The organism is Bartonella sp. HY038, from assembly GCF_014117425.1.
In the GTDB taxonomy this organism is placed as follows: domain Bacteria; phylum Pseudomonadota; class Alphaproteobacteria; order Rhizobiales; family Rhizobiaceae; genus HY038.
On record NZ_CP059725.1, the window covers coordinates 2,652,885 to 2,768,227 of the forward strand.

At 40.2% G+C, this 115,343-nt stretch carries 104 protein-coding genes and 1 other annotated feature (2 of these 105 cut by a window edge); of the genes, 60 read left to right on the forward strand and 44 right to left on the reverse strand.

What is annotated here, in order from left to right; genetic code table 11:
- Positions 1-1,358 carry the 3' portion of an MFS transporter gene (locus tag H3299_RS11455; protein WP_182417794.1) on the forward strand. The gene continues 268 nt to the left of window position 1, outside the view, so 1,358 of the gene's 1,626 nt are visible here — the last part of the coding sequence; its start codon lies beyond the left edge, outside the window; its stop codon occupies positions 1,356-1,358.
- Positions 1,359-1,400: 42 nt separating this feature from the next.
- On the opposite strand, the gene H3299_RS11460 is transcribed toward H3299_RS11455, so the two are convergent.
- Positions 1,401-1,805, reverse strand: coding sequence for a hypothetical protein (locus H3299_RS11460; RefSeq protein ID WP_182417795.1), 405 nt, complete (start codon positions 1,803-1,805; stop codon positions 1,401-1,403).
- Between the two features lie 24 nt (positions 1,806-1,829).
- On the opposite strand from H3299_RS11460, the gene H3299_RS11465 reads away from it, so the two are divergent.
- Positions 1,830-2,090: a hypothetical protein gene (locus tag H3299_RS11465; RefSeq protein WP_182417796.1), complete on the forward strand. Its 261-nt coding sequence runs from the start codon at positions 1,830-1,832 to the stop codon at positions 2,088-2,090.
- 53 nt (positions 2,091-2,143) lie between these two features.
- Here the strand turns inward: H3299_RS11465 and glmM are convergent, their stop codons facing one another.
- The 3 genes from glmM to ubiA all read right to left on the reverse strand — a co-directional run bounded on the left by glmM (position 2,144) and on the right by ubiA (position 6,438).
- Entirely contained in the window at positions 2,144-3,496 is a 1,353-nt protein-coding gene (glmM, locus tag H3299_RS11470) for a phosphoglucosamine mutase (protein ID WP_182417797.1), read from the reverse strand.
- A gap of 182 nt (positions 3,497-3,678) precedes the next feature.
- A complete protein-coding gene (locus tag H3299_RS11475) occupies positions 3,679-5,070 on the reverse strand; it encodes an L-cystine transporter (RefSeq protein ID WP_182417798.1) in 1,392 nt (463 codons plus the stop codon).
- Positions 5,071-5,448: 378 nt separating this feature from the next.
- Positions 5,449-6,438 (reverse strand): 4-hydroxybenzoate octaprenyltransferase, encoded by a 990-nt coding sequence (gene ubiA, locus H3299_RS11480; RefSeq protein WP_182417799.1) that lies wholly within the window; start codon positions 6,436-6,438, stop codon positions 5,449-5,451.
- Between the two features lie 219 nt (positions 6,439-6,657).
- On the opposite strand from ubiA, the gene H3299_RS11485 reads away from it, so the two are divergent.
- Entirely contained in the window at positions 6,658-7,569 is a 912-nt protein-coding gene (locus H3299_RS11485) for an enhanced serine sensitivity protein SseB C-terminal domain-containing protein (RefSeq protein WP_182417800.1), read from the forward strand.
- A 40-nt stretch (positions 7,570-7,609) separates the two neighbouring features.
- On the forward strand, positions 7,610-8,368 hold the full coding sequence (locus H3299_RS11490) for a hypothetical protein (RefSeq protein ID WP_182417801.1): 759 nt from the start codon (positions 7,610-7,612) through the stop codon (positions 8,366-8,368).
- On the opposite strand, the gene H3299_RS11495 is transcribed toward H3299_RS11490, so the two are convergent.
- Together H3299_RS11495 and H3299_RS11500 are read right to left on the reverse strand one after the other, a co-directional pair.
- Complete coding sequence (locus tag H3299_RS11495; protein WP_182417802.1) at positions 8,343-9,743, reverse strand: TrkH family potassium uptake protein; 1,401 nt, start codon at positions 9,741-9,743, stop codon at positions 8,343-8,345. The genes H3299_RS11490 and H3299_RS11495 overlap by 26 nt on opposite strands.
- A 304-nt stretch (positions 9,744-10,047) precedes the next feature.
- Positions 10,048-10,815: a hypothetical protein gene (locus tag H3299_RS11500; protein ID WP_182417803.1), complete on the reverse strand. Its 768-nt coding sequence runs from the start codon at positions 10,813-10,815 to the stop codon at positions 10,048-10,050.
- A 303-nt stretch (positions 10,816-11,118) separates the two neighbouring features.
- Here H3299_RS11500 and H3299_RS11505 point away from each other — a divergent pair, with 303 nt between their 5' ends.
- The 7 genes from H3299_RS11505 to modC all read left to right on the forward strand — a co-directional run bounded on the left by H3299_RS11505 (position 11,119) and on the right by modC (position 16,920).
- Positions 11,119-11,673 carry an RNA pyrophosphohydrolase gene (locus tag H3299_RS11505; protein ID WP_182417804.1) on the forward strand — a complete coding sequence of 185 codons (555 nt, stop codon included), beginning with the start codon at positions 11,119-11,121 and terminating at the stop codon, positions 11,671-11,673.
- Between the two features lie 152 nt (positions 11,674-11,825).
- Positions 11,826-12,275, forward strand: coding sequence for a GNAT family N-acetyltransferase (locus H3299_RS11510; protein ID WP_182419751.1), 450 nt, complete (start codon positions 11,826-11,828; stop codon positions 12,273-12,275).
- A 281-nt stretch (positions 12,276-12,556) separates the two neighbouring features.
- Positions 12,557-13,309 carry a TSUP family transporter gene (locus H3299_RS11515; protein WP_182417805.1) on the forward strand — a complete coding sequence of 251 codons (753 nt, stop codon included), beginning with the start codon at positions 12,557-12,559 and terminating at the stop codon, positions 13,307-13,309.
- Between the two features lie 133 nt (positions 13,310-13,442).
- Positions 13,443-14,228, forward strand: a complete 786-nt coding sequence (locus H3299_RS11520) for a TOBE domain-containing protein (RefSeq protein ID WP_182417806.1) — start codon at positions 13,443-13,445, stop codon at positions 14,226-14,228.
- Between the two features lie 41 nt (positions 14,229-14,269).
- Complete coding sequence (gene modA / locus H3299_RS11525; protein ID WP_182417807.1) at positions 14,270-15,010, forward strand: molybdate ABC transporter substrate-binding protein; 741 nt, start codon at positions 14,270-14,272, stop codon at positions 15,008-15,010.
- 141 nt (positions 15,011-15,151) lie between these two features.
- Positions 15,152-15,829 carry a molybdate ABC transporter permease subunit gene (modB, locus tag H3299_RS11530; RefSeq protein WP_182417808.1) on the forward strand — a complete coding sequence of 226 codons (678 nt, stop codon included), beginning with the start codon at positions 15,152-15,154 and terminating at the stop codon, positions 15,827-15,829.
- Positions 15,826-16,920, forward strand: a complete 1,095-nt coding sequence (gene modC, locus H3299_RS11535) for a molybdenum ABC transporter ATP-binding protein (protein WP_182417809.1) — start codon at positions 15,826-15,828, stop codon at positions 16,918-16,920. The genes modB and modC overlap by 4 nt, the downstream gene beginning before the upstream one ends.
- 46 nt (positions 16,921-16,966) lie before the next feature.
- On the opposite strand, the gene H3299_RS11540 is transcribed toward modC, so the two are convergent.
- From H3299_RS11540 to mtgA, 4 genes are all read right to left on the reverse strand, one after another.
- On the reverse strand, positions 16,967-17,362 hold the full coding sequence (locus tag H3299_RS11540; RefSeq protein ID WP_182417810.1) for an RNA-binding S4 domain-containing protein: 396 nt from the start codon (positions 17,360-17,362) through the stop codon (positions 16,967-16,969).
- On the reverse strand, positions 17,359-20,364 hold the full coding sequence (locus tag H3299_RS11545; protein WP_182417811.1) for a helicase-related protein: 3,006 nt from the start codon (positions 20,362-20,364) through the stop codon (positions 17,359-17,361). The genes H3299_RS11540 and H3299_RS11545 overlap by 4 nt, the downstream gene beginning before the upstream one ends.
- A 330-nt stretch (positions 20,365-20,694) precedes the next feature.
- Positions 20,695-20,874 (reverse strand): 50S ribosomal protein L32, encoded by a 180-nt coding sequence (gene rpmF / locus H3299_RS11550; RefSeq protein WP_182417812.1) that lies wholly within the window; start codon positions 20,872-20,874, stop codon positions 20,695-20,697.
- 185 nt (positions 20,875-21,059) lie between these two features.
- Complete coding sequence (gene mtgA / locus H3299_RS11555; protein WP_182417813.1) at positions 21,060-21,845, reverse strand: monofunctional biosynthetic peptidoglycan transglycosylase; 786 nt, start codon at positions 21,843-21,845, stop codon at positions 21,060-21,062.
- A 277-nt stretch (positions 21,846-22,122) separates the two neighbouring features.
- Here mtgA and H3299_RS11560 point away from each other — a divergent pair, with 277 nt between their 5' ends.
- From H3299_RS11560 to H3299_RS11575, 4 genes are all read left to right on the forward strand, one after another.
- Positions 22,123-23,034: a polyprenyl synthetase family protein gene (locus tag H3299_RS11560; protein ID WP_182417814.1), complete on the forward strand. Its 912-nt coding sequence runs from the start codon at positions 22,123-22,125 to the stop codon at positions 23,032-23,034.
- A gap of 53 nt (positions 23,035-23,087) precedes the next feature.
- A complete protein-coding gene (locus H3299_RS11565) occupies positions 23,088-24,269 on the forward strand; it encodes an NAD(P)/FAD-dependent oxidoreductase (protein WP_182417815.1) in 1,182 nt (393 codons plus the stop codon).
- Positions 24,270-24,302: 33 nt separating this feature from the next.
- Entirely contained in the window at positions 24,303-24,770 is a 468-nt protein-coding gene (locus tag H3299_RS15830; RefSeq protein ID WP_182417816.1) for a DUF2569 family protein, read from the forward strand.
- A gap of 144 nt (positions 24,771-24,914) precedes the next feature.
- A complete protein-coding gene (locus tag H3299_RS11575) occupies positions 24,915-25,400 on the forward strand; it encodes a hypothetical protein (protein WP_182417817.1) in 486 nt (161 codons plus the stop codon).
- Positions 25,401-25,430: 30 nt separating this feature from the next.
- Here the strand turns inward: H3299_RS11575 and H3299_RS11580 are convergent, their stop codons facing one another.
- From H3299_RS11580 to H3299_RS11615, 8 genes are all read right to left on the reverse strand, one after another.
- Positions 25,431-26,369 carry a phosphotransferase enzyme family protein gene (locus H3299_RS11580; protein WP_182417818.1) on the reverse strand — a complete coding sequence of 313 codons (939 nt, stop codon included), beginning with the start codon at positions 26,367-26,369 and terminating at the stop codon, positions 25,431-25,433.
- Positions 26,370-26,469: 100 nt separating this feature from the next.
- Positions 26,470-27,504: an alcohol dehydrogenase AdhP gene (gene adhP / locus H3299_RS11585; RefSeq protein WP_182417819.1), complete on the reverse strand. Its 1,035-nt coding sequence runs from the start codon at positions 27,502-27,504 to the stop codon at positions 26,470-26,472.
- Between the two features lie 166 nt (positions 27,505-27,670).
- The gene (locus tag H3299_RS11590; protein WP_182417820.1) at positions 27,671-28,783 is read right to left on the reverse strand and encodes an ABC transporter permease; all 1,113 of its coding nucleotides are present in this window, start codon (positions 28,781-28,783) and stop codon (positions 27,671-27,673) included.
- A 5-nt stretch (positions 28,784-28,788) separates the two neighbouring features.
- A complete protein-coding gene (gene rbbA, locus H3299_RS11595; protein ID WP_182417821.1) occupies positions 28,789-31,620 on the reverse strand; it encodes a ribosome-associated ATPase/putative transporter RbbA in 2,832 nt (943 codons plus the stop codon).
- Positions 31,621-31,780: 160 nt separating this feature from the next.
- Positions 31,781-32,890: an HlyD family secretion protein gene (locus H3299_RS11600; protein WP_182417822.1), complete on the reverse strand. Its 1,110-nt coding sequence runs from the start codon at positions 32,888-32,890 to the stop codon at positions 31,781-31,783.
- Positions 32,891-33,183: 293 nt separating this feature from the next.
- The gene (locus tag H3299_RS11605) at positions 33,184-34,524 is read right to left on the reverse strand and encodes an ATP-binding protein (RefSeq protein WP_182417823.1); all 1,341 of its coding nucleotides are present in this window, start codon (positions 34,522-34,524) and stop codon (positions 33,184-33,186) included.
- A 12-nt stretch (positions 34,525-34,536) separates the two neighbouring features.
- Positions 34,537-35,244, reverse strand: coding sequence for a response regulator (locus H3299_RS11610; RefSeq protein WP_182417824.1), 708 nt, complete (start codon positions 35,242-35,244; stop codon positions 34,537-34,539).
- A gap of 244 nt (positions 35,245-35,488) precedes the next feature.
- Positions 35,489-35,989 carry a MarR family winged helix-turn-helix transcriptional regulator gene (locus H3299_RS11615; RefSeq protein WP_182417825.1) on the reverse strand — a complete coding sequence of 167 codons (501 nt, stop codon included), beginning with the start codon at positions 35,987-35,989 and terminating at the stop codon, positions 35,489-35,491.
- Positions 35,990-36,098: 109 nt separating this feature from the next.
- Here H3299_RS11615 and H3299_RS11620 point away from each other — a divergent pair, with 109 nt between their 5' ends.
- Positions 36,099-36,749, forward strand: a complete 651-nt coding sequence (locus tag H3299_RS11620) for an MBL fold metallo-hydrolase (RefSeq protein WP_182417826.1) — start codon at positions 36,099-36,101, stop codon at positions 36,747-36,749.
- Positions 36,750-36,855: 106 nt separating this feature from the next.
- Here H3299_RS11620 and dps read toward each other — a convergent pair whose 3' ends face one another.
- Complete coding sequence (dps, locus tag H3299_RS11625; RefSeq protein ID WP_182417827.1) at positions 36,856-37,347, reverse strand: DNA starvation/stationary phase protection protein Dps; 492 nt, start codon at positions 37,345-37,347, stop codon at positions 36,856-36,858.
- An 825-nt stretch (positions 37,348-38,172) separates the two neighbouring features.
- Between dps and H3299_RS11630 the strand changes: the two genes are divergently transcribed.
- Positions 38,173-38,919: a YebC/PmpR family DNA-binding transcriptional regulator gene (locus tag H3299_RS11630; RefSeq protein WP_182417828.1), complete on the forward strand. Its 747-nt coding sequence runs from the start codon at positions 38,173-38,175 to the stop codon at positions 38,917-38,919.
- 141 nt (positions 38,920-39,060) lie between these two features.
- On the opposite strand, the gene H3299_RS11635 is transcribed toward H3299_RS11630, so the two are convergent.
- Positions 39,061-39,621, reverse strand: a complete 561-nt coding sequence (locus H3299_RS11635; RefSeq protein WP_182417829.1) for a biotin transporter BioY — start codon at positions 39,619-39,621, stop codon at positions 39,061-39,063.
- Positions 39,622-39,795: 174 nt separating this feature from the next.
- Positions 39,796-40,236 carry a homoprotocatechuate degradation operon regulator HpaR gene (hpaR, locus tag H3299_RS11640; RefSeq protein WP_246708070.1) on the reverse strand — a complete coding sequence of 147 codons (441 nt, stop codon included), beginning with the start codon at positions 40,234-40,236 and terminating at the stop codon, positions 39,796-39,798.
- Positions 40,237-40,768: 532 nt separating this feature from the next.
- Here hpaR and H3299_RS11645 point away from each other — a divergent pair.
- Together H3299_RS11645 and H3299_RS11650 are read left to right on the forward strand one after the other, a co-directional pair.
- A complete protein-coding gene (locus H3299_RS11645; protein ID WP_182417830.1) occupies positions 40,769-41,395 on the forward strand; it encodes a hypothetical protein in 627 nt (208 codons plus the stop codon).
- A 188-nt stretch (positions 41,396-41,583) separates the two neighbouring features.
- Positions 41,584-41,916 (forward strand): TIGR01244 family sulfur transferase, encoded by a 333-nt coding sequence (locus H3299_RS11650; protein ID WP_182417831.1) that lies wholly within the window; start codon positions 41,584-41,586, stop codon positions 41,914-41,916.
- Between the two features lie 104 nt (positions 41,917-42,020).
- Here H3299_RS11650 and H3299_RS11655 read toward each other — a convergent pair whose 3' ends face one another.
- The 5 genes from H3299_RS11655 to H3299_RS11675 form a co-directional block, all read right to left on the reverse strand.
- A complete protein-coding gene (locus H3299_RS11655) occupies positions 42,021-42,473 on the reverse strand; it encodes an SH3 domain-containing protein (RefSeq protein ID WP_182417832.1) in 453 nt (150 codons plus the stop codon).
- 773 nt (positions 42,474-43,246) lie between these two features.
- Complete coding sequence (gene leuC, locus H3299_RS11660) at positions 43,247-44,656, reverse strand: 3-isopropylmalate dehydratase large subunit (protein ID WP_182417833.1); 1,410 nt, start codon at positions 44,654-44,656, stop codon at positions 43,247-43,249.
- Between the two features lie 400 nt (positions 44,657-45,056).
- Complete coding sequence (locus H3299_RS11665) at positions 45,057-46,346, reverse strand: HAMP domain-containing sensor histidine kinase (RefSeq protein WP_246708071.1); 1,290 nt, start codon at positions 46,344-46,346, stop codon at positions 45,057-45,059.
- A gap of 2 nt (positions 46,347-46,348) precedes the next feature.
- Positions 46,349-47,008 carry a response regulator transcription factor gene (locus H3299_RS11670; RefSeq protein WP_182417834.1) on the reverse strand — a complete coding sequence of 220 codons (660 nt, stop codon included), beginning with the start codon at positions 47,006-47,008 and terminating at the stop codon, positions 46,349-46,351.
- The gene (locus H3299_RS11675; RefSeq protein ID WP_182417835.1) at positions 47,005-47,310 is read right to left on the reverse strand and encodes a PepSY domain-containing protein; all 306 of its coding nucleotides are present in this window, start codon (positions 47,308-47,310) and stop codon (positions 47,005-47,007) included. The genes H3299_RS11670 and H3299_RS11675 overlap by 4 nt, the downstream gene beginning before the upstream one ends.
- Positions 47,311-47,418: 108 nt before the next feature.
- Here H3299_RS11675 and H3299_RS11680 point away from each other — a divergent pair, with 108 nt between their 5' ends.
- Positions 47,419-47,751, forward strand: coding sequence for a PepSY domain-containing protein (locus H3299_RS11680; protein WP_182417836.1), 333 nt, complete (start codon positions 47,419-47,421; stop codon positions 47,749-47,751).
- Between the two features lie 123 nt (positions 47,752-47,874).
- Here the strand turns inward: H3299_RS11680 and H3299_RS11685 are convergent, their stop codons facing one another.
- Positions 47,875-49,833: an acyltransferase family protein gene (locus tag H3299_RS11685; protein WP_182417837.1), complete on the reverse strand. Its 1,959-nt coding sequence runs from the start codon at positions 49,831-49,833 to the stop codon at positions 47,875-47,877.
- Positions 49,834-50,276: 443 nt separating this feature from the next.
- Here H3299_RS11685 and H3299_RS11690 point away from each other — a divergent pair, with 443 nt between their 5' ends.
- The 5 genes from H3299_RS11690 to H3299_RS11710 all read left to right on the forward strand — a co-directional run bounded on the left by H3299_RS11690 (position 50,277) and on the right by H3299_RS11710 (position 54,574).
- Positions 50,277-51,284 carry an ABC transporter permease subunit gene (locus H3299_RS11690; protein WP_182417838.1) on the forward strand — a complete coding sequence of 336 codons (1,008 nt, stop codon included), beginning with the start codon at positions 50,277-50,279 and terminating at the stop codon, positions 51,282-51,284.
- 9 nt (positions 51,285-51,293) lie between these two features.
- Positions 51,294-52,184 (forward strand): ABC transporter permease subunit, encoded by an 891-nt coding sequence (locus tag H3299_RS11695; RefSeq protein WP_182417839.1) that lies wholly within the window; start codon positions 51,294-51,296, stop codon positions 52,182-52,184.
- Between the two features lie 3 nt (positions 52,185-52,187).
- The gene (locus tag H3299_RS11700; protein ID WP_182417840.1) at positions 52,188-53,030 is read left to right on the forward strand and encodes an ABC transporter ATP-binding protein; all 843 of its coding nucleotides are present in this window, start codon (positions 52,188-52,190) and stop codon (positions 53,028-53,030) included.
- Positions 53,027-53,875 (forward strand): dipeptide ABC transporter ATP-binding protein, encoded by an 849-nt coding sequence (locus H3299_RS11705; protein ID WP_182417841.1) that lies wholly within the window; start codon positions 53,027-53,029, stop codon positions 53,873-53,875. Before H3299_RS11700 ends, H3299_RS11705 begins: the two co-directional genes overlap by 4 nt.
- A gap of 69 nt (positions 53,876-53,944) precedes the next feature.
- Entirely contained in the window at positions 53,945-54,574 is a 630-nt protein-coding gene (locus tag H3299_RS11710; RefSeq protein ID WP_246708072.1) for a YigZ family protein, read from the forward strand.
- A 21-nt stretch (positions 54,575-54,595) separates the two neighbouring features.
- Here H3299_RS11710 and H3299_RS11715 read toward each other — a convergent pair whose 3' ends face one another.
- Together H3299_RS11715 and H3299_RS11720 are read right to left on the reverse strand one after the other, a co-directional pair.
- A complete protein-coding gene (locus tag H3299_RS11715) occupies positions 54,596-55,024 on the reverse strand; it encodes a hypothetical protein (protein ID WP_182417842.1) in 429 nt (142 codons plus the stop codon).
- 93 nt (positions 55,025-55,117) lie between these two features.
- Positions 55,118-55,675 (reverse strand): hypothetical protein, encoded by a 558-nt coding sequence (locus H3299_RS11720; protein ID WP_182417843.1) that lies wholly within the window; start codon positions 55,673-55,675, stop codon positions 55,118-55,120.
- Between the two features lie 225 nt (positions 55,676-55,900).
- Between H3299_RS11720 and H3299_RS11725 the strand changes: the two genes are divergently transcribed.
- A complete protein-coding gene (locus H3299_RS11725) occupies positions 55,901-56,137 on the forward strand; it encodes a hypothetical protein (RefSeq protein WP_182417844.1) in 237 nt (78 codons plus the stop codon).
- Between the two features lie 578 nt (positions 56,138-56,715).
- Here the strand turns inward: H3299_RS11725 and H3299_RS11730 are convergent.
- On the reverse strand, positions 56,716-58,356 hold the full coding sequence (locus H3299_RS11730; RefSeq protein ID WP_182417845.1) for a hypothetical protein: 1,641 nt from the start codon (positions 58,354-58,356) through the stop codon (positions 56,716-56,718).
- Positions 58,357-59,208: 852 nt separating this feature from the next.
- Here H3299_RS11730 and H3299_RS11735 point away from each other — a divergent pair.
- From H3299_RS11735 to H3299_RS11745, 3 genes are all read left to right on the forward strand, one after another.
- Positions 59,209-59,550 carry a hypothetical protein gene (locus H3299_RS11735; RefSeq protein WP_182417846.1) on the forward strand — a complete coding sequence of 114 codons (342 nt, stop codon included), beginning with the start codon at positions 59,209-59,211 and terminating at the stop codon, positions 59,548-59,550.
- 347 nt (positions 59,551-59,897) lie between these two features.
- Positions 59,898-61,013 (forward strand): histidinol-phosphate transaminase, encoded by a 1,116-nt coding sequence (gene hisC / locus H3299_RS11740; protein ID WP_182417847.1) that lies wholly within the window; start codon positions 59,898-59,900, stop codon positions 61,011-61,013.
- 4 nt (positions 61,014-61,017) lie between these two features.
- Positions 61,018-61,962, forward strand: coding sequence for a prephenate/arogenate dehydrogenase family protein (locus tag H3299_RS11745; RefSeq protein WP_182417848.1), 945 nt, complete (start codon positions 61,018-61,020; stop codon positions 61,960-61,962).
- A 288-nt stretch (positions 61,963-62,250) separates the two neighbouring features.
- Here H3299_RS11745 and H3299_RS11750 read toward each other — a convergent pair whose 3' ends face one another.
- A complete protein-coding gene (locus H3299_RS11750; RefSeq protein WP_182417849.1) occupies positions 62,251-63,801 on the reverse strand; it encodes a YifB family Mg chelatase-like AAA ATPase in 1,551 nt (516 codons plus the stop codon).
- A gap of 467 nt (positions 63,802-64,268) precedes the next feature.
- Here H3299_RS11750 and H3299_RS11755 point away from each other — a divergent pair, with 467 nt between their 5' ends.
- From H3299_RS11755 to H3299_RS11780, 6 genes are all read left to right on the forward strand, one after another.
- Positions 64,269-66,236, forward strand: coding sequence for an autotransporter assembly complex family protein (locus H3299_RS11755; RefSeq protein WP_371739525.1), 1,968 nt, complete (start codon positions 64,269-64,271; stop codon positions 66,234-66,236).
- A 202-nt stretch (positions 66,237-66,438) separates the two neighbouring features.
- Positions 66,439-71,151 (forward strand): translocation/assembly module TamB domain-containing protein, encoded by a 4,713-nt coding sequence (locus H3299_RS11760; RefSeq protein ID WP_182417850.1) that lies wholly within the window; start codon positions 66,439-66,441, stop codon positions 71,149-71,151.
- A gap of 493 nt (positions 71,152-71,644) precedes the next feature.
- Positions 71,645-72,544: a DnaJ C-terminal domain-containing protein gene (locus H3299_RS11765; RefSeq protein ID WP_182417851.1), complete on the forward strand. Its 900-nt coding sequence runs from the start codon at positions 71,645-71,647 to the stop codon at positions 72,542-72,544.
- Positions 72,545-72,974: 430 nt separating this feature from the next.
- A complete protein-coding gene (locus tag H3299_RS11770) occupies positions 72,975-74,513 on the forward strand; it encodes a hypothetical protein (RefSeq protein WP_182417852.1) in 1,539 nt (512 codons plus the stop codon).
- Positions 74,514-74,791: 278 nt separating this feature from the next.
- The gene (locus H3299_RS11775) at positions 74,792-75,436 is read left to right on the forward strand and encodes a barstar family protein (protein ID WP_182417853.1); all 645 of its coding nucleotides are present in this window, start codon (positions 74,792-74,794) and stop codon (positions 75,434-75,436) included.
- 36 nt (positions 75,437-75,472) lie between these two features.
- Positions 75,473-76,213: a hypothetical protein gene (locus H3299_RS11780; protein WP_182417854.1), complete on the forward strand. Its 741-nt coding sequence runs from the start codon at positions 75,473-75,475 to the stop codon at positions 76,211-76,213.
- A 288-nt stretch (positions 76,214-76,501) separates the two neighbouring features.
- Here H3299_RS11780 and H3299_RS11785 read toward each other — a convergent pair whose 3' ends face one another.
- Positions 76,502-77,002 carry a YbjN domain-containing protein gene (locus H3299_RS11785; protein WP_182417855.1) on the reverse strand — a complete coding sequence of 167 codons (501 nt, stop codon included), beginning with the start codon at positions 77,000-77,002 and terminating at the stop codon, positions 76,502-76,504.
- Between the two features lie 463 nt (positions 77,003-77,465).
- Positions 77,466-77,729 carry an accessory factor UbiK family protein gene (locus tag H3299_RS11790; RefSeq protein WP_182417856.1) on the reverse strand — a complete coding sequence of 88 codons (264 nt, stop codon included), beginning with the start codon at positions 77,727-77,729 and terminating at the stop codon, positions 77,466-77,468.
- 277 nt (positions 77,730-78,006) lie between these two features.
- On the opposite strand from H3299_RS11790, the gene lgt reads away from it, so the two are divergent.
- From lgt to H3299_RS11820, 6 genes are all read left to right on the forward strand, one after another.
- Positions 78,007-78,912 carry a prolipoprotein diacylglyceryl transferase gene (gene lgt, locus H3299_RS11795; protein ID WP_182417857.1) on the forward strand — a complete coding sequence of 302 codons (906 nt, stop codon included), beginning with the start codon at positions 78,007-78,009 and terminating at the stop codon, positions 78,910-78,912.
- Between the two features lie 2 nt (positions 78,913-78,914).
- Positions 78,915-80,057, forward strand: coding sequence for a class I SAM-dependent methyltransferase (locus tag H3299_RS11800; protein ID WP_246708073.1), 1,143 nt, complete (start codon positions 78,915-78,917; stop codon positions 80,055-80,057).
- Between the two features lie 25 nt (positions 80,058-80,082).
- A complete protein-coding gene (gene pgeF, locus H3299_RS11805) occupies positions 80,083-80,868 on the forward strand; it encodes a peptidoglycan editing factor PgeF (protein ID WP_182417858.1) in 786 nt (261 codons plus the stop codon).
- Between the two features lie 2 nt (positions 80,869-80,870).
- Positions 80,871-82,022, forward strand: coding sequence for a Xaa-Pro peptidase family protein (locus tag H3299_RS11810; protein WP_182417859.1), 1,152 nt, complete (start codon positions 80,871-80,873; stop codon positions 82,020-82,022).
- Positions 82,023-82,275: 253 nt separating this feature from the next.
- Positions 82,276-82,758 carry a hypothetical protein gene (locus tag H3299_RS11815; RefSeq protein WP_182417860.1) on the forward strand — a complete coding sequence of 161 codons (483 nt, stop codon included), beginning with the start codon at positions 82,276-82,278 and terminating at the stop codon, positions 82,756-82,758.
- Between the two features lie 53 nt (positions 82,759-82,811).
- Positions 82,812-83,150, forward strand: a complete 339-nt coding sequence (locus H3299_RS11820) for a tRNA-binding protein (protein ID WP_246708230.1) — start codon at positions 82,812-82,814, stop codon at positions 83,148-83,150.
- An 87-nt stretch (positions 83,151-83,237) separates the two neighbouring features.
- Here H3299_RS11820 and H3299_RS11825 read toward each other — a convergent pair whose 3' ends face one another.
- Positions 83,238-84,185, reverse strand: coding sequence for a 2-dehydropantoate 2-reductase (locus H3299_RS11825; RefSeq protein WP_182417862.1), 948 nt, complete (start codon positions 84,183-84,185; stop codon positions 83,238-83,240).
- A gap of 367 nt (positions 84,186-84,552) precedes the next feature.
- Here H3299_RS11825 and hisD point away from each other — a divergent pair, with 367 nt between their 5' ends.
- From hisD to H3299_RS11845, 4 genes are all read left to right on the forward strand, one after another.
- Positions 84,553-85,845, forward strand: coding sequence for a histidinol dehydrogenase (hisD, locus tag H3299_RS11830; RefSeq protein WP_182417863.1), 1,293 nt, complete (start codon positions 84,553-84,555; stop codon positions 85,843-85,845).
- A gap of 54 nt (positions 85,846-85,899) precedes the next feature.
- Positions 85,900-86,382, forward strand: coding sequence for a UPF0262 family protein (locus H3299_RS11835; protein ID WP_182417864.1), 483 nt, complete (start codon positions 85,900-85,902; stop codon positions 86,380-86,382).
- Position 86,383: 1 nt separating this feature from the next.
- Positions 86,384-86,833, forward strand: coding sequence for a low molecular weight phosphatase family protein (locus H3299_RS11840; RefSeq protein WP_182417865.1), 450 nt, complete (start codon positions 86,384-86,386; stop codon positions 86,831-86,833).
- A 99-nt stretch (positions 86,834-86,932) separates the two neighbouring features.
- Complete coding sequence (locus H3299_RS11845) at positions 86,933-88,513, forward strand: hypothetical protein (protein WP_182417866.1); 1,581 nt, start codon at positions 86,933-86,935, stop codon at positions 88,511-88,513.
- Positions 88,514-88,670: 157 nt separating this feature from the next.
- Here H3299_RS11845 and H3299_RS11850 read toward each other — a convergent pair whose 3' ends face one another.
- From H3299_RS11850 to H3299_RS11875, 6 genes are all read right to left on the reverse strand, one after another.
- Positions 88,671-89,153, reverse strand: a complete 483-nt coding sequence (locus tag H3299_RS11850) for a hypothetical protein (protein WP_182417867.1) — start codon at positions 89,151-89,153, stop codon at positions 88,671-88,673.
- A 189-nt stretch (positions 89,154-89,342) separates the two neighbouring features.
- A complete protein-coding gene (locus H3299_RS11855; protein ID WP_182417868.1) occupies positions 89,343-89,750 on the reverse strand; it encodes a F0F1 ATP synthase subunit epsilon in 408 nt (135 codons plus the stop codon).
- A gap of 217 nt (positions 89,751-89,967) precedes the next feature.
- On the reverse strand, positions 89,968-91,413 hold the full coding sequence (gene atpD, locus H3299_RS11860; RefSeq protein WP_182417869.1) for a F0F1 ATP synthase subunit beta: 1,446 nt from the start codon (positions 91,411-91,413) through the stop codon (positions 89,968-89,970).
- Positions 91,414-91,574: 161 nt separating this feature from the next.
- Entirely contained in the window at positions 91,575-92,456 is an 882-nt protein-coding gene (locus H3299_RS11865) for a F0F1 ATP synthase subunit gamma (RefSeq protein ID WP_182417870.1), read from the reverse strand.
- An 18-nt stretch (positions 92,457-92,474) separates the two neighbouring features.
- Positions 92,475-94,004 carry a F0F1 ATP synthase subunit alpha gene (gene atpA / locus H3299_RS11870; protein ID WP_182417871.1) on the reverse strand — a complete coding sequence of 510 codons (1,530 nt, stop codon included), beginning with the start codon at positions 94,002-94,004 and terminating at the stop codon, positions 92,475-92,477.
- Entirely contained in the window at positions 94,004-94,579 is a 576-nt protein-coding gene (locus H3299_RS11875; RefSeq protein WP_182417872.1) for a F0F1 ATP synthase subunit delta, read from the reverse strand. The genes atpA and H3299_RS11875 overlap by 1 nt, the downstream gene beginning before the upstream one ends.
- A 582-nt stretch (positions 94,580-95,161) precedes the next feature.
- Between H3299_RS11875 and rpsO the strand changes: the two genes are divergently transcribed.
- The 6 genes from rpsO (at position 95,162) to H3299_RS11905 (ending at position 103,230) form a co-directional block, all read left to right on the forward strand.
- A complete protein-coding gene (rpsO, locus tag H3299_RS11880) occupies positions 95,162-95,431 on the forward strand; it encodes a 30S ribosomal protein S15 (protein WP_182419757.1) in 270 nt (89 codons plus the stop codon).
- A gap of 423 nt (positions 95,432-95,854) precedes the next feature.
- Complete coding sequence (gene pnp, locus H3299_RS11885; RefSeq protein ID WP_182417873.1) at positions 95,855-98,050, forward strand: polyribonucleotide nucleotidyltransferase; 2,196 nt, start codon at positions 95,855-95,857, stop codon at positions 98,048-98,050.
- An 839-nt stretch (positions 98,051-98,889) separates the two neighbouring features.
- Positions 98,890-99,228 carry a ferredoxin FdxA gene (gene fdxA, locus H3299_RS11890; protein WP_182417874.1) on the forward strand — a complete coding sequence of 113 codons (339 nt, stop codon included), beginning with the start codon at positions 98,890-98,892 and terminating at the stop codon, positions 99,226-99,228.
- A 482-nt stretch (positions 99,229-99,710) separates the two neighbouring features.
- Entirely contained in the window at positions 99,711-100,289 is a 579-nt protein-coding gene (locus H3299_RS11895) for a CarD family transcriptional regulator (RefSeq protein ID WP_182417875.1), read from the forward strand.
- 270 nt (positions 100,290-100,559) lie between these two features.
- Positions 100,560-100,611, forward strand: a sequence feature (sul1 is cis-regulatory element that is thought to sense ions involved in sulfur or methionine metabolism; They are found in Alphaproteobacteria).
- Positions 100,612-100,760: 149 nt separating this feature from the next.
- Positions 100,761-102,254, forward strand: coding sequence for a SulP family inorganic anion transporter (locus tag H3299_RS11900; protein WP_210276102.1), 1,494 nt, complete (start codon positions 100,761-100,763; stop codon positions 102,252-102,254).
- 121 nt (positions 102,255-102,375) lie between these two features.
- Positions 102,376-103,230, forward strand: a complete 855-nt coding sequence (locus H3299_RS11905; RefSeq protein ID WP_182417876.1) for a universal stress protein — start codon at positions 102,376-102,378, stop codon at positions 103,228-103,230.
- 45 nt (positions 103,231-103,275) lie between these two features.
- Here H3299_RS11905 and leuB read toward each other — a convergent pair whose 3' ends face one another.
- A complete protein-coding gene (gene leuB / locus H3299_RS11910) occupies positions 103,276-104,388 on the reverse strand; it encodes a 3-isopropylmalate dehydrogenase (protein ID WP_182417877.1) in 1,113 nt (370 codons plus the stop codon).
- A 499-nt stretch (positions 104,389-104,887) separates the two neighbouring features.
- Between leuB and H3299_RS11915 the strand changes: the two genes are divergently transcribed.
- The 9 genes from H3299_RS11915 (at position 104,888) to H3299_RS11955 (ending at position 112,449) form a co-directional block, all read left to right on the forward strand.
- Positions 104,888-105,676, forward strand: a complete 789-nt coding sequence (locus H3299_RS11915; RefSeq protein ID WP_182417878.1) for a class I SAM-dependent methyltransferase — start codon at positions 104,888-104,890, stop codon at positions 105,674-105,676.
- 234 nt (positions 105,677-105,910) lie between these two features.
- On the forward strand, positions 105,911-106,864 hold the full coding sequence (gene trxB / locus H3299_RS11920; RefSeq protein WP_182417879.1) for a thioredoxin-disulfide reductase: 954 nt from the start codon (positions 105,911-105,913) through the stop codon (positions 106,862-106,864).
- 222 nt (positions 106,865-107,086) lie between these two features.
- Positions 107,087-107,992 (forward strand): LysR family transcriptional regulator, encoded by a 906-nt coding sequence (locus H3299_RS11925; RefSeq protein WP_182417880.1) that lies wholly within the window; start codon positions 107,087-107,089, stop codon positions 107,990-107,992.
- Between the two features lie 520 nt (positions 107,993-108,512).
- On the forward strand, positions 108,513-109,328 hold the full coding sequence (locus H3299_RS11930; RefSeq protein WP_182417881.1) for a DUF4167 domain-containing protein: 816 nt from the start codon (positions 108,513-108,515) through the stop codon (positions 109,326-109,328).
- A gap of 311 nt (positions 109,329-109,639) precedes the next feature.
- The gene (locus tag H3299_RS11935; RefSeq protein WP_182417882.1) at positions 109,640-110,137 is read left to right on the forward strand and encodes a hypothetical protein; all 498 of its coding nucleotides are present in this window, start codon (positions 109,640-109,642) and stop codon (positions 110,135-110,137) included.
- Between the two features lie 683 nt (positions 110,138-110,820).
- Entirely contained in the window at positions 110,821-111,195 is a 375-nt protein-coding gene (locus H3299_RS11940) for a hypothetical protein (RefSeq protein ID WP_182417883.1), read from the forward strand.
- A 57-nt stretch (positions 111,196-111,252) separates the two neighbouring features.
- Positions 111,253-111,456, forward strand: coding sequence for a hypothetical protein (locus H3299_RS11945; RefSeq protein ID WP_182417884.1), 204 nt, complete (start codon positions 111,253-111,255; stop codon positions 111,454-111,456).
- Positions 111,456-111,944, forward strand: coding sequence for a hypothetical protein (locus H3299_RS11950; protein ID WP_182417885.1), 489 nt, complete (start codon positions 111,456-111,458; stop codon positions 111,942-111,944). Before H3299_RS11945 ends, H3299_RS11950 begins: the two co-directional genes overlap by 1 nt.
- A 79-nt stretch (positions 111,945-112,023) precedes the next feature.
- Entirely contained in the window at positions 112,024-112,449 is a 426-nt protein-coding gene (locus tag H3299_RS11955) for a DUF2247 family protein (RefSeq protein ID WP_182417886.1), read from the forward strand.
- Here the strand turns inward: H3299_RS11955 and H3299_RS11960 are convergent.
- From H3299_RS11960 to H3299_RS11970, 3 genes are all read right to left on the reverse strand, one after another.
- A complete protein-coding gene (locus H3299_RS11960; RefSeq protein WP_246708231.1) occupies positions 112,446-113,369 on the reverse strand; it encodes a DUF1402 family protein in 924 nt (307 codons plus the stop codon). The two genes, H3299_RS11955 and H3299_RS11960, sit on opposite strands and share 4 nt — an antisense overlap.
- Positions 113,370-113,707: 338 nt before the next feature.
- Positions 113,708-115,030 (reverse strand): S41 family peptidase, encoded by a 1,323-nt coding sequence (locus H3299_RS11965; RefSeq protein ID WP_182417888.1) that lies wholly within the window; start codon positions 115,028-115,030, stop codon positions 113,708-113,710.
- A protein-coding gene (locus H3299_RS11970) for a murein hydrolase activator EnvC (protein WP_182417889.1) crosses the window boundary here: on the reverse strand, positions 115,027-115,343 show its end. The gene runs 961 nt beyond the window's last position; 317 of the gene's 1,278 nt are visible here — the last part of the coding sequence; its start codon lies off the right edge, out of view; its stop codon occupies positions 115,027-115,029. The genes H3299_RS11965 and H3299_RS11970 overlap by 4 nt, the downstream gene beginning before the upstream one ends.

A 115,343-nucleotide genomic window follows, 5' to 3' on the forward strand; every position in this document is an offset into this window, starting at 1 on the left:
TGCTAGTATCAATTCTACTCGCATTTTTAACCTTTATGGACTGGATCACACCATGGATGTTAATCGGCTTCACCTTTTTAATTGGCTGTGGCGGTGCACTTTACAATCCGCCATGGCAGGCAACAGTTGGTGATATTGTACCGCGCAATGATATCCCGGCAGCCGTTACGTTAAACAGTGTAGGCTTTAACCTGATGCGCTCGGTTGGGCCTGCAATTGGTGGTTTAATTGTTGCTGCATGGGGAGGTGCTGCTGCATTTATTTTTAATGCCTTTAGCTATATTCCACTAATTGGCGCGTTGTTTTTTTGGAAACCAGTTTACCAAAAGCCAGCTTTACCGCGTGAGCGTTTGGTTGGTGCAATGTCTGATGGCTTGCGTTATGTTTTAATGTCGCCGCACCTCATTAATATTATGGTGCGCTCTTTCATGTTTGGCATCGGCGCGATTTCTATTTTAGCACTTTTGCCAATTATAGCCAAAAACATGCTAAACGGCAACGCGCTTTCCTATGGTAGTATGCTTGGTTTCTTCGGTATTGGCGCAATTATTGCTGGAATATTCAATTCGCGCATAAGAGCGCATTTTCGTAGTGAAAGCATTGTTAAGTTTGCCTTTATTGGTTTTGCGTTTTCCTGCATTTGCTTAAGTTTAAGTACATCACTGATTATTAGCCACATAGTTCTTTTGCCGGCCGGCATGTGTTGGGTTCTTGCGCTTTCGCTTTTCAATATATCGGTGCAGCTTTCAACTCCGCGTTGGGTGGTTGCACGCGCATTAGCGCTTTACCAAACTGCTTCATTTGGTGGCATGGCGGTTGGCAGTTGGCTTTGGGGCAATATTGCCGATCATTATGGCACAACGATTGCTCTTATCACTTGCGGCCTATTTCTTCTGCTCGGTGCAATCGCTGGTTTTCGGTTTGCCATTCATGAAATTGGCGATATTGACCTTGCACCTTCTAACCTATTTCGCGAGCCTGAATTACGACTTGATTTAAAAGCCCGTAGTGGGCCAATTATGATTATGATCGATTATAATATTAGTGAAGAAAATGAAGAAGCATTTTTGAGCGCAATGGAAGAACGTAGACGCATTCGCCTGCGCGATGGTGCACGCCATTGGACATTAATGCGCGATTTAGAAAACCCAGAATTATGGACAGAATCCTATCATATGCCAACCTGGGTTGACTATTTGCGCCATAATCAACGCCGTATTAAATCCGATGTTGAAATAATTGAAGTATTAAGCACACTGAATAAAAATGGTGAACGACCAAAAGTGCATCGCATGATAGAACGTCAAGCTGTACCGCCAGCTCACGAGCTTCATATTAAACCGCCCCCTGATGTATAGAAACGTTTTTTCAATTTACCCATTAACAGGATGCAACGATATTTAACCAACATCGAACTTAGCAAAAAAAACGGTAAAATCAAAAGACTTTGGGAATTTAATTTGATACCCATCAATATTTTCGATCATGCCATAAAGATGTATATGATTGACTGGCATTGTTTTAAAATGGTAAAATTGCATTAGGTTAGCAATAATATATTCAATATTATTTTCTGACAAATAACTGAAAATACAGCCATTTTTTACAATGATCTTGTTAAGTTTCGACGATTTATTTAAACTAATTTTTGCTTTATCGGTCTTTGTTTTTAAGATTATATAATCTTCCCATTCCATCTTGACCGCATAAAATGCATCAACAAATTTTATGATATCATCATAAGCAATGTTTAATACCAATTCATTTTCGGTAAAGACAATATTTTCTTGGAAAAATAATACCATTTTTTCCCTTTTAAAGGACTCCAAATGTGCGGTTTAGATGAAAAATATCTTCTAATGTTAATTTATCAGTTAACCATTGCGCAACGGGCTTTATTTTCGCAAAGCCAAAACAAAGATTTTGAAATATTTAAACTTATCCATATTATTAGTTCTTTTAATCTTCAAAACCGCAATATTGACCAATTACACACGATAATAAAAAATCATTGTGAAAACGATACGATTTTAAAGGACCAAGTTAATTATGCGCTAACACTTGCTTATAATGATAGCATAAAACAATAAAGCCACTACCCGCACCTAAAAATACGTTAATGGCTTTCAATTGAAGAACAGATTTAAGCGGCTGCACGCTCGGCAGAAATAGCGTCGATAATCATATCAACTACCTGCTCAACAAGGCTAAGATTATCACCTTCCGCCATAACGCGAATAAGCGGCTCTGTCCCTGATGGACGGATTACGAGGCGACCATTTTTGCCAAGTTTTTCATTACCATCACGAATAGCGGCTTGCACATTTTCGCTTTCAAGCGGTTTACCACCACTAATGCGAATATTTTTTAGCAATTGCGGCACAGGCTCAAATTTATGGCAAAGCTTGCTCATTGGTTTGTTGGCACCTTGTAAACAGCCAAGCACCTGTAAAGCACTAACAAGACCATCACCGGTAGTACCATAATCAGACAAGACTATATGGCCTGATTGCTCGCCACCAACATTAAAACCATGATTGCGCATATGTTCAACCACATAGCGGTCACCAACCTTAGTGCGGGCAAGAGTTAAGCCTTTATCCCCTAAAAACCGTTCTAAGCCAAGGTTGGACATTACGGTCGCGACAACGCCGCCACCTCGTAAATCACCATTATTATACCAGCTTTCAGCAATAACGGCCATAAGCTGATCACCATCAATGACCTGACCATTTTCATCCACCATCAATACCCGATCGCCGTCACCATCAAGCGCAATACCTGCATCTGCACGCACTTCATGTACTTTTTTAATCAAAGAAATCGGATGGGTTGAACCGCAATCTTCATTAATGTTAAAACCATCCGGCTCATCATGAATGGTGACAACCTCAGCGCCTAGCTCCCAAAGCGCAAGCGGGGCGGCTTTATAAGCGGCACCATTAGCGCAATCCACAACAATTCGTAGACCCTCAAGGCGCACATCGCGCGGCATTGTGCGTTTTGCATATTCAATATAGCGATAAATATCACCTTCAACACGTTTTGCACGGCCAATTTCGCGTGGGCCGGCCAAAAATGGTGTCATGTCGCTTTGGATAAGCTCTTCAATTTTTTCTTCCCGCTCATCAGAAAGTTTAAAACCATCACGCGTAAAAAGCTTAATACCATTATCAGCATAATGATTATGGGAGGCAGAAATCATCACCCCAATATCGGCGCGCATTGAACGACAAAGCATAGCAACAGCAGGGGTTGGAATTGGTCCTAATAAAAATACATCAACGCCAGCGGAGGTAAAACCAGCAACCAAGGCATTTTCAAGCATATAACCCGAAAGCCTTGTATCCTTACCAATAACGACACGGTTTTTATAACCCGAACGGCGAAATAAAATACCCACTGCCATACCGATTTTCATCGCAATTTCAGGTGTCATCGGGAAGCTATTGGCTTTACCACGCATTCCGTCTGTGCCAAAATATTTTCTTGCCATGCTGATACTTTCGTTTTGAAACATGCAATTTATAACATCCGCATGCCCTATTTTATGTTGCTTACATCAATTAAAATTGCTCTGCAAACAATAATTAACGCCAATATAATATCGAGGCGTTAATTTTTTGAAAATATAAAAAGCCAATAAAAATGCGAGGATATGACCCTCGCATTTAATCATTAACCTTGCGTCAAACTTGCATCATCATCTTTATCAAAAATAGATTTATCCGTTTCATGCATGACTTGACTGGTAATCATACCTGCTGTCATCGAACCATTCACATTTAGGGCTGTGCGTCCCATATCAATCAGCGGCTCGATAGAGATAAGCAAAGCAACAAGAGTGACTGGCAAGCCCATAATCGGCAAAACAATCAATGCCGCAAAGGTTGCGCCGCCGCCAACGCCGGCAACGCCTAGCGAACTAACGGTTACAATGGCAACTAACGTCATGAACCACATTGGGTCAAAGGGATTAATGCCGACGGTTGGCGCAACCATTGCAGCGAGCATAGCAGGATATAAACCAGCACAGCCATTTTGACCGATTGTTGCACCAAAGGAAGCAGAAAAACTTGCTATAGATTGCGATACGCCAAGGCGCTCGGTCTGCGCTTCAATATTAAGTGGAATAGAAGCAGCACTTGAACGACTGGTAAAAGCAAACGTTAAAACGGGTAAAACCTTTTTAAAAAAACGCATAGGATTAATCCCCGATAAGGCTAATAATCCACCATGCACCGCAAACATGATAGCAAGACCAATATAAGATGCTATAATAAATGTGCCAAGATTTATGATAGCTGCAATATCAGATTGGGCAACGACCTTAGTCATTAAAGCAAAAACACCATAAGGTGTAAGGCGAATGACAATGCGAACCAGTTTCATAACCCATAATTGTGCGGTATCAATTGCCGAAAGGAGCCCTTTACCTTTTTCAGGATTATCGCGTAATAATTGGATTGCGGCAGCACCTAAGAAAGCTGCAAAAATAACCACAGCAATAATTGATGTTGCACGGGAATTGGTAAGATCAGCAAATGGATTATTCGGCACAAAAGACACAATGATATCTTGAATACTCATGGAGCTAAGCTTTGCAGCATGGTTACTTTCGATATAACTTAAACGTGCAGTTTCGGCAGCTCCTTGCACGAGACCTTGCGCTGAAAGACCAAAGATCTTGACCATCAATACACCAACTAAAGCTGATATCAAAGTTGTACCGAGCAATATGCCAATGGTGTAAAAACTAATTTTGCCAAGAGAAGATGCATTATGTAATTTGGCAACTGCTGACAAAATGGACACGAGCACCAAGGGCATAATGACCATTTGCAACAAGCCAACATAACCATTACCGACAATGTTAAACCAAGCAATGGACTGCTTTAAAACATCGCTTCCCGCTCCATAAAATAACTGCAATATGCCACCAAAAATGACACCTAACACGAGGCCGACAAAAACTTTAAGAGCTAGGCTCCAATTAGTTTTTTTCAACTGATGAAGTGCAAAAAGCAACGCGATAAAGACGACAAGATTTATAAAGAGCGCGGGCGACATTTTAAATACCTTTATTATTTTGCTCATTGGAGTGGTTCACAACAAAGCAAAATCAATTTGAATAGGAATGCTTGGTTTTTCTATCTGTTTTAACATATAGAGCGCTAAAATGATTTTTCGCTAAAATTAAACTGAATTTTTTTTAAATGTTAAAACCTGATGACATGCCTTATGAGGAATGGAAAACAGGTGAGAAATTAAAACGACAAGCATAATGAATTTATACCTGTTTGATCATCTCCCAGTGAAATCAACAAGAGCAAAAAATATCACAACTTAAGATATATTAAAATAATAATCTTATTATTTGATAAAAATTAGAATTTTATTATTAGAAAAACAGAAAAAATTCCCCATGGGCATTGAAAACAGCAATATTTAAAGAGACACCCAGACACCACCTAAGATCAAACCTGCAAAAATTAAAAATCCTAAAAATGAATTGGATAAAAACAATTTTAAGCATTGTTGATGATCATCTATATCAAGCACCCTTATTTGATAAATCATATGAATGAAAGCAAGCAATAAGCCCACAAAAGCAAGTGAGGGTATATGGGCAAGAAGAAATGCCGCAAGTGTGAAAATAAGCATGCCACTATAAAGCAAGGTCAAAGCGAGTTTAGTCTTGTCACCAAAAAGCCTTGCGGTTGAGCGCACACCAACCAGCGCATCATCTTCCTTATCTTGATGAGCATAAATCGTATCATAGCCTATTGTCCACATGACAGAGCCGATATAGAGCAAAATTGGCGGCCAATCGAGCGAGCCTCTAGCTGCTGCCCAGCCCATTAAAGCGCCCCAATTAAAAGCAAGCCCAAGCACAAATTGTGGCCAGTCGGTTATTCTTTTCATAAAAGGATAGATAGCTACAACGATAATCGACCCAAGCCCCAAATTAATGGTAAAGGCGTTAAATTGTAAAAGCACCAGTAACCCAATGATACATTGCAGCAATAAAAATAATTTGGCTTGAATCCGGCTAACTTGCCGTGATGGTAGTGGGCGTGAACGTGTGCGCTCTACCGCACTATCAATATTATGGTCAACAAGATCATTATAAGTGCAGCCTGCGCCGCGCATGGCAACAGCGCCAATAAAGAACAAGAATAAATGCCAAAGCGATGGCATAACATTCATAAATTGCGCGCCATGATGACTACCAGCAACACTTACCAGTGCCGCAGACCACCAACAAGGCCACATTAAAAGCTTCCAGCCAATAGGCCTATCCCAGCGCGCCAATTGTGCATAGGGCCAAAATCCACGTGGCAACAAGCGGTAAACCCAATGACTGGACGGAGCATCTCTTACCCGCCCTTGCTGTTTATCTGATTGAATATCCGATGTATTTTGCTTGCCTTGCATGGTGCAAGTTATCCTTTTATGACATAATTTTTGATGCAACATGCCAGATTATAATTTGAATTGCACGTTAAAAATATGCCGATAATTAGCTGTCTTTGACAAGTTAACACCTTATGTTTAAAAATGCGAAGCTATAAAATAATATTACCATCAAATAGCAATAACCTATTATAATTTAAATTTTTAAGCTTTTTAAAAATAAGTGGGGGTACAATAATTATGTTCAGCAAAATTAGAAATTTTTTTAGCGATAAATTGCAAAAAAAAATCACTGATCGGCAATTTTCAACCGAAGAAGATGCCAGTCTACCCACCACAAATGACCAATTGCCGCTTCTCGCAAATCCGGGACTTATCGCAGCTATCACTACGTTAAGAAATGAAGAAAGCGCAGAAAATCGCATCAGATTTCAAAACCTTATGAAGGAATCGCGTTTCATCCTAGTGACAACCAAATTAAGTGCGATGGACAAAAACGATAGGGTGATATTTGATCATGCTGAAGACGAGCATAGCAGTGACAATAAATTTGGCATTGCCCTTACCGCGAGAAATGAAAAATTATATTATCTTATTTTCACCGATATGGATCGCTTCAATACTTGGCAACAGCAACATAATAATGATGCTCATAGTAACTCATCTAAATCACAACCCAATTTGATTGCATTTGCAAATTTATGCGACCTTATCATGGAAACGCCATCCGAGCCATATGGTATCCTTATCAATCCAAAATGCGAAGACTTCTTGGTTCAACATGAGTTTTTTAAAATGGTTTCGGTCGAAGCCCAGTTGCAGATGTCACACAATGAGGGAACAAAGGTTACTCTCCAAACCCTTGAAATCTCAGATCTGTCAGAAAATTTAGTCAATGAATTGAATGATTTTTTTAAAAAAACAATAGAAATTCATGCCGTTTGGGCGGTGATTATGGTCATGGAGCAGCAGCAATATTTTACACTTATTATCGACTGCTCTGGTAATCATGATGATATTTTTCCTAAAATACTGAATATTTGCGCAGCTTATATTGGCGAAGATGAAAAGACCACTGCGGTACAAGCAGAGCATGAGCCATTTAAATCACTGGTTGAGCAATTTGCGCCAATTTTCATACGCGCACATTAAAGCACTACAACAAGTAAAATTGGTAAAAGGGATTGTTTTGATGCGAAAATTCATTGAAAAACTAAAAAAAGATAAAAGCTTAGCCAATCAACAAGCATTTTTTCATGCCCTATCAAAACAGATTATTTATCTTGCTGAAACTCCACAACACGAACAAAAAGCGCAAACAGATCACAAACTGCTGATTGAATACCACGATAATGGAGTTGGTTATTTACTCGGCTTTAGCAATCCTCAATATTTCCAAAAATGGCAGCAACATGAGCAATTAACGCGCCAAAAATATTGCATTAAGCCATTTAATTTTGAAGAATTGTGTTTGCTAATGAAAGATTTTCAAAAAGATGAAACTGCACTTATTCTTAATCCAGCATGTGATAATCTCATAATTGCCAATGAATTATTTCATGATGCAAAAAAGTACGAAAGTCATCAAGATGATACAATAAGCGATAAGCAAACCTATGTCGCTATGACACCGCTTGAGCAAGGCGATTTTTCGTTTGAACTTTTACAGCTATTGCAAAATGAATTTAATAGTGAAAACTGGATAAGCAGTGTTTGGGCGGCAACAATAGACATTGACAGCATGGAAAGCTTTTTACTTATTATCGCAGGCAACAACACGCAAGATAGTGCTAACCACGGCGAATGTGATCAAAACCTATATCAGCTTTTATTAAAGATTTGCACACCATTTCTTGGAAGCGCCAATTTGACAATTTTAAGTAGCACAACAAGCCCTTTTAATCGAGCTATTTTAAACTATGATCCTATCTTTGCCAGAAAGCCGGGATAAATAGAATAAAAATAGTTACAATTTCAAGGCGGCCAGCCAACATTAAAAATGACAAGATCCATAAACTATTATCTTCAATTGTAGAAAAATTTCCAACAGGGCCAATTTTATCGCCAAAACCTGGGCCAACATTTGATAAAGCCGTAAGCGCACCGCTGATTGCAGAAACAAAATCTAAGCCGGTAATGACCAATAACATAGCACCAATAATAAGTGTTGTCATATAAAGGCATAAAAACAATAATACGGTTTGGGCAATATCGCCAGAAACTTCTGAACCACCATAGCGCACTTTAACCACAACATTTGGCGACAATAAACGGGCAAGATTGGCAGAAGTCAAGCGCCACAAAATAATGATCCGGTTAATCTTGATGCCGCCAGAGGTTGAACCAGAGCAACCACCAATGAGCGAGGCTAGAAAGAATATACCAAGCGCTAAAGGCCCCCAATTTGCATAGTCTTCAGTTGCGTAGCCCGTGGTAGTTATGACTGACACAAAGTGGAAAAGCGCCGTTAAAAATGCTTCAAAAAATGACTCTTGACGGGTGATACTTAAAGATAAAGCCAATATAAAACTGGCAATTGCGACGATTGACAAAAACAGCTTAACCTGCGGATCATAAAAACGTTGTTTGCTATGCCCGATAACCATTTTGACATAAAACACAAAGGGCATAGCCGATGCTAGCATAAAAATTGTAGCAATAACAATAATCATCGGCTGATCGGCATAAAACCCTAGTGAATCATCATGGGTTGAAAAGCCTGCTGTTGCAACGGTTGTCATCGAATGGTTAAGCGCATCAAACATATTCATGCCGGCAGCAAAATAGCAAAGCGTGCATAAAACAGTTAGCGACAAATAGGCAATGATAATTGCATTGGCGATTTGATTAACCCGCGGCAAAATCTTTTCTGATCGATCCGATGACTCCATATGAAAAAGCTGGACACCTCCAACGCGTAGCGAGGGCAGCAGCAAAAGCGCAAGACCGATAAAGCCGATACCACCAATCCAACATAAGAGTGAGCGCCAAAGCAAAATCCCAGCCGGTTTATCATCAAGATCGACAAGCACCGTTGCGCCTGTTGTTGTTACCCCTGATACGGATTCAAAAATGGCTTGGGCAAAACTTATCGGCAAATGGGAAAAGAAAATTGGTAATGAACCTAAAAAACAAGCGGTCACCCATAGGCTTGCGGTTAATAAAAAGCCAAGCCGTGTTGAAAATCGTGCGGTTGCCCCATGGGTTGATACTAATACCAAAGTGGCGACCATAAAGGTTAAGAGGCTAGCATAGATAAAAACCTGCCAATCATCATTGCCTTGCCGAATGTCGGCAAGAGCCGGCAACAGCATTGCAGCCGCCATAATCAGCGAAAAGCGGGCGCAAATATTGGCAATGAATCGAAAAATGATGAAACCTCAATCTTGGTCTGTAAAACAATATTACTAGCGTGGGGCGGTATTAAACTAAAAGCATATATTAGCCAATTATTAATTGCGCTAAATACCCTCATATTTTGCATATTTATAGCTCTTTTACCATTAGTCCAATTTTTTTCCAACACCTTCACACAAAAAACAGCTAGGTTTAAAGCCGCCCAAATAAGCTTATGTTTTATCGCCATAATTCTGAAGATTACTTAGGCTAAAAACCAAGACGCATATTCTATTAGCAAGGAAGAATCGATACAGCGAGACTGAATAAAGAACTTATAAACTCAAGTACAATGCGTGTTATAAAACCATGCCAGCATAAAATATCGATAAGCCAGAATATCGCTATAGATAGATAGGCGTAATACGCAAAACCAACAAAATCATTAAAAATGATTGTATGCATCCAGTCCTGCTGAAAGAGATAAAAATAGCCAACCAATAAAGCAGAGCCAAGCAAAATAATCATCGGCAAAACAAGGTGGATATTTGCTCGTGGTCGCAACCACGTAATAAGACCAAGAGCTAGAAATACCAGTAAATTCGCACTACTAAAAATACGTGTTTCTTTAATTAATCCTGAGGTCACTTCTGCATATTTGACTTCAATAAGATTGGTAAGTTTTTCATTGATGTTTTGTAAATTAAAACGCTCGGTAATAAGGCTCTTTGTTTTTAGTGCATTAAAAATAGCCCGGCATGTGCAATCTGGATCGCGCATGCGGGCAGAAATTTCTTTGACTTTGGTGGGAAGTGTCGTTTTTAATAGCTTATCAATGGCTGCAATGCGGGCTTCATTTAAATTAGTCCTGCGGGCGACATAATTGCCAACTTTACTATCAAAAGCACGCTTCACCGTTTTTTCAACGCGTGATTGCACTTCACCAACAATAAGTACCTTGCCCCAGTTCTCAATTAAAAAAGGCATAGTAAAGGAAGCTAAAAAGACAATGAGAAAAAATAACGAACCAATTATACTCATCAAATAGGCTATTTTTCTCATCTATCCCCCTATATATTATTCTAAGTTCAATATAGTTCTGAAACCTATTTATACTTTATTATTAAATATTATAACTAAAAAATGGCAAGGTTTGATTTCTTAGCCATAAATTTTATTTTTGCATCTATTAAAGAATTTTTTAAAATTGGATATGCCACTTTTAAATAATCGCCACAAATTTATTGTGGGCATAGTGCCGCATTTGAAATTTTTATAATCTTTGTAATTGGCAAGCATCAAAAAGCTATTATAAATTACCAATGAATAGACATCTGCAGCTAAGCTATGATTGGAATTTGCCTGATGAGCAAAAAGGAAAAAAAAGACCTTCCCTTAAATGCTAAGGATCTACCCTACCGCCCTTGTGTTGGCATTGTTGTTTTCAATAGACTTGGCAAGGTTTGGGCAGGCAGACGCTTACCGATTGAAGGTAGCGAATTAAGTGGCGCCCATAATTTTTGGCAATTTCCCCAAGGTGGTATTGATAAGGGTGAAGATCCATATGACGCAGCTTTGCGCGAATTATGGGAAGAAACCGGCATTAAAAAAGTTAGCCTTTTAAAAGAGGCTGATGATTGGCTTAATTATGATTTGCCTGAACATCTCATTGGAATTACTTGGAAGGGTAAATATCGCGGCCAAAAACAAAAATGGTTTGCCTTTGCTTTTGAAGGCACAGATAGCGATGTTGCAATCAACCCACCGCCGGCTGGCAATACGGCAGAATTTGATAGTTGGCAATGGGTTGATCTTGCAGATATGCTTGATCTTGTTGTACCGTTTAAAAAATCTGTCTATGAGGGTGTTGTGCGACAATTTGCACCCATAGAAGAGCAAATAAAACAGGCTAATAAGTGATAAATATTGCAAATATATTCTCTTAACTAGCATTCAATTTTTATTGTAATTTTTGCTAAAAATCAAAATGCGATTTAAAAATAAAAAGGCTATGCGAGTTTAAAGTACTGCATTTAGTCATAAAGGAGACTAAAATGACCGTTCAGACCGATATGGGTTCCAATGTCGACATTTCTCTTTTGCACCTTAAGGACGCGCATGTGCTTGCGCCTTTGCTTGCAAGCTACGCTCAAGCCTTAAAGCGTGGTGCGCCGCGCCGCCCCGATGATTTTTATGCCGAGCAACTTTTGCAGGACCGTTCCGCTGAAGTGGTGGGGGCATGGATAGGCACTGAGCTTATCGGCTTTACTATTTTTTACGATTTACCAGAGCCAGTGTCGGGCCTAAGGGCGGGCCAAGTTGACCATATTCACGTCCACCATGCCCATCAAGGCAAAGGCGTTGCCAAAGCAATGATTGATGTTTTATGTGAAAAGGCTGAAGACCGCAGTTGGGCAAAATTAGTACTCAATGCCCCTCGCCTTCCTGAAGATGGCAAAAAGCTTTATGAGCAAATTGCCTTGCGAGGTGACTGGACAAGCTACGTCATTCGCTTTGATTAGTCGTACAATTCAATATTTATAAAATATGGATTTATAAAATATGGAGCGTTTTATAAAAGCGCTCCTTTTTTATCAGTAGATATTTTAAACATATAGACAAAGCATTTGATTTGTCCGTAAAAAACCAAATGATCGAAACAAACAAAAACATGTAATTGGGATCACTACCTAAAGGCTTTGCTTTTTAAAGTTTTTGAATGTCTGCTATATAGATAAAAAGTGATATCCCCTCCCCTTGCCGTTTACGCTGCAAAGACGCATAAAACAAATGGGAGCTGATCATGACCACTATATTAATGTTTTTGAGTTTTATCATTCTAGCAACCTATGTGCAAACGGTTACTGGTTTTGCCTTTGGTCTTGTTTTAATGGGGTTGATTGGTCTTTCACACCTTCTTCCTCTTGCCGATACTGCTATTATTGTTAGTATTTTAACGCTAACCAATGCGGCGGTTATTTTATTAAAAGCTTGGCGTATGGTGGATATAAAGCATTTATCCTTAACTTTGGCAGGTGCATTTCCTTTTGTCATCATTGGTGTTTTTTTACTTGATTGGTTGGCATCAACCTCCTTAACTCTTTTGCAGCTTATTCTTGGCCTCGTTATTATTTTATCAAGCTTTCAACTTTTACAAAGACCTAAAACTGGCAGCCAAATTGCACCCAATTATAGCTTTGTCATTTCGGGTGCATTAGGCGGTTTATTAAGCGGCTTGTTTTCAGCCGCGGCACCACCAATTGTCCACCATTTTTACCGCCAGCCGATAGATTACAAAATTATTCGCGATACCCTACTTGCACTTTTTGCCTGCACTGGCATTCTACGCCTTACCACCGTAGTCATCAGTGGATCATGGCATAGCAATATTATCTGGTGGACATTAATCGCCCTGCCCTTCGTTATTATTACCAGCTATCTAGCACGTCGCTTCCCTCCACCTCTGGGGCCTGAGGCAATAAGGCGACTGGTATTTTTACTGTTATTTGCATCGGGTGCTATGCTGGCTGTGCCGGCAGGATTAACTTTTTTATAATGCTATAGCTTAGTGTCAGGACCTTTAAGCTTAATTTTGAATAGTTTTAAACAACAGATGTTAGGCAAATGTGATAAAGAACTTGCTGTTTATTATTTTCGTTATATAGTATTGCATCATAACGAGGATAGACATGCCGATTCAAGCCGATCTTGCTTTTTCAAGTAAAAATATTTCACCCATTGGACAAACACGTATTGCATTATTAGAAGCCGTTGGCCGTGAAGGCTCTATTTCGGCAGCTGCACGCGCGGTAAATTTAAGCTATAAGGCCGCTTGGGATGCTCTTGATACCATGCAAAACTTGGTTGAAAAACCACTACTTGAAAAGACCAGTGGTGGCAAGGGTGGCGGTGGCACCAAATTAACGCCAGCTGGTATTGCTTTGATTGAAACTTTTTATCGCCTACAATCTGGCCTTGCCAAAATGCTTGAGGATTCTGCCAAAGACCTTGATGCCATTGGTCTAACATCAAGTAGCTTTATTCAAGGCTTTATGATGCGCACCTCGGCGCGCAATATTTTTGCTGGTGTTCTTGAAACCGTTAACTTGCGCTCAGTCTTTGCAGATATTGGAGTACGCGTTTCACCTGATATTTTTATTACCGCCCAAATAACCCGTAAAAGTGTTGAAACCTTGGGGCTGGTCACTGGTCGCCATGTAGCAGCTTTGGTTAAAGCCCCCTTTGTGATGATCAATCCTGCCAAGGATGACGTTGCTCACCTAAATTCAATGCAAGGCGTCATTCGTGAAATGTTGACCGAGGGTGATGCTGTTGAAATTACCATTAATCTTGGCGCTGATAAAACGATTGTCGCTACGAAAAGCACGGCTGAAGTAAGAGCGCTTAACCTTCAAGATGGTATGAATGTGACGGTCGGTTTTGACCCTTGCCACGTGATTATCGCAACCCATTAAACAAATTCAATCTTTCCTAACTCCTAAAAGGATTTTCTAATATGCGTTTAAAATTAGCTCTTATTGCAGCCCTCCTTCTTGGTTCAACCGCCCTTGCCAATGCTGAAAAGACATCGGTGGCAGTTGCTGCCAATTTCACTGATCCCGCAACTGAAATTTCGGCTTTGTTTAAAGAAAAAACAGGCCATGAAGCAGAGCTTGCTTTTGGTGCTACCGGCAATTTTTATAACCAAATTACCCAAGGCGCGCCTTTTGACGTTTTTCTTGCTGCTGATGACAGCCGCCCAGCGCTTGCTGTCAAAGAAGGCTATGGCGTTGAAAATAGCGTTTTCACCTATGCCATTGGCACCTTAGTATTATGGAGCAGCAAGCCTGACCTTATCAAAGATGCCGATAGCTTAAAAGATGCCTCTATCAACCATATTGCTTTTGCCAATGCTAAGGCCGCCCCTTACGGAAAAGCTGCTATTGAAGCGATGGAAAAGCTTGGCGTTTATGACAGCTTAAAGCCAAAATTGGTTGAAGGACAAAATATTTCACAAACTTTCCAATTTGCCAAAACTGGCAATGCGGAAGCTGGCTTTGTTGCTCTTTCACAAGTTATTAATGAAAAGGGCGGTTCACAATGGATTGTACCACAAGAATATTATAACCCAATTCGCCAAGATGCGGTTTTATTAAAAAATGGCGAAAAAAACGAAGCGGCGAAAGCCTTTATTGAATTTTTAAAAAGTCCTGAAGCCCATGAAATCATCAAAAAATATGGCTATCAACTCGACTAGTTATCCCAATTGGTGATCATGGTGCGGGCGTTCCTATATTTTAAAAGGAACGTCCGCTCTTTCATATTCATGAAAACAGAAATTAATCTTTTCTAGCAATAAGCAAATAATTTGCTAAAGGCTTAAAACATTGGGTGATGGATGGAGCTTCTCTCCGCACAAACATTAACCGCGATCGGTCTTACCTTACGCCTTGCCATTATAACCACCCTTATATTGCTTATATTGGGCATACCCTTGGCATGGTGGTTAGCGCGCTCGAAAAGCCTTTGGACAGAAGTTATTGCCACCATTGTCTCAGTGCCATTGGTGTTACCGCCAACGGTATTAGGATTTTATCTGTTGGTGGCTCTTGGTCCCAATGGCCCAATTGGATGGTTTGCGCCGCTCTTTGGTTTACGCACATTTGCTTTCAGTTTTACCGGCCTTGTCATTGGTTCAGTCGTCTATTCACTACCCTTTGTTGTTCAGCCTGTACGCAATGCCTTTGCCGCCATTGGCGATAGGCCTATGGAAGTTGCCGCAACTTTACGCCGTTCGCCATGGGCTGCATTTTGGGGCGTTGCTCTACCCCTTGCAAGACCGGGAATTTTAACCGGTGCGGTGTTAGGGTTTGCCCATACGGTGGGTGAATATGGCGTCGTATCGATGATTGGCGGCAATACTCAACAAACGCGGGTAATTTCCACCACCATCGTACATTTAAATGAAAACCAACAATTTGATGAAGCTTATATTTTGGCTGGCCTTATGGTTGCCTTTGCCTTTTTGGTTATTTTAACCATTATGCTTATTGAAAAGAAAAAGGCGAGCCAATGAAGACAGAGCAAAAAACCATAGAAGTTTGCGTTCATGGCAAGCTTGGCACATTTGATCTTGATGTCGCCTTTCAGGCACCGATCACCGGTATTACTGCACTTTTTGGACCATCTGGCTGCGGCAAAACCAGCGTTCTTCGCGCCATTGCTGGGCTTAACCATTTAAATGGCAAAATAAGCATAGGCGATGATATATGGCAAGATGACAAGCAATTTGTGCCAATTTATAAGCGAAAAATTGGCTATGTCTTTCAAGAAGCTAGCCTTTTCCCTCACTTAAATGTACGCAAAAATCTATGCTACGCCTTTGATAAGTCGCTAACTGGTGCAAGGCAATATTTTGATGAAGTAGTCGATATGCTCAATATCGGGCATCTGATTGACCGTTCGCCCAAAAATCTTTCTGGCGGCGAACGTCAACGCGTTGCAATAGGGCGCGCACTCCTATCATCGCCGCAAGTATTGTTGATGGATGAGCCACTATCCGCCCTTGATATGGCAACACGCACCGAGATTATGCCGTTTATTGAGCGATTGCGCGACCAATTAAAACTACCAATATTCTATATTACCCATGATATTAATGAAGTGGAACGCCTTGCTGATACACTTATTTTAATGGAGCAAGGGAAACTATTAGGTGCAGGCAAACTACAAGATCTACAAGCGGATATGAACCTTCCCCTTGCTCAGCAACGCAATGCTGCGGTTAATTTCAATGCCCAGATTGATCATTGGGACGAAGATAGTGGCATATGTGCGTTTTCGGTGAAGGGCGCACGCTTTTTAGCACCATTAGAAAAAGCACCTCAAAGCCAAGACATGCGCATCCGTATTGCCGCCAATGACGTTAGTCTTAGCCTTGAAAACCCTCAAAAAACCTCAATTCTTAATGTTGTTAATGCGGTTATTTTGTCAAAGACGTCAATTAATAATCATGAAATTTTGGTTTCGCTCAGTCTTGGTGATGATGACCAAGGCGCACATATCCTTTGTCGCCTATCGCGCTATTCTTGGCAAAACTTGAACTTAAAAATTGGGATGAAAATTTTTGCGCAAGTTAAAGGCATTGCCTTGCTGGGCATTGCATAGTTTGAAATAGCTATAATTTTCGAAATATTACGGTAAATAAAGCACCTTAATGCTCAAATTTGTTTTGCAAATTATCAAGCTGGCGGCGATCGCGCTTGGTTGGCCGCGGCCCTGTTTGTGTTTGCGCTTCCAATGCTTGGCGCGCTAGCTTTTCTTCCGCAGTTTCAACCGGCGTTAAATCTTGATATAATTGTTGTGCTTCAACAGCCGGACCACGACGCTCACCAAGGGCAACAATTTTAATAGTTTTAATTCTTTGATTATAGCTAATCGTCAAGACATCATCAGCTTTCACTAAATATGATGCCTTGTCGATTTTTTGTTTGTTTACTCGGATTTTACCGCTATTAGCAAGCTCCGCTGCCAGACTACGTGATTTTAATAAACGGCTGAAAAACAACCATTTATCAATTCTCAATTTATCTGGCAGCTGCTCACTCATTTTTTCAACTGGTCACGCAATGCTGCTAATTTTGCAAAAGGTGAATCTGGATCCATGGCTTTTGCAGGCTCATTATTGCGGGCTTTGTTGAAATCTTTTGGCTTATTATTAGCGCGGCGTTCATTATTGTTGCGACGATCATGATTACGACCGTCTTTATTAAACTCACGCTTTTCGCCAGATCTATCTTGATTTGACTTATCTTGGCGATTTTTATCATAACGTGGCTTATCGGAACGAGCCGGTTGCTCACCACTTGTTTCAACCGTAGCTGCGTGTGGCTTGCGGTCAAATTTCTTTTTGCCATCATTACGGTTATTATTATCGCGTGGCTTGTGCGGACGATTTTCCTGACGGCCCTGATAGCGCCAAAGCAACATCATCTTGACATTTTCAACCGGCTTTTCTGCTTCAGTATCTGCAACTTCAACAGTTGTTTCAGCAACAACTGGTTGGCTTTCAAGATTTGCCCACATTGGGCCAACTGGTTCAGCATCTAATGCTGGCGCAACGGCTGCTGCCTCTGCACCTTCATTAAGCTTGGCTTCGACTTCTGCGACACTGATTGAGTGAGAACGATAGCCAAGATTTTTAAGTACATCTTCCATATCAGCATGGCTTGCACCCAAAATCGACATCATAGCAGGTGTTACAATGAACTGGCGGCCATCAAATGCGCCTTCTGGTCTTGGACCCGTGCCCTCACGCCAAGCTAAAGCAGGGCGAATAAGATCAGCCAAACGCTCAAGGATATCAACGCGCACGGCACGCTTACCAAGAATACGATATCCAGCAAGGCGATAAAATTCTGGGTTAAATTCACCATTAACTTCAATAGATGTACGACCAGCAGCCATGGTTTGGATAATATCGCCATAACCGGGTTGGTCTTTTGCATCATTTTGCAAAGCCCAAAGCAATGTAATTGCTTGTGCTGGCGCTGGCTTTAAAAGTGCTGGAATAAAAATGTGATAGGCACCAAAACGCACACCAAGACGGCGGAGTGCAGCACGCGAATCTTGATCCAAGCTTTTTACATCATTAGCGATGTCGCGCCGAGGCAATACGCCAAGCTGCTCAACCAACTGGAAAGCAATACCGCGAGTGATACCAATTAAGGCATCAGCATTGATAAGATCGAAAAGTGGCTTTAATGCTGTTTCAAAATGGAAAGCAACAAAGCGACCAACGCGGTCATTGACCTTGTCACGCTGTGCACCCTGCAATTGCTCATCAGCCAGCAAGATAATGCGTGGCTTTAAAAACTCATCACCACTTACCAGAGTTGCAATAGGTTGACCAACCCAACGGACGATGCCGTCCGATGCCAGCGCTAAATCACCATTAGCACATGCACTAAGCCTTTCAGCCCGCGCATCATATTCAGGTGCTAATGCTTTTTGCGCTGCCGCTCTCACCGCTTTGGCATCACTGCCTTCGGCAGCTTTGTCCATGGTGAAACGGAAGCCTTCCAAATGTCCAACATGGTGACCTTCTACTAGAACATCACCGGTTTGCGAAATTTCGGCATCTATCATTGTATTCTCTCTCAGCCGTTTCATCAGAACGCTTGTTCTGCGGTCTACAAATCGTTTCGTCAACCTCTCATGCAGCGCATCAGACAATTTATCTTCAATTTCCCGCGTTTTTTCTTGCCAATGTTGCGGATCTGCCAACCATTTAGGTCGATGAGAGACATAAGTCCAGGTCCGAATCTGCGCAATGCGGTGTGATAAAGTATCAATATCGCCATCTGTACGATTAGCAAGTGCTACCTGAGATGCAACATAATTTTCATCAACTACACCAAATTCTACCACATCACGGAACAATGTGGCAATAATGTCGGCATGTTGGGCGGGGGCAATCTTACGATAGTCGGGAAGCGCGCAGATATCCCATAGCAATTTGACTTCATCGCTACCCTTTATACGTCGAGCAATCGAATCGTCTTTAGCCAAATAGCTAAGCGCACGAGCATCAACAGCTGGCATTGCCTTAACCAGACCGTCAATTGGGGATGGAGTATCAAGGGAGCGAATTAAGTTTCCAATTGTGCTAAAATCCATATTGGCAGTACGCCATTGCATGACTTTAACAGGATCGAAATAGCTACCTTCAATTTTTTCAACGAGTTCTGCTTCAAGCGGAGCAACACGTCCAGTAACGCCAAAAGTGCCATCACGTAAATGGCGGCCTGCACGCCCTGCAATTTGTGCAAGTTCGCTTGGATTTAAATCACGATATTGAAAACCGTCAAATTTTCGAGTTTGAGCAAAAGCCACATGATCTACATCAAGATTAAGCCCCATGCCAATCGCATCAGTTGCGACCAAATAATCTACATCGCCAGATTGATAAAGCTCTACCTGTGCATTGCGCGTGCGCGGCGACAAAGCACCCATAACAACCGCAGCACCGCCTCTTTGCCGGCGAATAAATTCCGCAATAGCATAGACCTCATCAGCGGTAAAAGCCACAATGGCAGAACGTCTTGGCAGCCGTGCAATTTTTTTTGAGCCACTATAGGTTAGTTGCGACAGCCTTGGCCGCGATGCAACGCTAAGCCCGCGCAACAGCTTTTCCAAAACACCACGCATGGTTAAGGCGCCGAGAAGCAAAGTTTCTTGGCGTCCACGTAAGTGCAAAATCCTATCGGTAAAAATATGGCCACGCTCTAAATCATTGGCAAGCTGCACTTCATCAATGGCAACAAAAGCGGCATTGGTCTCGCGCGGCATTGCTTCCACCGTGCATACAGAATAGCGAGCCTTAGGTGGCTGGATTTTTTCTTCACCAGTTACCAATGAAACTTTGTCTGCACCAATTTTTTCGCAAATTCGTGTATAAACTTCACGCGCCAACAAACGTAACGGCAAGCCAATAATGCCGCTATCATGCGCCAACATCCGCTCTATCGCAAGATGCGTCTTTCCTGTATTGGTTGGCCCCAACACTGCCATGACATTACGGCCAGAAAAAACAAGGGGGGTGTTCCCCATTGGCAACTCCAATTTTTGAAAAGGCCGTTAAGTCAATCACTCTCGGCCTTATCGCGCTTTTTAAAACCTATATTTGTATTTTATCAACACAAGGGTCTTTCAGCACTATTCTAATTATAATTATTAGACATTTTAATGTTTCATTTATGTTAAAACATTTAAAATTCAATATCTTTTAAATCAAACGCTTAACTAAACCATGAAACAATAAAAAAACCGACTTATCGTCGGTTTTTATATATTCTATCAGTCAACTCAAAATCAACCTACTTACTTAGCTTAAATCTAAACTGTAAATAGAATCAATTCTAATTGAAACCCAATACAGAATTAAGCCTTAGGTGTAAGAACTTGACGACCGCGATACATACCAGTCTTAAGATCGATATGATGTGGACGACGCAATTCACCTGAAGTCTTATCTTCAATATAAGTAGGTGTCTTAAGGGCATCAGCTGAACGGCGCATACCGCGCTTTGAAGGTGATGTTTTTCTTTTAGGTACTGCCATGGATCTATGCTCCGAATTCGTTCAAACACATTGAAGCGTGGCCATGAAAGCCTGAATCGCCCAATATAATTCACAAAGTTTGGGACGCTATACACTGATTAAAGCAATTTGACTAGCCAAAAGGTGTATTTTTTTAAAAAACTCCCAATAAAACATGCATTTTTTTACAAAATAGCGATTATATTTTAATTTACACAAGCAATATAAGCACCAGAATTGCGCGCACGTGATTCAAAAACCCGTGCCAGTTGGCTCATACCAGGACCTGGCTTTGTAGGATTGCGGATATAGGGATTGGGTAATGCTGCCGCCAGCAAAGCACCTTGCCTTGGAGTTAGATTGCTAGACGAGCGATTAAAATAATGGCGTGATGCAGCCTCTGCGCCATAAATTCCAGGCCCCCATTCGGCAATATTTAAATAAATTTCCATAGTGCGCTGTTTTGACAATAAAATATTAGCGCCAAGGGCAATGGGAATCTCAATCGCTTTGCGCACATAGGAACGATCTTGCCAAAGAAAAAGGTTTTTTACCATTTGCATCGTAATGGTGGAAGCACCACGATTTGGCCCACCATCATTATCCAAAACATCGCCCAAAGCATCCCAATCAACGCCATTATGGCTGCAAAATTTTCCATCTTCAGCCATCATTACCGCATTTATCAAATTAGGGGAAATAGCTCTGATAGAAACCCATTGGCGATCATAGCCACGCAATAGAACAACATCTCGTAGCATCAAAGTAGAGATTGGCTTGATAAAGGGCAAATTATAAAAGAGAAGCAAGAAAAAAGGCAAGAGCAGCAAAAGAATCAGACCAAGGGCAATCTTTTTAACAAGAGTTTTTTTGGTTTCCCCCTCGTTCCTTATCTCATCCTTATCAAGCAACAATGAACAATTCCTTTTATTTGCGATGATCTTGGTAATAATGCTTGATTTATAGGGTTTATCTGGCGGCTGCAATACCATGGATCGCCTTGGCTTATCACGCAGGATGATTATGCAAATACATTATACTCATTTTTTTGACAATCACTCATTCGCTTATGTTCTTTTACCTAAATGACGACCCACTGCAAAGATATTTTTCAATCTTAACAGCTATCAGACGGAAATCGGTATTTGCAATTTTGGCTACAAACTTATGTTTTGCAATTTTGGCTTCAAACTTATGTATAGTATTTTTTAAAAATTCCAGTATTAATAAATTGCCTTTATACCACCTGTTCAAATGTAATGTGAGACAATGGATAGTAAAAACAATTTTGAAGCTCTCTTGCTCGGTCATGCAAAGCGTGTTGAAACTCTCATAGGCCAGCTTTTAGCACCCTATCCACAAATGGGCGAGATTAACCGTCCACAAAAATTGCTGGATGCAATGCGTCATGGTGTTTTGAATGGCGGCAAACGTTTGCGCCCGTTCTTGGTTCTTGAAACGGCTTCATTATTCAATGTTAAAACCGATGCGCCATTACGTGTTGCAGCAAGTCTTGAAGCGATTCATAGTTACTCACTTATCCATGATGATTTACCCTCCATGGATAATGATGATTTAAGACGCGGTAAACCAACCGTTCATAAAGCCTTTGATGAAGCAACGGCTATTCTTGCGGGTGATGCTTTATTGACCCTTGCATTTGATATTATTGCGGCTGAAGAAACCGAATTAAAGGCAGAAGCACGCTTGTCGCTCATTCGACATTTATCAAGAGCTGCGGGCCTTGGTGGTATGGTTGGCGGCCAAATTCTTGATATTGAAGCGGAAACCAAAAAGCCCAATGAAGCTGGTATTATCATGCTGCAAGCCATGAAAACGGGAGCGCTTATCCGCTATGCCTGTGAAGCTGGAGCAATTATTGGTAATGCAACCAGCGATGATCGTGCCAGACTTGCCGAATTTGGCTCGGCAATCGGCCTTGCTTTCCAGCTTGCTGATGACTTGCTTGATGTAACAGCCGACACCAAGACGCTTGGCAAAACTGCTGGCAAAGATAGCCATGTTGGTAAAGGCACATTGGTGGCACTGCATGGCATTGACTGGGCAAAGCAACAGCTTGACGGCCTAATTAGCCAAGCTGAAGAACTGCTTTCACCTTTTGGTAACAAAGCTGATAATTTACGTAATTGCGCTTATTTTATTGCTCATCGGGATCATTAAGCAAGGTCAAAAAGCTATAAAACGTGGTGCAATACCTTTCTCGCGGGGAGAAAATGATGGATATCGCAATTGCTGGCATGGGTATGGGGGGGCTTTGTCTTGCATCTTTTTTACGCCAAGAAGGACACCGCGTCACCCTATTTGATCAGATGCAAAAGGCAGGGCCAGTTGGCTCTGGCTTTGTGCTACAACCAACGGGCCTTATTGTTCTTGATAAATTAGGGCTGCGCCAACGGGCGGAAGCACGCGGGCAACGCCTAGACCGCATGCTTGGTAAGCTAAGCAAGGATGATAAGGTTGTTTTAGACGTTGGCTATATCAAGGATGATTATGGTGTTGCGATTATTCGCTGGTCGCTTTTTGATCTTCTTTATGAGCATGCGGTTGAACTTGGTGCGCAAGTTGAAGTCCAACATCGGATAATTGGCGTTGATAACGGCCCCAAGCCACAATTTATTTTTGAAAATGGTACGAAAAGTGCGAATTTTGACCTGCTCATTGATGCTATGGGGGCACGCTCACCGCTGCGCGCCACAAAAGGCAAAGAGCTTGATTATGGTGCCGTTTGGGTGAACTTGCCCTGGCACGATAATATTGGTTTTGATCCAACTACCTTAGAGCAGCGCTATCACAAAGCCTCAACGATGATTGGCGTCTTGCCGCTTGGCAAGGGGCATTTAAAAGCGCAAGCGATGACGACTTTTTTCTGGTCGCTACGTCATCAAGACCATGCAAAGTGGCAAACAGACGGTATTGATGCATGGGTTGAAAAAATAGCTCACTTTTGGCCACAAACCATGCCCTTAATTGAAAATATGGCTGATTACCGCGACCAGATTGTTTATGCTAATTATCGTCACCATACCCATATATCGCCAGCAGAAGGTAACCTTGTTCGCCTTGGTGATGCGTGGCACGCCACCAGCCCACAACTTGGCCAAGGGGCGAATATGGCATTTTTAGATGCACTTGCTTTTATTGAGGCAGCAAAGCGCCATAGGGAACGCGCGGACATCATTGACGATTATGCTAAAAGACGGCGTATCCATATTTTATTTTATCAATTTTTAAGTTGTTGTTTAACGCCATTTTATCAATCGGATAATGCTATTTTACCGTTTTTGCGAGATTATCTCATTGCGCCAACACTGCGCCGCCGCGGCCTTGTTCATGCTATGGTCGCTTCAATGGTCACGGGACAATTCTTTAATCCAATCAAAATGGCGATGAAATAAAAAGTTAGTGAAGTTTAATTATTGTGAGACAAAATGGTGATTAATCGCTCAAATGCCCTTAAAAAAATTTGGCAAAGCTGGGAAAAATCTCCAATAGGTGGTTTTTTAATATTTGTCGCAATTTATATTATATATCTGGTTGTCATTAAATTTTTATTTTTTATTAATATTTTTACTCTCATAGAAAATGATTTTAATTGGCAAAATCTTTTAAAAAAATTACATCCATACTCAAATTTATTTGAAATAATATTGATGATATTTTTGATAAATGGAATGATAAAAGCAAAGCGATATTTTCCATATCTTTTTTGTATATTTGCACTTTTTAATATTTGCACAATTATCAGCTGGATCATTTTTTATCTCTACACTATTTACAATTCAAATACGCAATATATGATTGGTTCTATTATCTTTTATTCTCGAATAATTGTCCCATCCATTCTTATAATCTATATGCTTAAATCCAAACGCGTAAAAAATATTTTTATTCATTAAAGTGAACCTAATTTTTTTGACGACGTCACCTACTCTATTCTTATTTGGGAGATTGCCGTCAATGCCAAAGTCGGTTCAGTTTTTTTTGAAATGCAATAATATCAAAATTATTGTATAATTTGCCTATTAGGGGAGCAAATTAATTTGGAAAACACAACTTCGCCCATAATGGAAACGAAAACAGAGAACTGCGACAATCAACAACCTAACCGAGCAGTTTATCTGATTAGACTTTATTTTATTTATAGAATTATAAGCTTTTTATTATTTGCTGGAATAGCATTATTATTGTTATCACTCAGTGATTTTTCAAATGCGATATTTTCGTTTTTTTTATCCATATTATTTTCTATAATATTAGGCATGGGCGGCATTTTTTTAACTGCTATGTTTTTAATAAGTTTTTACAGTTATTTAAGAAGGCTTTATTGTTTTCCTATAATTTTTAGTTGTATGCTACTTTATGAAGTTCTCTCTTGTTTTAAGGTTGTTGGTTTTATATCCAACCAATCTCAGGATGAGTTTACCTTAACTATAAAAGCCGCAATTTGCGTGCATGTCTTAATTGATATCGCTCTTGGCCTATATATTTTCTATTCAAAAAACGCTAAACAGAGCTTTATTAATTGATTTTATAGCTTTTTTAAATAGATTTAGCTTTTAGAAAAAGTGTTTTAGTTTACCTTTCACCGTCCCAGATATAAGATTTTCCATACGTTTAGTATAATCATTTTCATTATGCTGCCCAAGCGTCAACAATAAAAACTTCAAGCACATGAGGAGCATAGCATGATAAAAAACAGGCGCTGTAATATGTTCTTTCAACAAAAAATCTCGTAACGGCATTATAAATGCTTGCAAGCAATCAAAATCGATCTGCTGCTTATTATTATAAGAAAATTCCATCGCTCCGGTCACAATATCAAAAAATGGCGACCCCAAATAACTATCACCAAAATCAATAATGCCGCAAAGATGATGGTCTTTGATAATGACATTACCATAATAAAAATCACCATGAACCAAGCCTTTGGTTAAGCACTGTAAATTTTGGTCAAAACGTCTTTCGCGCAAAATATCATTAATTTTGTCAATTAAAGACCGATCAAGACATGACTGCACTTTTTCATATTGCGCTTCATAGCGTTGATGAACATACGTAACTTCATCACGCGCAGTGGTATCACGGGTATAGCTAGTCGCGCATTTTAGAAAATTACCAAGCAATTTTCCAGCTTGTGCAGCAATAACTGGGTTGAGTTCATTTTGTTTAACGCTGCGCCCTTCAATGCAGATATAGCAAATTGCCAGAACATTCTTAAACTTGTAAATAACACTGCCACTTTCCCATTGAAGAAGTCTGGGAACAGGCAGACCTTTTGCACTGCAAAACTCTAAAGCATCAACCTCCTGCAATAGGCAGGGAAAATCATCTAAATTATAAAGACGCAAGCATAGCAGCTTTTCTTTAGTCTTGATAAAAAAGCAAGTGCTTGAATAGCCTTCATTTACTGGTTCGATTATATAAGGCGAATTAATTGGCAGCTGCGCAACGATGTCAGCCAATTGATGAGTATTGAAATTTTCTAGCTTGGCCAAAACAAAATATCCTTTTTGTTTTAAACACAAATAAGCCCCAACCATTGATAGTCAGGGCTTAAACATCATTTATAAACTATCTATAATTATCGTGATAATATCAGCTTGCCATATCAAGCACAACGCGGCCTGATATTTTACCCTTAATCATATCGTCAAAAATATTATTAATATTGGCAAGCTTATCAATCTTATTATGCGAATGCACCTTGCCACGAGCAGCGTAATCGAGTGATTCTTGCAAATCCAAGCGCGTACCAACGATGGAGCCACGCAGCGTAATACCATTAAGCACCATATTAAATACCGATACTGGAAACTCGCCGGCAGGCAAGCCGTTCATTGATAGCGTACCACCACGGCGCACCATACCAAGCGCTGAGGCGAAAGCACCTTCTGATGGTGCAGTAACAAGCATGCCATTAACACCGCCACTGGTGAGCTTTTTCAGCTCTCCTTGTGGGTCATTGCTACTCTTGGTGTTAATGACAATATCCGCGCCAAGTTCCTTAGCAAGGCTTAATTTATCATCATCAATATCAATAGCGGCAACATTCATACCCATGGCTTTAGCATATTGCACAGCCAGGTGACCAAGACCACCAATACCGGAAATACCCATCCATTCACCCGGCTTTGCGTCAGTTACTTTTAAGCCTTTATAAACTGTAACACCAGCACATAGAATTGGGGCAATATCAGTAAAGGCTACATTATCGGGCAAATGGCCAACATAATTAGGATCTGCCACCACATAATCAGCAAAGCCACCATTAATCGAATAGCCAGTATTTAATTGCTCTTCACAAAGGGTTTCCCAGCCACCAAGACAATGAACACAATGGCCGCAAGCGGTATAAAGCCATGGAATACCGACACGGTCGCCTTCCTTAACATGCTTAACACCGCGTCCAACTGCAGAAACAAAGCCAACACCTTCATGACCAGGAATAAACGGTGGATTGGGCTTAACTGGCCAATCACCATGGGCAGCATGAAGGTCGGTATGGCAAACACCACAAGCTTCAATTTTAACTTGGATCATGCCCTCTTTTGGCTCTGGTATCGGCACTTCATCAATGGTTAGGGGTTTACCAAATTCACGCACAACTGCGGCTTGCATTGTATGAGCCATATTAGCCTCCCTGACTATATGCATTTCAACAAGCCCGATTAGCAATAAGAGGCCGTTTAAATGCCTTGCTTTAAATGAGAAATTCTCATCAATATTATGGCATATATTGAAATGTTCACCAAGCGGATAATAGCCAATATATGGCATAATTGATTGAAATCAAACCCTATTTTAGATAGGCTCTAAAGCGGCGCAATGAAAACATAAACAGAATAATACCGATGATAAACAAGGCCAAGAAGTTACCCCAAACAACAGAAAAACCTGCACCGCGATAAAGAATGGATTGGCCAAGCATAATGAAATGGGTATTGGGTGCGGCAAGCATAATATCTTGAATGAATTGTGGCATGCTTTCACGCGGTGTCATACCGCCAGATAAAATTTGTAGCGGCAATAAAACCAGCATCAATAACAGACCGAATTGCGGCATAGAATTTGCCATTGTCGCAAGCGCAATGCCCATGCAAGTTGTGGCAAAAAGATGCAAAATCGCACCACATAAAAACAGTGGTATCGAGCCTTGAATTGGCACTTGCAACAGACCTTGCACGATAAAAATAAGTGAAAAGGCCGAACAGACAAAAACAATCAATCCCATTGACCAGATTTTGGAAACCATGATTTCGGTTGCAGTTACTGGCATCACCAAAAGATGCTCGATCGTGCCATGTTCGCGTTCGCGGATAAGCGCCGTGCCGGTCAAAATAATAGAAAGCATAGTGATATTGTTGATAACATTGATGAGTGAGCCAAACCATGACTTATTAAGTTCAGGGTTAAAACGCGCGCGCAAAGCAAGATCAACTTGTGATGAAGTATTGGTGCGATAACCGCTTTGAAATTCGCTCACCTCTGAATTAATGATTTGCTGGATATAGCCAGCACCCGTCAGTGCTTGGCTCATGCGGGTAGCATCAACATTAAGCTGAATTTGTGGAGAACGCCCTGCTTTTAAATCACGTTGGAAATTAGGCGGTATATCAAGAGCAAAAGTATCAAGCCCTTGGTCAAGACGCGCATCCATTTCATGAATATCAATCAAGGATGGCCTTGTAAAATAAGGCGGCAAAAACGCCGTTGTTATACGCGATGAAAGCGGCGAATTATCTTCATCAACAATCGATATAGGGGTTAGATTCAAGGTTTCAGGCGCGGCTTTTGATGCAACATAAATTGAACCAGTGAAAGCGTAAACAATCAGGATCAACAGCATTGGATCGCGTAAAATTCCGCGTATTTCTTTAATGCCAAGAGTGAAGATGTGTTTTAAATCCATAATCGTCACCGTGCCTGTTTTTTAGTTAAAAGTGTTGCAATGCCAATTAATATTGGAAAAGCTAAGGCGAGTGGCAAAAATGTTGAAGCAAGTTCTGTAAAGTTTAACCCTTTGGAAAAAGTACCACGCGATATAATAATGAAATAGGTGGTTGGATAAATTTTACCAATAAATGCTCCCATGCCCTCAAGCGATGATACTGGATCCGTTAAACCTGAAAATTGCACGGCCGGCAAAATAGTCAAAATTGATGTACCAAAAATTGCTGCAATCTGGCTATTCATAAAGGTCGATATTAAAAGCCCAAAGGCAGTGGCAAAACTTACATAAAATAGCGATGCCAACATAAATGCCGGTAAGCTACCCGTAAAATCGACACGGAAGACCAACACTGCCAATAGCCATAGTAAAACAGCATTGAGCATACCAAGCATGATATAAGGCAATTGCTTGCCTAGCAAAAACTCAAATGAGGTAACGGGCGTTACATAAAGATTAATAATCGAGCCCATTTCCTTTTCACGCACCACACTTAAAGCCGCCAACATTGCTGGAATAATCAGCAATAAAATTGGAATAACCGCCGGAACCATGGCTGGCAGGCTTTCAAGTGAAGCATTATAACGGAAACGTACTTGAATTTGGAAATCACCATTCGCGACTTCTTTGCCATATTGAACACGCGCTTGGTTTTGCAACCATAACATATGCATACCTTGCACATAACCGCGAACGGTTTCAGCCCTCGCTGGCATGGCACCATCAATCCACGCGCCCACCTCTACCGGCCGACCATGTTTAATATTTTCGGCAAAATTTGGTGGTATTTCAATTGCCAAGCTAATTTCACCTGATCGCATACGCTTATCAAGATCATCATAATCTTTAATGTCATCATGCTGGATAAAATAGCGCGATCCCGAAATTTGTTGGATATAATCGCGGCTTGTCTCGGTTTGGTTGCGGTCAAGAACGGCAAAACTTAAATTTTCAACATCCATATTAATGCCATAACCAATAACTAGCATCAAAATGACACTACCAACCAAAGCAAGTGTTGCTCGGATCGGATCGCGTTTTAACTCCAGCATTTCACGATTAGCATAGCTTAACAACCGCATAATATCAAAAAAGGCATGGGCGTTTTTATCTTTGCTTTTTGCAGCAGCCAAATTTGGATTGTCGCTTGTCTTAGTCGCTTCGCCCTCTGGAGCAGGTGCGGAAACGTCCTGTTTTTCACCAATGGCTTCTTCTAAATAGCTGATAAAGGCTTCTTCAAGATTTTGCGCATGCTTATTCGTGATAATCTTTTCAGGGGTGTCAGAAATTAAGACGCGCCCCGCATGCATTAAAGATATGCGATCGCACCGCGCTGCTTCATTCATAAAATGGGTGGTAATAAATATTGTTACATTTTCGTTGCGTGATAATTGTCCTAATGTTTCCCACAAGTCATCACGGGCAATTGGATCAAGACCGGATGTCGGTTCATCAAGAATAAGAATTTCTGGCTTATGCAGTAGCGCAACTGCCAAAGACATACGCTGGCGCACACCAAGGGGCAAAGCATCAGGCATAGATGACAAAACGTCGGCCAAATCAAAACGTTTCACCATTTCATCTATACGGGCGGCTCTACTATCTTTTGGTAATTCAAAAATCTCGGCATGAAGTTCTAAATTTTCTTGCACAGTTAATTCTGAATAAAGCGAAAAAGCTTGACTCATATAGCCAACATGCTGGCGGGTTGTCATATCATCAGCATCAATTTGCTTGCCAAATAATTTCGCAGTACCTGACGTTACTGGTAAAAGACCAGTTAGCATTTTCATGGTTGTACTTTTACCGCAACCATTAGAGCCTAAAAATCCAAAAATTTCACCTTTGTGAATACTAAAACTAACATGATCTACCGCGGTAAAATCACCAAATTTTTTGGTAAGATCAATTGCTTCAATCGCAACTTCATTATTTTGCTCATTTGCAACACGCGGCGGAATAACCACTTTAGTATAATTGGTTTTTTCCTCCTCGGGCATCAAAGCTATAAAGGCATCATCAAGATTATCTTTACCGGTTTTTGACAATAATTCCTGCGGAGTGCCAGTTGCAAGAATTTTGCCACCATCCATAGCAATTAGCCAATCAAAGCGGGCAGCCTCTTCCATATAGGCGGTGGCAACCACCACGCTCATATCCTTGGCATCTTTACGAATATCGTCAATAAGGTTCCAGAATTGTCGGCGCGACAAAGGATCAACGCCAGTTGTTGGTTCATCAAGTACCAGTAATTTAGGATCATGGATCAGCGAACAAACAAGCCCTAATTTTTGCTTCATACCGCCGGATAATTTACCAGCGGGACGATCTTCAAAACCATTTAGACCAGTGCGATAAAGAAGGTTCTTAATCCGCGCAGCACGTTCCTTTTTTTCCTGCCCAAAAAGCTTGGCAAAAAAATTAGCGTTTTCCTCAACCGATAATGTGGGATAAAGATTTTTACCAAGGCCCTGAGGCATATAAGCGATATCTGGACAAACACGCTCGCGATGACGCTTTTCACGCATATCGCCCTCTAACACTTCCACATCACCATCTTGAATAGCGCGCGCGCCGGTAATCAAAGATAAAAGGCTCGATTTACCAACGCCATCAGGACCGATAAAGCCAATCATTTTACCAGCTGGCAACTCTAAGGTAATATTATCAAGGGCAAGGGTCTTGCCATAGCGCAAAGTTACATCTTTTAACGAGACAACATTCTTGCCCGTGTTGGAAACAGAATTTGCCTCAACATTGGCCGCTATATTTTGCTTAGGATTACCATCATTGGCCATTACGATCAAAACTCCATCGCCATTTTCGGGGAAAGTAGCTCTTCATCAAAGTGCTACTTTATTGAGCCTTTACAGGGTATGAAATTCGCCTCAAATTCCCTGATTTTACTATTATTAAATGGCATAACCCTTTAAAGGAACCGCCATTAATAAAAGCAGCCTATTGTGGCTTTGTACCCTCTTTTGGTGGTAAATTTTCAATCTTGATTGATGATTGCAGATTATCTGGCCATGGTTTGCTATCATCAAGCTTTACATAAATAACCCCCGGCAAACCGGTTTTAACATCCTTAATATATTGCTCTAGCAAGGTACTTGGAATACGCGCACGCACGCGGAACATCAACTTAGCGCGTTCTTCTGAAGTCTCTACCGTTTTTGGCGTAAATTGTGCAACGTCGGACACAAAAGAAATATTAGTTGGGATGACATATTGCGGCAAAGCATCTAAAACCAGATGAGCTTCTTGACCAAGAGATAATTTACCAATCTGATCGGTTGGCAAGAAGAACGTCATATAGACATCGCTTAAATCAACAAGATTAAGCACGCGTCCGCCGGCAGCCACAACTTCTCCTGGTTGAGCAATGCGATATTGGATGCGGCCAGAGCGCGGTGCCTTCAATGCGCTATCATCAATATCTGATTGGATACGCTCAATGGTGGCTTTTGCAGCATCAACAGCTGCCTCAGCGCTCACCACATTAGCCTTAGCGGTTGAAACACCAGCCTTGGCTGAAGCCAATTGTGCATTTGCGGCGGCAAGGGCTGAAAGTGCACCCTCATAGGTTGCCTGATCATCATCCTTGGTTTGTTCAGAAACAGTGCCGCGTTCTTGCAAAGTATTAGAACGATTAAACCGCCTTTGGGCATTATCACGCTGAACTGTTGCTTGTGATACACGCGCTACATTGGCTTCTTCTTCAGCAGCAGCTTGTTCTACCTGCAATTTTGCAGTTTCGACATTAATTTCAGCTTGCTTCAATTGCGCTTGCGCTTGGCGCAATTGCGCATCAAGCGTTAATGTATCCATTTGAGCGACAACTTCGCCCTCATGAACAAAATCACCTTCACGCTTTTTAATGTCACTAATACGGCCTGATGATTTTGCCGCAATATCAACTTCAGTTGCTTCAATCCGACCATTAGCGACGGCTACATAATTGGGAAGACTATTGGATGATGGCAATAAATAACGCCAAGCAATAAAACCAACAACAATGACTAAGACAACCACCCAGCCCCATTTGCCTGCTTTTTGTAAAGCCATAATCCACATACTCCAATAATAACAAACAATAATTTAAAAATTGCAACGACAAAAGGTCATCATTATTATTAATGCGAATATTGATTATATTAGCTATAATGAATATTTAAACATTGCTTAAATATTCATTATCATTTTAAATAACCATACGCACATTTAAATAAAAGAATCACACCCATTAAGGTATTTGTTTACTATGCGCGTAAAAAAGACTTAATACAAATATTTTGAATTCAATTTTTACAAAAGACAAACGAATAGCTAGGTTGCAGCCATTTTAATCAGCCATCTAGCTAAATTGGCACTTCAATAATAACCCGCAAACCACCTTTTGGACTTTTATGCAATGTAACATCACCACCATGGCTACGGGCAATATCACGGGCAATAGAAAGACCAAGCCCTGTGCCGCTTGCGTCTTGATTGCGTGCTTCATCAAGACGGAAAAATGGTTTAAATACTTCCTCACGCATATTTTCAGGAATTCCTGGACCATCATCATCAACACAAAGCGTTAATTTATGATCGTCATGATGGATCACCACATCGACATTGCGTGCATAACGAAAGCCATTTGACACAAGATTGGCAACCAGTCTTGTAAAACCATTGGGGCGCACTTGAATTTCAGGATTGCCATGCATTTCATAAGTAAAACCACGTTCACGTAAAACGGCTTCTTCTTTCAGCTTCGCCATGACATTTTCAAGATTAAGAGTACCAACCTCTTCACTGCCTTCACCGCGTGCAAAAGCAAGATAGCCTTCAAGCATGTTTTGCATGTCATTCACATCATGCTCTAGCGGTTCAGTATCAATACCACCACCTGCTATGGCAAGTTGCAGTTTAAATCTGGTTAAAATGGTGCGTAAATCATGGCTGACACCAGATAGCATGGTCGTACGCTGCTCAATTTGCCGCTCAATACGCTCCCTCATGCGCAAAAAGGCAATACCCGCACGCATCACTTCTTCAGCGCCGCGCGGCGAAAATCCCTCTGGTAAGGGGCGACCTTTACCAAAACTATCTGCAGCTTCTGCCAATTGCTGGATCGGTTTAATTTGGCTACGTAAGAAATAAATAGCAATAATCAACAAAACAAGCGCAGTCACCACCATCCAACTAAGGAAAATACCGGTATTGGATGCATAGGTTTGGCTGCGGGTTGCAAATACCCGTAAAACTTTATCATCAAGACGAATACGAATTTCCACAAAATCTGAATCGCCAACTGTATCAATCCAGAATTGCCGATTAATCTGCTTGGTGATTTCCTCACTCAAAAAATAATCCAAAATTGCAAAAAATGGCTTTGGCCCGGGCGACGGTAGTGGATCAGGTGGCAGAATAGAAATATTCAAGCCCATTCTTTGTTGGGCAATGCGGATAATATTATTGTAATTATCATCCTGCGGATAGGTCTCAATCACATCAATAATGGCAGCAATATCATGAACAACTGCCATGGACAAACGCTCAGTTACCATTTGCCAATGCCGTTCCATAAAGACATAAGCTATCACTGATTGCAGCAAAACCATTGGTGCAATGATAATGATAAGAGAACGCGCATAAAGCCGTTTTGGCATGCGTGTGGCAATGAAACGGCTTAATTTAGTCCATGGTGCTTCCATTATATGCGCCTATTATTCAACCGCCAATTTATAGCCAATACCACGCACTGTTTGCAGCCAAACAGGATTTGCAGGGTCATTTTCTACCTTACGGCGTAAACGATTGATCTGCACATCAATGGTGCGCTCACCCACTTCACCTTCGCCGGCGGCCAATTCTTGGCGCGGAATAGTCTCACCAACGCGAGAGGCAAAAATTACCATAATTTCTTGCTCGCGATCGGTAAGATGGATAATCTCCCCCGCTTTTTTCAATTCACGCCGCGGAATTGAAAATGTATAGGGGCCAAAAACAATTTGCTCTATAGTTGGTTGGCTTGTTTGATTGCCTCGGCGTAAAATAGCATTGATACGCAATAATAATTCACGCGGATCAAAGGGCTTAGGTAAATAATCATCAGCACCTGCCTCAAGACCATCAATACGTGCATCCGTTTCTGCTAATGCAGTCAACATCAAAATTGGAACATCCTTAGTTTCACGCAAAGAACGTGTAAGTGAAATTCCAGTTTCCCCAGGCATCATCACGTCAACAATTAACAGATCAAAATCCAACCCTGCCAATTTTCGCCGCGCTTCATCTGCCAATGCAGCCATAGAAACACGAAAACCATTTTTCTGTAAAAACTGCGATAACAGACTGCGTATGCGTGTATCATCATCAACAACCAAAATATGGGGAGCATTATCGGCAATGCTGTAATCTTGCTTATCTGTCATCAACACATCCTACTTATGTGAATTTTAAAACCTAATTATTATAAAGCCCTTTTGGCGCAATCTGCATAAATATCGGTTAAATCATCTAGCAGACTCATATCTATTATAGGGCAATAAGCTTAAGCAAAGTAAAACACTTCATTCACTTTTCATATCAATTGCAAAATCTTGTTGAAGAAAAATAGGACAAAGAATGCTGCACCTTAAAATCACTATATGGCTAAGCAAAAGTTGCTTTTAACAATTATTCTTTTTCCCGCGCCAGATTTTCAATATAAGTTGGTTCACGCCGATCATTATCAAGCATGCCAGCTAAGAATTTGCGCACAATGCTTGAATCTTCAACGCCGGCTTGCTTTAATGCGCGTTCAATACGCTGCGATTGCGGTTCTGACAGGCGTAATGATAAATCCCGCCCTTTTTGCGTTGGATACAATTCCCTTTGCCGGCGATCTTTAACGCCTGCTTCTTGCAAAATATATTCATCGTCAATTAATTGCTTTAATACACGCCCAAGCGATTGCTTGGTGATGCCTAATACATCCAATAATTCAGCAACGGTAAGCCCAGGGCGACGACTAACAAAATATAAAACGCGGTGATGGGCACGCCCAAAACCTAATTCTAACAATAAACGGTCAGGATCTGCCGTAAAATCCTGATAGGCATAAAAGAGCAATTCTATAACCGCAATATGATCCGTTTCAGAAGCTTCGATGGCTTTTTTTACCGGCGATAGGGGCATGCAAAATCCATTTTGAATAAAACACAAAAATTTGCCATATCATAATGTATAAGAATATGGAATGATAGAATTATAGCATATAAAATAGACTAAAATAGGAATAAACGTCATGGGCATGCTAAAGGCACATATTATACCGGTTACAATAGCACAGCAAAATTGTACCATATTATTTGATGAAGATAGTAAAAAGGGTATTTTACTCGATCCAGGCGGTGACCTTCCTTATATTATGCAAGCTATTGAGCAAGAGGGCATCAAAATTGAGGCAATCTGGCTAACTCATGGTCATTTTGATCATGTTGGTGCGGCAATGGATGCAAAAGAAGCGCTCGGCGTTGAAATTATTGGCCCACAAAAAGATGATGAATTTTTACTTGGCATGGTGGAAGAAACTGCCAAGGCCTACAACATCACCGATAAAATGCGAAATTGCACCACCGATCGTTGGCTTGAAGAGGGAGATGAGCTTGATTGTGCCGGTCATAAATTTAAAGTGTATCATACGCCCGGCCATGCCCCTGGCCATGTCATTTTCTTTAATGAAGAATTGCGCTTTGCTCTGATGGGCGATGTTTTGTTTCATGGCTCAATCGGTCGAACTGATTTACCACGCGCGAACCACCAACAATTACTGGACACAATCAAAAACAAAGTCTTGCCCTTGGGCGATGATGTTGGATTTTTATGTGGTCATGGTCCAGGCAGCACAATCGGCACTGAAAAACGCAGCAATCCATTTGTTGCACCAATTGCGTAAAATTGTTCTTACATCAAAAAATTTTTTGATGTTTTATAATAAAAAACAGGCTTTGAAAACAAAGCCTGTTTTTTATTATAAATCTAAAAATTTAAAAAATTAAACTTTACTTTGGTTCTTGAACATGGGCTTCAAGGAACCACAAGTTTTTATCTAACGTACGAGACGCAGCAGTGAAAATATCAGCTGTATCATCTTCACCTGCTTCATCAGCATCTTTAATGGCTTTACGCACAAAATTTGCAGCTTCACCATAGCGCTCAATTAAAGCATCAAGATGATCTTCAACTTTGTAAATATCGGTAGGATAAGGCTTTAATAATGAATCCTTGTTGACACTTTGGGTTGTACCAAATGCGGTACCACCAAGCTGAGCAACGCGCTCTGCAATAATATCAACATGTTCATCAAGATCATCACGGAATTGATCTAACATTTCATGAACCATAATAAACCGTGGTCCTTTAATATTCCAGTGGGCTTGTTTGGTTAACAACGCTAAATCAATAAGTGCTGCCAAAGATTTGTTTAAAAGCTCAATTGCTGTTTGTTTGGTGTTTGAAGGAACATCATTAACAGTTTTATGCATCTTAACCATTTTATTACCTCATTATAAACACGTCATTCACCCTTTGGCGGATGATTTAAATTTCAAAAAATTGATCAACCCACAATTTCCTTTGTTGGGCGCTTGCGATCCTTAATTAATATAGTAAAGCTTGCTGACATTTTAAATAGCTAAACATTTACGTGATCAAAAAAAAGAAAATTAATTCGTAAATAATAGAATAGCCGTAAGTTAAAATTGCAACCTTAAATTTCAATATCTTTATATTTTCGTTATTTTTTGAAATTTTATTTTATATTTATAACTATTAGAATAATTTTCGACAATTTTATATCAACGCATCACTAATTAGTGAATTATTTTCACACATATAATACTAATTATCGTATTAGCTTGGCGGTTCATGCCAAAAGTCTTTTTTATAGAAACGGCTTTTTTCAAGATTAATTTGAAAAAATTATAGCAATTTTGCTTATAGGGCTTTTTTTATGACCTAAAAAATCATAAAAGCTTTTCATAAAGCTAGAAAATATACGACAGCATTTTTCTGGATGAGTTTAAGGCTTTTTATTTTTGTATAAGGAATGATTGCTTTAATCAGCGCAATAACGGTTTTTATACGAAGCAATTTCATATGGAATGCGACATGATGCAAAGAACAATGAGCATCGTTATCATTAAATCTATGCAATTACCTTATTTTTAAAGGTTCTAGCATTTTACAAATGAAATTGTTTCGCATATTGTTAAAGTGTTTTAGTAGATAGAATGATAGAATTTTATCTGTTTTGTTAAACAAACTGCATTAATCGCATCAAGCGAGACTATTGGCAGTAAACCATAAGCAGGAGTGCCATGGCTGGCCATTCACAGTTTAAAAATATTATGCATCGCAAAGGTCGTCAGGACGCGATGCGCTCAAAAATGTTCTCAAAATTGGCGCGCGAAATTACCGTTGCTGCCAAGCAAGGCTTGCCTGATCCAGCAATGAATGCGCGTTTGCGTCTTGCAATCCAGAACGCTAAAGCGCAGTCAATGCCGAAAGACAATATCGACCGCGCAGTTAAAAAAGCATCAGGTGGCGATTCTGAAAATTATGATGAAGTACGCTATGAAGGTTATGGCCCTGGCGGCGTTGCCGTTATTGTTGAAGCATTGACCGATAATCGTAATCGTACCGCGTCTAATGTGCGTTCAGCCTTTACAAAAGCTGGTGGTGCAATGGGCGAAACTGGTTCAGTTGGGTTCATGTTTAATCGTGTCGGTGAAATAATCTATAAGGCAACAGCTGGTAGTGCTGATGCGATTATGGATGCCGCGATTGAAGCGGGCGCCGAAGATGTGACGTCTGATGAAGATGGACACACCATCATTTGCGCCTTTGAAGATATTGGCGAAGTCTCAAAAAACCTTGAAGCTGCCCTTGGTGAAGCTGAATCTATCAAAACCATCTGGAAGCCACTTACTATGGCACCGGTTGATGAAGATAAGGCGCACTCGATTTTAAGACTTATTGATGTACTTGAAGATGATGATGACGTGCAAAACGTCTATGCCAATTTCGAAGTCAGCGATGAAGTGATGGCAAAGCTGTCCAATTAATAGATCGCTACTGATAAGTTTAAAAACCTGAAGTTTTAAAAAAACTTCAGGTTTTTTTGTTATTTAAATAGGTTTTAAATCATGCTTTAGCTGCGAGCTAAATTAAAACGAATTTAAAGAAAACCAATTGCACCCCTCATCTTATTTGATGCCAGTATTAGCAAATTGGCCCGGCAATGCTTTATGCAGCACTTTTAAAATTCCAAAGACAATGGCAACTTTAACAAGATCTACAGGGATAAAAGCAAGATTGCCTAAAATAATGGTCCATAAGGATTTATCATCGGTAATAATATACAGCCAAAGAATACCAAAGAAATAAACCGTTACAATACCACCAAGGATCAGAGCAACAATCTGCTTAACAGGTGTTAGATTTTTTCTGAAAACGTGGAATAAAGCGCCAATAACCGCAACGCCAAAAGCCCAACCAACAAAATAACCGGCCGTAAAGCCCATAAAAACACCGATACCACCACGGCCACCCGACAAAACAGGCAAGCCCACAGCGACCAATATCCAGATAATTAAAATAGCGCAAACACCTCGCCGTGCGCCTAATAACGCACCAGCAAGCATAACCCCAAGACTTTGTGTCGTAATAGGCACTGGGATAAAAGGAATGGTAAAAGCCGGGATAAAACCAAGCACTATGATAAAGGCTGCCATTAATGCGATAAGCACTACATCTTTTATAGTCACGCCAGATTCCTTTTTGTTTCAGCTTCTGGCTCTTATAGCAGCTTTGCAAGTTCGATTGAAGCACTTTGGATTAAAAAAGGTTAAGTAAAACCGAACTAGATCATGGAATGAAAGATATTTACACTGTTTAAAAGTGCAAATATCTTTATCACAAGTTACAAAAATCAGAGTTTTCTAATTTTCAAGTTCTTCAATTTCGTGCAGGAGGGTCAAAAGTTGTTGAAATTTTTCCTTCCCAAAACGCTCGACAAAAGCGTTATATATCGCCTCTCCCACCGGAGTAATTTTATCAATGATACTTATTCCCTCGCGCGAAAGGACTAGCAAAGATCGCCGGCTATCAGATGGGTCTTTCTCACGAATAATAAAATCACGCATTTCAAGAGCCCTCAATATCCGCGTAAGACTAGGCGATAGAATACAAGATCGATTGGCAAGTTCTGTCGCTTCAAGAGGCGACTCTTCCCGTAAAACACGCAAAACGCGCCATTGCTGCTCAGTCATATCAAATTCTGCAAGCACGCCACGCAAATCGCGTGTGATAATTTCACGCGCACGTAAAAGACTTACAGCCAAGCAGTTCTTAATAAAACTTATCTGCTCCATATTTTTCATTCTATTATTATCCCTCAAATCGGACTAAACCAGAAAACCCAAAAAACGGAAGCACATATTAAAAATGCGAGCCCCTCAGACTTGCATTCACGACAGACAAGTTTTACCAATTCCTAAATTGCTAATATTACGCAACTATTGGTATTCATTCTTCAAATATATGAGAAGTTGTTTTTTGATGCTACCTGTTGAAACAGGGCTTATTTTTTTGGTGTCAAAAGGCTAAATCCGTTATCTTAGTTTTAGTCCCCACACGCGGACATAAAGATAAATAGGTAACTCTGTCAAAACATATTTTATATTTTAGTACATAATCACATAATGTTGAACGAAATTGCGATCAAATTTGATTTATTTTGTTATAAATATTGTTGTTAATTTTCAAAAAACGGCATTTAGCGACCATATGCTTTAACCAAAATAAATGCCATAGGCACATATCCACTTGAATTAATCAATTGGCAATTCCACTCAAACCGAATTTGATTTAAGATAAATTGGTAGCCGATCAAACAATTAGGAATTATTCTCGATGAAATTATTATACCTAGTCATTTTATTGAGCGGTGTTTTTTTTAATATTACTGCCCCGGCAAAATCTTCTTCGCTTACTAGCAATAAAACTGTAAGCGGAGAAGACTTAAGTACTCTTTCCATACGTTGGTGGCAATGGGTTACCAATGCCCCTGATGATTTAGATCCGCTTGCCGATGATACAGGCGAGCATTGCAATTATGCCCAAAGTGGCGATGTCTTTTTTCTGGCGCCTAGCTATAGCTTTGACAAGGTAGTGCGCAATTGTGCAGTCCCTAAAGACAAATATATCTTTTTTCCCGTCATCAGCATTATGCGTTGGGATACTGGCGATGGCTTATCTTGCGATGACTTAAAAAAAGAAGTCAACGCTGCAATTAACAGTGCCAGAGATATGCTCAGCGAATTTGATGGACAAAAACTTGACGGAACTCGTGCGGCAACGTCGAGCTGTTTTACAATCCCTGGCGATGAAGACCATTATGCGTCCGATGGCTATTGGATCTTGCTCAACCCGCTAAGCGAAGGCGAACACCATTTGCATTTTAAAGGCCTTATTGGGGATGATGCCGCAATGCAAGATGAATATATGCAAGATATAGAATATAAAATTAATGTAAAATAAGTCTAAAAGTATTAATGTATTGAACTATTTGACAAATATTCTTGTAACAGCGTTAAAATACGTTATCTTATTAAAATTTAAAACCAAATATTATAAATATATCTCTTACATTATTCTTGGCTTTGTTCTTTTTTCCAAGAGTTTAAATGTGAAGAAAATATTAAAATGAAAATAAGTGAGGAAATTTTATGAAGATAAAGCCGATTGATGATGGTGTATATGTATGCGGTCAGATTGAACCAACAGATATGGCTGCTTTAAAAGAGTTTGGCATTGCAACCATTATCTGCAATCGCCCTGATGACGAGGAAGTTAATCAACCATCCTTTGCCGACATTAAAAAAGCTGCCGATGCAGCAGGCATAAACACTTATTATGTTCCAGTTGTGCCTATGGGTATTGCTGAGGAAGATCTCGTCGCGATGCGTAATGCCATTGCTGAGGCTAAAAAGCCGCTGCTTGCTTTTTGTCGCTCTGGTGGTCGCTCAAGCACTATTTACAGCCTTGTCACCGACAACTAATCTTAAAGCGACTAACACTTAAAAAAAGACCTATCTGATCGATCATGAAATCAGATAGGCCAATTGGTTAGCTTGATTTTAGCTAACGGGGATTTGTGAAATTCTTAACGCAAGTTTTGTGGTGCAATTTTAGCAACATTAATGCGATTGTGGTTTGCAGCCTTTGCTTCTGACTTTTCAGGAACAATGGTGATTGAAATATTTAAGCCAGCAGATGCTGTACGGCCACCAGTTGCAGCAGAGCCGCCTGCACCACCGCTAACTGCCATTGAACGAGCACGGCTATTTGCAGCAGCCAATTGTGTTGAAAGCTTGTTGGTTTCAACCCAACCTTTTTGGTTTCCTGCAGTTACATAGCACCAAGCTGAATTGCAAACACCAACATTAACTTGAGTACCCTTAGCAATATTGCTGGTTACAGCCGCACTTGTTGCAGGTGCATTATGCAATGATAAGGCAGGAGCTGAAATTGTGGTTGCTTGTGCAGTAAGTGCGCTAGCGATTACAGCAATTGCAAGAGTTGAAGCAGTGATGATTGATTTTGCAAAACGGTTCATGATCTTTATCCTTAAATTTGTTTTGGAAGAACCGCAAAACCCATAATTTTAAGCAAAGTTTCTCTATTCGCGAAAACTCGTTTCGCGCTTATTTGCTTCAAATTTTGACAAGGTTAGACTGTTAACGGGAAACGCTTTATGGCTTCCTGTTGTTAAATTTTTCCGGGTTGTTTGGTTAATTCTTTTAGCTGCCTTTTATTGAAGGTTGGCTTATTTGCCATTTATCAGCTTTGGTATCCACATAACGACACAGCTTAAAAAAGGTTCCAAAAAAAGTTTACAAAAAGTAAATGTTTTTTTTATTTTTTCGAAAAAAGAAATTAAGCCTTTTATTCGCTATAATATTGCGCATCTGCATATTTTACGTAATGGTTTAAATTGACGACCTTTTGAACCAACTTATAATTGATTTTATAATTTTGAGTGAAAGGGTTGTACAGTGAATGATCTTAACTAGCACTATATCTTTGAAGTTTTCGAACATGTCGAATTTTATCTAGAAGATTTTAATACTGGGCGTTCAAGGCGTAAATGCATCTTATTTAAAGTTTGCAACGAGGCTCTTTTTTTGACCGATGCAAGCTACGCGACCTAGTTATAAATGGCTTTGCAAAATATAATTTTAATTTTATTCAACGAGATTGCATTCATTGCAGCCTCAAATTTTATTGGCATTTTAAAATATTGATAAGCTTTATTTTACTGATGAACAAAATTTTAAACAAAAAAGCGGCCCAATGAGCCGCTTTTTAGTAATCATAAAGATTTAAAGATTATTGCCACTCACGCACATCAACAAAATGACCAGCAATTGCTGCGGCCGCCGCCATAGCAGGTGACACAAGATGAGTGCGCCCCTTATATCCTTGGCGACCTTCAAAATTTCGGTTAGAGGTTGATGCACAACGCTCACCCGGTTTTAAACGGTCATCATTCATGGCAAGACACATAGAACATCCAGGCTCACGCCACTCAAAACCAGCTTCGATAAAGATTTTATCCAAGCCTTCTTGTTCTGCCTGTTCTTTCACCAAGCCAGATCCAGGCACCACCATTGCTGATACAGTTGGCGCAACATGACGTCCCTTAGCGATAGAGGCCGCAGCGCGCAAATCTTCGATACGACCATTGGTGCATGAACCAATAAACACGCGATCAATAGCGACATCAGTCATATGAATACCAGGTTTTAAATCCATATATTCAAGAGCACGTTTTTTGGAAGCGCGCTTATTTTCATCTACAATATCATCAGGATTTGGCACAACACCATTAATTGGCATGACATCTTCAGGTGATGACCCCCAAGTAACCGTTGGTGTTAAATTAGCTGCATCAATCGTGATAACTGTGTCGTAAACTGCGCCTTCATCACTTTTCAAAGTTTGCCAATAGGCAATGGCATCTTCAAGCATCTTACCTTCTGGTGAACGTGGGCGACCTTTAATATATTCAAAAGTAATTTCATCTGGCGCGATAAGACCAGCGCGCGCACCACCCTCAATTGACATATTACAAATGGTCATACGTCCTTCCATCGAAAGCGCTTCGATGGCTTCGCCAGCATATTCAATCACATGGCCGGTACCACCTGCGGTACCAATCTCGCCAATAATGGCAAGGACAAGATCTTTTGCCGATACACCATCAGGCAATTTATTATTGACCTGCACAAGCATATTCTTAGCTTTTTTCTGGATAAGGGTTTGGGTCGCCAAAACATGTTCAACTTCCGATGTACCAATACCATGAGCCAAGGCACCAAAAGCACCATGAGTTGAAGTATGGCTATCGCCACAAACGATGGTCATGCCCGGCAAAGTAAAGCCCTGCTCTGGCCCTACGATATGCACAACCCCTTGGCGAACATCGCGTTCTGAATAATATTCAACGCCAAATTCAGCCGTATTGGCAGCAAGCGCCTCAACCTGAATGCGGCTTTCTTCGTTTTTAATGCCATTGACGCGATCTGGCGAGGTTGGAATATTATGATCAACCACCGCCAAGGTTTTTTCTGGATGACGCACTTTACGTTTCGCCATGCGCAAACCTTCAAATGCTTGCGGGCTAGTTACTTCATGCACGAGATGGCGGTCAATATAAAGAAGGCAGGTGCCATCTTCCTGACGATCGACAATATGGCTATCAAAAATTTTGTCATAGAGCGTACGCGGTGCACTCATTTTCATGTCCATTCTTTTGCCTCTAGGGCTTTATTTGGCCATTAAGGCTCATTTTTTAAATAGGAAAATTGAATTTATCAAAAAGCCAAAGGTCAAGATTATAGCCTTTTGTAAAACTTGGCTGAGCAAGTAAAAAAGCTAGACCATAAGTCGGCTTAATGATGAGCCTGAAAAATACACAACAAAGCGACCTGGTAGCAGTTTATGATCCTGCACGTCCAAGCGCGTAATGGCTAATTGCCTAATAAGTGTATTTTTCAATAAAAACCTATTGTAACTCATAATTGTCTTTTAACATCTTTGATCTTGCTATGCAATCAGCTAGATTAGACCTTTTCCAAAAATATATATTTTATATTAAATAGTGCTATATTATTGCCTTTTAAATGGTCAATCAGATTTATTTATGAAAAATAATAACCCGTAATCCCCCCAAAGGGCTGTCCTCTAAACGCATGGCAAAGCCGTAAGGCGCAAGGACATCACCGGCTATTGCAAGACCAAGACCAGTAGATTGCGCTCTTTCATCAAAGCGCACGCCGCGTTGCAATGCCAACATGCGCCTTTCTTCATCCATACCTTCGCCATCATCATCGATTATAATTTGTTCAGCATTTGGTTGAAAAATAACAATCTTTTGTTTGGCATGACGAGCTGCATTTTCAAGGACTGTTCCTAGCGCCTCGGCAAGATCTGCAACATCAATAGGCATAATTGCATTGTCATCAATATTATTTTGCCATTCTAAAGCTTCACCATAGGAGGTTGCCGACAAAACACGTACCAATTGCCGTGATAACTCGCCAAGATTACTGGATAGTTTACCTTTATGAGCAGAAACTTCGGCACGCGCGCGATGAAGCTCGCGGTCAATTTGGCGTTGCAAACCGCGCGATAAATCACGCAAGAGCACCGCAGCCTCCTTATTATTTTGTTCATCAAGCCGACTGCTTAAATTGCGCAAGGCAGCTAAAGGAGATTTTAAACCATGAGCCAAATCACCCGCCCGCTTTTGCGCCTCATCAATGCTTTGCGCTCGATTATCCAATAAGTGATTTATCGTTTCAGTTAATGGGCGCAATTCCTTATAATAATTTGGCTCCATACGCTCATTTGTATTACTGGTTATCTTTTCAACATTTTTTCGCAAAACAGCTAATGGTTTCAAGCCAAAGACAATTTGCAATCCAAACAAGACCGATAAAACCAAACCAAGCATGATAAGATAAATAGAAAGATCCGCAGCAAATTCATTGCGCGCTTTAATAATTTGCTGTTCATCAATGGCAATTTCAATTTGCAAAGGGTGCCCGCGAAATGCAACTTGACGAACCACCATCAAATAGCCACCAGAACGACCATTTTTTTCAGCTAAAGGTAAATTTAAATCCCATAGTGAGCGCGATCTTATAATATCATCATTGCTTTTATCAATCACTTGCCAATAAAGACCGCTATAGGGCTTTTCAAAATCTGGAATCACAAAGGGCAGATTAACGGCAATCTTGTTTTCGTTGTCCAACGATATACCAGCTGCGATGGTCTCAGTCCAATTATTAAGCTGTACCGAAAACCGCCGCTCAACATGGCGCTCAAAAAGCAATGAAAAACCAAGAAATGAAATAGCCAATGCGATAATAATAGCAATACAACCGGCTAAAAATTGCCGCAATCGCAAAGAAGCTTTCATAACTATTGTCCAGTTAGGCGGTAGCCAAGTCCGCGTCTTGTTTCAATAGCACTTGCACCAATTTTACGGCGCAACCTTGTTAATAATGCTTCCAATGCATTGGGATCGCGCGCATCAACATCACCATAAATATGTTCGGCTAGCTCGCTTGGCGTCACCACCCGATCTTTGTGTAGCCCTAAAAACTGTACAACGCGATATTCAAGCGCAGATAAATCAACATTACGCCCGTCAACGGTAATCCGCATCAAACGTGTATCAACTGCGATATTGCCAATCTGTAATATTGGATCTGCTTGCCCCACTGAACGACGAATAAGCGCACGCAAACGCGCAACCAATTCTAACATTTCAAAAGGCTTGGCAAGATAATCATCTGCTCCTGCGTCAATGCCTTCCACTCGCTCAATCCAACTGCCACGCGCACTTAAAATAATAACCGGCACCACCACGCCAGCACGCCGCCATAATTTTAAAACAGTTAAGCCATCTTTGACAGGTAAGCCAAGATCAAGAACAATACCGTCATAATTTTCAGTTTCACCCTTGAACCAAGCATCATCACCATTATCGGTACTATCAACCGCAAAACCAGCCTGTTCTAACGCGAGACACACATCATTGCGCAAAATAGCATCATCTTCAACAACAAGAACTTTCAATCGTCTATCTCGACTTTTAATATTTGGCCAGTTTTGGCATCCATTTCTATTTCACGTATTATGCCTGATGAATCAATAATTTTAAATTCATAAATATAAAGATGATCTTCTTCATCAAATTCAAGTTTTATAACGCTTGAATTTGGAAAGGCTGCTTCAACAAAACCAAGCATTTGCGTCAACGGCATAATTTCACCGCGCGCCAAGGCTTGCCGCGCCGCTTCTTGATCATTACCTGAATAGGCTGGATAAATCACTCCTATAAGAGCAATAAAAACTGTGATATAAAATAATCTAACCATTTTTGCATCATGCGCTTTTTAAACTGACAGAATACTGACGGTGCAAGTTAGGGCAGCGTCAGCACGACTCATTTAAAACATCATTCATCAAACCAAAGGAGATCAAAAATGGCAACTATCCATAAAAAACTAACAGCTCTTACTCTTATCGCTGCAATGACCGTTTCTAGCTTAAGCCTGCCAGCTATAGCACAAAATGCTCCTGTTGGCGTTCAACAACAAGCCCCTATTGGTATGCAGCAAGCCCCAATGGCAGCCCAAACCATGAACCGTATTTCTTGGTCACAAATGGTCAAGGGTCTTGAGGACCAAGGCTTTATCATTCGTGAAATTGAAACCGAACACGATGGTTGGAAAGCTGAAGTTTTCGACAAAAATGGTGCCCATTACAAACTTTATCTAAACGGACAAGGTGCAATTGTTCATCAAAAATATGATTGATTCACAAAGTTAAAACTCCATCAAGTAAAAGCGTTTTATCCTTTCGATAAAGCGCTTTTTTGTATTTGCCACCAAATTACGGAATAATATTGACTGCAACAAGTAAAAGCCAAGCCGACTAATTTACTTACTGAAATGATAATGGCCAAAACTATTTGCAGCAGCAATAATTTTTCCAAATAAATCATGCTTTTTACCCAATTCTGCTGATCCATAGGGCGATAAATGTATTGCATCAATGTAAGCAGGATAGCCGTTATAGACAACCGGACATATACCGTCTTCGCACATCAGCTCATCAAGATGAATGATTGGCAACACATCTTTTAACTTGTCTAACAATGCGTTTACACCATTCCTTTGATCGCTAATATCAGCATAATTTATGCTGCACATATCCATCGCTTTAGCGTCCATTGTCCTAGTACGGCGTAGAACGCTTTTGATGCAGCGATTTGGGTCAAAAGATGTGCGAGCGGGTGGGGAAATGAGGACGGTTTTAATATTATGTGCCGATAGCCAATCAATTATTTCAGCAAATTTTTGCTCAACCAGTAAGGGCGAAGATTTAACATAGCCCTGCTCTGTCAGCATATTTGCATTATTGAGATAATAGCTAAGGGATGTTGATATAATCACATAGCGAAGATTTTTATGCTGTAAAATTACATCTTTAATATCTTTTTGATGCTGTAAGCAATATTCTTTTTGGGTAGGAAGTTCGGCTGTGTCTGCAAAGTTAAATAAAGGTGGGCATGCCAATAGAAAATTAGCTGCAAAAGGCTGCTGAGATTTTGATGTCAACAAAGCATCAATCAAATGACCCGCGTAGGAATCCCCTATTAATAAAACTTGCGGATTTGAACCATAAGTGCATTGACTCAAAGTGAATGGGCCTTGCTCACACTGTATTGCGCTCTGCCGAACCTCGGGTATTTTTGAATATGGGCTATCAATTTTAAATGGCGAAATCGCGTATAATCGTGGCAATGCTATCGCAGTTATAGATAAAGCTGAAATGCCAATTGCAGCATAAATAAAGACCGCTTTAGATTTATATTTTGTCTTTGGTTTTCTAAATGGTTGCTCGATAAATTTCCATGACAATGTTGCCAATATTATTGTAAAAATAATTAAAATAACAAAATATTGTTTTTGAAACGGCGCAATATATAGCCGCGCAAAAACAAAAATCGGTTGATGCCAAAGATAAAGTGAATAACTAATTAGGCCAATAAAAACTAAGGGTTTCCATGATAATATTTTGGCGACGCTTGTTTGCGCCCTTGCAAATCCTAAAATCAATATGGTGCCTAAAATAACAGGTACTGTGCCCCAACCTGGAAAATCTAGCTTACGCGGTAAAAGAGTTAGAGAATAAAGGATCAAAAGCAGGCCAAACCACGATAGCCAGCTTAATGTTTTATGGGATAACTCTTTTCTATCCAATGCAGAAATCGCAAGAAGCCCACCTGCAGCCAATTCCCAAAATCTTGTTGGAAGCATAAAAAATGCAAACATTGGATTATGATAAACAAAAGCTAGGCACAAAATAAAGCTTGCTAAAAATACGGCGCCAATCGTTAAAAGCAATGTTTTTTTGCCAAAACGATAAAAGCATAAAATTAAAAAAGGGAAAATTAGGTAAAATTGCTCTTCAACCGCTAATGACCAAATATGTAAAAGTGGCTGTAATTCGGCATCGGCTGAAAAATATCCTCCCAAGAGAGAATAGAAAAAGAAATTGGCATAAAATAACACACTGGCTAGCAAACTACCCAAATAATTATCAAGTTCGTCAGGCAACATCATAACGAAAGCGATAAGTGTTGATACCAAACATACAAAAAACAATATCGGCAAAATACGCCTAATGCGGCGATCATAAAAATTGGAAAAGGAAAACTTGCCAGCTTTTAAATCATCAAGAATGATTGAGGTAATTAAAAAACCACTAGTCACAAAAAAGATATCAACGCCCAAAAAGCCACGATTCATAAAATTGAACCCAGCATGAAAAAATACAACTGGCAACACGGCGAGTGCACGTAAGCCATCAATTTCTTGGCGATACTTCATCATAAATTATATTTCTAACAATTACTTGGGCTTATATATATCGATATTTAGAATAAGCTCCCCTAACATATATCATGGCTTTGTAAAATATTTTTATGATTTTGTTATCAGGCATATTTTTAAACGATATGTTTTTTAAAAAAAGCTAAAGCTTAATTTTTCTTTGATCTATTCGTTTTCTTTTTTACGATTGGCTGTAAAGAATTGATTGATATGTAATAAAAATTTCCCAAAGCCTAGCTTTTTAAGCGTAAAATGATTAAAGAAGAAAAGATAAGGTGAGAAATTTTTAGTTGCTGTCACTGTGAAATAAAGTGATTTTAGATTTTCATCATCAAAGCAAAAACATATGGGCGAACTTAAATTGTTTTAAATTAATCATGACATTAGCGATGTAGCTTTAATGTTGATATAGCCCATCTGTCTGTGATCGGAGTAAAACATATATGTTGCGTTATCTTTTGCAAAAGATTGGCTATATTATCCCGACATTTCTTGGCATTACGCTTGTTGCCTTTATTTTTGTGCGTACATTGCCGGGTGATCCAGTTTTGTTAATGGCTGGAGAACGAGGAGTTTCGCCTGAGCGTCACGCTCAATTAATGGCACAATTTGGCTTTGATCGCCCCTATTGGCAACAATATTTTGATTATCTTTGGGGTGTATTTCACGGTGACCTTGGCATTTCCTTTATTACCAAAAAACCAATTGCCGAAGAATTTTTTACGCTTTTTCCAGCAACATTAGAGCTTGCCTTATGTGCAATTATCATTGCAATTATCATTGGTATTCCCGCCGGAGTTATCGCTGCAGTTAAGCGCGGCTCGTGGTTTGACCAAGGCGCAATGGGCTTTGCCCTTGTTGGATATTCCATGCCAATTTTTTGGTGGGGCATTTTGCTCATCATGTTGTTTAGTGCCAATCTTGGTTGGACACCAGTTTCAGGTCGTATCTCATTGCTGTTTTATTTTGACCAACCAACCGGCTTCATGTTGATTGATAGCTGGCTTTCAGGTGAAAAAGGTGCCTTCGCCTCGGCGGTTTCGCACCTTATCTTACCATCAATCGTACTTGCGACTATTCCCCTAGCGGTTATTGCCCGCCAAGCCCGTTCTGCCATGCTTGAAGTTTTAAGTGAAGATTATGTCCGCACAGCACGTGCCAAAGGATTAAGCCGTTTTCGCGTTATTGGTATCCATGCGCTGCGCAATGCATTTATTCCAATTATCACAACAATTGGCCTGCAAATTGCAATGTTGATGAGCGGCGCTATTTTGACCGAAACCATTTTTTCTTGGCCGGGCATTGGGAAATGGATGATCGACTCAATTTCACGGCGCGATTATTCCGCTGTACAAGGTGGGCTTTTGCTTATTGCCATATTGGTAATGACCGTCAACCTTGTGGTTGACGTTTTGTATGGCTTTATTAATCCGCGCATTCGCCAGAACTGAGGTAAGACAATGACCGCAAATCAAACACAAACCGTGACGGCAAGCGCTTTTAGTGAATTTTGGTATTCATTCAAATATAATCGCGGCTCGCTTATTGGGCTTATTATTTTTTTTACAATTGTTCTATTAAGTGTTCTAGCCCCATTAATTGCGCCCTATGGTTATCAAGACCAATTTCGTGACTTCATGCTAAAGCCGCCGGTTTGGCAAAATGGTGGGTCGTGGCAATTTATCTTAGGCACTGATGCTGTCGGTCGGGATATTTTATCGCGCATATTGCACGGTGCGCGCTTTACACTTCTTGTCGGTGTTATTGTTGCTTTAATTGCAATGGTTTTTGGCATTATACTGGGTGTAATAGCCGGCTACATAAAAGGACCGCTAGATGCATTTATTATGCGCATCATGGATATTATCTTAACAATTCCATCGCTATTATTGGCCCTTGTCTTAATTACCATTATCGGTTATGGCTTAAAAGGCGCAGTTATTGCAACAGCAATAGCCTTGCAACCGCATTTTGTGCGCTTGGCACGAGCAGCTGTTATAACTGAAAAAAACAAAGAATATGTGGTTGCAGCCAAGTTAGCAGGTGCAGGCCCGATAAGGCTTATGTTTAAAACTATTTTACCCAATTGCATGGCTCCGCTCATTGTGCAAGCAACCTTTTCATTCTCTACAGCTATTTTGGATGTAGCTGCTTTAGGCTTTCTTGGCATGGGTGCGCAAGCACCATTGCCTGAATGGGGTACAATGCTTGCCGATGCACGCGAATTTGTATCCAGCGCATGGTGGGTTGTAACTTTTCCCGGTCTTGCTATTCTTATCCTTGTTCTTTCTATCAATCTGATGGGGGATGGTTTGCGCGATGCACTCGACCCTAAGTTGAAAAGGAGCTAAGCGATGTCACTTTTAGAAATACGCAATCTATCTGTTTCTTTTGAAACTGCTTCAGGACCATTCTTTGCAGTTAAGGGTATTGATATCACTGTTAATAAAGGCGAAGTTTTAGCCATTGTTGGCGAATCAGGATCAGGTAAATCTGTGAGCATGCTAGGGGTGATGGGGCTATTACCCAAAACCGCAACGGTTACTGCCGATATTATGCGTTTTGAAAATATTGATTTATTAAATATTTCAGACACCAAACGTCGCTCTATCATCGGCAAAGATATATCAATGATTTTTCAAGAACCAATCGCTAGCCTTAATCCTTGTTTTACTGCCGGATTTCAAGTGGAGGAAGTTCTTAAAACCCATCTGAATCTTCATGGCAAGGCTGCACGAAAACGCACTTTAGAACTTTTTGAAGCAGTTGGCATTCCTGATCCAGAAAAACGCCTTAAAAGCTACCCGCACCAAATATCTGGCGGTCAATGCCAACGTATCATGATTGCTATGGCCATTGCCTGCAATCCTAAATTGCTAATCGCCGATGAACCAACTACCGCCCTTGATGTAACCATTCAAAAGCAAATTCTCGATCTTTTAATGGACTTGCAACAAAACCATGATATGGGCTTGATCATGATTACGCATGATATGGGCGTTGTTGCTGAAACAGCTGATCGCGTCATGGTGCAATATAAGGGCACCAAAATGGAAGAAGCTGATGTGCTTTCTTTATTTGCAACGCCGCAAAGCCCCTATACAAAAGCACTTTTGGCAGCTTTACCCGAACATGCAACCGGAGAGCGTTTACCAACTATTGCCGATTTTATGGCCGAGCATGGAGGTGTCTTATGAGTGACATTATAATTAAAGCTGAAAACCTCATGCGCGACTATGTAAGTTCGAGTGGCTTTTTAAAACCAAAACGTATTTTACATGCGGTGAACAAAGTTTCTTTTAGTGTTGAACGCGGCAAAACTCTTGCCATTGTCGGCGAATCCGGTTGCGGAAAATCAACCCTTGCCCGTATTATCAGCCTTATTGATCCACAGACATCTGGAAAATTAGAGATTAATGGCGAAGATATCAATATAGCTAAAACCAGTGTTACTACTCAAATGCGCCAAATGGTGCAGATTGTTTTTCAAAATCCATTTGGCTCACTTAATCCGCGCCAAAAAATTGGCCATGCTTTAACAGAGCCTTTAATGCTGAATACCACAATGAATAATGTTGAGCGGCGCAAGGCAGCAGAAGAAATGCTAGAAAAAGTCGGCCTTCCTGCTAGCCATTTCGACCGGTATCCGCATATGTTTTCTGGTGGTCAACGCCAACGTATCGCCATTGCCCGCGCCCTAATGTTAAGACCAAAAATTTTAGTTTTAGACGAGCCGGTTTCGGCTCTTGATCTTTCGGTGCAAGCGCAAGTTCTTAATCTTTTGGCCGATCTACAGGAAGAATTTGAACTAACTTACGTCTTTATCAGCCATGACCTATCCGTTGTTAAATATATTGCCGATGAGGTTATGGTCATGTATTTTGGTGAAGTAGTCGAATATGGCAGCCGCGATCAATTATTTGCCAATCCGCAGCATGACTACACTAAAAAGCTTTTTGCCGCGACCCCAAATACCAATATTGCAGCTATTCAACAGCGCGTTGAAAAGCGCCAAGCTGCAAAAATTTCAAGCAATGCCTGATAGTTTAAATAAAGGTGCGGCTTAAAAACCGCATCTTTTATCGAGCTAGCGCATTTTAAAACAAAATTTTTGAAAGCCTTCCACTTATTACAGCCCATGCCCTTTACCCTTGCACAACCAACAGAACTTATTGAAGATATAAAAAAAAGCCGGTTCTTAACCCGCGCTTTTCCTATTGCGTCGCTCGATGAATTTGACACAATGCTAGCGCAGTTAAAGGCTAGTGAAGAAGCAACCCATCACTGTTGGGCATGGAAATTTGGCAATGCCTATCGCTTTAGCGATGATGGGGAACCAACCGGTACTGCTGGTAAACCAATCTTAAATGCCATTGAAGGCCGTGATTGCGATAAGGTTGCCATTATTATCACCCGCTGGTATGGCGGCATACAGCTTGGCACTGGTGGCTTGGCGCGTGCTTATGGGGGTGGTGCTGCTCGCTGTTTACAACAAGGCGAACTTATTGAAATAATTGCAATGGCAAAATGCAACATTGAGTTGCATTTTTCAGAATGGCCAATTGTTGAAAGCCGTTTGCCAAATTATAAAGCATTGATTTTAAGCCAAGAATTTGGCGCGACTGGCGTTGATTTAGAGCTTGAAATGCCCGACAGCAATTTCCCAGCTTTCATGGATTATTTAAAAGACTTAACCCGTGGGCGAATTATGCTAAAAAATGAAGACGACACGAAAGAATAGCGCTACTGTTATGATACTATTCTAACCGGTATAATTTGATATCTTTGTTTTGATATCACCACAAATACCACCATCGGCAGTTCTTACATTAATGATAACTTTTGCATCATTCACTGTAGCAATAAGATGGCATATTGTAATAATATGGGTAAAATTTGGATTTAATTGGGTCTCGGTTGATACCCAGTGGTATTCAAAGCCTACTTTTGGTGGCACAGCACCCTGGGTACTTGAAGGTTCGCCCATTAAGTCAATTAGACTGTCAATTGGTTTGCCCGTGAAACGATCTTTCAGCATATCAATCAATATGAAATTATAAGATTTGGCTACCTTATAATAAGGCTTATATCTATCATCGAAAGTTTCTATGCAGCCACTTAAGACCACCCCGCCCAAAAAAATCAAAAAAGATAGCCGCATCAATCGTGACACATAATTTGTAATTATCATAACTAAAACCAATTTTTTTTAAATTTAATATCAACAACTTTAGCAATAGTACGTATTACCTATGGATAAGATAAATTATTTTCTTTAGTTTTATCAACGCCCAGTATTGCCACGTTTCATACGAATTCTTTGGGTCAGTTCTGCGAGAATTATTTTGCGGTTTTTGTCGCCATAACTGCCTAATGCGCGACCAACATCACCACAATTATTATCTTTTGCATCCTCATCACCTTCTGTTTTAGTGATAACATTTTCACTATTAAATGTTACTCTTAAAAAGCATATTTTCGTGACATCTGTGGTACGGGTTTTTGTTACGTAATTTGCCGTTTGACCGATACCATTAGCATTTGGCACCCATTCAATTTCAGTATAGGTTTCATCTTCTTCACCGACATAAAGATTAGACCATGAATAGGTTGTTTGACCATCCTTTTTCACCGTATTTTTCGGCGTACCAGTTATCGCAATAAGCTCGCTTACGGGCTTACCTTCAAAATATCGTAAAACCATATAAGGCTGAAGAGATGTGAAGGGGAAACCTTGCAGATGCATATCCAAAATTTTAAAATCATCTGAAATTGTGCGACAAGAAGATAAAAATGGCAATAAAAGCAAGATAAAAGCTAGCTTTGAAAATGACCGTTTCATGAATACACCCCGTACAAATCTCTACTTTCATCAATATTAGTGAAATTAAATATTATTTAAATTCGAGCTACGACAGCTTTTTAATAATGCAACTTGTAAATATACATTATAAATTTGAATAAATTAATATTTTTCCTTTAATTATACAAGAAGACTTAATCAAAAATGGAAATAACAATAAAAAGATATTACTTTAATAAAATGAAGATAAATTTAGGCAACATAATGAAAAAAAATTCTAGGATCTTTTTCTTTTATTTTTTCAGTATATTATTTTGTACGCCCTTAAGTGCGGATGAAAACAAGCCGCCATTTTCATTTCTTGATGGAATAACTTATTCAAAGCAACCAACAGCAATTTACACTTGCCCTTCAAAAAGTTGCAAAAAAGTAATAGAATTATATGAAAATTGCCAATTTGATTATTATGAGCCTACTGGAAACGGCGATTATGGCGAATGACTACGCATCAGGGGGTTTATTTGCATAGCTAATAACTCAATTATACAGTCAATGGATGTTGATGGTTATATTTTAGATAGTCACACTGCGCAGCAAATCGGAAGTTTTTATCTATCGTTAAACACTAAGCGTGACTATGAGTTTAAGTTACTTATATGCGAAAGTGCCTATTGCCACGTTTTTGATTCAAAAAAACGAAATATTAAAAATGAATTAGCAAATGATAAATGTAAAATTTATGTCAATTATGCAACTGAAGTCACAAAACAAACGGGTTGGCTATTTATTGACAATGAAAATTCCAACTGCAAATTAAAGCTATCTGAATCTAACATTGTCGCGATCCAAATTTTCAAAAACAAAAAATGAGTTTGAGCCAAACAATATAAATGATCGCTGCAGTCCATTGAAATATCGTAATGGATATGGTGCAGTACGAAAATAATTAATCAAATACGATCGCTAATTTAATTTACAATTGCTGACAAACTTAATGTACAAAAAATCCTCGATCATAATTGAATATGATCGAGGACAATTGGTTAGGCTTGATACTAATTTAATAATATCAACAATGATTAAACTGTAATGACGTTAACGCCAGCCTGAACAAAAACATCTTCATTATAAGAATTATGATAGATGTTATAAGCAATACCAGTATCTTGGTCGACTACATTTGCACCTGACAAGGTCCAAAGATGATCAAAAGCAACGGTATCATTTGCGTCACCATTGATATGCAATGTTGCATTATCATAGCCATTGGATGCAAGTGAACTATGAATAGCAAGCGTATTAGCATTTTTACCGGTTAGGCTAATAAAATCAATGGCACTTTCATTAGCTGATGTGAATATATCACTTAATCGACCTGCGGCACCCCAAGTATCAAGATTAATACCCATATGGATTTGATCGCTTGAATTATCAGAGTTGTAGTCATTGACGATTTTTGTCAACCAATCAATCTGGTTAAGACCATGAGCGCGATCGATACCAACATTAATCTGTTCAAGGCCAGTTAAACCCAAACCATTGTTTTGAGCAACGCCAGTCATCCAATTTTTATAACGGGCACTAAATTCGCAATAATTATTAGCATGCAAGTTTAAAACGTCATAACCAGCACCAGCATCAATAGTTAATGCATATTTGCCAACGCTTGCATCAATGGAAATAGTATCATTGCCATCGCCGGTATGAAGATAGCTAGTGTTGCGTGCTCCAGATGTAACGCTACCATTGATGAAGATCTGGTCATCACCGTCGCCAGTTGTAATACGATTATCGCCGCTTGCGGCTCTTAGCGCCTTATCAATAGTGATGGTGTCGTTACCGGCACCAGTATCGATGATGTTATCACCGGAAATCGCCTTTAAGCCGCCTTTGATCCAAATCTTGTCATTGCCTTCACCGGTCAAAATTTCATTGGTGCGATAACTTACAACATCATTATTTACTGTAAGATTAGTAGTACCATCTGTCTTGATAGAATTGTAACCATTGCCAGCAGCAAAGATATTGCCAATGGTAATGTCGTGATTACCAAAACCAAGATGAATATTATTTGTGCCATCGCTATACATAGCATTTTTAATGTTAAGTACAGTATCGCCACTAACTGTTGTAATATCACTTTGACCTAAATAATAGGCACCCAATTGTGTACCGATTGTAATGCTATGCGAACCAACGCCAAGATTAATTGAGTTTGCACCACCGCCATAAGCGTTAACATCATAACGGAAAGTTAGATTTTTTTCGCCATCACCAAGATCAATAGAGTTGATACCACGGTTATGAGCTCTCATGGCATGCGTAAATGCGAGGCTATCAAGGCCTTCTTGTGTTACGATCTTATTTTGACCGCCATTGGCTGAAGTTACATAACCAAAAGTCAAATTGTGACGATCACCTGATTGACCACCAAGATCAATTACATTTTCTGCACCGCAATTAGCGTCTAAACCTTCATTCACGGCAATATTCTTATTACCGCTCCCGCCTTTGATGGTATTTTTACCATAGCCGTTCATACGGCGACCAATCCAAAGACTATCATTACCATCATTTAATTGAATTTCAGTCGCTGAAAAGCGGGCTGAATTCATGTCATATTTGACATTGATATAATCATCATCATTTGTGCCAAAAAGGAAGGCTGTTCCACCGTTACTTTTCAACCAATTGCTAACTAAACTGACACCCCGAGCCATTTAATAATCCTCTCAAATTTGCAGGAAGTTGCATCTTCACTTTTATGCAACCATACCGATTTATAAGTAACAATCAAAAAAATCAACATTGAATTGTATATTTTCATAGTATTTTTTTATGGGTTACAACATTTTTTTTAATTAAAATTTTTTATATTATTATATTATTATATTATTTTATTAAATATAAAATGGACTAGGGAAAATATATCATTTCTTCAAATTGGTTTCGTTTGAACAAAGTCGCTTCAATATTGGGATTCACTCTAATTAATTTATTTCTTCAATTAATTCCCAACCCTCAAATTAAAACATATTAACTCAGCCGCAAGACAAAGAGATTTTTGCGAAAACTTGAAAAATATAAATTGGAAGGCACACAGGAAATATGAAAATTTCCTTTATCTAGAAAGAGCGAGAAAATTGCTTCAATTTGCCTCTCATTAATTTTTGAGATTTGCAAAATGCATTCATTAAGCCGACACCTATTTGCGAGCTTTAAAACTATATTAAATCATCACAAAGTGAATAAATATATTATTTTTTAAAAAATATTTATGTTTCATATATTAATATATATAAATATAATTCTTTAAATTTTTATTATTTTTTCGTAATTTTGTTTTTTTAAAATAAAATATTTAAACTTACGAAAGTTTATAGTATAAATCATTGGATAATTATTTGTTCATGCATTTGATACACTCATTATTTTGTTATAAATTTTAATAAAAAGTGAATTACAATTTTTATATCATAAATTTAAAAAATATTTGAGTTTCAAATTATACAAACTTCTTTTAAATAATAACAATTAAAGCTGCCCTAAGTTTGAGGAAGATTGGAGATCATATGACACATAATGTAGCGGCCGTTTGGCAACCATCTGATATGATAATCATGTTCTTGGCGTTACTTGTTTTTTTCTCTTGCTTTGGTTTTGCTCTTTGGAAAGCATCAACTAGTGGTCGGTCAACGACTTATTGGCAAATGGTTTTATGTATCGCGCTTATAGGCGTTGCGATCACCAGTACGGCAGCTATGACGCAAGATCTTTGGGATAATGGCGTGATTGCAGGTACCTTAATGTTGGCAACAGCCATATTAATGACTTTGGGCGGCGCTTTGCATAGTGGTATTCGCGCCTATGTCAATAATCGCCTTCAACAAAGGTTGATAGGCCATTTTCATTGAGTAAAGTTGTAAGAGGAATTATTTGTTTTTGGAATTCCTCTGATGGTTTTGTCGAATTTTGGGGCTTTACTCATTATATAGAAGCCGATTTTGTATCGGCTTCCTAAAAGTTTATATTCAAATTATCATTAATCATTATTAAAAAAAATTTTTTATTATAGCTTTTAAATTGTTTTTATCTTTATGTTTAAACATATGGGTGCTCACCCATGATATATATTCTACGCCCCACTGATTATTTAACTTTCATAAATATTCAATGTGGCATTTTCTTTGCTATTTTTTTTCAGCTGTTATAAAAGACAGGCTAGATTTTATTTTATCATTTTTTGAGCGGGTATTTAGCCATGACATCTGATGCGATAGCCAACCGTCCACAACCTAGAAAAGGTATCATGGACATTGCTGCCTATGTTCCTGGTAGCTCAAAGGGAAATAGCGCTAAAACGCCAGACAAAATCTATAAATTATCGTCCAATGAAACACCTTTAGGGGCGCCCCAGAGCGCTTTGGATGCTTATCGCCAAGCTGCAGGGCATCTTGAACTTTATCCAGATGGGCAAGCTATTATTTTAAGAGATGCTATTGCCGATATTTTTGGCTTAAACGCCAATAACATCATGACTGGCAATGGTTCTGATGAATTATTGACGCTTTTGGCGCAAACCTATCTTGGTGCTGGCGACGAAGGTATCATGACGGAACATGGTTTTAGCGTTTATGATATCCAAATGCGCGCCGCAGGTGCAAAGGTAGTTATTGCAGATGAAAAAGATTGCAAGATTAATGTTGATGCAATTATTAATTGTGTCAGTGATAAGACTAAAATTGTGTTTATCGCCAATCCTGGTAATCCGACCGGAACCTATTTAAACGCGATTGAAATTCGTGAACTAAATGCAAGACTTCCCAAACATGTTCTTTTAGTGCTTGATGGAGCCTATGCAGAATATGTCAGCCAAGAAGATTATGAAGCTGGAATTGAACTTGTCGCCAATAATGACAATGTTGTCATGACCCGAACATTTTCCAAAATTTATGGGCTTGCTGCACTGCGCATCGGTTGGATGTATGCGCCAGCCCATATTATTGATGCAATAGATCGCGTTCGTGGACCTTTTAATGTTAATACACCTGCGCAAAAGGCAGGTGCGGCTGCTATTCGTGACCGCGAATTTATTCATAAATCAGTTGCATTTAACAACCAATGGCGCGAATGGCTCACCAGTGAATTAACCGCGCTTGGTTTAAAAATAACGCCATCGGTCACAAATTTTCTTTTGATCCATTTTCCTGCAGACCGAGAAAAATCAGCGGCATTTGCTGATGATTATCTTAAAGCCAATGGTTATATTTTGCGCCGCGTTACGGGATACGGATTTCCCAACGCGTTGCGCCTTTCCATTGGATCCGAGGAAGCAAATCGTGGCGTAGTCGCCGCTCTTAAAGAATTTTTGAAGTAGTACAATGTCTAAAATTAAATTTGAAAAAATTGCCCTGATCGGTATCGGCTTGATCGGCTCGTCGCTTGCACGAGTGATTAAACAAAACAACTTATCAAATCATGTTGCGATTGCAACACGGAGCCCCGACACGCTTAAACGGGCTGAAGAATTGCAGCTTGGCGATAGCTATTCAACCCAAAATAGTGATGTCGTCAAAGATGCAGATCTCATCATTGTCAGTGTGCCAGTGGGCGCATCGGGGGCGGTTGCCCGTGACATCGCACCATATTTAAAAGCCGGGGCGATAGTAACAGATGTTGGCTCTACCAAGGCATCTGTTATCGCGCAAATGCAACCAGAATTACCTGATAATATTGATTTTATTCCCGGTCATCCTATTGCTGGGACCGAGTTTTCTGGCCCTGATGCTGGTTTTCCTGAGCTATTTGTCAATCGTTGGTGTATCTTAACCCCACTTGCTCATAGCAATGAAGACTCAATTAAAAAGCTGAGTGATTTTTGGCAGGCATGTGGTTCTAAAGTGGACCGCATGGATCCTGCGCACCATGATCTGGTTCTTGCCATCGTTTCACATTTGCCGCACATCATTGCTTATAATATTGTCGGTACTGCGAGCGATCTGGAAAAGGTTACCAATTCTGAAGTTATCGCTTATTCGGCTTCTGGTTTTCGCGATTTCACACGCCTTGCATCTTCTGATCCAACCATGTGGCGAGATGTTTGTTTGCATAATCGTGATGCGATATTGGAAATGTTGGGGCGTTTTTCAGAAGATTTAGCCTCATTGCAACGGGCAATTCGTTGGGGTGATGGAGATGCTCTTTTTGATTTGTTTACCCGTACACGTGCTGTAAGGCGCGGTATTATTGAAGCAGGGCAAGAAATTGATGCACCCGATTTTGGCCGCCATAATGCTATAAAACCAACAGACACAGCGGCAGAATAATTTTTACATTGCAAGGTGGCAAAACAATTTTTGGTTGTCACCTTGAAGTTTCACGACTTTTAAGAGAGCGTTTAAAAGCATTTTGGGCTGAAATTTTGCACGCAATTTACGAGAGACATTATTTAAATCAAGCATTATTTTGATAATGAAAGCACATCTTTTTATCTTTGCCTTTATCAAAAACCTATAATGATATTTTTCTATCACGACAATAAATCATGCTAGAACCAAGATTAGAATGCTTTTTCATTTTTTTAGAAAGATTGCAATAAATCAACATATTAAACTTTAAGCTGCCTTAGAAAACCTTTCATTGCCAATGCGGTAGGATAAGGCTTCTGCCAAATGTTTACGGCTTAATTTTTCACTATTATCAAGATCAGCAATGGTACGCGCAACCTTTAAAACACGGTGATAAGCGCGTGCCGAAAGGCGTTTTTTTTCCGCCATATCATGCAGCAATGCTTGCCCACCATTATCGAGTAGAGCAATTTTTTCAATAATTGCCGCCGGACAATCGCCATTGGTGCGAATATCATTTAACCCCATGGCTTGAAAGCGTCTTATCTGTATCAATCTTGCATTAGCTACGCGTGCAGCAGCCTTTTCGCTTGGCTCAGGGGTCGCTGGCCTCATCAAATCGCGAGCAGAGAGTGCAGGAACTTCAATACGAAGGTCAATGCGATCAAGGAGTGGCCCAGAAATGCGGGCTTGGTAATCGCTTTCACAACGGGGGCCACGCGCGCAAACATGACCTGGTTCTCCGGCCATACCGCAACGACAAGGGTTCATTGCTGCGATTAATTGAAAATTTGCAGGATAGCTAATATGATGATTAGCACGCGCTATAACACTTTCACCGCTTTCTAAAGGTTGGCGTAATGAATCAAGTACTTGTGGTGAAAATTCAGGAAATTCATCCAAGAATAGCACCCCATTATGAGCAAGAGAAACTTCGCCAGGCTTTGCTTTAAGGCCGCCGCCGATCATTGCGGCCATGGACGCTGAATGGTGCGGCGCGCGAAAGGGGCGCTGCATAGATAAAGAATTGGCCGTATTATCACCTTGTATTTGCGTACTTCCTGAGATTGATGCAATCATCGATACATCCAAAAATTCTCTTGCATCAAGTACTGGTAAAATTGAAGGCATGCGCGCTGCAAGCATTGATTTTCCTGATCCTGGTGGACCAATAAATAAAAGATTATGCCGCCCTGCCGCCGCAACCTCCAAGGCGCGTTTTGCAACTTCTTGTCCTTTAATATCTGCAAGATCTGGCATTGCATGTTGTTTGGTTATCGCTTGAATTTGCGGGCGCACTAATATTTGTGCGCCTTTAAAATGATTGGCGAGTTGCAAAAGATGTTTAGGACTTAAAATATCAAGCTCATCAGATGCCCAAGCCGCTTCTGCGCCGCAATCATGGGGGCAAATTAACCCACGCCCCATCCCCACCGCGAACATGGCTGCGGGTAAAGCACCACTAACAGGCGCTATGCTACCATCAAGGGATAGTTCGCCAAGGGCAATATAACGCTCGCTAATGTCTTTTGGTAAAACCCCCATGCTTATCATTAAGCCAATGGCGATGGGTAAATCATAATGGGAGCCTTCTTTTGGCAAGTCTGCAGGAGCAAGATTAACTGTTACACGCTTTACCGGCATAGAAAGACCACTGGCATGTAAAGCCGCCTGAATACGCTCCCGGCTTTCTGCCACCGCCTTATCAGCAAGACCAACAATAGACATACCCATTTTACCGGGGGCTATCATAACCTGTACATCAACAGGCAAAGCATCAATGCCGCGAAAGGCAACGGTGGTAATCCGTGCAACCATAATTATCCCCCGATAATATGTTTAATAGAATTATTCCCCTGTTTAAGTTTGGAGCACGTTTATTTAGCATAGTTACAACAAACCTAATCCTTAGCCAGCAAATCATATAACGCCATAAAAATCAAGAACAATAAGAGAACAAATGAATTTTGATAGCCAATTTTAAGATAATGGCTTGAATAAGTCTTAGAAAAATGTGGATGACGTTGAGTAATTCAAGGATTATTGCAAGGTTTTGCGGCGGCAAGTCATTAAACAGCCTAATTGTAACGCGATTTAACCTCTTGTAGCATTTTTTTTGTATAAAAATGTTGCACATGTGCCATGTTTAACCATTCTTTGACAAAGATGTTGGACATTATAGAAAGTCAGCTTTTGTCTTGGGCAGCAACATGCTATGAAAAAAGTTGGACTATGGTTATATATACTTTGGTGCTTTATTAAGAAATTGGGTTAAAAAACAAGCAATGCAAATACTAAAAACGCATCATAAACTGCGTCTTACCGCTTCAGCACTAACATTGCTGATGGGGCTTTCATTTGCTTGCATAGTACCGGTTGAGGCGCAAGCTTTTGATCTTTTTGGTATCCATTTATGGGGTAAAAAAGAAGTCAAAGTTGACCCTGATATGATTGGAACGCCCAAATATTATGAAGTTGAAGTAAAATCAGCTGCTGGCTCCCCTGAAGAGGGAGAATCAACCGCTAAAGATGCCTCATCCTTGGTTGCCGAAGAAGATAAAGCGGCATCAGGCTCTGCAGGTCTTTTGGCGCGAGCAAAGGGTGATTACAATAAAATTCTTGCAGCACTTTATGCAGAAGGCCGTTATGGCGGCGTTATTTCAATTACCATTGACGGTAAAGAAGCATCAGACTTTCCAATTGATGCCGAATTTCCAGACCATACCAAAATTGTTATTACGGTTGATAGTGGGCCAGAATACAAGTTTTCGCGCGCTGCAGTGCATGAATTAGCGCCGCCTACTAATGATCCCAAAGACAAGGTTCCCTTACCAGTAGATCAAGGTTATGGAGTTGGTGATGTTGCAAAATCGGGTACTGTTTTTAAAGCAGAAGCCCTAGCGGTAGAAGGTTGGCGTCAGCAAGGTTATGCTAAGGCGAAGGTTACCAATCGCGAAGTTGTTGCCGATCACGCCAATAATACTATTGATGCTGTCATTGATATTGACCAAGGACGACTTGCGCATTTGGGCCCGTTAACGGTTAGTAATATTTCCAAACGCGCGCGTATGGATTCGGCCTTTGTGGCTTGGATGACAGGTTTAAAAGAGGGACAAGAATATGACCCTGATGACATTAAAAAGGCGAATAAACGTTTAGCACGCTTAGAAGTTTTCCGCGCCGCTAATGTGCGCGAAGCTGATGAAATTGAAGCAGATGGAAGTTTACCGTTAAACCTTGTACTTGATGAGCGTCCGCCACGCCGTTATGGTGTTGGTGCCAACTATTCAACCCTTGATGGGGCTGGTTTTGAAGCCTATTGGATGCATCGCAACTTATTCGGCCGTGCTGAGCGCTTGCGTTTTGATGCCAAGATTAGCGGTATTGGTGGTAGCCAAAGCGATTCTTATAATCCGCAAAATTATAGCTATTTGTTAGGCACAACCTTTACAAAACCGGGTGTCTTTACCCCAGATACAGATTTTATAACTAGCCTTAAAGGTGAACGTGAGGTGGTTGATAATTATACCGCCACTGGTGTTTATCTACAAACGGGCTTCACCCATATGTTTAATGATGAATTATCCGGCCGTATTTACGCCAATGCTGCACGCATTCGGTCAAAAGATGATTATTATGGTGCGCGTAATTTTACCACAATGGGTCTATTGGGTGGTTTACTTTATGATAACCGCAATGACAAGACCGACCCAAGCAGCGGTTTTTATGGCGAAGTTGTATTAGAGCCAGTTTATGAAGCTGAATATGGTAATTTTATTGGCAAAGGTACTGTTGAAGGGCGCACTTATTACGCACTTGATAAACGTAATCGCTATGTTTTAGCAGGGCGTGTCAAAGTTGGATCCATTGTTGGACCTGATGCTTCGCAAATTCCATCAAACATGTTGTTCTTTGCTGGTGGTGGCGGCTCGGTGCGTGGTTACGGTTATCGCAATATTGGTGTCAAAAAAGAAACCGGTGATATTGTCGGTGGTCGCTCATTGGTCGAAGGTTCGCTTGAAGCGCGCGGCATGATTACCGAAAGTCTTGGGCTTGTCGGCTTTGTTGATGCTGGTGTTGTTGGTGAAAATTCCTATCCTGATTTTGATGAAAATACCAAAATTGGTGCAGGTGTTGGCGTAAGATATAAGACAGGGCTTGGTCCTTTGAGGTTTGATGTTGCTATGCCGACAAAACGCGAAAGCGGTGACCCCAAACTTGGTTTTTATATTGGTATTGGACAAGCTTTTTAATAAAAGTTTCTTAATATAAGTGTGTTAATATAGCTATTAAATTTAATAACACAAAGTTCATGCGGCATTTAAACTGCAAAGACACTCAAATTTAAGTGTTTAATAAGGCTTTTAACGAAGTAAAATATTTTCAAACGTAAAGATGGTTAGTATTTTTACTTTTTGAGAGTGACGCTTTAAAATAAATGGATATGCTCAAGTGATGAAACAGGCAAATTATACATATTTTAAATTAGCAAGAATGATTGCTATTTTTGTCATGAGTATTTTTGTGATGAGCATGTCGAGCTTAGGCAACGCCATTGCCCAAAATGCGACAGATGGACAAAATACAACGGATAGTCAAAAAGCAGACGAAGATAAATCTTGGTTTTTGACCTTTGTTGAACAACAATTATCCACCCCTAACCGCAAAATCGTTATTTCAGATATTAGTGGTGCTTTGTCTTCAACTGCGTCAATTGGCTCAATCACGATTGCTGACCGCCAAGGCGTTTGGCTTAAAATTTCAAAAGCTGAGCTCGACTGGAACCGTTTGGCGCTCTTGCGTGGGCGCATTTCTGTTAACAGTCTTAAAGCCCAAAAAATTGATGTTTATCGCAAACCCCTACCCGATACAACGCCAACCATACCTGATCCAGAAGCAAAGGGATTTTCGTTACCAGAACTGCCGGTTTCGGTTGAAGTTGGCGCATTAACTGCTAATGAATTAATGCTAGGTGAAGACCTTTTTGGCTTGCAAGCAACGGTTTCTCTTGATGGTAGCGTTAATCTTGCAGGTGGTGAATTAAGCTCTAAATTTGCGATTAAGCGCCTTGATGGACAAGGCGGCTTTACACTGATTGCTGATTATTCCAATAAGACTGGCGGCGTAAAAATCGATCTTGATTTAAATGAACCGCAAAATGGTATTGCAGCTAATTTATTAAATATTGAAGGCCGCCCTGCATTAATTATGAGCGTTAAGGGCGATGGTACCATTGATGATCTTGATGTTAAAATCTCTATGGATGCAGCAGGTCAATCAGTTGTTAATGGTAATGTGAGCCTTAAAAAAGATGAAAAAGGACGTAATATTGGCGTCAAATTGAATGGCCCCATCGCTATATTAATGCCGCAACAATATCGCCCATTTTTTGGTAGCGAGACAGCTTTGGCCGTTGATGCATCAACCCTTGATGCCGGTGGATTTATCCTGCATTCAATGACAATTGATGGCAAGGCCATCAAGGTTGCTGCCACTGCGCAAACAGCAAGTGATGGTTTTTTGCGCCACCTCAATGTTAATGCGCAATTAGCAGCCGAAAATGGCGGCGCATTGGTTCTGCCAGTTTCTGGCGGTCAAACAACCATACAAAATATGGCGTTTAATATTGATTATGGTAGCCCAAATACTGATAATTGGAGTGGCAAGCTAGTTATTAATAAGCTGGCAACGACGGGTTTTAATGCTGGTGATGTAACCATTAATTTAGGTGGACTTGCACAAAATCTTGATATGCCCGCAAGCCGCCATGTTACAGTTTTAGCCCAAGGCGGTCTTAATCATATAGGTCTTTCTTCAAGTGATGCCAGTAATGCTTTGGGTGATAAAATTGCCCTTGATGTCAACCTTGATATCAAACCACAAACCCCGATTATCATTAATAAGTTTGATGTAAGTGCAAACGGCTTTCTCCTCTTTTTAAAAGGTGAAGTTGATCGTTTGGTCTTTCGCGGTGACATTGGTTTAAAGGCACAAAGCCTTGCGCCGTTCTCAGGTCTTGCAGGTCGTAATCTTGCAGGCTCTAGCGATCTTACCATGAGTGGTAATATTGAGCTTGCAACCGGTGCTGCTAATATTATTTTAAATGGTAAGGCAAGCGGCATTAAAACTGGTGTTGAAATTGCTGACCGCATTTTGGCAAGCGAAGTAATTCTATCTGGCGGCATTGGCCGTGATAGCTATGGTCTTCATGCTCGTGAATTAAAAATTGCCAATAAGGATGTCAGCATTTCTGCAAATGGTGATTTGGGAAGCTCCTCTGCTTTAATGGATTTTGGCATAAGCTTGAGTAATCTTCAACTTATCAACCCGCAAATTAAAGGTGGGGTTGATGTTCGTGCAGCTTTACGCGGCCATAATTCTTTCTTGACTATTGGCGCTACGACCACCATCAAAAATGCTGTATTGCAAGGGCGTAAACTTGAAAATTTTAATCTTGCATTTAACGGTATTTTAGATAGCACAAGCCAGCTGAAGAGCAATTTTTCAGGTTTCTCCTTTGCTAATGGTCGCTTTGACAATCAGCCTCTTGCGTTAGATGCAGCTTTTCAACAAGCACCACAAGGTTTTGCACTGGATAGTTTAAATGTAACTCTTGGTAAAACCAGTCTTAGCGGTTCGTTAATTCATAATCTTAATGGGCTTATTGATGGAAAATTCCATTTGGATAGTCCTGATATTGGACCATTGGTAGCTCTTGGCTTAATGAACGGTAAAGGGCAAGCCTTAGCTGATATTAGCCTTAATGGCGAAAATGGCAAACAAAATGCCTCTTTAATTGCCAATGCAAAAAATATCGATGTTGCAGGCAATAAGCTTGGTAATCTTGATGCCAAGGTTCATGTCATTGATCTTTTTGGTGTTCCGCAAGCTGAAGGTAGCTTAAACGGTACAAAGATTATTGCAGGTTCTGTCAAAATTAATGAAGTTAATTTTGTTAGTACGGTTGAAAATGGTGCGTCGCATTTTTCAACAACGGCCAAACTTGAAAACAATACTAATATTGATGTAGGCGGGGCGTTAAAACCACTTGATAATGATGGTTGGCAATTAACCCTTGGTCAGGCGCAAGTGCGGCAAAATGCAATGGATGTCAAATTGTTGCAACCTGCCACTATTTCATTAGCCGGAAGCGGCGCTATTACCATTGACCAATTATTATTGGCCGTTGCCGGCGGTAAAATTGCAGTAAGCGGCACAGTACATGATAGCATTAATATGGCGGTTGACATTAATGCGCTGCCTTTATCGGTTGCCAACATGGTGATGCCAGAGCTTGCCGCACGCGGTGTTATTAATGGTAAAGCGCAAATAAGTGGGCCCAAAGCTAAACCCAATGTTGTTTTTAGTCTTAAAGGTGATGATTTAACTGCAGAGCCAGCAATTAAATATGGCTTACCAGCCTTAACATTAACTGCTGATGGTAATACGAATGGTGATGTTTTGAGCATTGCAACACGTATTGTTGGTGGCGGCTTAGATGTTGGTGCTAAAGGCAATATTGATATTGCTAAACAAGGGCTTGATGTTGATGTAACATTAACCCAATTGCCGATTGCCCTTGCCAATAGCATTGTCAAAGGACAAAATCTTGCAGGGCAAGTGGTAGGTAACGCCCATATTAGCGGAACCTTCAAAAACCCGCAAGCCAGTTTTAATGCGCAAGCAACAGGCATATCGACCACAGTATTAAAAGATAATGGTCTTGCACCTATTGGTGTAAAATTGCAGGGAAGTTTTGACAATAATATTGCAACCATTGGTGCGTTAGAAGTTAATGGCCCTTCAAACTTGAAAATAAATGCAAGCGGTACAGTGCCAGTATCGGGCAATGGTCTTGATTTAAAAATCAATGGTAATGCACCCTTGGCACTTGCCAATAGGTTCCTTGCTAAGCGCGGCGCGCAGCTTTCAGGTGCGTTAAATGTTCATGCAACCGTTGCTGGTAGTTTTACCAAACCAGAGCTTGGCGGCGGTTTTGAAGTCGCAAATGGTCAATTTTTAGATCCTGAAACAAATGCTCGGTTCACACAAATTGCACTTTCTGGTAATTTGAGTGGCGAAACCGTAACCATATCTAATATTTCGGCTCGCTCAGCAAGTGGCGGCGGGATGAGTGGCGGCGGCACAATTTCTATTAATGTCGCTCAAGGTATGCCGGCCGATATTACCATTAATCTCAATCACTTACGCTATAATGACAATAATATGGTGGTGGTGACAGTTAATGGTCATGTAACTGCCAAAGGTCCATTAATGAGCGATGTTGAAATTGGCGGTGATGTATTGATTGAAAAGGCAGAGATTCGCGTGCCTGATAGTTTTGGTGGTGCAGCACAAATTGACGTCCAACATAAGCACATGACCAAGCCAATTGAAACCACTTTAGAACGTGCTGGCATTGAAACTAAGCCGCAAACAAAGACTGAAAAAGCTGCAAATACACGTGTTAATGGGCCAAAACTTAATCTAATGATACGTGCCCCTAACCAGATTTTTGTACGCGGCCGCGGTCTTGATACTGAACTTGGTGGGACTTTGCGCCTTGTTGGGCCGGTAAATGATATTCGCCCTGTCGGTGGCTTTAACATGATCCGCGGTCGCTTGGAAATTCTAACGCAGCGTTTGACCTTTGAAGAAGGCCAAGTGACGATGAGCGGTAACTTTAACCCCGACATCAACTTTGTTGCGAACACGCAAAGCGATGATACCACTGTTACGGTTACGGTGAAGGGTACGCCAAGCGATCTTGATATCAGCTTTACCTCGCAGCCTGAATTGCCACAAGATGAAGTGTTGGCACGGCTAATCTTCAATCGCTCAATCAGTGAATTATCACCCTTCCAGATTGCACAGCTTGCGGCTGCCGCAGCAGAGCTTGCCGGCCTTACGAATAATTCCTTGATGGGTAGTTTACGCTCTGCCACCGGCCTTGATGATCTTGACGTTGTTACCGATGCTAAGGGGAATACTGGCGTACGAGCTGGGCGTTATATCAGAGATAATATCTATCTTGGTGTGGAAGCAGGTTCTGGCGGCGATACCAAAGGAACAATTAATCTTGATATTACCAAAAACTTAAAAGCAAAAGGCGCGGTTGGGTCTGATGCCAATTCAAGTGTTGGCGTCTTTTACGAAAAAGATTATTAATCATTTATGTTGTGATTTAACGACAATTTTTGAGATTACATATAAAGCGCTGATTATTAAAGTCAGCGCTTTATTTTTTACAATTTAATATTGAAGAAAATATCGATTTCAAAATCTATTTGACTTTATTTTTTGCTCACTAGACGCATAAATGATAAAAATACATAAAAATTTAAAAATTATATAGTTAGCACTCGCAAAAACCAACATTGCTGCATATATATTATGCAAATCATAGTATCGCATATTTAATTGTTCTTTAGACTTGATATTTACCCAATTATAGTAATTCATGCCATGCGGGGAAATTTTATAGTTCATGCCTTATCTCTGCGCGTTGATAACTAGAAACGCTGCAAAAGCTATGATAGGTAGAGGAACGTTTAAAAGTGCGATTGTCAATTAATTGCTTGAAATTTATTTTATGAGCATTGGCAGGTTTTAGAATTTAATGATGTGGCCTGCTTGATGCCGCCACGAGAAAGAGGACAATATGCGCGATCCCTATACGGTTTTAGGCGTTGCACGTTCGGCAAAACCGGAAGAGATTAAATCGGCTTTTCGTAAATTAGCCAAGAAATTCCATCCTGATCATAATAAGGATGATAAGAATTCTCAGACACGGTTTTCTGAAATTAGTCAGGCCTATGAAATTTTAGGTGACAAGGAAAAACGTGGTCAGTTTGACCGCGGTGAGATTGATGGTGAAGGTAAGCCAACCTATCAAGGTTTTCAAGGGACAGGCGGCGGTAGTCCTTTTGGAGATTTTGGCGGCAGTAGACGCACATCAGGCTTTAGTACTAGCGGTTTTGACGCTGATGATTCGTTTTTCAGCGAAATATTTGGTCGTGGTACATCATCCCCCTTTGGCGGTGGTGCTCATCGCGCTCAACCAAAGCGTAAAGGCGATGATATTAATGCATCAATTTCAATTAGCCTTGAACAGGCCGTTGGCGCTGATAAGGTTGAAGCAATATTTCCTAATGGTAAAAACCTCAAAATAAAATTGCCAGAATTTGTAGAAGACGGTCAAGTTATTCGCTTAAAAGGTCAAGGCGAGGCTATGCCAAGTGGCACCAATGGTGATGCCTTGATTACCATTCATTTTAAAAAGCATCCCAAATTCAGGCTTGAAGGTCGTGAGATACATCTTGATTTGCCGGTAGCTTTAAAAAATGCAGTGCTTGGTGCTAAGGAAGAAGTCGAAACCCTTGATGGCCGTGTTGCTGTCTCAGTTCCTGCATGGTCAAGTTCTGATCGTGTACTGCGTTTAAAAGGCAAGGGCTTGCCATTAAAAACAGGCGGCCGCGCTGACTTTTACGTTCATGTACGCATTATGCTACCACAAGAAAAAGATGAAGCGCTAATTGAATTTTTAAATAATAATGGCTGATGGATTAAGCCTTAACCGCTGAATTAAATCTGTATTGATAATAGATTAAATGGCTCGTTTTTACGGGCCATTTTTATTTTAGTATTTGAAAAAATGGGCCCAATTTTGCTAAAAAATGCATAAATTAAAGACTGCAGTGCAGGCAGACCCGTGTATTAGGTTGATGTAACCTCATTAAGAACGGTGAAACAATCAATTAAATCAATTTTAGCTCGTATTTTCGCTTGTTTAAAAAAAAGGCTTGCAGTATAAAACCTAACTATAATAGTCTAGTTTTATACTGCATTGTCTTGTCTGCCAAAAAATAGCTTTTGTAAAAGTCTAAAGGCTTAGTCTTGATTACTCCCCAACGGTTTTGACGCAAAATGCGGTAAAAATTTATGAGAGCATAGCGCGTTAATTTCGACGATATGCTTCACATGGAGCTTAAATGGGCGTTGTCATTAATTTTTTTGATTACTATAAAAAGCCAGATATACCATTAGAAGCAACGGCACTGCTTGACATTGGACGCTTTGAACGTCCTTCAATCTATGAATTTTTAAGGTCCTTGCCACAAGGGGCAAGTTTTGAAGGGGTAGAACTACCTGATTCATTTGCCTTTAATGCTAGTTCCTACCAAGATAGCACAATTATTGATAAGCAAACCTTGGAAGACTATTTACAGCAAGAAGCCATAGGCATACTGCCTTTTATGCGCCGCGCCGCCCAGCATCCTGATGCTCACAATCTTAACGAATTTTACAACCGTTTGACAATTGATATTCATAGTCATGATATGCTGTTTCTACTGGTTGATCTTGTCAATGAAGATGATTCAATCGGTATTGACGAATTACGCAGTTTAAGCCTTTGGTTAATTAAAGCCAGTCCTGATCGTCTTGGCGTTTGCGCGGGCCTATTATTGCTTGGTCTTGCCGAGCCAAAATCATGTGATAAAGAATTTTTAATGCTGCTTGGCAGCCATGAAGCTTTTACCCTTTTTGCCTTTATTGTGTTGATGGAAATCCATCCAAATGAACAGCATGACTATATTGCATGGGAATTGGCACGTAAAACTCATGGCAAGGGACGCCTATTCATTATGGACCGCCTTGTGGGGACCAATAATAATGAAATCCGTCATTGGTTATTATGTGAGGGCTATAAAACTGCATGTTCGCAGCCGATATGCGCGTTAAAATGTGCAACCAAATGTGGGCTTGTTCATGCGCTAGAAGCGTTTGAACCTGATGATAAATTGCTGTTGGCAGCGGCTGGAATTTTGGCAGTGCTTATGCGGCCTGATGAGGATGGTGATTATCTTATAGCCTTTTTCATTCAAGGTACGAAGGCACTTTCTCTATTGTTGGACAGTGCGGCTGATGCGGCGATCAAGGATGTCACACTGTTTAAAAATTTGCTCTGCATAAAATCCTTGCTAGAGGAAGAGCATCAAGAAAAATGGCAAAATCTGGAGCGCCTTGGTTGGTCTTTGGAGTTTCGCCAAAAAACAATCTTAGCGATTAACCATATGGCGCGGCGGCAGGGTTGGAAAGCACAAATTTTACGTAAATTGCAATTTGGTGATGACTTAGAGTTTGTAAGCGCTGCTGAAGCCGCACCTTTTTTGCATATTGATGCTTGGCCTTATTATTTTGAACGCCAGCGCACCATACCGCAAATGAACTATTGGTCCATTCTTTTTGATACCGATAATGATCAATTTTTTGATGCAGCACTTTTATTAGCCGAAAACCAAATTTTACTTCCATGGCTCAACCAAGAAAACTTGATTGAAAGCCCAGAATGGTCGCCCTTTATATGTGATTTATTGAAAACTGTATTAGAAAAACTTCATCAGTTCCCAAGACGCGGCGAAAAATGGTTAGATCTTGCTTTAATGGCACCCGATAGGCTTTGCCACAACCTTGCAGTGAATATCTTGGCTAAGTGGAAAAACCTAAGCGTTGATACACAAAAATATTAAACTTCAACACGTAATTTGATGTAAATATTTACAAGGCATTATAAGGCAATATAAGTTTAATGAAATTAAACATTCTATGATTGTTTTAATGTATCAAGTAAACAATACGCATCAAGGTGCCGATTATAGTTTTCGCTATCACAATTTTATAATCTGTTTATTATAAATTTTGGCTCTATAGTTGATTTTAAAACTGAAACTAAGAGAATATATTGGCAATGCCTAACTCGATCGAATATTTTTTATGCGAAGAGGATAGCAAAAAGAAGCTTTTCGCAATGAATGGTCTTACTGAACGCTTTGATATTTATGACGATGGATCAAACGGCATTTTGGTTTGCGATGCCCCTTCAAATTATGATTTGCAAAATTTAAGGCCCGAAACATTTTATGAAATTGATTTTTTCCACCCAAGAGGCAATGATAGGCATAGGCTTTATATTGAATCCTTTGAAAAAATAGGAAACAAATTATTTATAAGCTGCAATATGCGAGCTTTTGGAATGTTCACCCTGTTGCGTCAAGTTATAGCTTCACCCATTGAGCGACCGTGGCTTAATATGATTGGCAAACGCAAAAAGCTTTATACGGCGACTTGCCTTTTTTATAGCGGTATACCAAAAAGAGTTGCAAAAAAGTCAGTAACGATAGAGGGAAAATATATTACTGATTATTATTCATTTTTTTGCGAAATTGGTTACGGTTTTGCTGGGCGTCTGGGCTATATGGGGCGTTGCTTAGATGGATTAGTTGATTGCTTTTGCGAATGTGAAGGTTATTCTGAAGTTAGCCTAACTTGGCATGATTTTGAAACTGCAAAATATTCAATAGAAAATAATTACCCCTATCAAACGGATCGACATGAAATAGTTGATAAAATCGTCGATGCATTATCTTCTCATATGACTTTAATTTTAAAATAGGCATTTTGCCAAAAATTTAAGATAAAATTGGCTGCCATGCAAAAATATATTCTATGTGATTATGAAACAGAAGCTCCACTGTTTGAAATGCAAAATTTTATTGAATGCTTCGATATATTTGCCAATAATTTTGAATTTACGTTCTCCTGCGATTATCCCGATCAATCGTGTTTAAGCCGTTTAAAAAATGGACAAAAATATCTTATTAAAGTCTATGGTTATCAAAAGGAGATTTTCATTGATATTTACATTTTTAGCTTTGAAAAATTCTTCAACAATCTGGTCATCAATATAAATCTTATTGAAGCAGAAGAATATCAACCCGTGCCAACCAAACCTTATCAATTTGGCGTTTTCGCCCTCATTGATGCATTTTCTACCAATGAAGACCACAGACCATGGTTTGGTCTTATTGGCGATAAAAAGCAGCTTTATATTGCTGCTAGCCTTTGTATAACGGGTGTCCAAACAACACCAATCAAAAATCAAATTATTCTTGAAGGTAAATATATCACTGATTATTTCGCATTTTATTGCGAACTTGGTTATGCCTTATGGGGTAAGTTTGGCTACATGGGAGGCTGTCTAAATAGCTTTGAAGAATGCTTGCAAGCCCTTAAAAAAAACAAAAAAATTGAATTAATCTGGAAAGATTTTGCACTTTGCCAGCATTCAATGGCAAATTATGCGGACCACCAAACACCTTATAATGGAGTTGAACTTGCCGATATTGCGGCAAATTATCTGTCGGATTATTTCGATGTAACTTTAGATTAATACAGTTTCCATCTATCTAACGTCGCAGCTTTTGGTAAAGATTATTATTCCAACCGCAATAATACATTATCCAACCTAGATGAAGCCATTTTAGAACAAATACAATATGGGCAAGTTATCTTATCAAGAATAAGCAATTATTTAAAGTTTTCTTCAATAACTGCATTTCAAAAACAAAACGTAAATCACCATAAAATGCTTTTAGAAGTGCACATAACCAATAGCCCCATGCTAAAATCTCAATAAAATAATATCCAATAGAGATAAAACACTAAACTATTAATATGCTTAAGCATTGCCAATTGTTTCAAACATTGCATGGCGCAGCGCGACTTGTGCATCCATCCCATCGCGAGCAACACTCTCACAAGCGACAAAATGTTCTTCACATGCATCAAGCGCTGTCATTAATAACATCTTCACCTGTGCATCATTGGGATGTAACCCGCCGCTTAACAACAGCGTTTGCCGAAACATAACGGCACGATCTTCTGTCCAATAATCAAAATGACCAACCAACATTTTTTCATTGATAATCGACAAAAGATCAATCATTTCACTGCGACGCGATGCGTCAACATTTAAGGTAAAAGAGCAAGCAAGATGCAAGGCTTCAAAGTCTTCCATCCATGAAAATGAAACATAATATTCGGCTTTGCTGCCAGTTATGCAAACAGCAATCTCATCTTCGGCTGTGCGCTCGAAAGACCAGTCATGCCCATATGCAATCTGTTCAATCACATCAACTGGATGTGCCTCACGCTCTTTGGCGTCATGAACAAGTCTCATTTCTTTTCCTATCATTCCAAAAATCAGCATTTTAAATGCAAGATCGATATTTAAACTCTTTTGCTTTTTAAAAGAGCAATGCTAGCGTTCAAAACCACGCGCAAAGCCATTAAAAAGCAGAATAATAACTCTGCGCGACAAGACAAAGCCTGCGCACGACAAAAGTAATTATTTTTTAACGCAAAAACACAAAGACTATGAAATTAGGCGAACGACAAACAAACCACCATATTTTCATACGCTTGAATGACCCTTATACGAATCAACAAGTATTTTCAGTGTATTGATTGGCGTTGTAAGTGCTAGTCCCCCGATTTAAAAAAGCTGTGGTTAAAAAAAACAAAGGCCGGAAAAAATATTTCCGGCCAAGCTAAGAGATTCTGATAATATAGCTTTTTGACTTTTCAACAGGCGTTAAAAAAATGGGGATTACTTTTTAACTTTACGTTTTATTAATCGCTTTTTAAGCTTTATTAGCCAAATCCAGTTTTTCTTCCAGAATTTTTACCCGTTTTTGCAATGCTTCATTCGCATCAAGTGCTTTAACGGCAAGCGCCTTTACTACCTCGAACTCTTCCTTACTGACAAGATCAAGCTTATTGACAGCACGCTCAGCTTGGGCGCGAAATGCGGTTTCTACTTCTTGGCGCACACCTTGTGCAGCACCAGCTGCGTCGGTTGCAAGCTTTGCCAAATCATCAAAAATACGGTTAGATCCGTTGCTCATATTATTCATTCCTCTTTTCATTGACATATTTTAAACAATATAAGGATCACACCTTAAATTGTGCAGATCACCCTCTCATATAGGGTGAAATGTTAAGTTGGTAGGTTTAATTTAATACAGGCAAAAAAAAATAAAAGCACTTTCTCATAAAAACGAATATTTTGGGTATTTCTGGTAGGATTTTTAAATTTGACAGATGTGTCGAAAAGTTTATTTTCTAGCCAAATGTTTTTCATCTTGGTGACGTCGAACCACCATGCATTTACAGGATAATTAAATGGGTAGTATTCTTTCTTTTAGCGCTTTGGCATTTCCCAATATTGATCCTGTAATCATCCATCTTGGTCCTTTTGAGCCGCGTTGGTATGGCCTTGGTTATGTTGTCGGCATTCTTTTTGCATGGTGGTATGGTACATTTCTCTTGCGCCGCCCACAATTATGGAAAAATAACCAACCGCCAATGGAACCAAACAGGCTTGATGATTTCGTCATTTGGGCAGTATTAGGTGTCGTTGTTGGTGGTCGCTTAGGTGAAGTATTATTTTACCGCCCTGATTTTTATTTTGCTAATCCCGGTAAAATCATCGCAGTTTGGGATGGCGGCATGTCATTTCATGGTGGTTTTATTGGCATGGCACTTGCCATGGTATTTTTTGCACTTAAAAACAAAATTAATACATTTTCAATGTTTGATACCATTGCCGCCGGTGTGCCAGTTGGCCTTGGTGTTGTGCGCGTTTGTAACTTCATCAATAATGAATTATGGGGGCGCGAAGCCTTTACTATTCCTTGGGCTGTATTATTTCCTGGAGAAGCAGGCGGCATTCCGCGTCATCCAAGCCAAATTTATGAAGCGCTTACCGAAGGACTGTTACTGTTTATTGTGCTAGCAATCATCATTTTTGCGTTCAAAGCCTTGAAAAAACCCGGTCTTGTTAGCGGTACATTTGTTATGGGCTATGGACTTGCCCGTATTTTTGTTGAGTTTTTCCGCGAGCCGAGTGGCAGTTTTTTCGCCCTTGGTTGGCCTAATCGCGACACAGCTATTCATTTATTAAATGCCGATGCAAATGGCGACTGGCTCACCATGGGCATGCTATTATCACTACCAATGGTTGGCGTTGGTTTGTGCATGATTATCTATGCTTTAATCAGCAATAAAGCAACCGCACAACAAGTTTAATAATGATGATGACAACAGCAAACCTTAATAGTTTAAAGGAAAAGCTTATTGTAACCATCCAAGAGCATGGTCCTTTAAGCATTAGCCAATTCATAACATTTTGTTTGGCTGATCCACAATATGGCTATTATAAAACTGCTGATCCCTTTGGCCGTGATGGTGATTTTATCACCGCACCCGAAGTAAGCCAGATGTTTGGTGAAATGCTCGGTGTTTGGGTTGTTTTATCGTGGCGTGCGATGGGGGAGCCTGCTGATTTTAGCTTATGTGAAATGGGCCCTGGTCGTGGTACCTTAATGGACGATGTTTTGCGCACCATTAAAAAGCTCGATTTGAACTGTTTTAACGCGGCGAAAGTTTTTCTTATTGAAACTAGCCCGAAATTGCGAGAAAAGCAAAAACAACGCCTTGCTAGCCATAATAGCAATATTACATGGATTGATCATTTTAGCTTACTACCGGCGATGCCGGTTATTTTGCTTGCCAATGAATTATTTGACTGTTTGCCGATCTATCAATATTTTTTTGATGGTCAAAATTGGCGAGAAAGAATGGTTGGTGTTTCGCCTGACAGCAAGAATGAAATGGCTCTTATTTTTGGTTTGGGCTCAATTATTTCACCACCAGCCTTACCCTATGCCCTACCAATTATAAAAGAAGGTGATATTATCGAGGTGTCGCCAGCGCGTGAAAGCCTGATGGATGAAATAGCCAGCCATATTGTGCAATATCGCGGTGCTGCCTTGATTATTGATTATGGTGCTATTGAGCCAAAACCGGCTGACACATTGCAAGCCATGTCAAAACATCAATTTAGTGATCCTCTTGCAAGCCCTGGAAAAGATGATTTAACATCACATGTGGATTTTGCCGCCCTTAACCAACGCGCGCAGCTAATGCACTGTCAAACCTATATGACCACTCAAGGCGAATTTTTATTGTCCTTAGGGCTAATTGAGCGAGCGCAAACTCTTGGGCAAGGTCGCGACAGCCTATTTCAAGAGAAAATCCGCAATGATGTTGAGCGGCTCGCAGGTGATGATAAAATTAGTGGGAAAATAGGTGGGAAAATGGGCGGGCTCTTTAAAGTATTATGTGTAAGTGATAAAAATACCCCTATAATACCCTTTGATCAGCAATTCTAAAACAGTTAAAAGGCGGAAAAACAGCATGAATAATAAGCCTATGCCGATTATAAACACCGCTTTTAACGATCATTGCGGCGCGCAGATACAACATGGCTTTTTTACCCGTCAAGGCGGCGTATCAAGTGGCATTTATGAGAGCCTTAACCTTGGTCAAGGCTCTGATGACGAGCCAAATTTGGTGCTTGAGAACCGCAATCGTGTCGCTGCAAATTTTCATATTACTAGCGACAAGCTTTTGACTTGCTATCAGGTGCATTCATGCGATGTCGTAACAGTGACAGCGCCTTTTTCGAGTGAGCGTCCAAAGGCTGATGCCATGGTAACCAATGTGCCGGGGCTTGCGCTTGGCATCTTAACTGCCGATTGCGGACCTTTATTATTTGCTGATAGTAAGGGTGGAATTATTGGTGCAGCCCATGCGGGTTGGCGCGGTGCGCTTTATGGTATTATTGATAATACTATAGCCGCCATGGAAGCCCTTGGTAGTAAGCGCGAAGACATAGCGGTTGCGGTTGGCCCCTGCATTGGCCCCAATAATTATGAAGTTGGTGCAGAGTTTTTGCATAGCTTTCTTGACCTTGATGCTAATAATATGGTTTACTTTCGACCATCGAACCGCGCTGACCACTATTTTTTCAATTTGTGGGCATTTTTAACTGTCCGTTTGCGCCTTAATAAAGTGAAGGATTATGCACTTAACCTGTGCACCTATGCTGATCAGGCACGTTTTTTTTCATATCGTCGTAAAACCCATCAAAATGAGATGGATTATGGTCGGCAAATTTCAGCGATTATGCTAGGGGAATAAGAATGGGTTTATATTTTTCTACTGAAGAATTTAAAAAGCGTGAAGCCCGCCTAATCGAAAAAATGACGATTGATAAGCTTGATGCCGTGGTACTTTTTTCACAAGAAAGTCTTTACTGGTTGACGGGCTTTGATACATTTGGCTTTTGTTTCTTTCAATGCCTTATTGTTAAAGCTAATGGTGAAAAAGTATTATTAACGCGTTTACCAGATTTGCGCCAAGCACAAGAAACATCAACAATCAAAAATATTGTTATTTGGCGTGACCGTGAAAACGCCAATCCCGCCTTTGATTTACGCAATCTTTTAAACGATATGGAGCTTTTGGGTTGTCGTATTGGTTTGGAATATCGCTCCTATGGTCTTGATGGTGCAAGTTGCCGCCTTGTTGACGAGCAATTGACCAGCTTTGCCAAAATTGTTGATATTTCTGGTTTGATTGACCATCTACGCTTAATAAAAAGCCAAGAAGAGATTACCTACATTAAAAAAGCTGCGCAATTATCCGATGATGTGCTTGATGCGGCTTTACCCAAAATTCAAGCAGGCAGCGATGAAGGTGATATTTTAGCTGCTATGATTAGCGCTAATTTTATTGGTGGCGGTGATTTTCCCGCCAATGATTATATTATTGGTTCAGGTAAAGATGCGCTTTTATGTCGTTCCAAAACCGGTAGACGCAAGCTTGATGACAATGACCAATTAACCCTTGAATGGGCCGGAGCCTATCGCCACTACCATGCTCCGATGTTGCGCACTATATTGATCGGCACTCCAACACCGCGCCATCACCAGCTTTATGATGCAGCATTTGAAGCCATTTTAGCTATTCAAACGGCAATGAAACCAGGGGCAATATTTTCTGGTATTTTTGATACATTTACCGCCGTTATGGAAAAGCATGACTTAACGCGCCATCGTTTGAGTTCTTGCGGCTACTCCATTGGTGCCCGCTTTGCACCAACATGGATGGAAATGGAACATTTTGAAGCAGAAAGTCCGTTTGAAATTGCACCCGACATGACGCTTTTTGCCCATGCTATGGTTTTTGATTCAGATAGTGGTACAGCAATGACTCTAGGCGCTTCTTATCTTATTGATGAAGAAGGTGCAAAGCCGCTGTCACGCCACACGTTAAATCCAATTTTGCGTTAAAAAGCAAATAAAATCATTGATTATTACTGTCAATGTATCGTTGGCAGAATTATTGTTGGTTTATAAAATATCAAAATAAACTACGTTGCGTCTCATTGGAATATATTGAGTATTTCCAAGCTCTCATATAGGCAGATAATTTTGCAATTAATATTTATTGCAAAAAATTCATGAATAAAGCAAAAATATCGCTTTTTTTATTGTAAATTGCGTTTAAAATAATTTCATGATTTCTCGAAATGTTGAAAATTTGATGAAAAACAAAATTTTTACTATTTTTTCTATATTTACTGTTTTAATTTTGACAGGATGTCAGCATCTAGGACTTGGCAGCAAAACTGCTTCAAGTCCTGCCTTTGGTATTATTTCCCTTGATAATGCAACCGTTGCTGCGGCCAAACAACTCAGCGATGCCTTCATTGATGAGGGTGATGAGCAAAAAATCAAAATTTACCGCGGCATGCCTGATAAAGCGCAATATTATATTAAGGGCTACTTCTCGGTTATAGTTGATGAAAGCCCTGACGAAAATATGGTTCTTTATGTCTTCGATATTGTTGATAAGGATGGATCACGACTACACCGCATTGAAGGAAAATATGTGCTAAATCGTGTATTGGTACCGGCGCGTGATGGCTTTTGGGCAAGTATCACCAAAGACGGATATGACGCAATTGCAACGGAAACCATTCGTCAGATTGGTATATGGGTTGCAACCAATCGCGGCAATCTGTGATGGTTTTGTCTCGCAAGTGAAGCTATTATGCCAATATCATTTTGACCGAGGAGATAAAAGTGATTGATTTTGCAGATTTTGAAAAAGTTGATATCCGTGTTGGCAAGATAATTGAAGCTGAGACTTTTCCGCAAGCACGTAAGCCTGCTTATAAATTGCTGATTGATTTTGGCGCTGACATTGGCCTTAAAAAATCATCGGCACAAATTACCAATCATTATCAGCTTGATGATCTTGTTGGAAAGTTGGTTTTAGCGGTGGTCAATTTTCCGCCACGCCAGATTGGCCCTTTTATGTCTGAAGTGCTAACGCTTGGACTTCCCGATGAAAAAGGCGATGTTGTGTTGCTAACTCCCGATAAAACGGTACCACTTGGTGGACGCATGTTTTAAAGGCATTAGTTTATTCTGGTTTTACCTTGATAGACTGACAAAACCAGAATGTAATAATAAGCAAAAGAAAGCTATAACAACTAAATATTAACGTGGACTAGTTTCACGTTTTTTACGCTCTTCATATGCTTTGACATGGCTATAGGCAAGCTCAAGAATTGGATGCTTTATATTTGCAGCCTCGGCGCGTTGTAAAAGGTCGCCTAAAATTTGATCGCCTTCGACACGATTGCCCTGTTCTATATCGCGCAACATTGAAGATGTGCCAACTGATTGATCATCGAGCAAAAAATGCTTTATAGCATCAAAAGCATCTGCATTAACCGCAAATCCATAATGGGCGGCAATTTCCGCATTGGTTATGATATAGCGCGACATGGCTTCACGTCCGCCATGGGCGCGATTAATATCGCCAAGGCTTGCACGCATAAGGCAAGTCATGCCGGCAAAAGCCGATAGCTGCACCCATTTATTCCACATTCTTTGTAAAATATCAGGAACGGCTGAAACTTGTAATCCTTTAGCACCATTAAAAGCACTATCCAGCATTTCAGTGCGTTCACTCAAACCGCCATCTTGCTCACCAAAAACCAATGTTGCTGTATTATTAAGGTGGTGAATAACACCATCTTGCCCAAGCGTTGCCTGAATAATAACTGAACCACCAAGAACATTGGCCTTGCCAAAAATTTCGTTCAATCTATCCATATGCGCCATGCCATTTAAAAACGGAACAAGCGATGCCCCCTCCCCCATAGCCGGAGCAATAGCGGCGATAGCGTCATCAAGATCATAGGCTTTACAGGTTAAAAATATGAAATCATAATTTGGCTGCAACTCGCTAGCAAGTATGGTTTTTGCCTTGATAATTGCATTGCCTGCAGGACTTGCAATGACAAGCCCGTTTTGTTCAATATTAGCTTGTCGCTTTTCACGAACCAAAAAAGTAACATCGCCGCCAATTTCGGCAAGACGCCCGCCATAATAGCCACCAATTCCGCCAGCACCTAAAACCAGTATTCTTGGTCGTTCCATACCACCCTCCAATAAAAAGCTAACTAATTTATTTATATAATAGACTTAACCGCAAAATCATTGGCTTTGCCGAAAAATATTCTGAACAATATCTTAAGCATTTTTTTAAAAAAATAGAAAATCACATTTATTTATAGCACTTGCCGTTTAATAATTCGTACAATTTATAGAGCTAATAATGTGAATGGAAATGGATTTGATTTGCCACTCTTTATTCAACGCTTAATAAATCTTAGCCTAAACATTTATTCTCACCCCTTGCGCTTTTGTCGATATTAAGGCAATTTCACCTAGAGTATAATTTAAGTGTCGCAGATAATGCGCAGCAAAGGCATTGCTATTGCCTTTATGCATGGGTAGGATAAAAATGGTTCTTGTTCTTCGTCAACAAAACAATGATTTTGAAGCAAAATTTAAACAATTTCTCGGCTCTAAAAGAGAAGTATCCCAAGATGTTGACGATGTTGTGCGCGCTGTTATCCATCATGTGCGCGAAAATGGTGACGAAGCCCTAATTGAATATTCCCTGCAATTTGATCGCATTGACCTTCGCGAAACGGGCATTGCAATAAGCCAACAGGATATTGAAACTGCTGCTGCAAGTATTGATAGTGACACAATGGCGGCGTTGCAACTTGCCCATGACCGCATCAAGGCCTATCATCAGCACCAATTGCCACAGGACAAAAAGTTTAGCGATGATTTGGGAGTTGAACTGGGTTGGCGGTGGACAGCGGTTGAATCTGTTGGGCTTTACGTACCAGGTGGCACAGCAAGCTATCCAAGCTCGGTATTGATGAATGCCGTTCCTGCAAAAGTTGCGGGTGTAGAGCGCCTTGTTATGGTGGTACCAACCCCTGATGGCAAAATTAACCCCTTGGTGCTTGCCGCTGCAAAGCTTGCCGGCGTTGATGAAATTTATCGTGTTGGCGGTGCACAAGCGATTGCTGCCCTTGCCTATGGTACACAAACCATTGCACCTGTTGCCAAGATTGTTGGGCCCGGCAATGCCTATGTAGCCGCAGCAAAGCGCCAAGTATTTGGCATTGTTGGCATTGATATGATTGCTGGCCCTTCTGAAATTTTGGTACTAGCGGACAAAAATAATAATGCTGATTGGATTGCAGCTGACCTATTAGCGCAAGCTGAGCATGATGTTGCAGCTCAATCAGTACTTATCACCGATGATGAGGTTTTTGCAAAAGAAGTTGAAAAAGCGGTTGAAGCGCAACTCAAAATACGCAAACGCGCAAAAATAGCCGAGCAGAGTTGGCGTGATTTTGGTGCAATTATTTTGGTTGATAATTTTCAAAATGCAATGCCGCTGGTTAATCGCTTTGCGGCTGAACATCTGGAACTTGCCGTACAAGACCCAGATGCTTTATTGCCAATGATACGCAATGCTGGCGCAATTTTTCTTGGCAGTTACACGCCTGAAGTTATTGGTGATTATGTTGGCGGTTCAAACCATGTTTTACCAACGGCGCGTTCTGCTCGTTTTTCTTCTCCGCTTTCGGTTTTTGATTTTATGAAACGCAGCTCAGTGATGAAATTAAATGCCGAACAATTGCGCGTGCTTGGACCAGCCGCCATTCGCATTGCTGAAGAAGAAGGGTTAGACGGCCATGCTTATTCGGTGGCAGTGCGGTTAAATCTTTAAAATTTTACGAAGCCATATTGACGCTTACGCAAAAGACTTTAAGGTTAGAACTCAATGAGTGAATTTAATGAAAATGCGCGGTTGATTGGTATTGAATTTGACGAGACCATTAGCCGCTCCACTCCAGAGGTTGAACATGAGCGCGAAGTAGCTGTTTTCGATCTTATTGAGGAAAACCAGTTTTTTCCCTCTGGCGATGACATTGGCGGGCCCTATAATCTTAAACTGTCCTTAATTGAAAAACGCCTTGTCTTTGACATTTCACGCAGTGACGGAACATGGGTTACCACCCATATTTTGTCACTCACACCATTTAGGCGCATAGTCAAAGACTATTTTTTGATATGTGAATCCTATTATGAAGCCATTCGCCTTGCCGCTCCGAGCAAAATTGAAGCGATTGATATGGGGCGGCGCGGCTTGCATAATGAGGGATCACAAACCCTGCTAGATCGGTTAAGCGGTAAAATAGATATGGACTTTAAAACCGCACGCCGACTTTTTACACTTTTATGCGTTTTACATTGGCGGGGTTGATATGGATCATTTTTTACCAAAAATATCACAACCAAGCTCAGTGCTTTTTGTGTGCGGCATGAATTCCATCCGCTCGCCTATCGCAGAAGCTTTAATGCATCATCTTTTCCCCAAAATTTATGTCGCATCAGCCGGCGTTAATCGCGGTGAGCGCGATCCATTTGCATCAGCCATTATAGCCGAAGAAGGTCTATCGCTTGATAGCCATAACCCACGCGGATTGGAAGATTTATCCGATGGTTTCTTTGACCTTATCATTACGCTAACGCCGCAGGCTCACCATGCGGTATTAGAAGAAATGCGCTCTTTTTCAGTCGATGTTGAATATTGGCCAATGCCAGATCCTGCTTTAGCAACGGGCTCACGCGAGCAAATCTTAGATGCCTATCGCAGCGTGCGTGAAGTTTTAAAAAAACGTATTTTAGAACGCTTTACCTCTATGAGCGAATGAAATAATAAAAAGCATATATTTAAGCCTATTTTACCGACATGATGTAAATCAATATAAAGCATATTCTTATTTTCATGATGAAAATTTGTGAGGAAAAAAATGGTTCAGCGTTTATTATGTTTTGTTTTATTATTCTTAACAGCAACAGCTCCTGCAAAGGCGTTAGATCATTTTATCTATGCTGCAGATATTGATGATAATGTTGTTGTGCTCGAACTTTACCGCTTTTCTGACCAATCTTTAATTGGCCGCATGAGAACGGATGGCGACATATGGGCGTTAGAAGGTAACAATGACAAGGCCAATCAATCAGCTCTTTCAGATATAGGCCTTGGCAGTGGTTATGCGACATGGCAGTTTAGCCAACGTCCAGACGGTAATATAGACGCAAAACGCAAATATTTTTATAAAGAGGAAATTACCAATATTGTATTTAGGTTAGTTGCAAAAGAAGCAATAGCGGACATTAATCGCAAAGATTTCATTAAACTGCTTAAACAAAACAAATTTAAATATTTCGATGAATTATCAGATAAATACCAAGTGATTTTGGCGGAGTTTGATTATGATGAACGGGTTATTTATAAAGGAACTATCGGTTACTCACCGATTATTATGGAACTGTCATTTAGGCCTGATAAAGTTGTAAAGGGGCGATATTTTTATGAAAAATCAGGCATTGATATTCCAATAAAGGGAACGATAGCAAGCATCGCTGAGCCCTATCCGTTAAAGGACTATCCATATCAAAAATTTGATGAATATTTTGCTGATGTTCCAGTTTTCATGCGACCAAAAGGGCGCTTTATAGGCACGTTTGATGAACAAAAATATTCGGGCACTTGGGAATTCGACGACAAAAAGATGGCGACCAAATTTGAGCTTGAGGAAGTAGATCGCTATTCGGGAGGACATTCTTATTCGCTATCTAATGGCGAATTCTCACCTTATGATACGCTCAAGCTTCAAGGGCACGCTAAAGAAACTGGAAAGATACAGCAACAAAATGGAATAAGTTGGCAATATGTCAAAGATCCGCGAAACAATATTACATTTTTCAAATTGGCAGATTTTCCTGATAATGCCATTAAAAATACTGTCAATCAACAACTGCAAGCCCAATTTTGGCAACTATCACAAAGTGCATTTGAATGTCTTTCCAGCCAATATTATGAAGTAGCACCTTGGGCTGGACGGACAGGCTTTGAATTGCAAAAGGTTGGTGTCATATATGCATCTAAAAATTTGTTGGTGTATGAACAATCAATCGATGCCTATTGCGGCGGTGCACACCCATCAATTTTCACAGAACAGACAGCTATTGATATGACTTTGGGGCGCGAGCTAGATTGGCAAAAAATCTTTAATTTTGCGAAAATCTACGGCGACAAGACAGATAACTCATACAATTTCCCAACTAGAGAGAATTTTTTAAAATTTCTTAAAAGCCAACATAATAAAAATCGAAAGCAAAAAGATTGGGTGGAATGGGATGAATGCGCAGATTTTATGGCAGATTATCTTACATTTTTCTATGCGGATAATCGTTCCATCGCCTTTGGTAACAAGTCCATTTCCACGGCGGATCGCAATTGTGAAGGACCGATTATGCGTGTAGATATTGATAAGCTCACACCATATTTACAAAAAGGCGCGAGAGAATTTTTAACCAAAAACTAAACACGAGCCTTCCATTTATAATAATATCGCTATTTTATCCATTTATCTATTTTTTGGGAATAATCAAATTTTACAAATTGAAGCGCTGTGGTGTTTTTATATCAGCATATCTTTTAGGGCGCTTACTCTTTGAAAGTAAATGTGAAATTCCAAAATTTTACATAAACTTCGCGTCAAGCTTTTTTACATGACCATTTAGGTTAACTAGATATTCTACACCATCAAAATCTTTTATATATACCTTATTAAAGGCGATAATTTTATACTCCAATATTACATCATAGTGATCATATTCATAAAGCTTTGACCAATCAGCTAACGAACGCCACATTATCGATAACTCAGTTACTAAAATAGCCATTTCATCATTCACAATGAAAATGGCCCGCATTTCGTTTTCTTCATCATACTCCATTACCACCCGCTTATTTTGGATTTTTGCGAGCCGAGTGCAGAACCAACAATAAAGTGTATGTTCATCAACAATTGTAAGACTTGCCGGATATATTGGCCGTTTGAATATGTGTATAAGCTCATCATTGATATATAAATGAATATCGTCGCCTTTTTCATTTAACCAATATTTGGTTTGCCCGATAATATACAGCATGGCATCTCCTGATTTATTAATTAACACCATTTAACCTTATTTGTGATACCCCCCTCAATTGTGCGATTCAACCTCAATATTGCATTTGACTGGTGTAAAACTAAATCTACCGAAAGCACGACATTTTCGGCAATAAAAAAACAACGAAAGAGGCAATCTTTCGTTGTTTAAAAAATTCGTAATTCGACAATCAAAACTGCCGTATCAACAGCACTTTGCTTAAGCCATAGTAAGAACGCCGCGCACGGTGGTTAATTCATATAAGAAATCTTCAGCGCGGTTACGGTGATCATCATTGGTAGCACCATCAAGTTCAGCCTTAGCAGCAGCGATACGCTCTTCAAGCTCTGCTGGATCAAAAGCTTCCAAAGGATGAGCAGCTTCCGCCAAAATTGCGCAAGATTGCGGAGTAATATCGGCAAAACCGCCAAATACCACAAAAGCCTTTTCGTCCTTGCCAGCAATTTTTACACGTACAACGCCGGGCATGAGACGGGTCATTGTTGGCGCATGATTGGCCATTACTGTCAAATAACCTTCACTGCCAGGAAGCTGAACTTCAAGCGCTTGTTCTGAAAGAAGAAGCTTTTCAGGTGCAACGAGTTCAAATTGAAAGGTATCGGCCATGTTCATTTGCTTTCAATCATTAGAGCATAGAATCCCTTCAAAAAATGAGGTGAATAGCTATGCAACAAAACAAAGAGATATAAAATAATTATATTCAGCTTGCGCTGATAATATTTTGGGAAATTACCTTGGAACAACAGTACCCTTAAATAATTATACCAAAACCAGTAGAACTAAGCGCTGTTATAAACAATATCTATAACAGCGCCAATATTTATTAAGCAGCCTCGGCAGCAAGACGCTGAGCTTTTTCGATTGCTTCTTCAATAGAACCAACCATGTAGAAAGCTTGTTCTGGAAGGTGATCGTAATCACCTGCGCAAAGACCCTTAAAGCCTTTAATCGTGTCTTCAAGAGCAACCAACTTACCCGGTGAACCAGTAAATACTTCAGCTACGTGGAATGGCTGTGACAAGAAGCGTTCAATCTTACGTGCACGAGCAACAGTCAGCTTATCTTCTTCTGATAGCTCATCCATACCAAGAATTGCGATAATATCTTGCAATGACTTATAACGCTGCAAAATGGTCTGCACTTGACGGGCAATTTCATAATGCTCTTCACCAACTACGAGTGGGTCAAGCATACGGCTTGATGAATCAAGTGGATCCACCGCAGGATAAATACCCTTTTCAGCAATGCTACGTGAAAGAACAGTTGTTGCATCCAAGTGAGCAAATGATGTTGCAGGTGCAGGATCGGTCAAGTCATCGGCAGGAACGTAAATAGCCTGCACTGAAGTAATCGAACCCTTGTTGGTAGTTGTAATACGCTCTTGCAAAGCGCCCATTTCATTAGCAAGGGTTGGCTGATAACCAACAGCTGATGGAATACGGCCAAGAAGCGCTGACACTTCAGAACCTGCTTGTGTAAAGCGGAAAATATTATCCACGAAGAAAAGAACGTCCTGTCCAGCATCACGGAAATATTCAGCAACGGTTAGACCTGACAAAGCCACACGAGCACGAGCCCCAGGAGGCTCATTCATCTGACCGTAAACGAGGGCGCATTTTGAACCTTCTGCGGAACCATCATGTTCCTTAGGATCAACATTTACCTTACTGTCAATCATTTCGTAATAAAGATCGTTACCTTCACGGGTACGTTCACCAACACCGGCAAATACCGAATAACCACCATGGGCTTTCGCGATATTGTTGATGAGCTCCATAATGAGAACGGTTTTACCAACGCCCGCACCACCGAAAAGACCGATCTTACCACCCTTTGCATAAGGTGCGAGAAGATCAACAACCTTAATACCAGTGACGAGAATTTCAGATTCTGTTGATTGCTCAACATATTCTGGAGCTGGCTGGTGAATAGCGCGTGTTGCAGAAGCAACAATCGGACCGACTTCATCAACAGGCTCACCGATAACGTTCATGATACGACCTAGCGTACCTTCACCAACTGGAACTGAAATCGGGGCACCAGTGTCTGTTACTTCTTGACCGCGAACAAGACCTTCAGTCGAGTCCATAGCAATACAACGAACAGTATTTTCACCAAGATGCTGTGCAACTTCGAGAACAAGACGATTACCGAGATTTGTTGTTTCAATGGCGTTAAGAATGAGCGGTAGATGCTCATCGAACTGAACGTCAACGACAGCACCGATAATCTGCTTGACGCGACCGACATGACCTTTTGATGTATCCATCCTAAAGGATCCTTTACCTGTTATTGACGCAGCTGTTGCAGTTTCTGCCGCTGCATGGGTTAAATAGTATTGGGGCAATTATGCGGCATTGTTTAAAATGCTTCAAGGATTTGCCCCTTTTGTTTCATTATTGTAAATAATAGCAGGAAATAAAACGCTTATTACAGCGCTTCAGCACCTGCGATAATTTCAATTAATTCTGTTGTAATCTGCGCCTGACGTTGGCGGTTATAGGTGATCGACAATCTGTTGATCATATCGCCAGCATTACGCGTTGCATTATCCATAGCGCTCATCTTAGCACCCATTTCACCGGCAGCATTTTCAAGCAATGCCCGAAATACCTGAACAGTTAAATTTCGTGGGATAAGCTCATCAAGAATAGATGCAGCATCTGGTTCATATTCATAAAGCGCGCCATTGACATCAGCATTATCTGCAACAACGTCACCTGCACTTGCTGGGATGAGTTGCAAACGGGTTGGCTCTTGATTTATAACCGACTTAAATTCGGAATAAAACAATGAACAAACGTCAAATCCACCATCATTAAACAAGTTGACAATCTTGTTGGAAATACGCTGTGCATGAGCAAAACCAACTTGTTTGGCATCACGCAAATCAACATGATCAATAATAAGCTTGCTAAAGTCACGCTTTAGAATATCTGCGCCTTTTTTACCAACAGTAATCAGTTTTACCTGCTTACCATCTTGCAAAAGAGTGCGGATATATTCACGAGCATGACGCGCAATTTGCGAATTAAAGCCGCCGCAAAGACCGCGCTCAGCTGTACAAACAACAACAAGATGAACTTGATCATTGCCTGTACCTGCCATTAAACGCGGTGCATCTTCTGGGCTTACATTAGCAGCGATATTGGCAAGAACAGATGCCATACGCTGAGAATATGGACGCGCAGCCTCAGCTGCCTCTTGGGCGCGACGCAATTTTGCCGCGGCGACCATTTGCATCGCCTTGGTAATTTTTTGCGTCGCCTTAACTGAGGCGATACGGTCTCTGAGATCTTTTAGCGAAGCCATTAAACCGTCCCGTCAGTGTTAAGCAAAGTTCTTTGCATAATTGCCAAGCAATTCGACAAGCTTGCCTTTAAGCTCATCAGTTACCTGTTTTTGATCGCGAATGCCTTCAAGGATATCCTTGTGCTCGGTACGAAGCAAGGCTAATAAACCTTGTTCAAATTTACCGACCTGATTAACAGCAAGCTTATCAAGATAGCCGTTCACACCAGCGAAGATCACACAAACTTGTTCTTCGGTTTTAAGCGGTGAGAATTGCGGCTGTTTCAAAAGCTCAGTCAAACGGGCACCACGGTTAAGCAAACGCTGGGTTGCCGCATCAAGATCCGAACCGAACTGCGCGAAGGCAGCCATTTCACGATACTGAGCAAGCTCACCCTTAATCGAACCTGCAACTTGTTTCATTGCCTTGATCTGCGCTGATGAACCAACGCGTGATACGGAAAGACCAACGTTAACAGCAGGGCGAATACCTTGATAAAACAAATTGGTTTCCAAGAAAATCTGACCATCGGTAATCGAGATCACATTGGTTGGAATATAGGCAGAAACGTCATTTGCTTGAGTTTCAATAACTGGCAACGCGGTTAATGAACCTGCGCCATTATCGTCGTTAAGCTTTGCAGCGCGCTCTAAAAGGCGTGAGTGCAAATAGAAAACGTCACCTGGATAAGCTTCGCGGCCTGGCGGACGACGAAGAAGCAAGGACATTTGACGATAAGCAACAGCTTGCTTAGACAAATCATCATAAGCGATAAGAGCGTGCTTGCCATTATCACGGAAATACTCGCCCATTGCACAAGCTGCAAATGGAGCCAAATATTGCATTGGAGCTGGTTCAGAAGCGGTAGCTGCAACAACGATTGAGTATTCAAGAGCGCCGCGTTCTTCCAAAACCTTCACAAATTGTGCAACGGTTGAACGTTTTTGACCAACCGCAACATAAATGCAATAAAGCTTGTCTTTTTCAGGACCTGCATCATGCACTGACTTCTGGTTAAGGAAAGTATCAAGAATAATTGCAGTCTTACCAGTTTGACGATCGCCAATAACCAATTCGCGCTGACCGCGACCAACTGGAATAAGCGCATCAATGGCTTTAAGACCGGTTGACATTGGCTCATGAACAGACTTACGTGGAATGATACCAGGTGCTTTCACATCGACGCGGCGGCGTTCCTTTGCATTGATTGGACCTTTGCCATCAATTGGATTACCAAGTGCATCAACGACGCGGCCAAGCAATTCTGGGCCAACTGGCACATCCACAATCGACTTGGTACGGCGAACAGTGTCACCTTCACTGATATTACGGTCAGGTCCGAAAATAACGGCACCAACATTATCAGCTTCAAGATTGAGCGCCATACCACGGATACCACCGGGGAACTCAACCATTTCACCGGCCTGAACATTATCAAGACCATAAATACGGGCAATACCATCACCCACAGACAATACCTGACCAACTTCAGAAACTTCAGCCTCTTGGCCAAAATTCTTAATTTGCTCTTTTAGGATTTGCGATATTTCCGACGGTTTAATATCCATCAGCCGACCTCTTTCAGTGCAAGCTTGAGCGAAGACAATTTAGTGCGCAGCGATGTATCGATCTGTCGTGAACCTACGCGCACAACAAGACCGCCAAGAATAGCTGGATCCACAGTTACATTTAATGCAACATCTTTACCAACCACTTGACTAAGCGCTGCTTTCAACTCTTTTTCCTGTACGTCTGTTAACGTAAGGGCTGAGATTACCTCAGCAGAAACCTCACCACGCGCACGCGCAGCAAGAATATGAAAGCCTTTAATAATTTCAGGCAATTTATTTAAACGCCGATGATCGGCGATAACACGGAGAAAATTTCCAGTCAGCCCTTTTGGACCTGCACCATTAAGACCAGCCTTATTGGCGATACTATCAATAGCGGCAAGCTGTTGCTCTGCTGAAAATACTGGACTTTCAATCAAAGACTGTAGGTCATCATTTTTTGCAATTACTTGCGCAAAAGACGAAAGTTCTTTTTCCACAGCCTCGACACAGTTGGCTTCAGACGCAAGATCAAATAGGGACCCTGCATACCGCTGGGCAACTGATGAAATAAGCGAAGACGTTTCTGTCACGATTACTTGTCTCTTTCCCCAAGCATAGGCCCACCCTTAAAAAGGATTCGACCTTTCGGTTTCAATTAATTTCAGCACAATAGGCATTTTTTCAAAAATGGCAACACTGAAAGTTGAAGAGCATCTAGCATAGACATTCATGGCGTGCAACACCAAGCTGGAAGCCTTTTGCGCGGTTCCTTATGTTTTTCCACGTTTTTGCCATTATTTTTATGTGATATGGAAGACTTCTAATTTAAATAAAACTTGATTTAGCGCATAATCCCTTTGCTTACTATCAATCCGCAAGCAGGTGATTCCTCTCATTGTAGTTTCGCAAAATGCGCGATTAACCTAATTTATTTTTCTTACTAATCCCATGCAACTCTCTTTTAAACCTATCAATATTGGTGATGTTTTTGATATAAAGGACGCATTTAGAAGATAATTTTTCAAAACCCATAATAGCGGTGGTAATATTGCCGCAATTACGCTATAAGCTTGCCATTGTATTTAGGATTTAATTATCCATACATTTTTAACCCTTGTCTGGACGACATCCCGGCTAGGGCGTTTTTTCTTTAATTTTTGAAAGGATATATGATGTCGATTACTGCTGAACGTAAACAAGCTCTTATCAATGAATATGCAACAAAAGCCGGTGACACTGGTTCACCAGAAGTACAAGTTGCTGTTTTGTCAGAGCGTATTGTTAATCTTACCGAGCATTTTAAAACCCACAAAAAGGATAACCATTCTCGCCGTGGTCTTTTGAAGCTGGTTTCGCAACGTCGTAGCCTTTTGGATTACCTTAAGAAAATCGACCTTGCTCGTTATCAGACTTTGATTTCAAAGCTTGGTTTGCGCCGTTAAGCCAAATTGCCCTGTCCCATTTGAATATGGGGCAGGGTAAAATTTTTGAAGTTTACGCTTATGTTTTATCGGTTATCACCTTAAGATAATGAGTTTAATTTCACACAAAATACGATTATTTTTATAATATTGCTGATATTATAAACGATCATTTTGATACCTATTATTAATTGCTGTGAAAAACACTTTCTATCCAAGATTATGATAGGCATCAAAAAATGCATGTAAATTCGGGACTTGTCATGGGGCAGGATTGCTAGCCGCTTTAGATAGTTAACTCATGTGAATCTGCTTTCAATTAAAAGCTGCTTGTTGTCTTGCCCATGGCCCGTCTAAAAAGTGAACATATTTTATAATCTAATTGATCAATGGATGATCGATAATAAAATATGTTTTGTATGTTAAATGAATGAAAGACGAAGTATGTTTAATACACATAAAGTAGAAATCGAATGGGCAGGCCGCCCGCTTACCCTTGAAACCGGCAAGATTGCCCGCCAAGCTGATGGCGCAGTAATTGCAACCTATGGTGAAACCATGGTTATGGCAACAGTGGTTTCCGCTAAGGAAGCAAAGGCCGGACAGGATTTCTTCCCTCTTACGGTTAATTACCAAGAAAAAGCTTATGCAGCTGGTCGTATCCCAGGTGGCTATTTCAAGCGCGAAGGCCGTCCATCTGAAAATGAAACTCTTGTTTCACGCCTGATTGACCGTCCGATCCGTCCGCTTTTCCCTGAAGGTTATAAAAATGACACGCAAGTCATTGTAACTGTTCTTCAGCATGATCTTGAAAATAACCCTGATATTTTATCAATGGTCGCAGCTTCGGCAGCACTTACCATTTCTGGTGTACCTTTCATGGGACCCATTGGTGGCGCACGCGTTGGTTATATCAATGGCAAATATATTTTAAATCCAAATATCGATGAAATGCCTGAATCAAAGCTTGATTTGGTGGTTGCCGGTACAAGTGATGCTGTTCTTATGGTCGAATCAGAAGCACAAGAGCTTAATGAAGAAATTATGCTTGGTGCGGTAGTATTTGGTCAACAAGGCTTCCAACCAGTTATTGATGCAATTATCAAGCTTGCAGAAGTTGCGGCTAAAGAACCACGCGAGTTTGAGCCAGAAGACTTTTCTGAAATTGAAAAGAAAATGCTCAAATTTGCTGAAAAAGATTTGCGCAAAGCCTATCAAAATACTGTTAAACAAGAGCGTTATGCTGCTGTTGATGCTGTAAAGGCAAAAGTGCTTGAAAAATTCTTGCCAGAAGGCGAAGAGGCTGAATATGCACCAGAACAAATTGCAGCAGTATTTAAGCATTTGCAGGCGAAAATTGTTCGTTGGAACATTTTAGATACCGGCACACGTATTGATGGCCGTGATCTTGTTACTGTTCGCCCAATTGTTGCTGAAGTTGGCATTTTACCTCGCACCCATGGTTCTGCTGTCTTCACACGCGGCGAAACCCAAGCAATTGTTGTTGCAACTCTTGGCACTGGCGAAGATGAGCAATATGTCGATACACTTTCCGGCCTCATCAAAGAATCCTTCATGCTTCATTATAATTTCCCGCCATTCTCGGTTGGTGAAACAGGTCGCATTGGTTCACCGGGTCGCCGCGAAATTGGTCATGGTAAGCTTGCTTGGCGTGCGCTTCACCCAATGTTGCCTGAAAAAGCAAACTTCCCTTATACTATGCGTGTTGTATCAGAAATCACTGAATCAAATGGTTCGTCATCAATGGCAACCGTTTGCGGCACCTCGCTTGCTTTGATGGATGCTGGCGTTCCTCTCGCTCGTCCCGTTGCTGGTATTGCAATGGGCCTTATCAAGGAAGGCGATCGCTTTGCGATTCTTTCTGATATTCTTGGTGATGAAGATCATCTTGGCGACATGGATTTCAAGGTAGCTGGTACCGATCAAGGTATTACTTCTTTACAGATGGACATTAAAATCCACGGCATCACTGAAGAAATCATGAAGGTAGCGCTTGAGCAAGCTAAGGGTGGCCGTGAGCATATTCTTGGCGAAATGGCAAAGACCATTACCTCATCACGTGCTGAGCTTGGTGAATTTGCTCCTCGCATTGAAATCATGAACATTCCAGTTGATAAGATCCGTGATGTTATTGGTTCAGGCGGTAAGGTTATTCGTGAAATTGTTGAGCAAACCGGCGCGAAAATCAATATTGAAGATGATGGTACAATTAAGATTGCTTCTTCTGATGGTAAAACCATTGAGGCTGCAAAACGTTGGATCCATTCAATCGTTGATGAGCCAGAAGTAGGTGCGATTTATAATGGTACTGTTGTAAAGACTGCAGAATTTGGCGCCTTTGTTAATTTCTTTGGTCCTCGCGATGGTCTTGTTCATATTTCACAGCTTGCACCTGAGCGCGTTCAAAAAACCACCGATGTGGTAAAAGAAGGCGATAAGGTTTGGGTTAAGCTCATGGGCTTTGACGAGCGTGGTAAAGTACGCCTTTCCATGAAGGTTGTTGATCAGGAAACAGGTAAAGAACTTGCTCAAGACAACACAAGTGAAGATGCTGGTGACAATAATGATGGTGGCGACCGCCCAGAGCGCAAGCGCCGTCCACGCCGCAACAATGACTAAGTTAAGCTAAATTAAGTGTTAGTATTTTTGCCTATAGGCATATAAGCAGGGCTAACAATTGAGATTGACTATAAAGAAAGCAGGTACATCATGTGCCTGCTTTTTTATTTACGCTATTTTTTGGTGCTATGTTAAAGAGGAGGTGAAAGCAACTTCCAAGGTAATTCAGAATATTTATGGCTTATCATGAGATGCGTCATGATTTTTAAATGAGAAGTTTTTGACAGCTTAGAACCAAGATTTACGCTGAAGCAATGTCAGAAAATGAAACTTTATGAACCGTTTTTAAAAAACTGCAGCAATTGTTGCGATTTAAACATTATTTGTCAAAAATCGTATTTTAGAACACCTCCAAGGTTGCAATTTTTATGATAGGCTTTAAATATAGCAAAAATTACCAAGGTTACGATAATCTTTATATGCTAGAGACTTGAAACCGCTTCTTAAAAGGAGTAACTACTATATATAGAGTTAGCCCTTTAAAGTGTGACAGGCTTTTTTCGGTTTTCAATGATTATTTGTCTTGAAAAATTGTGCGCTATTTTTGATTGCACTTTTCAGGCTTAGTTGATTATTGGCTCTGGTGGTTTATGGGTAGGTCATGGATCTATTCATTATAGTTTTGACAACCACATGGTAAGCAAGACTGTAATAACCTTAAATCTGTCTCATCTGATGGTAATGACATTTTTATATACACTATTTAAAGTCCCAATTAAGCCTATGGTTTGATTTGGCATATTTGAACATAAAAAAATAGCACATTGCACATTTTACAAAGCTGTTAAAAATGCATGATGGAAGCGGTAAACACCTGCTTGTGATCCGGAGTTAAGATAATGACTTATGTCGTGACCGACAATTGTATTCGTTGCAAATATACTGATTGTGTTGAGGTTTGTCCTGTCGATTGTTTTTATGAAGGCGAAAATATGCTTGTCATCAATCCAGATGAGTGTATTGACTGCGGTGTTTGTGAGCCTGAATGCCCCGCCGAGGCAATTAAGCCAGACACTGAACCAGGTCTTGATGACTGGATGGTGCTTAATGCGGAATATGCTGAAAAATGGCCTAACCTGACCATTAAAAAAGACCAGCTTCCTGAAGCGGAAGAAATGGATGGGGTAACTGGAAAGCTTGAAAAATTTTTCTCACCTAATGCTGGTAGTGGCGATTAAGCCAGCTAAAAGCCGTCTTGAAGAGCGGCTTTCTCTTTCCATATAAAGAATCAACCAACACGTTTGAACTTTTCCTTGTTTCTCTAGTGGAAAAACACTAAGAAGAAGGTTAAATCGCTCTCTTTTGTTAAATTTTTGATAATAAGTTGATTCTTATTAAAAAAAGTGATATGGTTGCTATATTCTGTCGAGAGCAAAATCGTGACCTTACCAGTGTTTATCATATTTGATGTTGTTTATAATGGCTAATGAGATTATGGATTTTATCCAATAATGCTAGCCAATTTTTGCGCTTGTAAATTTGTTAGCGCATTAAAGGTTCTGAGTATGTTGGATTGCCAACAATTGGACAATATCACTTAGCCGATACTTCTGGCTTGCCTCACGCATATCGACTTACAAAAAATATACCGATTAGCCCTAAGGGTTCAACATGTGTTTTCGGCAATATCGTGCCGGACACAAAGGGAGAAAGTTAACCTATGTCATCCCAGCAGAAGAAGACCTCAGCCCACCATGGTTTTAACGCCGGTGAATCTATTGTTTATCCCGCCCATGGTGTGGGTGAGATTGTTGCCATTGAAGTGCAAGAAGTTGCAGGGCACAAGTTAGAGCTTTTTGTCATCCATTTTGAAAAAGACAAAATGCACGTTAAAGTGCCGGTTGCTAAAGCGCTTTCTATTGGTATGCGCAAACTTTCAGAAAATGATTTTGTCGATCGCGCCTTGAAAGTCCTGCAAGGTCGTGCACGCGTTAAGCGCACTATGTGGTCGCGCCGCGCCCAGGAATATGATGCAAAAATCAATTCTGGTGATCTTATTGCTATCGCTGAAGTGGTGCGTGATCTCTTTAGAGCTGATAATCAGCCTGATCAATCCTATTCTGAACGCCAGCTTTATGAAGGTGCATTGAGCCGGATGGCGCGCGAAGTTGCTGCGGTAAATGCGGTTTCTGAAACTGAAGCTGTGCGTCTGATTGAGGCCAATTTGGTAAAAAATCCTAAGCGCAATGCTAAAGCTGATGATCAAATTGATGACAGTGAAGAAGTTGAAGCTGCTTAATTTATAAAACTATTTTAAAAGCCGTGTTTTCTTTATTAGATAACACGGCTTTTTGTGTTTAATGGCATGCGGTTTGGCTTGCTATTTTTTAGGCAACGTGTCAAACGCAAACCCATACACTTCCATTTAAACAAATGGCCAAAATCTCACTTACAAAAACAGAAGCTTACTTACAAAATTTGAACGTGCAGACAATTATTTAGCGCTATAAATTTTACCTCATTTTTTCCTTGAATAATATAATAGAATAAGTATTACTTACTCTATTCCGTTGGACCTGTTTTTCAGGTGGCTATTCCGGGCGCCTATCCCCCGGCAACATTTATGTTAGAGCATTTTCAAATTCAGTTAAAACGACAAAATGCTCTCATTTTTGGGTTTAAAGCGTAATCTATAAAAGCGCATTTTGCTGCTTTATAATTATGCATAACACTTTGCCAGTGTAATTAAACCAATAGAAAGATTCATAACTTGAAAACTCGTGGTTTTGCTACCATTCGTCATGAATGGCTGGGAAATATTCGCGGCGACGTACTTTCGGGTACAGTTGTCGCCCTTGCCCTTATTCCTGAAGCGATTGGCTTCGCTCTCATTGCTGGGGTTGACCCAAAAGTCGGTCTTTATGCTGCTTTTTCAATTTGTTTTTTAACTTCAATTTTCGGTGGTCGCCCTGGCATGATTTCCGGCGCGACTGCAGCTGTCGCGGTGCTTTTTGTCGTTCTCGTCAAAGATCACGGCGTCCAATATCTCTTCGCCGCAACCATTCTCGCCGGTCTTTTACAAATGTTATTTGGGCTGCTGCAAATTAGCACATTGATGCGATTTATTTCCCAACCGGTAATGAATGGATTTGTCAATGCCTTGGCAATTTTGATTTTCATGGCGCAATTGCCAGAATTACTGGGGCAAAATGCCAAGCCCCTAACTTTCATCATGGTTGGCGTTGGCTTGCTTATTCTCTACCTCTTTCCGCGCCTCACTAAAGCAATCCCTGCCCCATTGGTTTGCATTATCGTGTTGACTGCCGCCGCCTATTATCTCAATCTTGATGTAAGGACGGTTGGGCAAATGGGAGATATTCCTGAAAGCTTACCAGTTTTTGCCATTCCAAGTGTTCCCTTTACCTTTGAAACTCTCATTATTATTTTTCCCTATGCTTTGGCAGCAGCTCTTGTTGGTCTATTAGAATCCTTGATGACCACCAATATTGTTGATGAATTAACCGATACTTATGGTAATAAAACCCGTGAATGTATTGGCCAAGGCATTGCCAATTCGGTTACCGGTTTTTTCGGCGGCATGGCAGGTTGCGCCATGATTGGCCAATCAATGATCAATGTTAAAAGTGGTGGACGCGGCCGCCTTTCATCATGCTTTGCCGGCCTATTCCTATTATTTCTCATATTAATTTTGAATGATCTGGTGGCGATAATCCCAACAACCGCCCTTGTTGCAGTGATGATCATGGTATCTATCGGTACATTTTCATGGTCGTCGGTTAAAAACATTCCTCGCAATCCTGCAACGTCTTCATTGGTTATGCTTGTCGTCGTTGCAGCTGTTGTTTACACCCACAACCTTGCCATTGGAGTTATTGCCGGCGTCATTTTGTCAGCATTATTTTTTGCTTGGAAAATTGCCCGCTTGATGACCATTACTTCAAACCTTAGTGATGATGGCCTTAACCGTACCTATCATATTGAAGGGCAGTTATTTTTTGTATCCGTATCAGGATTTACCCGTGCTTTTGATTTTGGGGAAGCATTGAATAAGGTGACTATTGATGTGTCGCGCGCTCATATCTGGGATCTTTCTGCTGTCACCGCCCTTGATCAAGTGGTGTTAAAGTTTAGGCGCGAAGGGGCAGAAGTGGGGCTGATTGGTATGAATAAGGCAAGCGAACTTATCATCAAAAAACATGCCGTTCATGATAAGGAAAATGCCAAACTACCTGCTGGACACTAGGTAAGTCACTCATTAAACTAGCCACATTGAATAAAGCATTTTTACTTCTATATTAAGTATAAATGCTTTATGTTTTGAATTTATTAGCGCGTAGCATTGAAACTTTTGAAAAGGGCACATCATGACCCATATTCTTTCACTCATTGACAGTTCCATCTACGGTCCCAGTGTTTGTGACTTGTCCAGTTGGATAGCTACGCGCCTTAGCGCAACCGTGGAGCTTGTTCATGTTATCGATAAAAGCGAAATGCATGAACAATTAACTGATTTAAGTGGCTCCATCGGTCTTGGCGCACGCAGCGCCTTGCTTACTAAACTATCCGACCTCGACGCAGAACGGGCACAGCTTGCTAATAAGCATGGCCGTGTTCTTCTTGATGAAGCAAAAGAGCGGCTTGAAAAAAGTGGCGTTCACAATATAACCATGAATTTGCGCCATGGTACTCTGCTTGACGTGATGGAAGATTTAGGAAAAAAAGCCGATTACATCATTCTTGGCAAGCGCGGTGAAGGGGCAGATTTCATTAAACTCCGACTTGGCTCTAATGTTGAAGATGTTGTGCGTAGCAACCAAAACCCTACATTATTGGCGGCGCGACAATTTAAACCAATCAGCAATTTTTTAGTGTCTTATGATGCAAGTGCTGCGATTGAACGAGCCATTGACTATTTATGCCAAACACCACTTCTTAAAGGTCTTGGTTGCCATCTTATTATGGCGGGAAGTGAAAACGATAAGGATTTTGATAAGTTAAATGCAGCAGCGGTCAAACTGGTTGCAGCCGGCTTTGATGTTAAAGCCGATATTATTAATGGTGCTGCAGGTCCAGTCATTAAAAACCGCGTTGAAAAAGATAATATCGATCTTCTCATTATGGGTGCTTATAGCCACTCGCGTATAAAGCAATTTTTTGTTGGCTCTACCACCACGGAACTTATTCGGGGTTGCCTTATCCCAGTTATGCTGTTTAGCTAAACAAAAGCCTTCGGAAAAATTCTCCGAAGGCTTTTAAAATCAAGCTTAAACAATAATTGTCTTAAAATGAGCAAGGATTGCATCACCCATTTCACTGGTGGAAACTTTACGCATACCATCAGAATAAATATCACTGGTGCGAAGACCATCATCCAATGTGCGTGAAATGGCTTTTTCAAGCTTAGCAGCTTCTGCATTAAGCGAGAAAGAATAACGAAGACACATAGCAAGAGACGCAATCATCGCAATTGGATTGGCAATACCTTTGCCAGCAATATCAGGGGCTGAACCGTGCACAGGCTCATACATCGCTTTACGCGCGCCAGTATTTTCATCCGGCGCACCAAGCGAAGCTGACGGCAACATACCAAGAGACCCGGTGAGCATAGCTGCAACATCAGATAAAAGATCGCCAAAAAGATTATCAGTTACAATTACATCAAATTGCTTAGGTGCGCGAACAAGCTGCATGCCACCAGCATCAGCCAACATATGATCAAGCACGACATCGCTAAAACGATCTTTATGAGTTGCATTGACCACTTGATGCCATAAAACGCCTGACTTCATGACATTGCGTTTTTCCATTGAAGTGACGCGGTTGCCGCGTGTGCGGGCAAGATCAAATGCAACAGCTGCAATGCGCTCAATTTCATAAGTATCATAAACTTGTGTATCAATCGCACGTTGCTCACCATTACCAAGGTCAATAATTTCCTTTGGCTCACCAAAATAAACGCCGCCAGTTAATTCGCGCACGATTAAAATATCAAGGCCTTCCACCAATTCAGGTTTTAATGAAGATGCATTAGCAAGGGCTGGATAACAAATAGCAGGACGCAAATTAGCAAAAAGACCAAGATCTTTACGAAGACGCAAGAGACCAGCCTCAGGACGCTTGTCGTAAGGAACATTATCCCATTTTGGACCACCAACTGCACCAAATAAAACTGCATCAGCATTTAATGCGCGCACCATATCATCATCAGATATTGCAACACCATGAGCATCATAGGCTGAACCACCAACAAGCCCCTCGTCACAAACGAAATCCAAATCAAGCTCATTGGTCATATAGGTGATAATTTTACGCACCTCGGCCATAGTTTCAATACCAATACCGTCACCTGGTAAGAGAAATAATTTTCTTGCAGCCATTCTGACACCCTCAATTGCTAATGTTAAACAAAATACCGACCATTTGCTTCATTTTAAGCAAATAAATATGGTGCAACAATAGAACCGGATTTGATCAATTACAATATGACTCTTTAAATTTTGATCACGCACTTATCAATTAAACCAACCAGCATTTTTTAAAAACATAAAAAAATGAAAAACCAATGCTTGAAGATATGTTTTGTATAAAAATACTAAATTAGCAACCAATATTATATTGTTATAATAATTCTAATTTCATCGATGCAAAAAAAATAAAAATTATTACAATTATCAGCTAGGATTACTTAAAAATATCTGATAATCATTTCCACCGACGTAATTTTAAATTAGTTTTATTCAATTTAAAATTTCTATATTAATAAAAATAGAAGTCTATCAACTGGAAAATGCTTGTTTATTAAAAATCATAATGGATATGAACACTATTTCCAATAAATTAGACTATTAATATATTAAAGCTATACAGAGAGCCGAAATGGAAACTGATAATATATTATCCAAATTATATGCGGATCATGATGAAAAAACATCTGACAAATGGTCTATATATATAGACACTTATCACAACCAACTCAGTTCCTATCAAGACAAAAATATCAATATGCTTGAAGTGGGGGTTCAAAATGGTGGCTCTCTAGAAATATGGGCCAAATATTTTAAAAATGCCCATATTATTATTGGCTGCGATACTGACCGTCAATGTGCAAATTTGAAATTTGATGATGCCAGGATCAATGTGCTGATTGGGGATATAAATCAACCCACGACAAAAGAACGTATTTCATCAACTTGCCCAAAATTTGATATTATCATTGATGATGGCTCACACAAATCCTCTGACATAATTGCTACATTTTGTAATTATTTCCCCGATCTAAAAGATGGTGGCCTTTTTATTATTGAAGATCTACATTGCAGTTATTGGAAAGACTACCAAGGTGGCTTATTTGCGTCTCAATCAGCAATTCAATTTTTAAAACTTTTAGTTGATATTGTAAATTTCGAACATTGGGGATTACCAATATCTAGAGCTGAATATCTTGAACCTTTTTTAAAAAATTTGGAACTAACACTCACCGATGAATGTCTTTCTCATATTCACTCAATTGAATTTGTAAATTCTCTATGCATTATTAAAAAAGCACCATCTGCTAAAAATCTGCTTGGTGGACGGATTATTGCAGGAAAAAACGCTTTAGTGAATGCTGATGTTTTGGGATTGAATAATACGACGTCCACTGCACCCAAACAAACTGAAAAGTGAAATGGCAAGCTCTAGAGTTTAAAAATCTAACTTATTCATTTAATATGCATTTCATATGTATTTTTAATTCACCATATAGGCTTCACCGTAACAAGCGGCTGAGATAGGCTTAACTGTGTTTAAGCATTGCAAATACACTTGCAACGCTTGCAAATTAAATCACATGATCCTAGTTTAACATTCAAATAGGCAATCTACGCCTGCATCATAAGTAAACATCAAGAAAGGGAAGCTATGTCCGAGCGCCATACTCCTGTATTAATCATTGGATCAGGCCCTGCAGGCTATACTGCAGCAATTTATGCAGCACGCGCAATGCTGAAACCTATAATGATTACTGGCCTTCAACAAGGCGGTCAACTTACCATTACCAGCGATGTTGAAAATTACCCAGGCTTTGCCGACCCTATCCAAGGGCCATGGCTGATGGAACAAATGGCTAAACAAGCGACACATGTTGGTGCTGAAATTATATTTGATCTGGTGAGTAATATTGATCTTTCATCTCGTCCTTTCAAAGCAACAACCGATTCTGGTAACGTAATTTTTTCTGACGCTGTTATCATTGCAACCGGTGCGCAAGCACGTTGGTTAGGCCTGCCTAGTGAACAGAAATTTATGGGCGGCGGTGTATCTGCCTGCGCCACATGTGATGGTTTCTTTTATCGCGGCAAGGATGTTGTGGTTATTGGGGGTGGAAATACAGCAGTTGAAGAAGCGCTTTATCTTTCCCATATTGCCAAAAAAGTAACTATTATTCATCGCCGTGATAGTTTTCGTGCTGAAAAAATCATGCAAGACCGCCTTATTGCCCGCGAAAATGTTGAAGTCATCTGGAATCATACAGTTGAGGAGATTGTTGGAACTCAATCCCAAGGATCGCTCGGTGCAACTGTAAATGGTGTTCGCATACGTAACGTTGCAACAGGCAAGGAGCAATCTCTCAGTACCGATGGGGTATTTGTCGCTATTGGTCATGCGCCGGCGGTTGCATTATTTGAAGGACAGTTACAGCAAAAAGATGGTGGATATTTATGGACAAAGCCCGATTCTACCGCCACCAATGTGCCAGGTGTTTTTGCTGCAGGTGATGTAGCTGATGATGTCTATCGCCAAGCCGTAACCGCCGCTGGACGGGGCTGCATGGCTGCCCTTGAGGCAGAACGCTTTCTAGATCAAAATACATGATTTAAAGAATTGTTAACTAAAAAATTAAAGCCAATTTGTTCACGAACCATTCACTTAATTGCTTTAATTTGGGGTTAACACTTTTAAATCATAAACGCGCCCCATTGCTTTGGCATAAAAGAACAAAATTAGACTAGACAAAAAGCGCGTAAAATTAATAAAAAAATTCTTATTAATTTTAACAATTGATAAGAATTTTTAAACCGGGGATAGGAAACTATTGTGGCAGCACCATTAGATTGGGATAAATTGCGTATTTTTCATGCTGCAGCAGAGGCGGGCTCTTTTACGCATGCAGCACAAACATTGCGCCTTTCACAGTCTGCAATTTCGCGCCAAGTGAGTGCATTAGAGCAAGATGTTGGCGTTCCCCTTTTTCAGCGTCATGCTCGTGGCCTCATCTTAACCGAACAAGGTGAAACACTATATCGAACCGCGCATGATGTTTTGATGAAACTTGAAAATGTGCGTTCCAAACTTATTGAAAGTAAGGAGCGGCCTAGCGGCCATTTACGCGTTACCACAACTTTTGGCATGGGTTCTGGTTGGCTTGTAGAGCGCATCCCTGAATTTTTAAGCCTTTACCCAGATATTCAGTTGCAATTATTGCTCGATGACGAAGAATTAGACCTTACCATGCGCCACGCCGACTGCGCTGTGCGGTTGCGTCAGCCACAACAACCTGACTTGATCCAAAAGCGGCTATTCACAGTACACATGCATGTCTACGCATCTGCAACTTATATCGCGGAAAACGGCAGACCAAACGAGCTTAATGATCTTGATAGTCATAGAATAATATCATTTGGTGAACCCGTGCCATCATATCTTTCAGGGTTAAACTGGCTAGAAATAGCTGGTCGCAACGGTGAAACACCACGCACGCCTACATTACAAATTAATAATATTATTTCAGTCAAACGCGCTGTCATGCGTCATATCGGCATTGCCGTGTTGCCTGATTATATCGTTAATGCGGATGATCAACTCGTACGACTTTTTCCAGATTTAACTGATATTCCATCTTTTGATACTTTTTTCTGCTATCCTGAAGCGCTACGTAGCTCAGCAAAGCTTAATGCATTTCGCGATTTTATTTTTTCAAAAGCCCGAAATTGGTCGTTTTAGGCCGTGATGAGGCTTGACCAAATTGAAAATTTATTTGCTAATTCGAAAATATCACTTGTTGCATTTATGCAACTTAACTCAAAAAATACACAACTTACATTTACCTTTTTAAAATAATCTTTATAAGAAAAATAGAAATGTTTTATTTTCTATATTTCACCCAATAAGAGACTTTTTAGATAAATTTTAAAAATTAGCTTGATTTATTCAAAATTTTGTGGAGAATATCGAATATTAAAAACAAAATGGTTTTTAACTTTGAAAAAGTGCTTGGCAATTGCGCCAATGATGGTTAATTATCCAAAACTATATGATAGAAATGGGAAGTGATTTGTGTTTTAAGCACAAGATCCGCTATCATCATTTGGTTCTTCAGCATAATATTCGCTTAAGAGGCAAATTTTACCGCCATTATTGACATTGTGCGTGTCAATATAAGAGTGGTTTTTTCAGTGAATTTCAGCACTGGCACAAGATCTCTATAACAGACAAGATCTCTATAACCAAAAAAGAGTAAATTATGAGGCCACAACAAAATAGGCGTATGCGTGGACGCAGCAATAATAACAATAACAGCAATAATAACAATAATCGCAGAGGCCCAAACCCTTTAACCAGAAACTATGAGAGTAGTGGGCCAGATGTTAAAATTCGCGGAAACGCCCAACATATCGCTGATAAATATTTGACTTTGTCACGAGATGCTCAATCATCTGGCGATAGAGTTATGGCAGAGAATTATTTGCAGCATGCAGAGCATTATATGCGCATTATTTTGTCAGCCCAAGGGCACATACAACAAAGTAATAATCGCGATGAGCAAAATGATGATAATTTTGAATTGGTGACCACTGATACAAGTGAGACCAATGAAAGTGAGCCTGTTGGAACAGGTCCGCAACCCGTTTTGAACAGTGACCAACTGGAAGCTTCATTTGATCAAGAAAATACTGAACACAATGGTAGATCACATGAACGTTCTTATAATGGACGCAAAACCAATGGCTTACGTCGAAATCCACGTCAACCCCGTACTCCTCGCAATAATGAGCGTAACTTTGAACGTGTCACCACTGCACAAAATGACCAACGCACCGATGATGCACAAGAAGTTGTAACTGTTGTAACGCAAAATGAACCTTTGGTTAAAGCGGTTGAACCAGTGATTGCTGCGGTTGAAACCATTGACAAACCAGTTAGCAAGCCACGGGCAACAAGAACCCGCGCACCTAAGGTTGTTGCAGCTGCGAGCGAAAAAAACGACGAAGCTGCGGTTGAGAAGCCGCCTCGTAAGCGCCGTACCACTAAAGCTGAGGCTGAGCAAACAGAAGCTTAGTTGCCTGTTTATTTCAACCACTCATTGCTGTTCGCAATTTGAAATGCTTTAAACCTTATAAAAAGGGAGAAATATAGAATACTATATTTCTCCCTTTTTTTTCTAAGCGACCTAAGTTTTAATTATTCTTTTGTGTTCTAATAGCTGTAGACAATTTATTAAACGACAAGCTTGCAGTAAAAAAATTGGCGAAAATAGAGTATAATATATATTTCGACTTTTCTTTTTAAAAAAATATATTTATTTTGTATAATTATGTGTTTCCCTATTGATAAAATTGTTCAGTAGACCAAAAATTTATAGGTATAAAAATGGATAAAATATACAATCTGTCACCATTTGAAATTATAGTTATTACATCTGTATTAATCTATTTTATATTTTATGGTATTGCAAAATTCTATAAAGCTCAGAAAAAATTTATTTATATTACTATAGCAATTGCATCTGTTGGCTTAGCATTTGCTTCTACATCAATCTTTATTTATCCATGGTATCAGATAAAACAAATTGAATATCTTGCCAACAGAAATCTCCCCAAAAATTTAAATGAAAATACAATTTTAGAAAAGATCAAAATTACCCATTCTACTTACCATTATTTCTATACTATTATTGATAATGATCAAAAATTTGATTTTGATAAATCATTTGCAAGACCGAAAGAAGAAATTTTTGAAACTGAATTGGTTGGTACATTTTGTACTATTCTTAAAAGAAACCAAAAAGTTGAAAATTTGTTAGCGACTTACACCTATAAAGGTAAAACCGTTGAGTTTTCATTTACTCAAAACGACTGCAATAAATAAACTAGCCACATTTATGGGTTTTTATAAATTTAACTGTTAAAGGCATTTAAACCAATAAGCCTTAACTTCAAGATCACCCTATTTCAACCTAAGGCTTTAGCTCTTAATCACAAATAAACGATTACTCCTCTTGAATTTTTAAATTCAATAATCAAAGCCTTGGGTTATAATTAATGTTCTCAATCAAAATCATTAATTATTTTGGGGACGCATCTATTTAGCTCGCAAAGCCGCTGAGCTTGGTATTGATAAAGTTGATGAAGTTCAATTTGTATTATTCTATAAAAAGCAAATTTGGTCGTGACACTTAAGTTAAAACACTTATTTTGATGTCTTAGAGCGCCATAAACAAGTTTGCATTGACAGTGTACCAAACGCCTCAATAGACATGTTGCCGGGCATTTTGATGCAAGTAACGTGGTTATTGCCTTAGCAATACTTTCGCGAGATTGCATAAATACAATGGCATGATCGACTTTGGTTATAGATATTTTCGCATTGATCATACTACAGATGAATTTGCAAGATAGGTTTCATACCAATCGTATCCAAGATTTTTGCAAATTAGCCAAAATTACCCCACCAAATTCAAAGCCCAAATGAAAATATTTCACTTACACCTTAAATGGACATAAATGGAGATTGATCAACTGCTTTGGCGATAAAGCAAAAATCGTGTTAAAATGGCTAAGATTAAATCCATTTCACTAAACAAGACCCAAAAACATTTAATTCGAGCCGGCCAAATGACCAAAAGCCAACTACAACATTTTATCAAACAGAAAAATACTATTTATCAATTAGATGATGAAAGCGTAAAATTTTTCGAAGGGTTAGTGCTAAGTGATCAACATGAATCTGAAATATTTTTTCAATACTTTAATAAATTTCAACATGTCACAACATCTGAATGTTTTTCGACTGGTTTATTTTATCTTACCAGCATAAATCGTGACTATATTGATTTTATTATTGAACACCAATATTACTCAATGTTCTGCGTAGCGGCTTTTAATTTACGTCATTTGAGCAATGATATAAATCATATTATCATCTAAGATGCCATTTTTAACTATTACATCAATCAATTTGAATCTGCCCTAAAGGCTAATTCAGTGATTAATTTTACCCATGGTGCTTTAAGTAGCCAAGATCCATTTTTTAATGCTATGAGAACGGCAATTGACCATTTTTGCAAGGATCGTGATATTATTATGCCTGAAGCCTTAATGGATAGCTTTTATAATAAAGAAAGCAACCACTATAAGAAGATAAAACACTTATTAAAGCCTTGTGACAAGAAAGCAGCGAAATCATAATGGATTGGCAAATTAAAGCTGATGAGCTGATAAAAATTTATCCTTTTGCAAAGTTACCAGATTTAGCTTTTGGGATATCAGGCCAATTACTCAATAGCGATGAAGCACAAAAGTTTATTGTTTCAAGCCTTGACAGTCAATCTGAGCAGCAGCTTTTTGACCTTGCTATTGAAGCTGATAGCTTTACATTTATCAACAAAATCAATAGCCATTTAAATCATGTAAACGAATATTATCAAAAGAAGCTCTGGGGCTATATTTTCCTAAGCTGGCTTAAGTTTTATGCAGATTATCATCCAAGCAGGTTTAAATTGCTAGACGATATTTTTATCGCATTAGAAAGGCCAGAATTTTTATTACCGCTTGAGGAATATTATCAATTTTTTGATGATCTAAGTGCCGTCGTTAATTACCGGGATGAGCAGCGGCAAATAATATTAAAAAAGCTAGCAATCGAGTTAAAACTACCTTTTAGTGAAAAACCATAGTAAATGTTATTATTGGTCAATTAAAATGTATCAACAAATACTTCATCATGAACTTTTTAATATTTTGCCAAATTTATCAATGGCCGATTTAGCCTTTGGAATAAAAAACCATTTTTTAACGGTGGACCAAGCAAAAAAATATATAACTGAAAGTCTCACTGAAAATTCATCTGCTGAACTTTACGCCCTTATCCTTGAAGATGATAACCATGTTGTTTCGCATGTAATATTATCTCATTATGATGAGTATGACACCTTCCATCAGCAAAAGCTATGGAGCTATATTTTTTTAACTTGGATTGACACTTATAAACCATTGGATCATAAGCGCTTTTCCTATACCGATTATTTTGTTGGCAATTTAAACTATCCAGAAGCGTTGAAAACTATTGTTTCTTATTTCCCATTGCCGAGAGGACAAGCAGGTGGGTTTGATTGGTTAGATAAGCAACGCCACTTAATACGACAGGCCTTGGCCGAAGAACTTCAAATTAACAAAGATTAAAATAAAGATTCAAGTTCTTTTGCCTTAGTATTTACAAACCAACCATAATAATTTTCTTCAGGATATTTAATTGGCTTATTCTCTGATTTAAGCTGCTTATTCAAACTTGCTAAAGCACGCGCACGCTCATCCGCCCCGCCCGTATTATAAAGAGTTGATGTGAGGCCGGGATTTTTAGAAATATCCATATCAGCAATTTGGCGATAAGAGTCTATCGACTGACGAATTGTTGCTGCAATATAAGGCAAGGTCAAATCGGGATCCATAATAGCACGATACACTCCATCACCATTTTCAGCTTCAAGCTTTGGAAGACCTGATATTTGATGAACGCGATCAGAAACTTTTAAAGCGGTAAGCGGATTCACCTGCCCTAGCCCAAAAGTCTGCCCCGCATAGAAGGGTTGAAAAAACACCGCACTAAAACGATTTTTAGGAAAAGACTTGCCATCAACAGTTTTGCCGCTAAATTTTTCGTTCCAAACTTTTTCACGGCAAGACCATAGGCGATAGCTATCAGTAAATTGTTTACATGTTTCAAATTGTGGTCTTGCTATAAACGCACCGATTTTCTCCCCCTGATAGGAAAAACTCACCCCTTGCTTAGCCCAAGACATGCCTTTGACATAATAGGTTTGAATGCGATCATATACATCAACATTATAGGTGTGTTCCCCAATGATCGCACCAGCAATATGAACCGGCGAAATACCATAGGCTTTTGCGGTTGCTTCAATGCGCTTACGCAAGCGCGCATCATTTTTAATGAAGCTAAAAACCTTGTTGAATTTTGCATCATAGGTCGTTGCAAGCTCGCGGGTCCGGCGTGCTGATGCACCTGGGATTGGAGGTTGAACCTCATTGCGATTGCCCGCAGGCACAACCGTCGCCGCGCCCAAATTCTGCATGGTGACCATCATCACAAGACTACTCGTAAAAACCAATTTTCCTAATAATTTTAGAAAGCGGTCTTTATGTTGGATTGCATTTATCATGAACAACTCATCAAACAGAATGGGGGCAAGGTTTAAAACACGCAAGGATTTCTAGAACCTTATCATACAAAATTATCTAATAATTAACCATAAGTAATAAGTCGAGAGTAATTTTTAATTTAGCTGATGATCACAGGATATTGTTGCAAATCTGCACTTATTACTGAACTTTAAGCAGCAAATTATAAATTTATTTTTTAAATTAAAAAATACCCGCCTTGCAAAAACAAAGCGGGTATTTTGAGTAAAACTAAAAATAGTTTTTATTGTGGTAGGTCCTTATCAGGATTTGGTGGGAATGCAGGATTTTTATCCTCGCCACGCAATAATTTTAATGCTTCACCAAGCTGCACATCATCTTTAGGTTCTTTTGGAACATAAGCTGCAGATCCTGAACCCTTTTCGTCCTCATTATTGCCTTTAATGTGGTTTTGAAGTTCTGATTCTGCAATGCTTACATTTTTGCCCTTAAGTTCATCTGGCAATGGTTGCTCCACCAAAATGTCAGGTGTGATACCTTTACCCTGAATTGAACGGCCAGCCGGTGTATAATAAAGTGCAGTAGTTAGACGCAGCGCACCATTTTCACCAAGTGGTATAATGGTTTGTACAGACCCCTTACCAAAAGATTGCGTACCAAGAATGGTCGCACGGTGATGATCTTGTAAAGCGCCAGCTACAATTTCAGATGCACTTGCCGAACCGCCATTGATTAAAACAATAATCGGCTTGCCCTTGACTAAATCACCGGGGCGAGCGTCAAAGCGCATGATGTTTTGCTCATTGCGGCCACGGGTTGAAACAATTTCCCCTTTATCAAGGAACGCATCTGAAACGCTTACCGCCTGATCCAAGAGACCACCAGGATTGAGGCGCAAATCAAGCACATAGCCTTTGAGCTTATCTGCTGGAATTTTGCTTTCAATGTCGTCAATTGCCTTTTTTAGATCGGTGCTGGTTTGCTCGGTAAATTGAATAATGCGGATGTAACCAACGTCATTTTCAACACGGTAGCGTACTGCCTTAACTTTAATGATGGCACGCTTGATAGTAATATCAATCGGCTTATCGGCACCTTGGCGCACAAGGGTAAGAGTAATATCGGTACCTACTTCACCACGCATAGTATCAACAGCATCATTTAAAGATTTGCCGCGAACTTCTTCACCATTAATTTTAACAATTAAATCGCCAGCAAGAACACCAGCGCGTGATGCCGGAGTATCATCAATTGGTGCAATAACCTTAACGGCGTCATTTTCCATGGTTACTTCTATACCAAGACCACCAAATTCGCCCTTAGTTGACACCCGCATATCGTTAGCAGCTTCTGGGTCAAGATAAGATGAATGCGGATCTAGCGATGAAAGCATGCCATTAATTGCACTTTCAACCAATTTTTTATCATCGGGCGGCGTTACATATTGATCGCGCACCCTTTCGAAAATATCGCCAAAAACGGCAAGCTGGCGATAAACATCTGTGTTTGTCTTATCCGCACTCGGCGCCGCATAAGACTGCACCATAATCATGGAAGTTGCCCCCAAAAGCGCTCCTGCCAGTGCAATAGTTATTTTACGAATCATCCTTGTCCCTTTCCGGCTTGACCTCGTACCCACCAAGATTCGGGGTCAACGGGCTTTCCTTCTTTTCTAATCTCAATGTAAAGCATTGATACGCTTTTGCCTATATCCAATGCAGTTGCGCTCGCAATAAATTGTCTGTCCATTGAACCTATTGGTTCGCCTTGCAAAACAACTTGTCCCGGCGTTACATCCAATTGCTCTAGTCCGGCAAGTATAATATGATAATTTTGCCCAACATCAATAATTAACATTTGCCCATAGGAACGAAAACTGCCTGCATAACGCACAATTCCTTCCGCTGGACTTAAAACAA

Coding starts and splice junctions, on each gene's coding strand:
- hpaR (WP_246708070.1), bottom strand. CDS start 40,236: ATGAAAAATATGGAGCAGATAAGTTTTATTAAGAACTGCTTGGCTGTA.
- H3299_RS11770 (WP_182417852.1), top strand. CDS start 72,975: ATGGGCGTTGTCATTAATTTTTTTGATTACTATAAAAAGCCAGATATA.
- H3299_RS11700 (WP_182417840.1), top strand. CDS start 52,188: ATGTCACTTTTAGAAATACGCAATCTATCTGTTTCTTTTGAAACTGCT.
- H3299_RS11720 (WP_182417843.1), bottom strand. CDS start 55,675: ATGAAACGGTCATTTTCAAAGCTAGCTTTTATCTTGCTTTTATTGCCA.
- H3299_RS11485 (WP_182417800.1), top strand. CDS start 6,658: ATGTTCAGCAAAATTAGAAATTTTTTTAGCGATAAATTGCAAAAAAAA.
- H3299_RS11935 (WP_182417882.1), top strand. CDS start 109,640: ATGGATAAAATATACAATCTGTCACCATTTGAAATTATAGTTATTACA.
- H3299_RS11785 (WP_182417855.1), bottom strand. CDS start 77,002: ATGAGACTTGTTCATGACGCCAAAGAGCGTGAGGCACATCCAGTTGAT.
- H3299_RS11460 (WP_182417795.1), bottom strand. CDS start 1,805: ATGGTATTATTTTTCCAAGAAAATATTGTCTTTACCGAAAATGAATTG.
- modB (WP_182417808.1), top strand. CDS start 15,152: ATGGAGCTTCTCTCCGCACAAACATTAACCGCGATCGGTCTTACCTTA.
- H3299_RS11765 (WP_182417851.1), top strand. CDS start 71,645: ATGCGCGATCCCTATACGGTTTTAGGCGTTGCACGTTCGGCAAAACCG.
- H3299_RS11815 (WP_182417860.1), top strand. CDS start 82,276: ATGAAAAACAAAATTTTTACTATTTTTTCTATATTTACTGTTTTAATT.
- H3299_RS11865 (WP_182417870.1), bottom strand. CDS start 92,456: ATGGCTTCGCTAAAAGATCTCAGAGACCGTATCGCCTCAGTTAAGGCG.
- H3299_RS11760 (WP_182417850.1), top strand. CDS start 66,439: ATGAAACAGGCAAATTATACATATTTTAAATTAGCAAGAATGATTGCT.
- H3299_RS11730 (WP_182417845.1), bottom strand. CDS start 58,356: ATGGCTCGGGGTGTCAGTTTAGTTAGCAATTGGTTGAAAAGTAACGGT.
- H3299_RS11790 (WP_182417856.1), bottom strand. CDS start 77,729: ATGAGCAACGGATCTAACCGTATTTTTGATGATTTGGCAAAGCTTGCA.
- H3299_RS11560 (WP_182417814.1), top strand. CDS start 22,123: ATGGATAGTAAAAACAATTTTGAAGCTCTCTTGCTCGGTCATGCAAAG.
- H3299_RS11800 (WP_246708073.1), top strand. CDS start 78,915: ATGATGATGACAACAGCAAACCTTAATAGTTTAAAGGAAAAGCTTATT.
- H3299_RS11960 (WP_246708231.1), bottom strand. CDS start 113,369: ATGATGGTCACCATGCAGAATTTGGGCGCGGCGACGGTTGTGCCTGCG.
- pnp (WP_182417873.1), top strand. CDS start 95,855: ATGTTTAATACACATAAAGTAGAAATCGAATGGGCAGGCCGCCCGCTT.
- mtgA (WP_182417813.1), bottom strand. CDS start 21,845: ATGGTATTGCAGCCGCCAGATAAACCCTATAAATCAAGCATTATTACC.
- hisC (WP_182417847.1), top strand. CDS start 59,898: ATGACATCTGATGCGATAGCCAACCGTCCACAACCTAGAAAAGGTATC.
- H3299_RS11500 (WP_182417803.1), bottom strand. CDS start 10,815: ATGAGAAAAATAGCCTATTTGATGAGTATAATTGGTTCGTTATTTTTT.
- H3299_RS11835 (WP_182417864.1), top strand. CDS start 85,900: ATGAGTGAATTTAATGAAAATGCGCGGTTGATTGGTATTGAATTTGAC.
- H3299_RS11495 (WP_182417802.1), bottom strand. CDS start 9,743: ATGGCGGCTGCAATGCTGTTGCCGGCTCTTGCCGACATTCGGCAAGGC.
- H3299_RS11705 (WP_182417841.1), top strand. CDS start 53,027: ATGAGTGACATTATAATTAAAGCTGAAAACCTCATGCGCGACTATGTA.
- H3299_RS11690 (WP_182417838.1), top strand. CDS start 50,277: ATGTTGCGTTATCTTTTGCAAAAGATTGGCTATATTATCCCGACATTT.
- atpA (WP_182417871.1), bottom strand. CDS start 94,004: ATGGATATTAAACCGTCGGAAATATCGCAAATCCTAAAAGAGCAAATT.
- rbbA (WP_182417821.1), bottom strand. CDS start 31,620: ATGGCCAATGATGGTAATCCTAAGCAAAATATAGCGGCCAATGTTGAG.
- H3299_RS15830 (WP_182417816.1), top strand. CDS start 24,303: ATGGTGATTAATCGCTCAAATGCCCTTAAAAAAATTTGGCAAAGCTGG.
- H3299_RS11520 (WP_182417806.1), top strand. CDS start 13,443: ATGCCGATTCAAGCCGATCTTGCTTTTTCAAGTAAAAATATTTCACCC.
- H3299_RS11665 (WP_246708071.1), bottom strand. CDS start 46,346: ATGAAAGCTTCTTTGCGATTGCGGCAATTTTTAGCCGGTTGTATTGCT.
- H3299_RS11465 (WP_182417796.1), top strand. CDS start 1,830: ATGTGCGGTTTAGATGAAAAATATCTTCTAATGTTAATTTATCAGTTA.
- modC (WP_182417809.1), top strand. CDS start 15,826: ATGAAGACAGAGCAAAAAACCATAGAAGTTTGCGTTCATGGCAAGCTT.
- H3299_RS11735 (WP_182417846.1), top strand. CDS start 59,209: ATGACACATAATGTAGCGGCCGTTTGGCAACCATCTGATATGATAATC.
- H3299_RS11475 (WP_182417798.1), bottom strand. CDS start 5,070: ATGTCGCCCGCGCTCTTTATAAATCTTGTCGTCTTTATCGCGTTGCTT.
- glmM (WP_182417797.1), bottom strand. CDS start 3,496: ATGGCAAGAAAATATTTTGGCACAGACGGAATGCGTGGTAAAGCCAAT.
- H3299_RS11650 (WP_182417831.1), top strand. CDS start 41,584: ATGAAGATAAAGCCGATTGATGATGGTGTATATGTATGCGGTCAGATT.
- H3299_RS11610 (WP_182417824.1), bottom strand. CDS start 35,244: ATGACAGATAAGCAAGATTACAGCATTGCCGATAATGCTCCCCATATT.
- pgeF (WP_182417858.1), top strand. CDS start 80,083: ATGAATAATAAGCCTATGCCGATTATAAACACCGCTTTTAACGATCAT.
- H3299_RS11905 (WP_182417876.1), top strand. CDS start 102,376: ATGACCCATATTCTTTCACTCATTGACAGTTCCATCTACGGTCCCAGT.
- H3299_RS11930 (WP_182417881.1), top strand. CDS start 108,513: ATGAGGCCACAACAAAATAGGCGTATGCGTGGACGCAGCAATAATAAC.
- H3299_RS11620 (WP_182417826.1), top strand. CDS start 36,099: ATGGGCATGCTAAAGGCACATATTATACCGGTTACAATAGCACAGCAA.
- H3299_RS11605 (WP_182417823.1), bottom strand. CDS start 34,524: ATGGAAGCACCATGGACTAAATTAAGCCGTTTCATTGCCACACGCATG.
- H3299_RS11545 (WP_182417811.1), bottom strand. CDS start 20,364: ATGGGGAACACCCCCCTTGTTTTTTCTGGCCGTAATGTCATGGCAGTG.
- H3299_RS11505 (WP_182417804.1), top strand. CDS start 11,119: ATGAGCAAAAAGGAAAAAAAAGACCTTCCCTTAAATGCTAAGGATCTA.
- H3299_RS11645 (WP_182417830.1), top strand. CDS start 40,769: ATGAAATTATTATACCTAGTCATTTTATTGAGCGGTGTTTTTTTTAAT.
- H3299_RS11540 (WP_182417810.1), bottom strand. CDS start 17,362: ATGAGTGAGCAGCTGCCAGATAAATTGAGAATTGATAAATGGTTGTTT.
- H3299_RS11940 (WP_182417883.1), top strand. CDS start 110,821: ATGGCTAAGATTAAATCCATTTCACTAAACAAGACCCAAAAACATTTA.
- H3299_RS11695 (WP_182417839.1), top strand. CDS start 51,294: ATGACCGCAAATCAAACACAAACCGTGACGGCAAGCGCTTTTAGTGAA.
- H3299_RS11745 (WP_182417848.1), top strand. CDS start 61,018: ATGTCTAAAATTAAATTTGAAAAAATTGCCCTGATCGGTATCGGCTTG.
- H3299_RS11855 (WP_182417868.1), bottom strand. CDS start 89,750: ATGGCCGATACCTTTCAATTTGAACTCGTTGCACCTGAAAAGCTTCTT.
- H3299_RS11515 (WP_182417805.1), top strand. CDS start 12,557: ATGACCACTATATTAATGTTTTTGAGTTTTATCATTCTAGCAACCTAT.
- H3299_RS11915 (WP_182417878.1), top strand. CDS start 104,888: ATGGAAACTGATAATATATTATCCAAATTATATGCGGATCATGATGAA.
- dps (WP_182417827.1), bottom strand. CDS start 37,347: ATGGTTAAGATGCATAAAACTGTTAATGATGTTCCTTCAAACACCAAA.
- H3299_RS11675 (WP_182417835.1), bottom strand. CDS start 47,310: ATGGTTAGATTATTTTATATCACAGTTTTTATTGCTCTTATAGGAGTG.
- H3299_RS11615 (WP_182417825.1), bottom strand. CDS start 35,989: ATGCCCCTATCGCCGGTAAAAAAAGCCATCGAAGCTTCTGAAACGGAT.
- leuB (WP_182417877.1), bottom strand. CDS start 104,388: ATGGCTGCAAGAAAATTATTTCTCTTACCAGGTGACGGTATTGGTATT.
- H3299_RS11850 (WP_182417867.1), bottom strand. CDS start 89,153: ATGGTGTTAATTAATAAATCAGGAGATGCCATGCTGTATATTATCGGG.
- H3299_RS11490 (WP_182417801.1), top strand. CDS start 7,610: ATGCGAAAATTCATTGAAAAACTAAAAAAAGATAAAAGCTTAGCCAAT.
- leuC (WP_182417833.1), bottom strand. CDS start 44,656: ATGAGTGCACCGCGTACGCTCTATGACAAAATTTTTGATAGCCATATT.
- H3299_RS11810 (WP_182417859.1), top strand. CDS start 80,871: ATGGGTTTATATTTTTCTACTGAAGAATTTAAAAAGCGTGAAGCCCGC.
- H3299_RS11630 (WP_182417828.1), top strand. CDS start 38,173: ATGGCTGGCCATTCACAGTTTAAAAATATTATGCATCGCAAAGGTCGT.
- H3299_RS11845 (WP_182417866.1), top strand. CDS start 86,933: ATGGTTCAGCGTTTATTATGTTTTGTTTTATTATTCTTAACAGCAACA.
- ubiA (WP_182417799.1), bottom strand. CDS start 6,438: ATGCAAGGCAAGCAAAATACATCGGATATTCAATCAGATAAACAGCAA.
- H3299_RS11755 (WP_371739525.1), top strand. CDS start 64,269: ATGCAAATACTAAAAACGCATCATAAACTGCGTCTTACCGCTTCAGCA.
- lgt (WP_182417857.1), top strand. CDS start 78,007: ATGGGTAGTATTCTTTCTTTTAGCGCTTTGGCATTTCCCAATATTGAT.
- H3299_RS11680 (WP_182417836.1), top strand. CDS start 47,419: ATGGCAACTATCCATAAAAAACTAACAGCTCTTACTCTTATCGCTGCA.
- H3299_RS11725 (WP_182417844.1), top strand. CDS start 55,901: ATGAAAAAAAATTCTAGGATCTTTTTCTTTTATTTTTTCAGTATATTA.
- H3299_RS11590 (WP_182417820.1), bottom strand. CDS start 28,783: ATGGATTTAAAACACATCTTCACTCTTGGCATTAAAGAAATACGCGGA.
- H3299_RS11825 (WP_182417862.1), bottom strand. CDS start 84,185: ATGGAACGACCAAGAATACTGGTTTTAGGTGCTGGCGGAATTGGTGGC.
- H3299_RS11780 (WP_182417854.1), top strand. CDS start 75,473: ATGCAAAAATATATTCTATGTGATTATGAAACAGAAGCTCCACTGTTT.
- rpsO (WP_182419757.1), top strand. CDS start 95,162: ATGTCGATTACTGCTGAACGTAAACAAGCTCTTATCAATGAATATGCA.
- hisD (WP_182417863.1), top strand. CDS start 84,553: ATGGTTCTTGTTCTTCGTCAACAAAACAATGATTTTGAAGCAAAATTT.
- H3299_RS11950 (WP_182417885.1), top strand. CDS start 111,456: ATGGATTGGCAAATTAAAGCTGATGAGCTGATAAAAATTTATCCTTTT.
- H3299_RS11965 (WP_182417888.1), bottom strand. CDS start 115,030: ATGATTCGTAAAATAACTATTGCACTGGCAGGAGCGCTTTTGGGGGCA.
- fdxA (WP_182417874.1), top strand. CDS start 98,890: ATGACTTATGTCGTGACCGACAATTGTATTCGTTGCAAATATACTGAT.
- H3299_RS11895 (WP_182417875.1), top strand. CDS start 99,711: ATGTCATCCCAGCAGAAGAAGACCTCAGCCCACCATGGTTTTAACGCC.
- H3299_RS11510 (WP_182419751.1), top strand. CDS start 11,826: ATGGGTTCCAATGTCGACATTTCTCTTTTGCACCTTAAGGACGCGCAT.
- H3299_RS11775 (WP_182417853.1), top strand. CDS start 74,792: ATGAATGGTCTTACTGAACGCTTTGATATTTATGACGATGGATCAAAC.
- H3299_RS11840 (WP_182417865.1), top strand. CDS start 86,384: ATGGATCATTTTTTACCAAAAATATCACAACCAAGCTCAGTGCTTTTT.
- H3299_RS11565 (WP_182417815.1), top strand. CDS start 23,088: ATGATGGATATCGCAATTGCTGGCATGGGTATGGGGGGGCTTTGTCTT.
- H3299_RS11750 (WP_182417849.1), bottom strand. CDS start 63,801: ATGGTTGCACGGATTACCACCGTTGCCTTTCGCGGCATTGATGCTTTG.
- atpD (WP_182417869.1), bottom strand. CDS start 91,413: ATGGATACATCAAAAGGTCATGTCGGTCGCGTCAAGCAGATTATCGGT.
- adhP (WP_182417819.1), bottom strand. CDS start 27,504: ATGGCTCATACAATGCAAGCCGCAGTTGTGCGTGAATTTGGTAAACCC.
- trxB (WP_182417879.1), top strand. CDS start 105,911: ATGTCCGAGCGCCATACTCCTGTATTAATCATTGGATCAGGCCCTGCA.
- H3299_RS11600 (WP_182417822.1), bottom strand. CDS start 32,890: ATGGCTTTACAAAAAGCAGGCAAATGGGGCTGGGTGGTTGTCTTAGTC.
- rpmF (WP_182417812.1), bottom strand. CDS start 20,874: ATGGCAGTACCTAAAAGAAAAACATCACCTTCAAAGCGCGGTATGCGC.
- H3299_RS11955 (WP_182417886.1), top strand. CDS start 112,024: ATGGCCGATTTAGCCTTTGGAATAAAAAACCATTTTTTAACGGTGGAC.
- H3299_RS11655 (WP_182417832.1), bottom strand. CDS start 42,473: ATGAACCGTTTTGCAAAATCAATCATCACTGCTTCAACTCTTGCAATT.
- H3299_RS11715 (WP_182417842.1), bottom strand. CDS start 55,024: ATGATAATTACAAATTATGTGTCACGATTGATGCGGCTATCTTTTTTG.
- H3299_RS11685 (WP_182417837.1), bottom strand. CDS start 49,833: ATGATGAAGTATCGCCAAGAAATTGATGGCTTACGTGCACTCGCCGTG.
- modA (WP_182417807.1), top strand. CDS start 14,270: ATGCGTTTAAAATTAGCTCTTATTGCAGCCCTCCTTCTTGGTTCAACC.